General features: G+C 46.8%; 98 protein-coding genes, 1 tRNA gene and 4 pseudogenes (1 of these 103 running past the window's edge). 44 read left to right on the forward strand and 59 right to left on the reverse strand.

The window, feature by feature from the left end; all coding sequences use genetic code 11:
* From KH703_RS01135 to KH703_RS01185, 11 genes and pseudogenes are all read left to right on the forward strand, one after another.
* A pseudogene (locus KH703_RS01135) lies at positions 1–327 on the forward strand (hypothetical protein); the annotation flags it as partial.
* Entirely contained in the window at positions 324–761 is a 438-nt protein-coding gene (locus tag KH703_RS01140; RefSeq protein WP_304293396.1) for a hypothetical protein, read from the forward strand. The pseudogene KH703_RS01135 and the gene KH703_RS01140, both read left to right, overlap by 4 nt.
* On the forward strand, positions 739–2,268 hold the full coding sequence (gene mshL / locus KH703_RS01145) for a pilus (MSHA type) biogenesis protein MshL (RefSeq protein WP_304293399.1): 1,530 nt from the start codon (positions 739–741) through the stop codon (positions 2,266–2,268). The genes KH703_RS01140 and mshL overlap by 23 nt, the downstream gene beginning before the upstream one ends.
* Complete coding sequence (locus KH703_RS01150; RefSeq protein ID WP_005870282.1) at positions 2,261–3,091, forward strand: ATP-binding protein; 831 nt, start codon at positions 2,261–2,263, stop codon at positions 3,089–3,091. Before mshL ends, KH703_RS01150 begins: the two co-directional genes overlap by 8 nt.
* A complete protein-coding gene (locus KH703_RS01155) occupies positions 3,084–4,091 on the forward strand; it encodes a lipopolysaccharide assembly protein LapB (RefSeq protein WP_304293405.1) in 1,008 nt (335 codons plus the stop codon). The genes KH703_RS01150 and KH703_RS01155 overlap by 8 nt, the downstream gene beginning before the upstream one ends.
* On the forward strand, positions 4,088–4,627 hold the full coding sequence (locus tag KH703_RS01160) for a hypothetical protein (protein ID WP_177389145.1): 540 nt from the start codon (positions 4,088–4,090) through the stop codon (positions 4,625–4,627). Before KH703_RS01155 ends, KH703_RS01160 begins: the two co-directional genes overlap by 4 nt.
* 5 nt (positions 4,628–4,632) lie before the next feature.
* Positions 4,633–6,381: a GspE/PulE family protein gene (locus KH703_RS01165; RefSeq protein WP_304293408.1), complete on the forward strand. Its 1,749-nt coding sequence runs from the start codon at positions 4,633–4,635 to the stop codon at positions 6,379–6,381.
* Positions 6,378–7,622 (forward strand): type II secretion system F family protein, encoded by a 1,245-nt coding sequence (locus tag KH703_RS01170; RefSeq protein ID WP_304293410.1) that lies wholly within the window; start codon positions 6,378–6,380, stop codon positions 7,620–7,622. Before KH703_RS01165 ends, KH703_RS01170 begins: the two co-directional genes overlap by 4 nt.
* A 159-nt stretch (positions 7,623–7,781) precedes the next feature.
* Positions 7,782–9,989 (forward strand): DNA translocase FtsK, encoded by a 2,208-nt coding sequence (locus tag KH703_RS01175; protein ID WP_304293636.1) that lies wholly within the window; start codon positions 7,782–7,784, stop codon positions 9,987–9,989.
* A gap of 1,291 nt (positions 9,990–11,280) precedes the next feature.
* Positions 11,281–12,441, forward strand: coding sequence for an FtsW/RodA/SpoVE family cell cycle protein (locus KH703_RS01180; protein WP_177389148.1), 1,161 nt, complete (start codon positions 11,281–11,283; stop codon positions 12,439–12,441).
* Between the two features lie 136 nt (positions 12,442–12,577).
* Positions 12,578–13,591, forward strand: coding sequence for a UDP-N-acetylglucosamine--N-acetylmuramyl-(pentapeptide) pyrophosphoryl-undecaprenol N-acetylglucosamine transferase (locus tag KH703_RS01185; RefSeq protein WP_304293412.1), 1,014 nt, complete (start codon positions 12,578–12,580; stop codon positions 13,589–13,591).
* Between the two features lie 574 nt (positions 13,592–14,165).
* Here KH703_RS01185 and KH703_RS01190 read toward each other — a convergent pair.
* Genes KH703_RS01190 through KH703_RS01200 form a run of 3 tightly spaced genes read right to left on the reverse strand, consistent with a single transcriptional unit; the run spans position 14,166 to position 14,861 of the window.
* Complete coding sequence (locus KH703_RS01190; protein WP_304293414.1) at positions 14,166–14,348, reverse strand: hypothetical protein; 183 nt, start codon at positions 14,346–14,348, stop codon at positions 14,166–14,168.
* A complete protein-coding gene (locus tag KH703_RS01195; protein WP_304293416.1) occupies positions 14,338–14,493 on the reverse strand; it encodes a hypothetical protein in 156 nt (51 codons plus the stop codon). The genes KH703_RS01190 and KH703_RS01195 overlap by 11 nt, the downstream gene beginning before the upstream one ends.
* 17 nt (positions 14,494–14,510) lie before the next feature.
* Positions 14,511–14,861: a hypothetical protein gene (locus KH703_RS01200; protein ID WP_304293418.1), complete on the reverse strand. Its 351-nt coding sequence runs from the start codon at positions 14,859–14,861 to the stop codon at positions 14,511–14,513.
* A 318-nt stretch (positions 14,862–15,179) separates the two neighbouring features.
* Here KH703_RS01200 and htpG point away from each other — a divergent pair, with 318 nt between their 5' ends.
* Positions 15,180–17,021, forward strand: a complete 1,842-nt coding sequence (gene htpG, locus KH703_RS01205; RefSeq protein WP_304293420.1) for a molecular chaperone HtpG — start codon at positions 15,180–15,182, stop codon at positions 17,019–17,021.
* Positions 17,022–17,469: 448 nt separating this feature from the next.
* Complete coding sequence (locus KH703_RS01210; RefSeq protein WP_304293422.1) at positions 17,470–18,861, forward strand: OprD family outer membrane porin; 1,392 nt, start codon at positions 17,470–17,472, stop codon at positions 18,859–18,861.
* A 664-nt stretch (positions 18,862–19,525) separates the two neighbouring features.
* Here KH703_RS01210 and KH703_RS01215 read toward each other — a convergent pair.
* The 3 genes from KH703_RS01215 to KH703_RS01225 form a co-directional block, all read right to left on the reverse strand.
* Positions 19,526–20,197 carry a NapC/NirT family cytochrome c gene (locus KH703_RS01215; protein WP_304293638.1) on the reverse strand — a complete coding sequence of 224 codons (672 nt, stop codon included), beginning with the start codon at positions 20,195–20,197 and terminating at the stop codon, positions 19,526–19,528.
* Positions 20,194–20,625 carry a cytochrome c3 family protein gene (locus KH703_RS01220; protein ID WP_005870314.1) on the reverse strand — a complete coding sequence of 144 codons (432 nt, stop codon included), beginning with the start codon at positions 20,623–20,625 and terminating at the stop codon, positions 20,194–20,196. Before KH703_RS01220 ends, KH703_RS01215 begins: the two co-directional genes overlap by 4 nt.
* 81 nt (positions 20,626–20,706) lie before the next feature.
* Positions 20,707–22,248 carry a flavocytochrome c gene (locus tag KH703_RS01225; RefSeq protein ID WP_304293425.1) on the reverse strand — a complete coding sequence of 514 codons (1,542 nt, stop codon included), beginning with the start codon at positions 22,246–22,248 and terminating at the stop codon, positions 20,707–20,709.
* A 140-nt stretch (positions 22,249–22,388) separates the two neighbouring features.
* Here KH703_RS01225 and KH703_RS01230 point away from each other — a divergent pair, with 140 nt between their 5' ends.
* The gene (locus tag KH703_RS01230) at positions 22,389–23,300 is read left to right on the forward strand and encodes a LysR family transcriptional regulator (protein ID WP_304293427.1); all 912 of its coding nucleotides are present in this window, start codon (positions 22,389–22,391) and stop codon (positions 23,298–23,300) included.
* A gap of 398 nt (positions 23,301–23,698) precedes the next feature.
* Here the strand turns inward: KH703_RS01230 and KH703_RS01235 are convergent, their stop codons facing one another.
* The 14 genes from KH703_RS01235 to murA all read right to left on the reverse strand — a co-directional run bounded on the left by KH703_RS01235 (position 23,699) and on the right by murA (position 37,047).
* Entirely contained in the window at positions 23,699–24,877 is a 1,179-nt protein-coding gene (locus KH703_RS01235) for a pyridoxal phosphate-dependent aminotransferase (protein WP_304293429.1), read from the reverse strand.
* Positions 24,874–25,353 carry a hypothetical protein gene (locus tag KH703_RS01240; RefSeq protein ID WP_304293431.1) on the reverse strand — a complete coding sequence of 160 codons (480 nt, stop codon included), beginning with the start codon at positions 25,351–25,353 and terminating at the stop codon, positions 24,874–24,876. The genes KH703_RS01235 and KH703_RS01240 overlap by 4 nt, the downstream gene beginning before the upstream one ends.
* 10 nt (positions 25,354–25,363) lie before the next feature.
* Positions 25,364–26,059, reverse strand: a complete 696-nt coding sequence (gene cysE / locus KH703_RS01245) for a serine O-acetyltransferase (RefSeq protein ID WP_304293433.1) — start codon at positions 26,057–26,059, stop codon at positions 25,364–25,366.
* Positions 26,056–27,894 (reverse strand): biosynthetic arginine decarboxylase, encoded by a 1,839-nt coding sequence (speA, locus tag KH703_RS01250; protein ID WP_304293434.1) that lies wholly within the window; start codon positions 27,892–27,894, stop codon positions 26,056–26,058. Before speA ends, cysE begins: the two co-directional genes overlap by 4 nt.
* Positions 27,891–29,132, reverse strand: a complete 1,242-nt coding sequence (gene hisS, locus KH703_RS01255) for a histidine--tRNA ligase (protein WP_304293436.1) — start codon at positions 29,130–29,132, stop codon at positions 27,891–27,893. Before hisS ends, speA begins: the two co-directional genes overlap by 4 nt.
* 176 nt (positions 29,133–29,308) lie before the next feature.
* On the reverse strand, positions 29,309–29,791 hold the full coding sequence (locus tag KH703_RS01260; RefSeq protein WP_304293438.1) for a hypothetical protein: 483 nt from the start codon (positions 29,789–29,791) through the stop codon (positions 29,309–29,311).
* 322 nt (positions 29,792–30,113) lie between these two features.
* A complete protein-coding gene (tmk, locus tag KH703_RS01265; protein ID WP_304293440.1) occupies positions 30,114–30,740 on the reverse strand; it encodes a dTMP kinase in 627 nt (208 codons plus the stop codon).
* 41 nt (positions 30,741–30,781) lie between these two features.
* Entirely contained in the window at positions 30,782–30,910 is a 129-nt protein-coding gene (locus KH703_RS01270) for a hypothetical protein (RefSeq protein ID WP_304293441.1), read from the reverse strand.
* Positions 30,911–31,717: 807 nt separating this feature from the next.
* Positions 31,718–32,800 (reverse strand): hypothetical protein, encoded by a 1,083-nt coding sequence (locus KH703_RS01275; RefSeq protein ID WP_304293443.1) that lies wholly within the window; start codon positions 32,798–32,800, stop codon positions 31,718–31,720.
* A gap of 73 nt (positions 32,801–32,873) precedes the next feature.
* Positions 32,874–33,350, reverse strand: a complete 477-nt coding sequence (coaD, locus tag KH703_RS01280) for a pantetheine-phosphate adenylyltransferase (RefSeq protein WP_177387474.1) — start codon at positions 33,348–33,350, stop codon at positions 32,874–32,876.
* On the reverse strand, positions 33,350–33,904 hold the full coding sequence (locus KH703_RS01285) for a UbiX family flavin prenyltransferase (RefSeq protein ID WP_304293446.1): 555 nt from the start codon (positions 33,902–33,904) through the stop codon (positions 33,350–33,352). The genes coaD and KH703_RS01285 overlap by 1 nt, the downstream gene beginning before the upstream one ends.
* A 76-nt stretch (positions 33,905–33,980) precedes the next feature.
* Positions 33,981–34,055: transfer RNA gene (locus KH703_RS01290), tRNA-Gly, on the reverse strand.
* Positions 34,056–34,116: 61 nt separating this feature from the next.
* Entirely contained in the window at positions 34,117–35,298 is a 1,182-nt protein-coding gene (locus KH703_RS01295; protein WP_304293447.1) for a molybdopterin molybdotransferase MoeA, read from the reverse strand.
* Between the two features lie 480 nt (positions 35,299–35,778).
* Complete coding sequence (gene murA, locus KH703_RS01300; RefSeq protein WP_304293449.1) at positions 35,779–37,047, reverse strand: UDP-N-acetylglucosamine 1-carboxyvinyltransferase; 1,269 nt, start codon at positions 37,045–37,047, stop codon at positions 35,779–35,781.
* A gap of 124 nt (positions 37,048–37,171) precedes the next feature.
* Here murA and KH703_RS01305 point away from each other — a divergent pair, with 124 nt between their 5' ends.
* The 4 genes from KH703_RS01305 (at position 37,172) to KH703_RS01320 (ending at position 40,904) form a co-directional block, all read left to right on the forward strand.
* Positions 37,172–37,807, forward strand: a complete 636-nt coding sequence (locus tag KH703_RS01305) for an NlpC/P60 family protein (protein ID WP_298042846.1) — start codon at positions 37,172–37,174, stop codon at positions 37,805–37,807.
* Positions 37,808–38,570: 763 nt separating this feature from the next.
* Complete coding sequence (locus KH703_RS01310; protein WP_304293452.1) at positions 38,571–39,128, forward strand: rhomboid family intramembrane serine protease; 558 nt, start codon at positions 38,571–38,573, stop codon at positions 39,126–39,128.
* Between the two features lie 44 nt (positions 39,129–39,172).
* On the forward strand, positions 39,173–39,847 hold the full coding sequence (locus KH703_RS01315) for a histidine phosphatase family protein (RefSeq protein WP_304293454.1): 675 nt from the start codon (positions 39,173–39,175) through the stop codon (positions 39,845–39,847).
* A gap of 412 nt (positions 39,848–40,259) precedes the next feature.
* A complete protein-coding gene (locus KH703_RS01320) occupies positions 40,260–40,904 on the forward strand; it encodes a ferritin family protein (RefSeq protein WP_304293456.1) in 645 nt (214 codons plus the stop codon).
* A gap of 929 nt (positions 40,905–41,833) precedes the next feature.
* On the opposite strand, the gene KH703_RS01325 is transcribed toward KH703_RS01320, so the two are convergent.
* Complete coding sequence (locus KH703_RS01325; protein ID WP_304293458.1) at positions 41,834–42,895, reverse strand: tyrosine-type recombinase/integrase; 1,062 nt, start codon at positions 42,893–42,895, stop codon at positions 41,834–41,836.
* Positions 42,892–45,480, reverse strand: a complete 2,589-nt coding sequence (locus KH703_RS01330) for an AsmA-like C-terminal domain-containing protein (protein ID WP_304293460.1) — start codon at positions 45,478–45,480, stop codon at positions 42,892–42,894. Before KH703_RS01330 ends, KH703_RS01325 begins: the two co-directional genes overlap by 4 nt.
* Positions 45,481–45,609: 129 nt before the next feature.
* Here KH703_RS01330 and mltG point away from each other — a divergent pair, with 129 nt between their 5' ends.
* The 7 genes from mltG to KH703_RS01365 all read left to right on the forward strand — a co-directional run bounded on the left by mltG (position 45,610) and on the right by KH703_RS01365 (position 50,780).
* A complete protein-coding gene (gene mltG, locus KH703_RS01335) occupies positions 45,610–46,560 on the forward strand; it encodes an endolytic transglycosylase MltG (RefSeq protein WP_304293462.1) in 951 nt (316 codons plus the stop codon).
* A gap of 108 nt (positions 46,561–46,668) precedes the next feature.
* Positions 46,669–47,550, forward strand: a complete 882-nt coding sequence (locus KH703_RS01340; protein WP_304293464.1) for a malate dehydrogenase — start codon at positions 46,669–46,671, stop codon at positions 47,548–47,550.
* Between the two features lie 73 nt (positions 47,551–47,623).
* Positions 47,624–47,794: a hypothetical protein gene (locus KH703_RS01345; RefSeq protein ID WP_304293465.1), complete on the forward strand. Its 171-nt coding sequence runs from the start codon at positions 47,624–47,626 to the stop codon at positions 47,792–47,794.
* Between the two features lie 156 nt (positions 47,795–47,950).
* Positions 47,951–48,262, forward strand: a complete 312-nt coding sequence (locus KH703_RS01350) for a 4Fe-4S binding protein (protein ID WP_177388316.1) — start codon at positions 47,951–47,953, stop codon at positions 48,260–48,262.
* Positions 48,262–49,383 (forward strand): 2-oxoglutarate synthase subunit alpha, encoded by a 1,122-nt coding sequence (locus KH703_RS01355; RefSeq protein ID WP_304293467.1) that lies wholly within the window; start codon positions 48,262–48,264, stop codon positions 49,381–49,383. Before KH703_RS01350 ends, KH703_RS01355 begins: the two co-directional genes overlap by 1 nt.
* A complete protein-coding gene (locus KH703_RS01360; RefSeq protein WP_304293470.1) occupies positions 49,384–50,229 on the forward strand; it encodes a 2-oxoglutarate ferredoxin oxidoreductase subunit beta in 846 nt (281 codons plus the stop codon).
* The gene (locus tag KH703_RS01365) at positions 50,226–50,780 is read left to right on the forward strand and encodes a 2-oxoacid:acceptor oxidoreductase family protein (protein ID WP_304293471.1); all 555 of its coding nucleotides are present in this window, start codon (positions 50,226–50,228) and stop codon (positions 50,778–50,780) included. The genes KH703_RS01360 and KH703_RS01365 overlap by 4 nt, the downstream gene beginning before the upstream one ends.
* Before the next feature lie 115 nt (positions 50,781–50,895).
* On the opposite strand, the gene KH703_RS01370 is transcribed toward KH703_RS01365, so the two are convergent.
* The 3 genes from KH703_RS01370 to KH703_RS01380 form a co-directional block, all read right to left on the reverse strand.
* Positions 50,896–51,345, reverse strand: coding sequence for a hypothetical protein (locus KH703_RS01370; RefSeq protein WP_304293473.1), 450 nt, complete (start codon positions 51,343–51,345; stop codon positions 50,896–50,898).
* Between the two features lie 104 nt (positions 51,346–51,449).
* Positions 51,450–51,965 (reverse strand): hypothetical protein, encoded by a 516-nt coding sequence (locus tag KH703_RS01375; protein ID WP_304293475.1) that lies wholly within the window; start codon positions 51,963–51,965, stop codon positions 51,450–51,452.
* 270 nt (positions 51,966–52,235) lie between these two features.
* The gene (locus KH703_RS01380) at positions 52,236–52,733 is read right to left on the reverse strand and encodes a hypothetical protein (protein ID WP_304293476.1); all 498 of its coding nucleotides are present in this window, start codon (positions 52,731–52,733) and stop codon (positions 52,236–52,238) included.
* 212 nt (positions 52,734–52,945) lie between these two features.
* On the opposite strand from KH703_RS01380, the gene KH703_RS01385 reads away from it, so the two are divergent.
* The 8 genes from KH703_RS01385 (at position 52,946) to KH703_RS01420 (ending at position 62,877) form a co-directional block, all read left to right on the forward strand.
* The gene (locus KH703_RS01385; protein ID WP_304293477.1) at positions 52,946–53,428 is read left to right on the forward strand and encodes a flavodoxin domain-containing protein; all 483 of its coding nucleotides are present in this window, start codon (positions 52,946–52,948) and stop codon (positions 53,426–53,428) included.
* A 680-nt stretch (positions 53,429–54,108) separates the two neighbouring features.
* Complete coding sequence (locus KH703_RS01390; protein WP_304293479.1) at positions 54,109–55,074, forward strand: HlyD family efflux transporter periplasmic adaptor subunit; 966 nt, start codon at positions 54,109–54,111, stop codon at positions 55,072–55,074.
* A 227-nt stretch (positions 55,075–55,301) separates the two neighbouring features.
* Positions 55,302–55,493 carry a hypothetical protein gene (locus KH703_RS01395; RefSeq protein ID WP_304293481.1) on the forward strand — a complete coding sequence of 64 codons (192 nt, stop codon included), beginning with the start codon at positions 55,302–55,304 and terminating at the stop codon, positions 55,491–55,493.
* 777 nt (positions 55,494–56,270) lie between these two features.
* Positions 56,271–58,151 carry an ATP-binding cassette domain-containing protein gene (locus tag KH703_RS01400; RefSeq protein ID WP_304293483.1) on the forward strand — a complete coding sequence of 627 codons (1,881 nt, stop codon included), beginning with the start codon at positions 56,271–56,273 and terminating at the stop codon, positions 58,149–58,151.
* The gene (locus KH703_RS01405; protein ID WP_304293485.1) at positions 58,138–58,860 is read left to right on the forward strand and encodes a hypothetical protein; all 723 of its coding nucleotides are present in this window, start codon (positions 58,138–58,140) and stop codon (positions 58,858–58,860) included. The genes KH703_RS01400 and KH703_RS01405 overlap by 14 nt, the downstream gene beginning before the upstream one ends.
* Positions 58,857–60,467: an ABC transporter permease gene (locus KH703_RS01410; protein ID WP_304293487.1), complete on the forward strand. Its 1,611-nt coding sequence runs from the start codon at positions 58,857–58,859 to the stop codon at positions 60,465–60,467. Before KH703_RS01405 ends, KH703_RS01410 begins: the two co-directional genes overlap by 4 nt.
* Positions 60,464–61,789 carry a hypothetical protein gene (locus KH703_RS01415; RefSeq protein ID WP_304293489.1) on the forward strand — a complete coding sequence of 442 codons (1,326 nt, stop codon included), beginning with the start codon at positions 60,464–60,466 and terminating at the stop codon, positions 61,787–61,789. Before KH703_RS01410 ends, KH703_RS01415 begins: the two co-directional genes overlap by 4 nt.
* Positions 61,786–62,877 carry an ABC transporter permease gene (locus KH703_RS01420; RefSeq protein WP_304293491.1) on the forward strand — a complete coding sequence of 364 codons (1,092 nt, stop codon included), beginning with the start codon at positions 61,786–61,788 and terminating at the stop codon, positions 62,875–62,877. Before KH703_RS01415 ends, KH703_RS01420 begins: the two co-directional genes overlap by 4 nt.
* A 253-nt stretch (positions 62,878–63,130) precedes the next feature.
* On the opposite strand, the gene KH703_RS01425 is transcribed toward KH703_RS01420, so the two are convergent.
* The 9 genes from KH703_RS01425 to KH703_RS01465 all read right to left on the reverse strand — a co-directional run bounded on the left by KH703_RS01425 (position 63,131) and on the right by KH703_RS01465 (position 70,408).
* Positions 63,131–63,949, reverse strand: coding sequence for a hypothetical protein (locus KH703_RS01425; protein ID WP_304293493.1), 819 nt, complete (start codon positions 63,947–63,949; stop codon positions 63,131–63,133).
* A 143-nt stretch (positions 63,950–64,092) separates the two neighbouring features.
* Positions 64,093–64,737, reverse strand: coding sequence for a hypothetical protein (locus KH703_RS01430; RefSeq protein WP_304293495.1), 645 nt, complete (start codon positions 64,735–64,737; stop codon positions 64,093–64,095).
* Positions 64,738–64,851: 114 nt separating this feature from the next.
* The gene (locus KH703_RS01435; RefSeq protein ID WP_304293497.1) at positions 64,852–65,544 is read right to left on the reverse strand and encodes a hypothetical protein; all 693 of its coding nucleotides are present in this window, start codon (positions 65,542–65,544) and stop codon (positions 64,852–64,854) included.
* A gap of 108 nt (positions 65,545–65,652) precedes the next feature.
* Positions 65,653–66,246, reverse strand: a complete 594-nt coding sequence (locus KH703_RS01440; RefSeq protein ID WP_304293499.1) for a hypothetical protein — start codon at positions 66,244–66,246, stop codon at positions 65,653–65,655.
* Between the two features lie 483 nt (positions 66,247–66,729).
* On the reverse strand, positions 66,730–67,068 hold the full coding sequence (locus tag KH703_RS01445) for an ABC transporter ATP-binding protein (RefSeq protein ID WP_304293640.1): 339 nt from the start codon (positions 67,066–67,068) through the stop codon (positions 66,730–66,732).
* 55 nt (positions 67,069–67,123) lie between these two features.
* The gene (locus tag KH703_RS01450; RefSeq protein WP_304293501.1) at positions 67,124–67,504 is read right to left on the reverse strand and encodes an ABC transporter ATP-binding protein; all 381 of its coding nucleotides are present in this window, start codon (positions 67,502–67,504) and stop codon (positions 67,124–67,126) included.
* A complete protein-coding gene (locus tag KH703_RS01455) occupies positions 67,488–68,465 on the reverse strand; it encodes an iron ABC transporter permease (RefSeq protein WP_304293503.1) in 978 nt (325 codons plus the stop codon). Before KH703_RS01455 ends, KH703_RS01450 begins: the two co-directional genes overlap by 17 nt.
* Positions 68,462–69,496 carry an ABC transporter substrate-binding protein gene (locus tag KH703_RS01460; RefSeq protein WP_304293506.1) on the reverse strand — a complete coding sequence of 345 codons (1,035 nt, stop codon included), beginning with the start codon at positions 69,494–69,496 and terminating at the stop codon, positions 68,462–68,464. Before KH703_RS01460 ends, KH703_RS01455 begins: the two co-directional genes overlap by 4 nt.
* A gap of 258 nt (positions 69,497–69,754) precedes the next feature.
* Positions 69,755–70,408: a hypothetical protein gene (locus tag KH703_RS01465; protein ID WP_304293507.1), complete on the reverse strand. Its 654-nt coding sequence runs from the start codon at positions 70,406–70,408 to the stop codon at positions 69,755–69,757.
* Positions 70,409–70,768: 360 nt separating this feature from the next.
* Here KH703_RS01465 and KH703_RS01470 point away from each other — a divergent pair, with 360 nt between their 5' ends.
* From KH703_RS01470 to KH703_RS10005, 5 genes are all read left to right on the forward strand, one after another.
* Positions 70,769–70,894 carry a hypothetical protein gene (locus tag KH703_RS01470; RefSeq protein WP_304293509.1) on the forward strand — a complete coding sequence of 42 codons (126 nt, stop codon included), beginning with the start codon at positions 70,769–70,771 and terminating at the stop codon, positions 70,892–70,894.
* Between the two features lie 140 nt (positions 70,895–71,034).
* Complete coding sequence (locus tag KH703_RS01475; protein WP_304293511.1) at positions 71,035–71,235, forward strand: SulP family inorganic anion transporter; 201 nt, start codon at positions 71,035–71,037, stop codon at positions 71,233–71,235.
* An 88-nt stretch (positions 71,236–71,323) separates the two neighbouring features.
* Positions 71,324–71,587, forward strand: a complete 264-nt coding sequence (locus KH703_RS01480; RefSeq protein ID WP_304293513.1) for a hypothetical protein — start codon at positions 71,324–71,326, stop codon at positions 71,585–71,587.
* Positions 71,587–71,727 carry a hypothetical protein gene (locus KH703_RS10000; RefSeq protein ID WP_369692716.1) on the forward strand — a complete coding sequence of 47 codons (141 nt, stop codon included), beginning with the start codon at positions 71,587–71,589 and terminating at the stop codon, positions 71,725–71,727. Before KH703_RS01480 ends, KH703_RS10000 begins: the two co-directional genes overlap by 1 nt.
* A gap of 229 nt (positions 71,728–71,956) precedes the next feature.
* On the forward strand, positions 71,957–72,301 hold the full coding sequence (locus KH703_RS10005) for an STAS domain-containing protein (RefSeq protein WP_369692717.1): 345 nt from the start codon (positions 71,957–71,959) through the stop codon (positions 72,299–72,301).
* Between the two features lie 1,296 nt (positions 72,302–73,597).
* Here the strand turns inward: KH703_RS10005 and KH703_RS01490 are convergent.
* The 19 genes and pseudogenes from KH703_RS01490 to sdhA all read right to left on the reverse strand — a co-directional run bounded on the left by KH703_RS01490 (position 73,598) and on the right by sdhA (position 98,239).
* Positions 73,598–74,344 carry a DUF4198 domain-containing protein gene (locus KH703_RS01490; protein ID WP_304293516.1) on the reverse strand — a complete coding sequence of 249 codons (747 nt, stop codon included), beginning with the start codon at positions 74,342–74,344 and terminating at the stop codon, positions 73,598–73,600.
* A 34-nt stretch (positions 74,345–74,378) separates the two neighbouring features.
* On the reverse strand, positions 74,379–76,451 hold the full coding sequence (locus tag KH703_RS01495) for a TonB-dependent receptor (protein WP_304293518.1): 2,073 nt from the start codon (positions 76,449–76,451) through the stop codon (positions 74,379–74,381).
* A gap of 711 nt (positions 76,452–77,162) precedes the next feature.
* Entirely contained in the window at positions 77,163–77,723 is a 561-nt protein-coding gene (locus KH703_RS01500) for a hydrogenase maturation nickel metallochaperone HypA (RefSeq protein ID WP_304293520.1), read from the reverse strand.
* Between the two features lie 109 nt (positions 77,724–77,832).
* Positions 77,833–79,017, reverse strand: a complete 1,185-nt coding sequence (gene hypE, locus KH703_RS01505) for a hydrogenase expression/formation protein HypE (RefSeq protein WP_304293521.1) — start codon at positions 79,015–79,017, stop codon at positions 77,833–77,835.
* Positions 79,018–79,100: 83 nt separating this feature from the next.
* Complete coding sequence (gene hypD, locus KH703_RS01510; RefSeq protein WP_304293523.1) at positions 79,101–80,198, reverse strand: hydrogenase formation protein HypD; 1,098 nt, start codon at positions 80,196–80,198, stop codon at positions 79,101–79,103.
* A 35-nt stretch (positions 80,199–80,233) separates the two neighbouring features.
* Positions 80,234–80,515, reverse strand: a complete 282-nt coding sequence (locus tag KH703_RS01515; RefSeq protein WP_304293525.1) for a HypC/HybG/HupF family hydrogenase formation chaperone — start codon at positions 80,513–80,515, stop codon at positions 80,234–80,236.
* Positions 80,515–81,357, reverse strand: a complete 843-nt coding sequence (gene hypB, locus KH703_RS01520; RefSeq protein WP_304293527.1) for a hydrogenase nickel incorporation protein HypB — start codon at positions 81,355–81,357, stop codon at positions 80,515–80,517. The genes KH703_RS01515 and hypB overlap by 1 nt, the downstream gene beginning before the upstream one ends.
* A 744-nt stretch (positions 81,358–82,101) precedes the next feature.
* On the reverse strand, positions 82,102–82,533 hold the full coding sequence (nikR, locus tag KH703_RS01525) for a nickel-responsive transcriptional regulator NikR (RefSeq protein ID WP_005870445.1): 432 nt from the start codon (positions 82,531–82,533) through the stop codon (positions 82,102–82,104).
* A 591-nt stretch (positions 82,534–83,124) separates the two neighbouring features.
* Positions 83,125–87,786, reverse strand: coding sequence for a Sua5/YciO/YrdC/YwlC family protein (locus tag KH703_RS10010; RefSeq protein WP_369692715.1), 4,662 nt, complete (start codon positions 87,784–87,786; stop codon positions 83,125–83,127).
* 10 nt (positions 87,787–87,796) lie between these two features.
* Complete coding sequence (locus tag KH703_RS01545) at positions 87,797–88,060, reverse strand: hypothetical protein (RefSeq protein WP_304293530.1); 264 nt, start codon at positions 88,058–88,060, stop codon at positions 87,797–87,799.
* Between the two features lie 11 nt (positions 88,061–88,071).
* Positions 88,072–89,709: a hypothetical protein gene (locus KH703_RS01550; protein ID WP_304293532.1), complete on the reverse strand. Its 1,638-nt coding sequence runs from the start codon at positions 89,707–89,709 to the stop codon at positions 88,072–88,074.
* Positions 89,693–90,448 carry a hydrogenase maturation protease gene (locus KH703_RS01555; RefSeq protein ID WP_369692718.1) on the reverse strand — a complete coding sequence of 252 codons (756 nt, stop codon included), beginning with the start codon at positions 90,446–90,448 and terminating at the stop codon, positions 89,693–89,695. Before KH703_RS01555 ends, KH703_RS01550 begins: the two co-directional genes overlap by 17 nt.
* Positions 90,449–90,475: 27 nt before the next feature.
* Positions 90,476–90,571 (reverse strand): annotated as a pseudogene (locus KH703_RS01560) (hydrogenase expression/formation protein); the annotation flags it as partial.
* Positions 90,568–91,242: a Ni/Fe-hydrogenase, b-type cytochrome subunit gene (gene cybH / locus KH703_RS01565; RefSeq protein WP_304293534.1), complete on the reverse strand. Its 675-nt coding sequence runs from the start codon at positions 91,240–91,242 to the stop codon at positions 90,568–90,570. The gene cybH and the pseudogene KH703_RS01560, both read right to left, overlap by 4 nt.
* A gap of 3 nt (positions 91,243–91,245) precedes the next feature.
* Positions 91,246–92,967, reverse strand: a complete 1,722-nt coding sequence (locus tag KH703_RS01570; RefSeq protein ID WP_304293536.1) for a nickel-dependent hydrogenase large subunit — start codon at positions 92,965–92,967, stop codon at positions 91,246–91,248.
* Between the two features lie 2 nt (positions 92,968–92,969).
* A complete protein-coding gene (locus KH703_RS01575) occupies positions 92,970–94,115 on the reverse strand; it encodes a hydrogenase small subunit (RefSeq protein WP_304293538.1) in 1,146 nt (381 codons plus the stop codon).
* Positions 94,116–94,502: 387 nt separating this feature from the next.
* A pseudogene (gene sdhE / locus KH703_RS01580) lies at positions 94,503–95,359 on the reverse strand (8-methylmenaquinol:fumarate reductase membrane anchor subunit).
* A gap of 10 nt (positions 95,360–95,369) precedes the next feature.
* Positions 95,370–96,344 carry an 8-methylmenaquinol:fumarate reductase iron-sulfur subunit gene (gene sdhB, locus KH703_RS01585; protein ID WP_304293540.1) on the reverse strand — a complete coding sequence of 325 codons (975 nt, stop codon included), beginning with the start codon at positions 96,342–96,344 and terminating at the stop codon, positions 95,370–95,372.
* A gap of 40 nt (positions 96,345–96,384) precedes the next feature.
* Positions 96,385–98,239: pseudogene (gene sdhA / locus KH703_RS01590) on the reverse strand (8-methylmenaquinol:fumarate reductase flavoprotein subunit).
* 145 nt (positions 98,240–98,384) lie between these two features.
* Here sdhA and KH703_RS01595 point away from each other — a divergent pair.
* Together KH703_RS01595 and KH703_RS01600 are read left to right on the forward strand one after the other, a co-directional pair.
* Positions 98,385–99,134 (forward strand): LysR family transcriptional regulator, encoded by a 750-nt coding sequence (locus KH703_RS01595; RefSeq protein ID WP_304293543.1) that lies wholly within the window; start codon positions 98,385–98,387, stop codon positions 99,132–99,134.
* The gene (locus tag KH703_RS01600; RefSeq protein ID WP_304293545.1) at positions 99,131–99,289 is read left to right on the forward strand and encodes a hypothetical protein; all 159 of its coding nucleotides are present in this window, start codon (positions 99,131–99,133) and stop codon (positions 99,287–99,289) included. The genes KH703_RS01595 and KH703_RS01600 overlap by 4 nt, the downstream gene beginning before the upstream one ends.
* A 195-nt stretch (positions 99,290–99,484) precedes the next feature.
* Here KH703_RS01600 and KH703_RS01605 read toward each other — a convergent pair whose 3' ends face one another.
* Positions 99,485–101,113, reverse strand: a complete 1,629-nt coding sequence (locus tag KH703_RS01605; RefSeq protein WP_304293547.1) for a phosphoethanolamine transferase — start codon at positions 101,111–101,113, stop codon at positions 99,485–99,487.
* Positions 101,114–101,320: 207 nt separating this feature from the next.
* On the opposite strand from KH703_RS01605, the gene KH703_RS01610 reads away from it, so the two are divergent.
* The 4 genes from KH703_RS01610 to KH703_RS01625 all read left to right on the forward strand — a co-directional run bounded on the left by KH703_RS01610 (position 101,321) and on the right by KH703_RS01625 (position 104,965).
* A complete protein-coding gene (locus KH703_RS01610; protein WP_304293549.1) occupies positions 101,321–101,824 on the forward strand; it encodes a PepSY domain-containing protein in 504 nt (167 codons plus the stop codon).
* Between the two features lie 13 nt (positions 101,825–101,837).
* Positions 101,838–102,449, forward strand: a complete 612-nt coding sequence (locus tag KH703_RS01615) for a hypothetical protein (protein WP_304293551.1) — start codon at positions 101,838–101,840, stop codon at positions 102,447–102,449.
* 148 nt (positions 102,450–102,597) lie between these two features.
* Positions 102,598–103,260, forward strand: a complete 663-nt coding sequence (locus KH703_RS01620) for a response regulator transcription factor (protein ID WP_304293553.1) — start codon at positions 102,598–102,600, stop codon at positions 103,258–103,260.
* Entirely contained in the window at positions 103,244–104,965 is a 1,722-nt protein-coding gene (locus KH703_RS01625) for a HAMP domain-containing sensor histidine kinase (protein ID WP_304293555.1), read from the forward strand. Before KH703_RS01620 ends, KH703_RS01625 begins: the two co-directional genes overlap by 17 nt.
* Before the next feature lie 559 nt (positions 104,966–105,524).
* Here the strand turns inward: KH703_RS01625 and KH703_RS01630 are convergent.
* From KH703_RS01630 to KH703_RS01650, 5 genes are all read right to left on the reverse strand, one after another.
* Positions 105,525–105,683, reverse strand: a complete 159-nt coding sequence (locus KH703_RS01630; RefSeq protein WP_304293557.1) for a hypothetical protein — start codon at positions 105,681–105,683, stop codon at positions 105,525–105,527.
* A gap of 142 nt (positions 105,684–105,825) precedes the next feature.
* Positions 105,826–106,587 carry an EFR1 family ferrodoxin gene (locus KH703_RS01635; protein WP_304293559.1) on the reverse strand — a complete coding sequence of 254 codons (762 nt, stop codon included), beginning with the start codon at positions 106,585–106,587 and terminating at the stop codon, positions 105,826–105,828.
* Between the two features lie 148 nt (positions 106,588–106,735).
* Positions 106,736–108,280 carry a flavocytochrome c gene (locus KH703_RS01640; RefSeq protein WP_304293561.1) on the reverse strand — a complete coding sequence of 515 codons (1,545 nt, stop codon included), beginning with the start codon at positions 108,278–108,280 and terminating at the stop codon, positions 106,736–106,738.
* Positions 108,281–108,738: 458 nt separating this feature from the next.
* A complete protein-coding gene (locus tag KH703_RS01645; RefSeq protein ID WP_304293563.1) occupies positions 108,739–110,289 on the reverse strand; it encodes a flavocytochrome c in 1,551 nt (516 codons plus the stop codon).
* A gap of 277 nt (positions 110,290–110,566) precedes the next feature.
* A protein-coding gene (locus KH703_RS01650; protein WP_304293565.1) for an alpha-2-macroglobulin crosses the window boundary here: on the reverse strand, positions 110,567–115,343 show its 3' portion. 395 nt of this gene lie beyond the right edge of the window; the window shows 4,777 of its 5,172 coding nt (coding positions 396–5,172); its start codon lies beyond the right edge, outside the window; it ends in the stop codon at positions 110,567–110,569.

Below are 115,343 nucleotides of genomic sequence, written 5' to 3' on the forward strand. Positions count from 1 at the left end.
GAGATTTCGAAGCTTACCTATAATGAAAAGAATTGGGCTACGTTTATAGATAGTCTATCTACTATCGCAGAGAATAATAATGTAAAAATTTATGCTATTCATAGTGATAAACGGATGCCTAGTGTAGAACAAAAATTCGTTCCCGAAGCCTTATTAGATATAAGCGTCCAGTTTGAGGGAGCATTTGCTAATGTACTTAAATACATAAATTTAATTGAACAATCAGAAATGATTGTAGATGTAAATAAGATGGATATTAATGCTACTAAAAATGGTAAGATAGGTGGCAAAATAGGCATATCTATCTGGGGAGTAAACTACAAATGAAAAAGCTAATTTTATGCTCCATATTAATTATTAACGCATTGATTGCAGACCAAGAAGGGAAAGTCGCATCTGTAGTAGGAGACGCTAGGGGCAATTATGAGGTCGAATACGATAAGATATTCAATGATCTTAGCAAGCCTAGGATAGGTCTTAGCGACGAGCAAATAGCTTCGTTGCAAGATCCATTTTATCAAAAAGAACCTAATGCCCCGAAAGAAGCCAAGCAGCAAGTTGATCTAGGTTATGAACTAGTTGGGATAATGGGCGATAAGGTTAAATTGAATGATAAATGGTATAGCTTGGGCGAGTATGTCGGCTCATATAAAATCACGCAAATTACCAGCAATAGTGTTATGATCGTTAGCGATGATGACACCAAAGTTGAATTAAAACTAAAACAAGGAAGTCAAAATGTCATTATTACATATAAGTAAGAAGTTTAGCATAGCAGCTATGCTTGCTTTGTCCGTTACGGCTACTAGTCTATCTGCTGCTCCTGCTGTAAGCAATTGCGACAGGAAGGCGCTAAACATTAAAATTAACGATACTGTTACGTTAAATGAGATGCTAACTCAGCTATCCGATATGTGCCGTTTTTCAGTGGTAGCGAAGGATGCTATTGCTCAAGAGGAGATGAGTAAACCGCTACAGGGCGTTAGTATCAAAGACCTTTCTTTGCGTGAAGTTTTGGACTTGCTGATTAGAGAAAATAATTTGAGCTATGAGTATTCTAACGGTATAGTTAAAATTTCTGCATTGGAGACTAGAACTTTTAAAGTCGACTATATTACTTCTGTTCGTGAAGGAACTGCAGTTACTAAGTCTTCTGTAGATTCTGCTCCTACAAAAGTCGATGATGATAATGATGACTCTACTAGGACAGATGATAATAAAATTACTGCGAAAGAAAAATTTGATTTTTGGGAGAAAATTAGCGATGAGATTACAGCTATTCTAAATAATGGAACTGAAAAATATGTCGCAGTTGCTCCTATAATAAATCAAAATGCAGGCTTAGTAACCGTTACAGGTATGAAGTCCCAGATTGCTCGTGTGGATAAATATTTAAATGGTATGCAAAAGCGTCTTGGTCGCCAGGTATTATTAGATGTAAATATTATCTCCGTCGAGCTGAATAATGAATATACTACCGGTATTGATTGGAGTAAATTTCAATTGGGATTTAATACCTATGTGGGTGGAAATCCTACTACACCTTCGGGTTATCATATAACAAACGGTAATAGAGGAAAAGCTAGTGATACTCATGGAACTTGGACTATAGGAGCTAATCTGAATTTCAATATTGACGGTTTGATCAATTTTCTAGAGACTAAAGGTAAAACAAAGATTATCTCTAGTCCCAAGGTGACTACAATGAATAATCAGCCTGCTATTATTTCTGTGGGTGATACTATTAACTATGTATTACAATCTACTACTAAGAGTGACACCGGCGTTGCGGATAGCAATACACAATCGGATGATCAATATTCAATATTTGTAGGTATTCTTTTGAATATCTTGCCTGAGATTTCAGATGACAATAGAATTATGTTGCGTATAAATCCATCCCTAAGTGCTCTTAAATATGCAGAAGATAATGTAAGGCAAGTTGATCAGAATGGTAGAACCGGCAGAAGAGATATTGCACCGGATACTTTGCAAAAGAAGCTCTCAAGCGTTGTTTGGGTAGATGATGGTGATACTGTAATTTTAGGCGGCCTAATCGGTGCTACTAAAACAAAGAACAATACTAGGGTGCCTGTGCTAGCCGAAATTCCGCTAATCGGAAACCTTTTCAAAAGCACTGCCGATGTTTTGAGCACGTCGGAGCTAATATTTGTAGTAACTCCACATATCATCGACAATACTGGCGCGCCGCTTGCTACTTCGCTTAAAGAGCTAGGTTACTCAAAATCCATCTACGAAAATGAGTAATAACTATACGGCGATCAAGGAGATATTTATTGAGGATAACGAAGTCTCGGACTTCGTTAATCTCGATAAATCGACCCTTGCTTATCATAAAATTTTAAATGCTTTGCAAAAGCCGTTAAAACTTATACTTTTTTACGGCAAACCGGGCTGTGGCAAGACATTTTTGCTTAATAAGATCAAAGTCGATCTTGAAAAAAAGGTAAGAGTCGTATTTGTGCCGCAGCCGTTTTTTGATGAGAAAGAATTTTTCTTAGAGCTTTATTCGCAGATTTTTCATTCTACTCCTAGCGAGCCGATTGATAATTATGAAAATTTTATGCGGGTTTATAGAGAGAGATTTGGAATTTCTACTAACGTAGGGGCGGTAGAGCAGGTTGTTATTTTGCTTGACGAAGCTCAGCTGTATCCCGGAAATTTGATAGAAAAAATTCGCCTTATGGCAGATACTAGATTATTTAAATTTTTATTTACAGTGCATAAGACGGACGAGGAAGATCGCCTCGCAAAGGATTATTTTAAAACTAGAATTTGGGAGAGTATCGAGCTTCCTAATTCAAATTTAGGCGAAGTCAAGCTGTATATTGAAAAAAAGCTTGTGCTTCATGGCTTTCAACAATACTATTTTATGTTTAGCGACGATAATTTCGATTTGATTTTAAATTTAACGGATGGCAATATGAGGAACATCAACAAGCTTATGTATAAGATGTATGAGCTTTTTGAGTATTACGAAGTAAATAAACCTACGGAAATTAGTTTTTCGCAGATTAATAATAAAATTATAGAGATGGCAGCGATAGGCTCGGGGATAATAAATGCTTGAATTTTACGAAGTAAATGAACTTGAAAAAAAATGGGAAGAGTATAACAAAAACAGAAAGCAGTTTTCTTTCCTGAAATCTAAGCCAAATTTCGTATTGAGATTTGACAAGACGATTTTGGGGCTTTTGATATTGATCTCGGTTGCGATCGGAGCGATATTCTGGCTGCTTAAAGACAGTGATAGCGTCAGTATGGCAAGTATCAATCAAAATATTGAGGATAAGAGTGGAGCTACAAATTCTGCTAATGATGCCGAGCAGCAGGCGGCAGATCTTGCAGTGCAAAATAATATCTCCAAAGAAGATTATAATATCAGTGCTCCTAAAGTTGCTCGTACTTCTAAGCACGAAAAGGAACGTCCAAGCTTAAATTTAAACGACGTAGGTGTGCTATCCAGCGAGGATTCCGGTGGATTTAAGATAACCAATAATTACGAAAATGGCGGAAACTATGGCGGGCAGGCTCAGGCGCAGAATTTCGGCGGTCAAAATTTTGGCGGACAGAATTTTGGCAATCAAAATGCTCCTACGTTTAACGTACCTAATACCAATAACGCAGCTTTTGCAAATCAGCCACCTAAAAACGAGGTTATAGATTTTGGACGCGCTCCATTGCCGCCTAAATCAAATTTCTCTGGAGGTTCTACAAATACCGCAAGTAGCGCTCCACTAAGTTCTAGAATTGAGATAAAAACTTCAAATTTAAGCGAAGATAAGCAGAGCTTGGAGAGCAAATTTTATGCGACGAATAAGATTGAGTATTCGCTATCGCTAGCCGAAGAAGCGTATAATAAGAAAGACTACGACAATGCGATCAAATGGGCTCTTACGTCAAATGAGCTTGATAAGGACAACGTCGCCAGCTGGATAATTTTTGCTAAAGCCAATTATAAAAAGGGTCGTAAGGAAGACGCGCTTTACGCTCTTGAGACCTTTAATGCAAAGGCGAAAAATAGCGAAATTTCTAGCCTGATTTCAAAGATAAGAAGCGATAAACTATGAAAATTTTATATATTTTAGCTTTTGCGATCGCGTCGTTATTTGCAGTTAGTGCCGATGACGTGCGCAACTGGGATCAGATCGGTCAGTATAACCGTATCTGCCAAGAAAGCGTGCGAAATTTATTCATCGAGGAGCAAAGCGAGGCACTTGCAAATATGTATGCCAAGGCGTGCCTGAAGATGGACAAAGTAAACGAACTTGTAGTGCCTACGGTGATGCTTTATAAGACGAAAGAGGCTCGCGAGAATGCTTCTCTTTATTCGACTATAATTTTTCAAAAAAAGATGCTTTATTTAGCGCTTTGCGACGGCGTAGACATAAGCTATATAAGAACGCCTAAGATCAATTATATTTTGTCTGAAATTTTTGATAAATTTACGGAGAGAGCATACGTAAAAAAGAGTGATACGTATGTCTTTACCCTAGAAAACGGCGAGCGCGCCGAGCTTTTTATCAAAGAAGAGGAAGAGGTAAAAAAGATGGTAATTGCAATTTATGCTGGCGATAAGCTCAGCTCGATTAAAATTTATTGGTGATCGCGATGACAAAGATTGAAGAGCAGATTGTTGCGATTTTAATACGAAACAATATCCTTACTAGCACCGTTGTTCCGGAAATTAAAGATAAGATGGATATCGGCTTGACGCTAGGCGAGGTTTTAGTCGGAGATAACTATCTAAGCCAGGATGATTTTTGCTCGATTTTAGTTGAGTTATACAAGCGTCGTCAGATAGCATTTGACGATATAAGCGAAAAATTTTCGATGGATCCGAAGGAATTTTTGCAAATTCTAGCCAAGAAAATGAACCTGTCGTATATGAATTTGGACGATATCGATATAGACTTCAGGCTATCGGAGCGCACTCCTACTGCACAACTTAAAAGATACGGCGTGATACCGGTTAAAGCGGATGATCTGAATATTTACGTTGCTTTTTCTGATCCGTTTAATCTTGAGTCGCAAGATAAAGCGCAGGCTATGTTTAGCAAACAGCTGCTTAAAATCGTAGTAGCCGATCCAAATCAGGTAAATAAATATCTATCTAAGCTTGAGCTTTCAGAGAGCATTAAAGGGCTCGTAGCGGAGATCCGCAAAGAGCTTGCTAACACCGGCGGTAGCGGAAGCAGCGATGATACCTCGGCGATTTTGAAGCTCATTGAGATGATAATTAGCCAGTCTATTAAGATGCGCGGTAGCGATATTCACATCGAGCCTACCGAGAATAACTGCGTCGTGCGCACCAGAATCGACGGAATGCTCGCTGAAATTTTTATCTTTGATAAAGATATCTATCCGCCGCTAGTAAGCCGATTGAAGCTACTTTCGAATATGGATATCGCCGAGCGCCGCAAGCCGCAGGACGGCAGGTTTAGTATGAAAATTTCAGGTCGCGAATATGACTTTCGTATCTCGACGCTGCCTATTATCAATGGCGAATCTACCGTTATGCGTATCCTCGATAAATCCAAGGTTATCATCAGCCTGGAAAAGCTCGGTATGCACCCTGATAGCTTTAAGAAATTTAATAACGCTATGAAAGCTCCATACGGTATTATCTTGGTTACCGGACCTACGGGAAGCGGTAAGTCTACGACGCTATATGCGGCGCTAAACGATATTAAAAATATCGATACTAAGGTTATTACTGTAGAAGATCCGGTCGAGTATCAAGTAAATTTAATCCAACAAGTTCAAGTTAACGAAAAAGCAGGTCTTACATTCGCTTCAGCACTGCGCTCGATCTTAAGACAAGATCCTGACATCATAATGATCGGTGAGATCCGTGATCAAGAGACCCTTAGAATTGCGATCCAAGCCGCTCTTACGGGGCACTTGGTTTTCTCGACCCTACACACCAATGACGCTATTAGCGCGATTCCGCGAATAGTCGATATGGGCATCGAAGCCTATCTTATAAGCGGTTCGCTCATTGCCGTCGAGGCGCAGCGTCTCGTGCGAAAGCTTTGCCCGCACTGTAAGCAGCCTACAAATCTGCCTAAATCGATGCTTGATCAGCTGAAGGAATTCTTGCCTGAAAAATACACATTTTTCAAGGCTGTGGGTTGTGATCAATGCGGTCAGACGGGCTACATGGGGCGTGAAATGATTAGTGAAATTTTGCCTATTACTGATAAAATGCAGAGCCTGATCGCTAACGGTGGCTCAAAGGACGATATGAGAGTCTTAGCGAAGGAGGAGGGTTTTATAGATATGTTTGAAGACGGTGTTATACGTGCTGCGCGCGGAGTAACTAGTATAGAAGAAATTTATAGGGTGGCCAAACAATGAAAAAGCAATTAGAAGTCGAATATCACGCCAAGGGCACAAGAAAAAAGATGTTCTTGCAAGCTAGCGACAAGGTGCAAGCAAGTAATTTAATGAAGCAGCGCGTAGGCGGAACTATCGTTAAAAGAGGCGAAACCCAGGTTCTAGCTAATACGGGCGGTGATTTTAAGGCGCAAGTTTCGCGTATGCTAGGTGGAAGTGGAAGAGTTAGAACGATGCCGTTAGTAGCGTCGATTCGCCAACTTTCGGTTATGACGAATGCAGGAATTTCGATCCACGACTCGATCAAAGAGGTCGCAAGAGCGGCAGAGGATAAGACGCTAAAAGAGATTTTTAGCGCTATGAACGATGATCTTAACGCGGGTCTTAGCTTGACAGAGTCTACGGAGAAATTTAGAGGGCAGCTCGGCGATGTTGTCGTTGCGATGGTAAGTCTGGGCGAAGCTACCGGTAATATGGCAGAATCCCTAGCCAAGCTTGCCGCCATGCTTCAAGAGCTTTGGGAGAACCAGCGTAAATTTAAAAAGGCGATGCGATATCCGATGATACTTATGATCGTTATGGCGATCGCGTTTTCTATTTTAATGATGTATGTCGTGCCGAAATTCCGCGAAATTTTCGAAGAGCTCGGCGCGGATCTGCCGCTGCCTACTAGAATTTTACTCGGTATCGAAAGCACTCTTAATAATTATGGAATTTTCGTTTTAGCGGGTATCATACTTACCATCGTAGGTCTTAGATGGGCGTATAGGAATAATCCTGAATTTAAGAAAGGTTGGGATAAGTGGATTTTGAAGGTTTATCTATTCGGTAAGATCATATTTTTTTCGACAATGTCGCGATTCATGCTGATTTTTACAGAGCTCGTGCGAGCGGGTATTCCTATCGCAGATGCGCTGGATACATCTGTTTTAATGGTGGATAATCATACTTTAAAAGAGAAACTCTCTACCGTTAAAATTGCCGTACAGCAAGGCGTGAGCCTAACAGAGGCGTTTAACAATACAGGGCTTTATGAGAGTATGCTTATTCAGATGATCAGCGCGGGCGAGCAGGCCGGTAACCTCGATAAGATGCTTGGCAACGTCACGGATTATTATAAAGAGAAATTTGACGACATCATCGATAATATCTCAAGTTACGTCGAGCCGATCATGCTATTTTTCATGGCGGGTATGGTTCTTCTTTTGGCTCTAGGTATCTTTATGCCTATGTGGGATCTGGGCAAAGCCGTCAAGAGCTAACCCTTTTAATTCTGCGCCTGCGAGGGCGCGGAATTTTATCAAAGCATTAAAATTTCATCCTTCAAATAAAATTTTAACCTTCGTTTAGCTAAAATACCGCTTTAAATTTAAGGATCAATCATAGTTAAAGAAGTATATTTTATCGTCGTATCGGCTATCATAATATTTTTTGGGCTTGCTACTATTGCGCCCGATTCTGCGCTCGTAGGCAGCGCGGGCAACGCCATCCGCTCGTTCAATACCCAGCTATTCGGCTATTTTGCATACATCTATCCGCTATTTTTGCTCGCCTTGGCATACGTAGCCTATAAGCATTTTCGCGGTTTTGACTTTAGATTTTTTGAGTTTAGTATCGGCGCAATTTTGCTGTTTTTTACCATTTTGATGGTGCAGTCGAGTCTATTCGGTGCTAGCGGCGGAGCAGTTGGCAGTTTCGCGGTGGACGGACTTAGGCGAATGATCGGAAGCGTTGGCGTGTGGATTTTTAATATTACGATTTTTGTGCTTTCGCTAGTGCTGATATTTGAAGATCGCTTTACTGACATCGTCAAAAACTGCTTCGTGGGCTCAAGAGACGAAGGCACGCAGGATGATGAAATTTACGACGATCTCGTAAACGATATAGATCTTGCAACCAAGCGGCAAGAGGGCGATCTTGAAATTTCCGCAAGAAGGGGCGAGGCTGTGAAATATCCCTCCGAGCAGAGTCTTTATAATACAAAAAATTCCGATGCGTCGTACGGGGCTACAGACGAGCTCGCATTGTCCAAGCAGAGCGGCTTTGCGGGGCAGGGCGGATCCGACGAGCGGGGCTTTGGCGGCGAGGATATGAAAGCCGCAGAGCTTAAAATGCCGCAAAAGGGAAAGCCGAGCAGGCTAAAAAGGGTCGAGCGCCTAAGCGAGGTCGCCGAAAACAAAAGGCTTTTGGATCAGCTCGATAAGGGCAGAGTGGCTAAGCCCAAGGATTTTAAGCTGCCGCCTCTTGATTTTTTAAACTTGCCGCCGAAAAAGAAAAGTAGCATCGATGAGAGCGAGATCGATCGTAAAATTTACGACCTGCTCGATAAACTGCGTAAATTTAAGATCGACGGCGACGTGGTGCGGACCTATTCGGGCCCAGTCGTTACGACATTTGAGTTTCGCCCCGCCGCGCATATCAAGGTAAGTAAAATTTTAACGCTGCAAGACGATCTCGCGATGGCGCTTCGGGCACAGACCATCCGCATCCAAGCGCCGGTTCCTGGTAAAGACGTCGTGGGTATCGAGATACCGAATCAAAATATCGATACAATCTATCTTCGCGAAATTTTAGAAAGCGACGTATTTAAAAGCGCCTCGAGCCCGCTTACCATCGTGCTTGGCAAGGACATCGTGGGCCAGCCTTTCGTCACCGATCTTAAGAAGCTGCCGCACCTTCTCATCGCAGGCACCACGGGAAGCGGCAAGAGCGTGGGCATCAACGCCATGCTTTTAAGCCTTTTGTATCGCAACTCGCCCAAAAGCCTGCGCCTTATAATGATCGATCCCAAGATGCTCGAGTTTAGCATCTACAATGACATCCCGCACCTACTGACGCCCGTAATCACGCAGCCTAAGCAGGCGATCATCGCGCTAAGTAACCTTGTCGCCGAGATGGAGCAGCGCTACTCGCTCATGGCGCAAAACAGGACGAAAAATATCGACAACTACAACGAAAAGATGCTGCGCGAGGGAGGTGAAATTTTGCCTTACATTGTCGTTATCATCGACGAGCTCGCGGATCTGATGATGACGAGCGGCAAGGACGTGGAGCACTACATCGCGCGTCTGGCGCAGATGGCGCGCGCCAGCGGCATCCATCTCATCGTAGCGACGCAGCGTCCTAGCGTGGATGTCGTCACGGGGCTGATAAAGGCGAATCTGCCTAGCCGCATCAGCTTCCGAGTGGGCTCGAAGGTCGATAGCAAGGTTATTTTGGATCAGATGGGCGCAGACAGCCTGCTTGGGCGGGGCGATATGCTGTTTACGCCGCCTACCGCGCCGGGGCTCATCCGCCTGCACGCGCCGTTTACGACCGAGAATGAGATCAACAAGATCGCGGAATTTTTAAAAGCGCAAGAAAGCGTCGTTTATGACGAGCGATTTTTGATCGAAAACGAGGGCGCCAAGCAAGAGGGCGGCATAATTAATCCGCAAAATATCGTGCTTGACGAGCTTTATGACGAGGCGAAGGCGATTGTTTTAGAGGAGGAGAAGACCTCGATCAGCTACCTGCAGCGCCGCTTGCGTATCGGATACAACCGCGCCGCGACGATCATCGAGCAGCTCGAACAGATGGGCGTTTTAAGCGAGATCAACGCCAAAGGCCAGCGCGACATAATCAAGTAAGCTTTAAAATTTCGATGAAATTTAAGCGGCGAAATTTTGAAATTTATTGGATTTACGGCGTCGGAATTTTAAAATTTAATCGATCTGCGTCGGTAAAATTTTAAAATTTATCGGATTTGAAGCGGCGAAATTTTGAAATTTTTTGATCTGTATGGCGGATTTTAAATTTTAAAATTTGCGTGTCTTACAGCTCGCACTTGTGCCTCTGTGGCTATGGCAAGGTAGATGGTTTACATGGATGCGAGGATGCGTCAAAGTTCTTTGCGGTGCGGCAGGCGCTTCGAAGTAGAGCTCGGCAGGTACAAACAGCGTGTTTTGCAGCTTGCATTTGCGGCGTGCTCGCTGTCTAAATTTATAATAAATTTATAAGGTGTAGTTTAATTGCGCGCTGTGTTCTTGGCGCCAAATTTTAATCGCGGCGTGAAATTTTAGAGTGCAAGCGGAGCAGAAACAGGGCAGGGTTTTAAAATTGAGCGCTAAAAATTTTGCGATTTTAAATTTTATAAATTTATAGAGCCCCGCAGAATTTAAAATTTTAAAATTTCGCTTCTTTTTGGACTTTTGAATTTTGAAATTTTAAAATTTGCCGCAGCGGACCTGAATTTTAAATCGCGCCGCGCCGATATGAAACATCTTGCGACTGCGCAAGTAGGAGAAATTGCCAGAGGCTAGCTTGTCGCGCGCGAGTACATGAGTGAAAAATTCGTTGTGTGCTGAAGACTAGTATCGAAGTATTGCGGTTGTGCGTGGCGACTGATTTACGACGCGAGTGCTCGCGCCGCACGCCAAAAACCGATGGATCGTGAACGGCGCGACAAAGCTGTTTGGCGCGCGGTGTTTTGTCGGGCGTGTTTCGTAGTGCGGCTGCATATGGCATGTTTTGCGAGCGAGTGCTTACAATAAATGCTCTGCGGCGTAAAATTTTGCAACTACCGTGCACGATTTTGCATGGTCGCGGTTTGCAACCTTGCTATCGTGCGACGAAAGCCGCCTTGTGTAAGAAGAATGCGTACTTGCAAGGCGACGCAGGACGTGCTTTAGGGTGCGCTATCCCGCAGCGTGCGCTGCCAAAGTCGCCTATGTGTGAGGATAAAATTCGCGCCGCGCGTCAAAGATGCACGATCGTGCTGCGCGCCAAAAGACAATATGTGGTCGTGCCGTACGCTTTTTAAAAGGTGGTGCCGCGATCGGCGCCGTGCGGCAGGGGCGCGATGCGAGGTTTGAGCCTCTCGCGGCAGAGAAGCGTGCACGGCGCACGTAAATGCGAATAAATTTTAAAATGGAGAGATGATTGAGAACCGATAAATGGCTATATTACTTCACCTGCGCGCTCATTACGATCGGCATGATATTTTCGCTGTCGCTGAGCTCCTATACGGTGCTTCTGCTGGGCGCTACACCACTGCATTTTTTTTATCGTCAGTGCGCAGTAGGGATCGCCTGCATCGCGGTGATGTGGATCGTCTCGCGCGCCGATCCCGATAAATGCCTAACGCCGGTGTGCATGTCGCTTTTTGCGATAATGGGGATTTTGATGCTCGCGATGGGCTTTTTACCCAAATCCCTGGTCGCCGACGTAAACGGCGCGGCGCGCTGGATCAGACTGCCGTTTTTTAACCTCGCGCCGGTGGAATTTTTCAAGGTGGGTTTCATCTACTTTTTAGCGTGGAGCTTCTCGCGCAAGCTCGATCACTCCAAAAAAAGCATCGGGCGCGAGATCGCGACGCTGCTTCCTTACGTAGCGCTTTTTGGCTTTGTAGTAATCCTAGTCGCCATCGTGCAAAACGATCTGGGACAGGTCGCGGTGCTGGGGCTTACGATGATTTTTATGTCGCTTTTTGCAGGCACTAGCTTCAAGCTCATCGGCTTTAGCTTTATGGGGATTTTGGGGCTTGCTTACGTTTTTATCGTCACGAGCGCGCACAGGGTCGATCGCGTGCGCTCGTGGTGGGGCGGCGTGCAGGATTTCGTACTGTCGTTTATGTCGCCGGAGACCGCTGCCGGGCTGCGCATAGAGGATGCTAGCGCGCCGTATCAGGTCGGACACTCGCTAAATGCGATAAACAACGGCGAGTTTTTCGGACAGGGGCTCGGGCTTGGAAGCTTTAAGCTAGGATATCTAAGCGAGGTGCATACCGACTTCGTGCTCGCAGGTATCGCCGAAGAATGGGGATTTGTCGGGATTTTGCTCATCGTGGCGCTATTTTATGCGATGCTATTTCGCATCTTTCAGACCGCGAGCAAGTCGCCGAGTAACGTAAATTTCCTCTTTTGCCTGGGTATCGGCTTTATGTTTTTCTTTTCGTTCATTATCAATTCCTACGGCATTACGTCGATCTCGCCGGTTAAGGGTATCGCCGTGCCGTTTCTAAGCTACGGCGGCAGCCACCTGCTCGCGGCGTCGTTTGCAGTGGGGCTCGTTTTGATGGCGTCGAAAAGGGCGAAATTTTAAGGCTTTTGCGGGCTTTGGAACGAGTGCGGTTTAAATTTAGACGTAAATTTAGAGCCGAATTGCGCTTAAAATTCTACGCCGAAGCGCGCCTAGGCTCAAATTTAGCGGCGAAATTTTATAAATTTAAAGGAAAAGTATGGTCATAGCAATCAGCGGCGGCGGTACCGGCGGGCATCTGATAATCGCTAAAAATTTAGCCGCCCGCCTTGCGAAGCAGGGCACCAGGACGATCTTCATCGGCTCAAATCGCGGGCAGGATCGCGCGTGGTTTGAGGGTAGCGAGCTTTTTGCGCGCACCTATTTTCTGCAAAGCTCGGGCGTTGTCGATAAAAAGGGCCTTGCCAAGCTAGCCTCGCTGCTAAATATCCTGCGCCTCTCACTTGCGGCGCGTAAAATTTTAAAGCAAAACGGCGTCCGCGCGCTCATCAGCGTGGGCGGATACGGCTCGGCGCCCGCATCCATCGCGGCGATCCTTTCTCGCGTGCCGTTTTTTATCCACGAGCAAAACGCCGTTTGCGGGCGGCTCAATCGCCTATTGAGGCCCTTTGCGCGTGCGTTTTACAGCTCCTATGAAAAGCCCGCGTTTGCTTATCCGATCGCGGATATTTTTTTCGAGACGGCGCGGCCGCGCACGGCGCTTAAGAAGGTCATCTTTTTGGGCGGCTCGCAGGGGGCGAGCTTTATCAACTCACTTGCCGTGGAGCTTGCGCCCAAGCTTTTGGGTCTCGGCTACGGCGTGATCCATCAGTGCGGCGAGCGCGAGTTTGAGCGTATCTCGCAGATCTACGCGCAGCAGGGTCTGGATGTACAGCTAGTGGGCTTTTGCAAAAATATGCACGAGCTTATCGCAAGCGCCGATCTTTGCGTCGGGCGCAGTGGCGCCAGCACGCTGTGGGAGCTTTGCGCAAACGGTCTGCCCGCGATATTTGTGCCGTTTCCGTTCGCGGCGGCGGATCATCAGTTTTATAACGCGAAATTTCTTAAAGAGCGCGGACTTTGCGAAATTTTACGCCAGCAGGATGCGAGCGGCGAGCGGATTTTGGGCTTGATTGAGAGCTTCGACGTGGCACGAGCGAGCAAAGGGCTACTTGAGCTTACTGATCGAAACGGCGCGCAAGCGATAATCGACGACGTAATGAGTAAAATTTAAGGCACTTCTGTTTTTGTGCCTGCGTTTTGCGCGTAAATTTCATCGTAGGGCAGGGCGAATAAATTTCAAAATTTACTTTTTGTGCGCTTTGTTACGCGTAAATATGGCGAAGGAGGGCGAGAAATACAACGCTCTACGAAAGGCGGCGCAAGGATGGCTACACAAGAGCGGCGCAAACGAGAGCGGCGAAAATTTAAATTTGATTTGGGAAAATTTAAGCGGATTTACCCGAGCGCAAATTCGGCTCGGGTAAAATTTGGATTATTTTAGTAATTCATACATATCGCAAGCTTCTTGAAAATATTTTGCTTTGTCAGTATTTTTATAAGCTCACAAGTTTTCTTATAATATTGCGCAGCTTCGTCATTATATTCATACTGATAAATAATTTTAGCTATATCATTGCACGCATACGGATATCCGTCGTTGCAAGACTTTTTATAATACTCGCCACCTTTTTCTTCATCTTTGCGCATTTTTCTATATCTATCGTACCCTATCCCCTTCAAAATACATTTTTCCTAACCTACAATATAACTCATCAAGCTTACCGTCATAAGCTGTGTTGAACAATTCAAAAGCTTTTTTTATCGTCTTTCTCTGCGCCAAGTCCTTCAAGATACATATATCCTAGATAAAAGCAAGCCTCTATAACATCAGATTTATCCTCTTTTTTAACATTGTCTTTTTTACAAGCTTTTTCAAGAAAAAATTTTGCTTTTATATAATCCCTAGGAATATAATCACTAGAGACCATATTTGTACCAAAAAGATATTTTATGCATAACTAAGACAAGTATAGACGCTTCCGCTCTCGCACTCTTTTTTATTCTCTGAAAAATTTTCCATTCTGCAAACGCCAAATTCGCTAGAATCGCTAAAATTAAAATCACTTTTTTCATTCTTTTCTCCTTTGAAATTATTTGTGAATGCAATACGCTAAACACGCAAGTAGAGCCATTATTATGAGCAAAAGAACAATCAGAATAGGAAATCCTATCTTTTTATCTAATTTCTTATCGTGCCAAGTTATTGTTGCATAGACAATAAAGCCCGCTACAGTTATAGTTAATACATTAATCCATAAATCTTTATCTAATATATTAGCCCATGCGCCGCCTACTATACCGCCCAAAATCGATAAAGAAACCTGAACAAAAGCTTCATTTTCTTTATCTCCATTTATATTTTTCGTTTCACTTTCTTTCTTATTGTTGTCCATGCCGTTTTGGGTCAAGGCTTCGTTCCCGTTAATCTTATCCTCAGCCATATTTTTCCTTTCAACCAAAAATTTAGTGCATTCTATCCCCCCCCCTTAAAAATCTATAAAATTTAATTATCAGTTTTTCATTTTCCATTTTTGCAATGAATACTCACTGTAATACGCCCAAATTTTTATTAAAATTTTACGTCGAGCGAGCGGCTATTTCGTAAGTAGCAAATCTAGCAAAATTCCATGCTAAGTTTTAAAATACGTCTCTAAATCTACAAAACTTGATAGGATACATATCAAGTTTATTTATTCTTCTCTTGACAAGATTAGCACTCCATGATATAATCTGCCAAAATTTTTAAAAAGGACCGCATAATGGCAAAGAAAAAATTTAAGACCGAAGTGAATGATCTGCTAAATCTGATGATCCATTCGCTTTATTCAAACAAGGAGATTTTTCTGCGCGAGCTGATTTCAAACGCAAGCGACGCGCTGGATAAATTAAACTATCTAAGCCTTACGAACGACGAATATAAGGCGCTTTCGTATGTGCCGCGCATCGATATAAAGATCGACAAAGAGGCCAAGACGCTAAGCATCGGCGACAACGGCATCGGTATGGACGAGGCCGAGCTCGAGAGCAATCTAGGCACTATCGCGCGCAGTGGCACTAAGGGCTTTATGGCGAGCCTTAGCGGCGATGCGGCGAAGGATAGCAACCTCATCGGACAGTTCGGCGTTGGGTTTTATTCGGCGTTTATGGTTGCAGATCGTATCGAGGTGATCAGCCGCAAGCCGCTCTCGCAGGACGCCTTTAAATGGAGCAGCGACGCGAGCAACTACATGGTCGAAAAGGCGGAGAAAGAGGACTTCGGCACGACGATAATCCTGCATATGAAAGATGAGGAGTTTTTGGACGGCTACAGGCTCGAAGGCATCATCAAAAAATACTCCAACCACATCCCCTATCCGATCTTTATGGATAAGGAAGAATACGTGCCTGCGCAAAAAGAGGGCGAGCAGGGACATAGCGAAATCAAAAACGTCCAGATCAACCGCGCTAGCGCACTTTGGCAGCTGCCGAAAAGCAGCCTAAAGCCGGGCGATTATAATGAATTTTACAAGCAGATCAGCCACGATAGCGGCGATCCGCTGTTTTACATCCACACCAAGGTCGAGGGCACGCACGAATACACGACGCTTTTTTACGTGCCGAGCAGCGAGCCTTTCGATCTATACCGCGTCGATTATCAAAGCGGCGTGAAGCTCTATGTCAAGCGCGTTTTCATCACCGACGACGCCAAAGAGCTGCTGCCTAGCTACCTGCGCTTCGTACGCGGCATAATGGACGTCGAGGATCTGCCGCTAAACGTAAGCCGCGAAATTTTACAAGAAAATCGAATTTTAGCCTATGTCCGCGAACAGAGCGTCAAAAAAATTCTATCCGAGCTAGAAAAGCTTTTGCAAAGCGATCGCGAAAAATACATAAAATTTTACGAATTATTCGGCAAGGTTTTGAAAGAGGGGCTTTACGGCTTCGGCGCCAACAAAGAGGAAATTTTAAAGCTCTGTCTTTTCAAATCAAACATGCGAGACGGACTCATCACGCTTAGCGAGTATAAGGAGAAAATGAAAGAGGGTCAAAAAGAGATCTATTATATCGCGGGAAACAGCGCCGCGATGCTTAAAAGCTCGCCTCTGATCGAGAAATTTAACGCAGAGGGCACGGAGGTGCTGCTCTGCGACGATGAGATCGATACGATCGTGATGCCGGGCGTTTTTGAGTTCGATAAGACGCCGGTTAAAAATGCGACTTCGATCAAGCAGGAGGCTGCGGACGACGATGCAGCGACGCCGCAAGCCAAAGAGATCGCCGCAAAGATCAAAGAAATTTTAGGCGAACGCGTCAAGGACGTTAAAATTTCATCGCGTCTAAGTGGCTCGCTTTCGTGCCTTGTTTTTGACGAGAACGATCCCGATTTTGCGACGCAGCAGCTGCTTAAGCAGATGGGAGGCCGCAATCTGCCGCCTGTAAAGCCGATTTTGGAGATCAACGCGGATCACGAGATCATCAAAAAGCTGCAGGCCGATAAACTGATGCTGCCGCAAGTAGCCGAGATAATCTACGATCTGGCACGCCTTAGCGAGGGGCAGGAGCTGGAAAATCCGAGCGAGTTTATTAAAAACGTAAACGAGCTGATCGCAAAGGCTTTGTAGATTATCTAAATTTAGAGCTTCTATCCGTTATCTAAATTCCGCACGGCTGCATAGGCTGTATAAATCTATGTAGCCTCGCTTTTAAATTTAAAAAGAAATTTCAGCTCGCAAGCTTCACTGCGCTTTCTAAATTTTAAAATTTAAAAGCGGCGAAATTTCACTCTTTGATTTCGGTAAAAATTTTATTCGGCGGCTCGGTTTGACATTTTAGAAATTTTGAGGTTTTGATCGTTTTTATCCGCGAGTCGAGGTCGGGGTGAGAGCTGAAAATATTCGCCAAAGCATGAAATCATAAATCGGGCGATAAATTTCACTATTCATTAATTTAATCTTTACAAAGTTGCGTAATTTTATTTTAAATTTCCCCCTTTTTTATCGCAAACAGCGAGATTGTTTGATATAATTCATTTTATAAATATTTGTAAATCTTTATGAAAGGAGATTTCGAATGAAACTCATCAAACTAAGTTTAGCTGCGGCGGTTTGCGCATGTGCGGTATCCTCGCTAAGCGCGGCGGATAGCGTAGCCGAGGCGATCACTAACGGTAAGTTTGGCGGAACGGTAAAGACCACTTACGCCAATAAAACGGTAGACAATAGAGGCGAAGCCGCTACGGGCGATAACGACTACGAGGCATTCGGCGTGGGTCTTGAACTTGGATATGTCACCGATCCTCTTTACGGCTTTAGAATAGGGCTCACCGGACAGGGCTGGTTGATGCCGTATCACGTAGGCTCAAGCAATAAGACCGCCTACGATAAGGAGTGGTATACCAAGGGTGCGGTATTATCTGAGTTATACCTGGGATACGGCATAGGTAATACCGATATAAAAGCAGGAAGACAATATGTCGTTACTCCGCTGGTAGCAGGCAACTATACGAGGGCGTTTAAAGAAGCTTTCGAGGGCGTGGCGATATCTAATAAAGATATCCCCGATACTACCTTGTGGGGCGGATGGTTTTATAAATTCCAAGGAAGGAGTAAAACCGCTATGGGCGCTCCAGCCGGCGAAGGAAAGGCTCCTTTGTTTAAAGATAGGGTGATTCTGGGTAATATGACCGGTCCTGTCACTGTAAAATTTGAAAATATCTTCTCCGCATACGTTCAAAACAAATCCTTGCCTTATACTACTTTAACCGGCGCTTACGCAGCGGTAACGGACGTAAAACCCGCTAACGCATTAAAAGACGGCGACGTTAGCCTGTATCTTGCCGAGGCAAATGTAAAAGTGCCGGTAGGCGAGGTTTTAAAGCTAGGATTTGATCTTAACTACAAAGGCTCGCGCGTGGACGGAGGGCTGGAGCCAAGAAGGCTTGACGGCGATATGTTCGGCGCAAGAGTCTCGGTTAGTGAGTTTTTCGGATTCGGTCTATCGTATGCCTATACGACCGTTAGCGACGACGATGCTGTTATTTTGGGCGTCGGTAACGGCCCGGGATCATACACCGCTCTGCCTATTAGAGGTCCGTTCGTATTCACGGGATACGCGGGTATGGATATGCATAAGGTCGTGCTTGATTATAACTTCGGCGCTATTGGCCTAGATGGCTTCAAAACCGCACTACACTATGTAAAAGGCGATCAAGACAGAGTAGGCGGCACGAATAATATCAATGCTAGCGGGGCTGCGGGTCAAGCGGTCGGCACCAGCATGGACGTAGAGGGCTGGGCGGTAACGGCAAACTATGCTCCTAAGGCCGTGAAGGGGCTAAGCTTGGGTGTAACTTACACTGCGCTTGAGAGGAGCGACCACTACGCTAGCGGCGTAAATAGAAAGTTTGACGAGAACGAGATATGGTTGCAGGCTGCGTATAAATTTGATCTAAGCGGCAAGTAAAATTTTAAATAGCGGAGAATTTTCCGCTCTTTCTCATCTGCATTATTTTGCATCGTATATGACGCAAAAAAGGGTGTTAAACCCGAAAAATTTACTCTTTACCATCTGCATTATCAAGCGGGCTCGCGCTTGATAAATGTTTCATCCAAACCTCCTAAATTCAAACATGGCTTTTAAAATTTAATGCAGCAAGGGCGAAATTTAGATGATAAATTTACAAGATAGATCGGCGAAATTTCAAATTTATTCAATCCACTCCGCGAAATTTTAAAATTCTAAAACCTGCTATTTCAATTTAACGTAGCTATTTAATCTAGTAAAATTTCATCAGCATTTTACCGCAAGCAGACCATCGGCAAACTGATTTGTCTTTAAGCTCTTACAGGCATTGACTGCGCCCTAGCACGGCGCTGAAATATTAAAAAAAGCGATGATTTTTGCACGGCTTCTTTCGATGAAATTTTGAATTTAGATAAATTTTTAAAGCTCGCCCGTAAAGCGAAAAAGAGATGAGAAAGGATAAAATTTTACTCGTCGGATCAAGCGGGATAAAATTTGACTCCGCTAAATTTAAGTCGCCGCGGGTTAAATCGAAGCCCTAAATTTGAGCTTTAAATTTAACCCGCGGCGGAGCGTGAATCGAAACGCTTACAATCCCAAAGCGTTATTTCTTCGCGCTAGAAGCGTCCATAAAGGCCTGCTCTTCGGGGCTCGGTTTATACTCGTCGCCGAAAAATTCCTTCTTAGCTTTGATCTTTTCCTGCATCATCTTCTTTTCGTAGATTTTATACGTCGGTCGCCAGTACTCTAGGTAGTTGCGAAGTCCGATGCCGTGGCCCGCGCTTACGTGGCAGCTCGCGCATTTGAGTTCTCGCTCGGTGCCTAGGAGCTTTTTGTAGTGCGCATGCATGCGCTGCGCCTGCTCGGAGGTGATCTTGCTGTCGATCACGGTGGCGTGGCAGCTCGTGCAGCCGTTGTCAAACACATAGTGTTCGCGGTTTTTGCGCCTTGCGCTCCAGTCGTATTTTTCGGGCTCGTCAAAGAAGTGCGAGTAGCCCTCCAACACGCCGTTTTTGGCCTTTTGATAGACGTATTTTACGATATTGTCGTGCGGTAGGTGGCAGTCGACGCATTTGGCTTTGATGCCCGTTTTGCCCTTGCCCGAGTGGACGTCGTCTTGATAGGCGATCACCATCGGATCCATCTCGTGGCAGACGTCGCAGAATTTATCGGTGCTCGTTTTCTCAAGCGCGTAGTGCACCGGCACGACGACGAAAAACCCTATAATGCCGCTTATTAAGATGATAAGCGCTAGTAATTTTTTAGAAATTCTCATGGTGTCACCCCCATCCATTGCGGCACTTCGTGCTCGTGGCATTCGGTACACATATTCGTAGATGCCTTGTGCTCGTTGTGGCATTCGTCGCAGTATAGCGTAGGACCGTCGTGGACGGAGTTATGCGGATTAGCCTTAAGAGTATCCATAAATTTAAGCCTCAAAGCGAGCTGCTTTTTGTCGCCGTGGCAGCTGATACAGCCCTTGTCGCCGATACTTTTAAATTTAGACGGATCGCTTCCTTGATTTATGTGGCAATCGACGCAGTCAAACGACAAATGCTCGTGATGAGGTTTGATTTTGTATTTTGCCCGAAGCTCATCTGAAACGACTATGTTCGTGGCGTTGGCGTCATTAGCGCTCGGCGCGCCGAACAAAGTCGCGATGATACAGCACAAAAACAGCGCCGTAAAACTGAAATTTTTCATTTACAACCTTTTAGAAAACTGCCTTGCCGGCCCGCTTTTGCTAACCGGGCAAGGCTTTAAAGAGCTTGCGCTCAGACCTAGCTAAGCGATCTGCTCGCCCGCGATCATTCCGAAAACTATGCAGTCGGTAATCGCGACGGTGCCTAAGCGGCTTGCGCCGTGAGTACCGCCGGTGATCTCGCCTGCAGCCCATAGGCCCGGGATCGGCTTATTCGTCTTAGATGATAAGACCTCGGCTTTGGTATTGATCTTTAGACCGCCCATCGTGTGGTGAGGTTTCGGCGAGAGGCGGATGACGTAGAAAGGTCCCGCTTCGTTGATCTCGCTAAGTGCGCTTTCTTGTTTGCCGAACTCGTCTTTTTTGGCTTTAACGCCTTCGTTGTATTTTTTGACGCTCTGCTTTAGCGCATCCGCAGGCACGCCGTATTTGCTGGCGATCTCATCTAGGCTCGCGCATTCGCCTACTAGCTTGCCGCTTGCCATGCCCTTGGAAATCACCTCTTCGCTTAGGTCTTTAAACGCCATTTTGGTGTCAGCGAATGTTATCGGATAGGCTTTCGGATCCTCGCGTAAAATTTTAAACTCGGCGTCCGCTCTAGTCTTGCGATCTGCAAGCTCGTTCATAAAGCGTTTGCCCGTGCGAACGTCCACGGCGATACCGTATTTAAAGGTGCCTTGCTGAGTTAAGATCGGAGCGGTGCCGAAGCCCTTCTCATCGGGGCTCGCCCACGGACCGAACTGGATCCAATCGACCTGCACCGGATACGCGCCGATCTCAAAGGCTTTTAGCAGCACGCCCGCGGTAGCTCCCGGGTGGTTCGTGCTATCGACGTCATCTGGGATGCGCGGATCTTGAAGCTTGCGGAAAATTTTATCGCGGCAAAATCCGCCCGCTGCAAGCACTACGCCTTTTTTGGCTTTGAGCGTCTTTTTTGTACCGCTCGTGTTTTCAAGATCGTCGCTGTAAAGATTCGGATCAAATTTATACTCCTCGCGGATCACGACGCCCGCTACTCGCTCGCCGTCCATTACGAAATCGTCAAATTTCGCGCGGCGGCGAAGCTCGCAGCCTTTATCTTTTAGCGCTTCAAATTTTTCAAGCATCGGCTGGATGTAGCCAGAGCCGCTATCGTTTGTAGTTAGCATCGAGCGCGCGACGCTATGTCCGCCGAAGTGCGCGCAGTGATCCATCTTAAATTGCACGCCGTTATCTACGAGGAATTTAAACGCGTCCAAGCCGCGATCGGCTAAGGTGCTTAAAAGCTCGGGGTGGTTGATGCCAAGTCCTGCTTTGAGACAGTCGTTCATAAATAGCTCTTTGCTGTCTTTGATGTCCGTTTTTTCCTGCACTGGGTTCATCGGCACGCTCATACCGCCGCCATTGATGACGGAGTTTCCGCCGATACGACCCATCTTTTCGAGGATTAGCACTTTATTGCCTTTTTGCGCCGCTTTTAAGCCCGCTGCAAGCCCCGCAAAACCACTGCCGATGATGATTACATCCCACTCCTCGTCAAATTTAACGTCCTTTGCGTCCACCGCGCTTGCTTGCGCATTTACCGCGCCGAGTGCGAGTGCACCGGCTCCTACCATACCCATTTTCAGTATGTCGCGTCTCTGCATATTTGCCCCTTTACTTTGAAATCCCTTAATCTTAAAGATTAATATTGTAATTTTATATTAAATCTTTATGTAAGTCAAATGTTATTTGGTATATAATTTAATAGCTAAAGGCTATAAAATTTCAACCGAAGGGGCAAAATATGAGCTTACGACATATGGAATTTGCGGTAAAAATTTCAGAGCTAAAAAGCTTTACAAAAGCGGCGAACGAGCTTGGAATAGCGCAGCCGTCGCTTTCAAAGAGCATTATGCTTTTAGAAAAGGAGCTTGGGGTCGAAATTTTTGATAGAAAAAACGGGCTTGAGCTTACCTATGCGGGCGAAATTTACATCGCCAGAGCGAAAAATATGCTTAGGCTCAATAAGGAGCTAAATAACGAAATACGCGGGCTTTCGTCTATCAAGACGGGCAAGCTCATAATCGGCGCGACCTCAATCAGCTTTAAATTTATCGAAAAGATTATCGCGGTTTTTTGCAGTAGGTTTTCGAAGGCTGATATCAGGATCGTGCACGTCCACTCCGAGCCCGCGCTCATCGAGATGCTAAAAAGCGGCGAGCTTGATATCGTCTATGCCGCGCACTTCGGCGAGCTTTCTGCGGAGGGGCTTGAGTGCGAGTTTATAAAAAAGCGTAGGCTACTTCTAAGCGTCTGCTCCTCTCATCCGGCTGTTTCGCGAGCGAGTATAAATTCTACCGAGAAATACCCTAAAATCGCACTTAGCGAGTTTAAATCCGATAAATTTGCAATAAGCAGTAAAATTTTAAAAAGCGAATCGAACTTTAAAAAGATCTTTGAAAACGCCGGCTTTACGCCTCAAATTTTCTGCGACACCTCATATCTGTACGTGGCTAACGCGATGGTCGCGGCGGGGCTTTGCGTGAGCTTCAGCTTCGCGCGGTACATTTTTGAGACGCAAAAGGACTACATCACGCTCTTTGACGTCGCGGATGAGCCGCTTTTGGACGTATCGTTTTCAGTCGTGTATAAAAAGCCATCCAAGCTCGCAAAGGAATTTATAAAGATGATAAAAGCGGGCAAAAGCGGCGAGTAGGCGCGCGGGTTTAAATTTAATAGCGCGCCGCAAAGGTTTAAATTTAATAACGCGCCGCGAGGCGCTGCGGTCAAAATGCTTTTCAAATTTCATCTTGCAATCTTGCTCTTTAAATTTAAGTTCTCAACCTGCTTGGTCGAAATTTTATCTAAAATTTTATTTTGCGCTAATCGGTTAAATTTTATCTTGCGCCACGCCAGGCTAAATTTTATCTTGCGGAGAGTTAGACTAAATTTTCCTCCGCTGCGGCTACGTAAATTTCACGGCGCACTCTTTTGCAAATTTTATCTGCAAGCGGGTAAAGAGCGTCTATTTAGTACTTTCGGCTCTTTGGCTCCCGCTTGATTAGCTTTTCTTGCTCGCCGCCAAAACTTGCGCCATAAAATTCTATGTATGGATTAGTTTTGGCAATTCTTTACGAATTTTTCTATGCGCTCAAAGCCGCGTTTTAGATTTTCCATAGAGCACGCAAAGCTTATGCGGAAGTGCCCATCCATGCCAAATCCGCTTCCTGGCACCGTGGCTACGAGCCCTTTATCTAGCAGCTGCATGCAGAATTTCATACTATCAGGTTCTACCTGGGAGCAATCAATGAAGAAATAAAATGCGCCATCTGGTTTTACGACACTAAGCCCTGGGATCGCACCTATCGCGTCCGTGCCAAAATCGCGCCTGCGCTCGTATTCGCGCCTCATCTCCTCGATATAATCATCCGCCTCGCCGCGCAGCACCGGCATAGCGCCTGCCTGGACGATGCTTGCTACGTTGCTGACGCTTTGGCTTTGTAGGCTGATCATCGCCTTATTTAGCTCATCGATCGCACAGGCGGTGTATCCGAAGCGCCAGCCGGGCATCGCGCCGCATTTGCTTAGCCCGTTGATCGTCACGGTGCGCCCAAACATATCCTCGCTGATGCTTGCTACGGCTATGAAACTCTTACCGAAGACGATTTTTTCGTAAATTTCATCGGCAATTACTAAAATATCCGTACCTTTTAGTACTTCCGCAAGCTCTTGCAGCTCCTGGCGCGAATATACGGCGCCTGCGGGGTTGCTCGGGTTGAAAAGGCACAGCGCCTTCGTGCGCGGCGTGATCGCGGCTTTGAGCTGCGAGGCGGTGATTTTATATCGGTTTTCCGCCTTTGTGTTTACGATGACGGGCTTGCTGCCACAGAATTTTACAATTTCTGGGTAGGTGACCCAATAAGGCGCCGGTATTATGACCTCATCGCCTTCGTTTAAGATGCAGTTAAAGGCGTTAAATAGCGAGTGCTTGGCACCTACGTTGGTGATAATCTGATCGGGTCTGTAATTTAGGCCGTTATCACGCTTTAGCTTCTGCGCGATTAAATTTAAAATTTCAGGCGTGCCGGCAACCGGCGTATATTTTCCGCAGCCCTTAGTCATAGCCTCTATGACAGCCCTTTTGGCGACCTCTGCGGTATCGAAATCAGGCTCGCCTGCGCTTAGGATTACGACGTCTTGCCCCTGAGCTTTCATCTGCTTGGCTTTGGTGCTGATTGCGATCGTTAGGCTTTCGCCGAGCTTGCTTACGCGACTTGAAAGTGTTAATTTCATTGATGCTCCTTGGATTGGTTTAGACAATTTAAAATTTGATTTTTGACGCTAAAAGCCCTGCCGCTACTTGGGTCTTGGTCGTAGATGTCATCGATTTTATAATCGCCTCCGCTATGGACGAGTTTGTAGATTATTGTCTGCGCACCATAGGGGCAGGTCTGCGTCACTACGACGGTATCGCGCTGCCCTAGTTCAAAATCATATTTCGCATCGTCGCAGACATCTTGACCGCCGATTATCGGATCGTAGTCCAAGCAGCCTACCTCACCTTCGCCAGCAGAGGCTTCATCTTGCATAAGCACGGATTTGAAAGAAGCTGATAGGGCATTTTTGTGATCGCCGAAATAGGTATCCTTGATGTATAGACTTTTTACTAGGCTTATTCTGGCGTCGTCCGCGGAATTTTTCGCGCTATTAGCATCGCTGCCGCTTGCTGATAAAATAGCAAAAATTATAAAAAATAGAGCTTTTTTCACTTTAACCCTCTTATTTTAATGATTTTAGATACTCTTCGTAGAATTTATTTAGATCCTCATCCATTGCGGAGATATCTTTTCTGCCGCTGCAGATGCAATCTTCCAAAATTTCGATACGTTTGATGAGATATTTGATAAGCTCCTGGCTGATATCTGGAATTTTATTATGCGCCAAAGGATCGCTCTCGCAGCTTCCTAAAATTCTAGCCGGTACGCCCACGGCGGTGCAGTTTGGTGCGACATCCTTTACGACGACGGAATTTGCGCCGATTTTGGAATTTGCGCCGATGGTGATGTTGCCTAATACTTTGGCTCCCGCGCCCACTACGACGCCGTTTTGCAGCGTCGGATGGCGCTTGCCGTGCTCTAAGCTCACGCCGCCGAGAGTGACGCCCTGATAGATCAGACAGTTATCGCCGATGATCGCCGTTTCTCCGATGACAAGCCCTGTGGCGTGGTCGAAAAACACGCCCGAGCCGATCTGCGCGCCCGGGTTTATATCTACGGCGGTGATTATGCGGCTAAGTCCGCTGATCGCGCGAGCAATGAGCTTAAAACCTCGCTCGTAGAAAAAATGCGCGAAGCGATAATTTATTAGCGCCCAGACGCCGGGATAGCAGAAAAATATCTCAAATACGCTGTTGCATGCGGGGTCTTGGCGCAAGGGCTCGGTGAAGTCCTGTTTTAAAATTTGCCAAAAACTCATTTGATCGTCTTTAAGTAGCTATTGTCGTTTAAAAACAGATATAGTTCGCCGAGGATATGCTTTTTCTCTTTATCTCCGATAAGATTTGATTTTTCGACGCGCTCATTTAGGCTTTCGCGGATATCTACTACGTCGTAGTCCATATCCTCTAAGATGTCGATGACCGATTGAGATTCGATGAAATCCTTGATCTCAAAGCCGCCGTCATCGCGCAAGATCACGGTAGCTTCGCTAGGATGAGCGAAAAGATTGTGATTCATACCTAGCACCTCTTGATAAGCTCCTACAAGGAAAAAGCCTAAAAAATACTCCTCCTCTTCGGGGTCCACGTCGTGCAAAAATAGCGGGTTGATCTCTCTATCGAATCCGATCTCTCCGTCGCTATCGCAGGTGATATCCCAGATCGATGCCGATAGCGTGGCGCGTTCATCCAGCCTCTCTAGCGGCATGATCGGGAAGTGCTGCTTGATGCCCCAAAAATCGGGTAGGCTTTGAAAGATCGAAAAATTTACCAAATAGCGCTCTTGAGCGTTGCCTAGGGAGTTTAAGAAATTGCTGTATTCTTGCTTGTTGCCTAAAATTCCATACGCCTTTCGCATTATTAGATGAACTAAAATTTCGCCGTTTGAGCGGTCGATCAGATCGACGTAGCCCAGATCAAATAGCGTAAGCACGCTCTCCATATGCGACATGGCGTCGTGCAGATACTCTAGCGCGTTGGAGGGTTTTAGAGTTTTATACAGATCGTATAGCTCGGCGACTACCGGCGGATTATCCTTTTTTAGGGCAAGCTTTTCTTCGGCGTATTCTTGGGTAAAAAGCTCCAAAATCGGCGCTACGAGCACCGCGTGGCTGGCGGCTACGTATCTGCCGCTCTCGATAAAGATATCCGGCTCGGCCTCTTTTTTATCCTCTGCGATCGATTTTAGCAAAAAAACCACGTCGTTGGCGTATTCTTTTAGCGTATAGTTGCGGCTGGAGCTTTCTTTGGCTTGGGAGTATTCGATAGCAAGACCTCCGCCTAAATTTATGGATTTTAAATTTTTCGCACCCATTTTGCGAAGCTCGGTGTAGATATTGCCCGCCTCGATGAGGGCTTTTTTGAGCGGGTGGATCTCTGTAATCTGCGAGCCGATATGAAAATGGATCATCGTAAACTGCTCGATGAGGTCGTTTTTCTTGAGTAAGTTTATCGCCTCTATAAGCTCGGTCGAGGTAAGACCGAATTTTGAATTTATCCCGCCGCTTTTCGCCCACAGCCCGCTTCCGGAGTTATGCAGCCTGATGCGAAGCCCGATGAAAGGCTTTGGAGCAAACCGCTCCTTAGCCGTTTCGATGATGGTTTCAAGCTCGTTTAGTCCCTCGATCGTAAGCGTTACGTTATGCCCCATCTCTGCGGCGATGAAGCCGATATTTATAAGCTCCTTATCCTTAAAACCGTTTACGGTAATCGGCGCGCCGTATTTGTTATACGCCATCGCTAGTAGCAGTTCAGGCTTGCTGCCGGCTTCGAGTCCGTATCCGTAAGGCTCGCCGATATCGACTAAATTTCTAACGAAGCCCGGGAATTGATTTACTTTAAGCGGATAGACGGCATGGAATTTCCCCTTGTAGCCGAACTCCTTAATAGCGCGGTTAAAATTTGAGTAAATTTCGACGATCTGCTTTTTGATGAGGTGCGGGAAGCGCAGCAGTATCGGGCCTCGCACGCCGTCTGCGCGGATCTCTTTTATTATATCCACCAAAGGCTGCTTGAAATCGGAGTTTAGGCATAGTTTGCCGCCGTCTATCGTGAAGTTGGAATTTCCCCAAATATTTAGTCCGTAATCGCTCATGCTCTATCCTTAAAAAACGCTTCGACCTCTTTAAATTTAATCGCAAAGGTGCTTTGATCCTCTAAATTTTTACACCACACCTCGGCTCGGTCAAACTCGTCCTGCCCGATGCAAAGGCAAAATTTCGCCTCCGCCCCGTCGGCCGCTTTTAAATGCTTGGCTAGGCTCCTGGACTCGTATGAAATTTTAGTTTTACAAAACTTTCGCAGCTTTAGCGCAAATGAAAATGCCGTGCTAACAAACGCCTCATCCAGCGCGCCGATATAAATCCCCTCGCGCTCTTGAGGGGCTTCGCGCGTTTTTAAAATTTCGGCTATTCGCTCGATGCCGATCGCAAAGCCCACGCCCGCCGTCTTTCTGCCGCCTAAAAACTCCACGAGTCTGTCGTAGCGCCCGCCGCCGCCCACGGCGCTTTGTGCGCCAAGCTCGGATGAGACGAACTCAAAGGCGGTTTTGCAGTAGTAATCAAGCCCGCGCACGAGTTTCGCATCGATCTGAAATTTTTGTCCGTTTTGGGTTAAAATTCTTTGCAGCTGCGCAAATTCCGCGGCGCAAGCGTCGTTTAAATTTTCAGTTATAAGCGGCGCGGCGGCTAAAATTTTCTGGCAGTTTTCGTTTTTACAGTCCAGCACGCGGATCGGATTGGTGTCGATACGCCTTTGGCAGTCCTCGCAGAGTCTGTCTTTACGCTCTTGCAAGAAATTTACGAGCTTGGTTTTATACGCAGGCATACACTCCTCGTCGCCTAAAGAGTTGATTTTAAGCGTTGCAGCGACATTTAGCTCGCGTAAAATTTGAGCTAGCATCAAGATCACGCTCGCATCCTCATAGACGCTACTTTGCCCGAAGCACTCGACGCCGAATTGATGAAACTCGCGCAGACGCCCCTTTTGCGGGCGCTCGTAGCGAAACATCGAGCCTTGATAATAAAATTTATGCACGCCGCCGCTACGGTCTAGCTTTTTTTCGATAAAGGCGCGCACGACGCCCGCGGTGCCCTCGGGGCGCAGGCAGACGCTATCTCCGCTTTTGTCGCTAAACTCATACATCTCTTTGCCGACGATATCGCTGCTCTCGCCGACGCTGCGGCGAAATAGCGCGGTCTGTTCGAGCTTAGGCGTTTCGATGAGACAAAAGCCGTAATTGCGCGCCACGCGCTCGCACACATTTAAAATTTGCGAGTAGATGCGCGCCTGCTCGCCTGAAATATCGTTCATACCGCGAAGTGCCTTGATCATCTATGAAATCCTTTGTGAAATTTTAAAATTTTCAAATTTTTGCGGCGATTATAGTTAAATTTACCTAAATTTTAAGCCCTGCCGCTGCCGCTTCGCATCGGTTCTGCTTATTTGCATCGCGCGCCGTTTCGGCTTAGGCGCCTATTTTAAACCGGCTAAGCTCGGCGGTAAAATTTCTACTTCGCCGCTTTCATAGCCAAGAATTCCTCGTAGCGGCGATCGATGATCTCTTTGATCTCGGCGTAATTTTGCGGCGAGTTTTCTATGTAAAAATAGGCGTTGTCGAAGTTTTTATCGCCGAATTTACGCGCGACGAAATCGTCGTAATCTTGCAAATACCAGCCGTGCGTTTTGGCAAATTTCGTGCGGTCCGTGGTATAGTAGGCATTTGCAAAGGCCTTGCCCGCGGTGTTTAGCTCGTCGCTGCTCAGCACGCCGTCCATGGCGCCAAAGAAATACCCGCGATAATCAAAGCTATCGTCCATCCGCGCTATATCGCCCGCAAAATCCGCCGCAAAGTCCTTGGAATAGAGCTTGCGCTCCATGCACCAGCGGAAGAAAAACGCGATGTGCGTCGCGCCGTTTTCCTGCGGAATGTCAGTCGGCGCATTTTTCGCGCCCCAGTGCCATTTTGCCTTGTCGTAGGTTACGTAAGCCATTTTACTCTTCTTTTCTGATCGGCGATCTGTTAAATTTAGCGCTAGAATTTTGCCTTGCCGTTAAAATTTCTAGCGTTGTAGCTTAAATTTCGCTTCGGCTTCGGCGCAGTTTTGCGGCAAATTTTATTAAATTTTCGCGAGATTTTAGATTAAATACCGAGCGAGCGCTTTTAAAATTCCGCGGGAGCGCCCGTGTAATTCCGCCTGTAAAATTCCATAACGAAATTCGAAGATGAAATTTTATGGGCGGAATTCCATAGTTAAAATTTCACGGCAGGACCCAGAAGTTCTTTCCCACGGCAAAATTTCACGCCTTAAAATTTTAAGAAAGTATGAAATTTTTTATCTGATCGCAGATCGCCTCTTCGGATTGAGCAGCGTCGATTTGCAGGGTCTCAACGCCGCACGCCCTGCATGCCCGCGCCATAAGATCTTGCACGCGCATTAGGTATCTCAGCCCGCGAGCCTCGATTATATCGCTGCTAGCGCGCGTTTTAAGCCGTTTTTTGACGAGCTGTTCGTCCGCCGAAAATAGCACGATTTTATCTGCGAATTTGCCCCCAAGCGCAAATTTATTAAGCGCAATGAGTTCGTTAAGATCCGCGTTTTCGTCGTTTGCCAGCGCATAGGCAAGCCCCGAGATGAAGCCGCGATCGCTTAGTACGAGCCTGCCCGCGCCGCCCTTTATCACGCGCTCGTAGTGCTCGGCGCGGTCTGCGAGGAACAAAAGCAGCTCGGCGCGCTTTGAGATTTCGCCGCAGACCTCGCGCAGATTTACGCTGCCGCGCGGCCACTTAAAATCCTCGCCCAAAACGAGGCTTCGTACCGCCTCGCCGAGCTTCGTGCCGCCCGGCTCCTTAGTCACGATCACTTGCGGAAAAGCCGCCGCCAGCCGCGCTATCTGCGTGCTTTTGCCCACGCCGTCGATACCTTCGAATATTACATACATTTTTCGCCTTTAAATTTGTGCGCTATTTTACAAATTTATAGCTAAATGGCGGCTTTTTTAAACAGCCGGGCGCTAAATTTCGCCTCAAAATCGGGCTTTTGCGCGAGCTTGTGCAAGCCGCTTTTGATCTTTCGGCGTAAAATTTTATCGGGCGCTTTGTTGCTAAGCACTTACTCTTTGCGGCACGGCTCGCGGTTAAATTTAGCGCGCAAACCAGAACCAGATAGAAGCAAACGAGCAAATTTTGCGCTTACGGACATTTACCGAGCAGAGCAGGGCGCCGGTCGATAAAGACAGCGCGCGTGCGGATATGATGGCACGTCTGGCGACGCATAGGGTATGTATCGGACGAAGCGGGACGACATATCGGGCAAATTGAGTCGGTGTATCGAACCGAGCAAAGCAATGCGCCACGCAGTAGGGCGAGAGAGTATATGTCGGCGGAGCGGCGTGCTGCGTAGGTAAAGCGGGATAGGATTGGCGCGGGGGTGTCGGACGGTCGAGCTATTGGAGCTAAATCCTATGCGTTGAGAGGATAGAGCTAGCAGAGTGCGCCAGACGGAGCGAGATGTCTTCGTGCAGAAGAGCAGGCGTGCCGAGCGAAGTAGGGCGTTAGACGGGACATGGCGCGCGTCATGCGAGGTGGAAACGGAGCGGGGTATGCGCCCGGCAGAACAACGGGCGCTAGATAAACGAAAGGCGGCGCGTCGGTGAAGAAGGCGGTGCGAGGTATCGTATGTTTTTTAGTAAAAACAGATAGCGCGTCTGGAAGGCATCGGGCGCCGTATAAAGCATGGCATATTGTCCGATAACGCAATAGATGCGGCGACGGGCGGACGCCGCGTGCGATGACAAAATATAAAATCGTGGCGCCGATAAAATTTTTAGCCGCCGCAGATCATGAAATTTTGCCGCAATGAGCGAAGGCGCAAAGCTCGTCCTGTGCGCCGAAAGATGAAATTTTAAATTTTATCCTTTTACGCTAGCTTGGGATTTATTGCTTTGAAATTTTTCCTCAGATTGCCAAGATCGCAATCGGTAGCCGTGATCGTAAAATCCTCCGTCATATCGAGCGCAAATTCGCTAAGACCTGCTTTGAGCTGCTTCACGCATTCCCAAATGAGCTTTTTAGCCTGCGCATATTTATCGTTTAGCTGCGTTTCTTGATTGAAAAGATCAAAAATTTTCGCCGTTTCGTAGTCTACTTCGACCTCGGCTCGAAACTCGTAATCAGGAACGAGCCAAAGAAGCCAACCGTCCTTTCGTGCAAGCCACTGCGCGCGCTGTTCTTGCGAGCCGAATCCGATGATCGGCGGTAAACTCCTATTGTCGCAAGCTAAATTTATGCAGTAGAGTTTACAGGCGGGCGCGTGCTTTTTGATCGTCTCTTTAATCGCGGGCAGCAGCCTTTGTGCGGCGAGCTCATAGAGCTTTTTGTAGCTCATATCCTTATCGGGCTTTTGATAGCGCACATAACCATTTTCGGTTATTAAGCTCAGCTCGCCCATTGCGTCAAATTCATAGTTTGTTACGCCATTCCTTCTGCCTGCGCGAGGGTGCTCTACATACTCCCGTCTTTGTGCGAGCTTGCCGCCTTCGTAAGTAAAATTTTCTATCCCATAGGCGTTGTTGTCAAAGGCCGAGTAGATGGACTTTAGCTCGCCATTTTCATAGATAAATCTTTTTATATCGAAGCATCCTACGCATCTTTTGTTATAGCAACCAAATTCGTATTTTAAAACTTCGTCCCGCCCCCAAAAATAAAGGTTTTCAAAGAAACTTTTTTTGCCGTCATGTTGTCTTTCAAAAACGACACGATCTTGAGCGTCAAAGCCGTATTCGTAGGCGTTTGCGATGTTTTTCGGTTTAGCTTTTAAAATTTTGCCCTTAAAGAAGCGGTTATATTCGAAATAAAACGGCTCTAAATTGATATAGCTACCCGACGCCCAGCGCCTGCTTACGACCTGCGCTTCGGCTATTTTATTTAAGGCTTTGTATTCATCTCTCACGCTTTTTAAAAACGTTCGCAGTCTTTCTATCTCATCCATTTGCTTATTCATTTTTATCTCCCGTGCGGCTTGTAAATTTTAAATTTAGCTGCGCCTGCGGGCTAAATTTCAGTCGCTTGCAAGCTCATTTTTTTAAAAATTTTAAAATTTCGCTCGGCACTAGGTGCGAAACGTCGCCGCCGTGGCTCAAAACGGAGCGGACGATCGAGCTTGAGATGAAGGCGTTTTTGAGCGTCGGCATCAAATACACGCTCTCAAATTCCTCCCATAGCGAGGCGTTTGCATAGCCGATCTGTAGCTCGTACTCAAAGTCGCTGACCGCGCGAAGCCCGCGGATAACGAAGCGCACGCCGCAAGATTTAGCAAAATCCACGAGTAGATTATCAAAGCTTTGCACGCTCACGCCACGAAGCCCGCGCGTCGCGGCTCGCGCCATCTCTAGTCTGGATTTTAGGCTGAAGTAGGGCTTTTTGCTCTCGTTTAGCGCGACTGCGACGATGACTTCATCAAAAAGTCCTAGCGCACGCTTGATGACGTCCAAATGGCCGTTCGTGATAGGATCGAAAGTGCCCGGATAGATACATTTTCTTGAGTTTTGCATTATTGCCACCTCTTAAACAGCTCGTTTTGCACGCCCAGCGCGTCGCACCACTTGCCGATTATGAAATTTTTTAAATTTTGTACGCCGCAGTAGCCTGCGATCACGGGCGGAGCGATGATGACGCCGAGCGCGGCTAGCTCGCTCATCTGGCGCAGGCTGATCGCAGAAAGCGGCATCTCGCGCACGCCAAGAACCAGCCGCTTGTGCTCTTTTAGCGCGACTGCAGCGGCGCGGGTACTTAGGCTGTCGCAAAGCCCGCCGTAAATTTTAGCCAAAGAGCCGATAGAGCAGGGCGCAAAGATTGTGGCGTCAATGCCGAATGAGCCCGAAGCGGGCGGCGCGCTCAGATTGTCGTCGGGATAAAATTTTACGCTCCTAAATTCCGCAGATTTTAAAGCCTCGTCCGCATCTATGCCGCTTTCAGCGCGCAGGACGCGGCGCGCACCCTGCGTAAACACGGCGTGAATTTCATGCGGTGAGCTGGCAAGAAATTTAAGCAGATCAAGCCCGATCTCGCAAAAACTCGCGCCGCTAACGCAAACTAAAATTTTCATTTCAAGGCTTTCATATCGAAATTTTGCGGTTTAAAAACGAGCGGAATGGAGGGAATTTTAAAATTTGAAGTTAAGATGGAGCGGGAAACGAGAGTCGAACTCGCGACATCAACCATGGCAAGGTTGCGCTCTACCACTGAGCTATTCCCGCATGCAGTAAAAATAAAGCGCGATTGTAGCCTATAAATTTTCATTTGTCAATAATTTCTCGCTTAAATTTCATAAATTTTTACGATTTCTCCAGCGCGAACTTTGTCGCATTCGGGATCAGCCAAGAAAAAATGCGATGCCGCAGCCAGCGGCCTGATGCGTCCTGAAGGCGACGGCATAGGCGTAAAAACTTCGCCTTCATATGCGCCTACGGTTAAATTTACTCTGCCGCTTTTTAGCTTCAGATCGCTTGCGAGCTTGGCATAGATCGCCGCTTCCGCGCTAAAAGCCTCGCTTGCGCCGCTAAGCTTAAATAGGATCGGCAGTATGACTGCGCGCGTAAGCACGAAAGCAGCCATCGGATTGCCTGCCATTGCAAAGACGAATTTGCCCTCTTTTGCGAAGCACTTGCTGGGGCGACCGGGCTTGATATCAATGTGGTCGAAAACCTGCAAAAATCCAAGTTCACTCATAGCGCTTTGCATAAAATCCGCCTCCCCAGCACTTGCTCCGCCACTGGTAATTAGTACGTCAAATTTACGCGTAGCAGCGTCTAGCGCCTCGCACACCTCGCTAAAATCATCCTTTAAAATCCCTAAATACTCATTTTGCAAGCCGTATTTTTGCAGCAATGCAGCAATACCGCTAGAGTTGGCATTATAAATTTCGCGCTCGCTTGCGCTCTGCCACGGCTCTTTTAGCTCGTTTCCACTGGAAAATAAGGCGATTTTAGGACGCGCGTAAACATCCACTTCGTAAATTCCTTGCGCGGCAAGAAGCATGATTTTAGCAGGGTTTAAAATTTCGCCACGGCGTAATAAAAGCTCGCCCGCGCACACCTCCTCGCCTTTTTTACGAAAGCCGTCGTGGGCATGAACGGAAGCAGGGATTTTTAGAGTTCCGCCTTGCGCGTCTACATCCTCTAGCCTCGCGACGGAGTCCGCGCCTGCAGGCATTGGCGCGCCGGTCATTATCTTTTGCGCTTGCGCAGCCTTGATTTCGTAGAATTTTTCGTCTCCTGCAAAAATCGTAGGCTCTACGATCTTTAGCTTTTCGTCTTTGAATTCCGCCGCGTAGGCATAGCCGTCAAGCGCCGAATTATCGAAGCAGGGTAGGTTTTTAAGCGCTGAAATATCGCTAGAAAGAATGCGACCTAGGGCGCTGGGAAGAGGCACCTTTTCGCTTTGCTTGCTTGATGTGGTTCTAGCCGTAGCCAAATCTATAGCCTCATTTATTCCTATCATTTTAAGTCCTTTTTATCATTTTTTACATTTAAAATTCGTATAGTTAAGACCTTGCGTAGCCTTGAATTCTGTATTGCACCGGAACTTGCAAGGCTAAATTTTGCCCAAGTAAATGCGCGAAATTTCACGGGCTCAAACTTGCCTTATTTTAATGCGAGCGTTACTTAAAATTTCAAAACGTATCGCTCCGTATAATTCCGCGAGCTTGCTGTAGAAATTTCGCCCGTATTTGCTTAAAGAATTCCACTACGGCTCGTTCATTAAATTTTACCAAAGCTTGCTATTTAAATTTAAAGAGACTCATCCTTGAAATTCTACCAAGATTTGCCTTTAAAATTTCGCCACACTTAGCTTTAGCGATTTAAATGCATTGCTACTGATAGAATTTACGTGACTCTTGCGCAGTGCGTTATTTCAAAACGCGTTTTGCGTAAAATTCCGCTTTGCTTGCTAGCACAAAATTCTTTATTTCAGAATTTGTCATTCCTCCAACCTATGTATGTCTGCGCCGAGCGCGCTAAGCTTAGCTTCCAGCCTCTCATATCCGCGATCTAAGTGGTAAATTCTATGTATTTTGCTCTCGCCGCGCGCCGCAAGGGCGGCTAAAACGAGTGCCGAACTAGCTCGCAGATCGGTCGCCATCACGTCCGCGCCGTTTAGCTTGCCGCCGCTGATAGTCGCTATGTGTCCGTTTAGGCGGATATCTGCGCCCATTCTCGAAAGTTCGCTAACGTGCATGAAGCGGTTTTCAAAAAGCCTCTCGTCGATGGTGCTGACGCCCGAAGAGATGCACGCCAGCGCCATAAACTGCGCCTGCATATCGGTAGGAAAGCCCGGATATTCGCTCGTGATGATCTCTACGGGTTTGATCTTTGAAGCGGGTAGGATCGTGATCTCGTCGCCGCCGTTTGAAATTTCAAATTTAAAACCCATATCTTCAAATTTTGCAAGCACTGCGCCAAGATGAGCCGCGCAAGCGTGCGTGATCGTGATATGAGAGCCGGTGATCGCGCCTGCACACAGATAGGTGCCTGCTTCGATGCGATCGGGAATAATCGAAATTTCATCCAAGCTTAAAAGCTCGCCGCCACTTCCTTTAATGAGGATCTCGTTCGTGCCGATGCCCTCTATGTCGATACCTGCGTTTTTTAATGCGTTGCAAACGGCGATCACTTCGGGCTCTTTTGCCGCGTTTATGATATGGGTGGTGCCGCTTGCTAAGGCTGCCGCCATTATGATGTTTTCGGTACCGGTGACGGTAATTTTGTCAAAATTTATAGTCGCGCCCTTAAGCCCCTTTTTTGCGGTGCAAACGACGTAACCTTGCTCGATCTTAACCTCTGCGCCCATCTTTTCAAGCGCGCTAAGGTGCAGATCGATCGGTCTTGCGCCGATCGCGCAGCCTCCGGGAAGGCTTACCTCGCAGTGTCTAAACCGCGCTAAAAGCGGCCCCAGCACCAAGATCGAAGCGCGCATTTTACGCACTATGTCGTAGATTGCCTTGGTCGAGTTTACCTCGCGCGGATCGATTTTGGCGGTATTGGCGTCAAGAAACTCGCACTTTGCGCCTAAATTTGAAAGCAGCTGAATTAGCGTGTGGATATCGGAAACTGCGGGTAAATTTTTAATTACGACTTCGTTTTTTGAAAGGATAGATAGAGCTATGAGCGGCAGTGCGGCGTTTTTTGCGCCGCTTATTTTGACACTACCGTTTAGTTTTTTGCCCCCGTTAATTCGTAGATAATGCATGATTTCTCCGTGTAAAATTTCGGCGATTATACAGAATTTAGCTTTAAAGTTACCATTTTGTTACCACTGAGCGCTAAAATTACGCTCAAATTTAATCGTTACATAATTTTATAAGGATCTTTATATGAAACAACTAATTATTTGCGCTTTGGGTGCGTTTTTGCTGGTCGGTTGCTCCTCAAAAGCCCCGTCTACCGGCAGCCAGCAAGCGTATGTCTTAAACGATCATGAAGAAGGAATAACTTCGGTGCCGGGAAGCGAGTTTAACCGCCCGCTAATCGCATCTGTGGACGATTACACTGGCACTCGTGCTGGAGGGGACTGTAGCGGATTTATCACCGTGCTAAATGATAAATACGATGATTTATTTTTCAATTCAAAAGATCTGCCGAAGTACTTCACCAACGGACGCAAATCCCAAGCAATATATAATTATTACAGCCGTAAAAATTTACTCAGCAATACGCCGCGAGTGGGGGATTTGGTGTTTTTTCAAAACACTTTGCGTTCTAACAAAGGCAAGGTCAATAACGAAATCAGTCATATTGGTATCGTGCGCGAGATCTATGCTGATGGTCGCGTGAAATTCGTCCACAATACTCGTGGTAGAAATCAAGCGGACTTCGTAAATTTAAATAAGAAAAACGTCCATGTAGCAGGGCAAAAGATGGAAAATAGCTATATCGTGCGCTGCGGCAAAGATCGCATAAGCTGCCTAGCATCGAACCGCTTCGCAGGGTATGGACGGGTGAATAACTAGAATTTTGAAAATTCTTTCGCCGTATTTTTTGAAAAATTTCTTATAACTTTTGGAATTTATTAGATTTTATGAAATTTCGTTAGACCTTTTAAAAATTCGCGGCGGTTTGATTTATGCTCTAGAATTTCAAGTAAAATTTTGCAGATAAATCGCTTGGAATTGTGGCTGTAACCTAGCTTTGCAGAATTTATTAAATTCCTAAAATTCTAATCAAATTTTAGAATTTTATGGTTTTTAAACTCTTGCAGCAAAAACTTATGAATAAAAACTCATTTTGATGCTGTTATGGCAAGTCAAATTAGCATTTTTAACGCGTAATTATATATAACAAGCATTTAAAATATTTACTCTAAAATTTATTTTGAAATTAATTTGAACTCAAATTTTGTTATTCTTAGTAAAATTATACTTATAATTTTATATAAAATTATACAGAATAGCTTCATATAGCTGAAATTTTATCGTTATTAATTTTAAAGTGTGCTTGTTTTTTAATTGATATCAGATAAACTTTATAAATTACGTAAAACTTTCAAAAAAGATTTACGGTCTAAATTTTGTTACGAAAATTTTAGTTTAAAGCTTTATATCTAAATTTTAAATTTTAGCGCAGCTATTTGATAAGGCGCTTGCAATTAAAACTATTCGCCGAAATTTTGATACCAACACTTATCTATGAAATTTATCTCGAGCCTATAAATCACACGACGCCTTTAATTTAATCAAAATTTCGCTACTATGCGTGAAAAATTTAAGGAGTTTCATGCAATCAGGCAAATTTACTCTCGCGATCATCGCCGTGAATGTCCTATTTTTCGTGATTTCATTCGTATTAGAATATTTTTTCGGCTTTAAGTCCTACCTGTTTTTCGGGCTCAATCCATATTTTTTCGAGGGGATGCCGTGGCAGCTACTAAGTTCATTTTTTATGCACGGCGGAGTGATGCATCTAGCGATGAATATGGCGGTTTTGTATCAATTCGGCGGAATTTTAGAGCGAGCGTTCGGTGGGATAAAATTTACGCTACTTTACATCGCAGGTGGGCTGCTGAGCGGCGCTTTATGTCTGATTTATATCCGGTATGCCATGAGCATGGGAGAAATCGTCAATATCGTAGGCGCTAGCGGCGCTATCTGTGTGCTTTTAGGCGTGATTGCTTATTTTGATGAACGCAATGCGGGCGGGATTTTTGTCGCGATTTTGATAATGAGCTTTGCGCCGATGTTAATGGGCGTAAATGTGGCATGGTATGCGCACATAGCGGGATTTGTGGTCGGTTATGGTTTTGGAATGATCCAGAAAAAATTTAGAATTTTGTAGAATTTAACGCTAAATTATACATAAAATTTTATGAAAGGATGCAGATGAAGCGGATATATTTTATAAGACATGCTGAGGCGCAAAGAGATAACGGAAGCGATTTTGAGCGGGCATTAAGCCATGCGGGCGAACTTTGCGCAATTAAACTCGGAGAAAAGCTGCGTAGCTTGGGACTTATGCCTGATTTGATGATTACAAGTTCGGCTATACGCGCACTCCATACGGCGCAACTTATCGCTAATGCGCTGGGCGCGACAAAAAGGATAGCGTCATTGCGAGAGTTATATGATGCAAGCTTATGGGATTTGGCAAAGTTTGTTCGCAGCTTGGATGAGAAACGATTTTTTGGGTGCGGTGTGAATGTGGAAAAATACAATGCAGTTGGTCTGAGTAGCGAAAAACCTCGCGACGCAAATGCTGAAAATTCTGCTTTTAAGAGCGCTAAAATTCCCGCTAGCATTGGCGAAAATAATGCGTTATCTTGCAATGATGTGAAAATTTCTAGCACAGATGTTATGCGAAATTTTAATGCAGCTAGCGCAGAATGCGTATTTATCGTTGGACATAATCCGGCAATAGGCGGAATTTGCTCGCTTTTAGGCGAGAAGGAATTAGATAAATTTCCTCCTTGTTCGATTTGTGGATTAGAATTTGACGTTCATAAATTCTCAGATATTACCGATCATAGCGGCAAAATGGTAATCCTACAGTGCCCTTAATTACGCTTTTAACGCTTCATAATTACAATCGGGCGGCTCGTTGGTGCATTTAAGGCTACTTTTTGCCGAGCATTGTTATATACTCGTAAACAAGACTGCGCGGCAAAATTAGCAAGTTATTTTTGAGATAACTTTAAATTCTAAAAAATTTCCAATGATGTGGCTCGCCTTGAAAATTGTAGATTAAATAAGTCAGAAAAGTAAATTCCATATTTTTAGATAATCGAGCGTTAGCGCTTTTGCTTCAAATTTCATTTGCTTTGTAAAAAGCTTGAGCTTAAATTTTTCGGACGAAAATTTCGTGCCAAAATTTTCTCAAAAACATAAATTTATTGAGAAGAATAAAATTTATTAAGTAAAATTTAATAGTAGCCGTGGTATCATTCCCTAAAAATTTTGATAGGGAATTAAAATGAGACAGTACGAAACTTACAGATGCGACAAATGCGGCGCGGAGGTCGAGGTGCAAAAAGTAGGCGGCGGCATGCTTAGCTGCTGCGGCGAGCCGATGAAATGTATCACCGAGGATCTGACGCAGGTAAATTTGATGAAGGCATTCGCAGGCGAGTCTCAAGCACGCAATAAATACGATCTTTACGGCGATTTGGCCAAAGAGGCGGGCTTTCACGCTATTGCGCGACATTTTTACGAGGCTGCCGAAAATGAAAAATGGCACGCCAGAGCCGAGCTAAAGGCGCATCACGCGGCCGCAGGCATTCCGCTTGATAAAATGGATAAAAATCTGCTCGACGCTGCCGCCGGCGAGCGCTACGAGCACGAGAGCATGTATCCGAGCTTCGCTAAAATCGCGACCGAAGAGGGCAAAAAAGAAGTTGCACGCCTTTTTAACGCCATCGGTAAGGTCGAGCAGGAGCACGAGCGCGAATACAACGAGCTTCAAAAGATCCTGCTAGAGGAGGGCTTTTTCGAGAGTTTCGACGAAGAAGTTTGGGTGTGCGAGGTCTGCGGTCACGTTCATCGCGGAAAGAAAGCTCCTGGCGCCTGTCCGCTCTGCAAAGCTCCACGTGAGTATTTTAAAAAACAAAGGCTTGTTTAATTTTGATGCTTGCGGCACGGCGTTTTGTGCGATAGTTTTTGAAGCCGTCGCAAATCTCGTTTATTGTCGCGAGCCGATCGCTTAAATCTTGGCTTAAAATTTTGCGCGAGATTTCGTCTTTTTGCTCCTTTTTGCTGCGGACTCCGTGGCTAGACGAAATCTCGGGCTAAATTTATTTAGCCTAAACTCCTTTTCTTATCCCCCTAAGAAATGAAATCCTGCTCGCAAGAGCGGGATTTCTGTCGTAAAATAAATCTAAAAGTAGGTATGCCGATGATTTTATCTCTTTAAATTTTTAGTATAAATTACTATATGATTCCTGTGCTGTTTACGAAGCAAACTTCGCGTCGGTAAATTTTGCAGCAAACTTTGGTGGCAAATATTTCGCATCTTTAAATTTTAAGGCGCATTCGGTGCGATGAGAACTCGAAAGCAAATCAAACTATAAAATTTCGATGGTTGAAATTTTAAATCAGAAATTCCATCCTTGCGGAATTTGCTGATAAATTTTATATCCGCTACACCATTACCTTTTGCTTATAAAATCCTCGGATGAAATTCCGTATCGTAAAAATTTAAATGAAATTTTGCACTAAATTTATCTGGAATTTTAGGCAAAATTACATGAGAAAACCTAAAAAGTAAATTATTCTATACTCCAAAAGAGTAAAATTTTAGATTCTTTTGCGATCAAGCTCTAAGGCTCACGCGTTAATTTAAAATTTTGCCAAGTTAAATTCTAAAGCTCGCAAGGTAAAATTTTAGGTTTTGTTATGCGAGTATGAAAAACAAATTTTAAGATTTTTCAAAATAAAATTCTAAACCTCTTGTAAAATAAATTCCATAAAAAACGATTTTAAAGCCGCCTCAAAACTAAATTCAAAAAATCTCGCTCAAGCAAGCCTCGCACCGCTGCAAATTTTAAAATTTCACTCCTCGAATTCCTCCGCGACCTTCGCCGCAAGGCGCAGTTTGTCGCTGTCAAAGTGGGTATAGATGCGCGAAGTATTTAGGCTCGCGTGGCCGAGGGCTTCCTGTACGAGCACGAGGTCCTTTTGCTTTTTGTAAAGCATCGTCGCGAAGGTGTGGCGCAGCATGTGGGCGCCGTTTTTTTCCTTGCGTATGCCCGCGCTCATTAAAATTTTCTCCACGATGCCGCTGACGTATGCCTGAGTAAGCGGAGCGCCGTTTTTAGTGACGAAAAGATAGCCCTCTTTGTTTGCAAGATTCGTCTCCAGCGCGTTTAGATGCTCCTCGATCAGGTGGCGTTTGATCATTACGATGCGGTATTTATTGCCCTTGCCGCGGATTCGGACGATGAAAAGATCCCCCTCTGGCGCGATATCTTTACGCTTTAAATTTATCGCTTCGCCCACGCGGATGCCCGTGTAGACGATGATTTTTACGATCAGGCGGTTGCGATGCGCAAAGGAGCGAAACTCGCTTAGATTTATCGCGTCCAAAAACCGCTTCAGCTCCTCCTCGCTCATAAACTCAGGAAGCTTCGTGCCGCGGCTGCCGCTAATGCCGCCCCAGTGCTTAAGCTCGATGCCGAAGTTATGCGAGGTGCCGTCCTGCTCGTTTTGGCGGTCGATGAAGCCGAAAAAATTTATCAGCGCGATGCGGTAGTTTTTTTTGCTCGCATCGCTCAGCCCGCCCGTAATGGAGGCTAAAATTTCGCTCAAAAGCTCCTCGTCGATATTTCTCATGCTTTCAAGGTTATATTCTACGATCGCTTCGTAAAATTTTTTAAGCGGATTAAAATAGGTGTTGATGCCGGTAAGGCCCGCGTTTCGAGCATCTTTTGCGAGCCGCTCGAGTTCATTTATATTCGCTACCTCATGATTTAGCGCCAGGCTTGCGCGGCGAAACAGCGCGTCGTTTTTCAGCTCCTTATTTGATAGCGTGCTTAGCTTGTAGCGCACGAATTTTACGAGCCAAAACAGCAGCGATTTTTCAAAGCTATCCTTATAATCGAGCGGGAATTTCATTTGCTCTCCTCGCTGTCGCCGAAGATCACAAAAGGCAGCATCAGTGTGTTTTTGATGAGATTATACGGCGTTTTTAGCACGTCGGTCGCAACGCCGGTCGAATAGGTGGGCTTTTTCGTCGTGCCGCGAATCTCGATGATCGTGGAGATCGTGTTGTTTTCGCCCAAGATGATATGATTTAACAGCGGAATTTTTGAGATTATCGAGCTTGCGTCTTTGAGGTATTTAAGCTCCAGATCGATATTCAGCGCGCCGCTTTTCATATCCACTTCGCCGTTGCCGGCAATGTCTGCGCTACTGCCGGTAAAGCTCATCGCGTTTATGTAAATTTTATCGCCGCTGCGGCGAAAGTAAATTTTGCCCTTCTGCACGCTAAAGCCGCGATCGTTGAAATCGGGCGTCTTAAACGTAAGCAGCGACGGCACGGAGTTTATAAAGCTAAGCAGCCTTTGATAGATGATGTAGTCCTTCAGATAGGTGTTTTGCACGTTGATCTCGCCCCGGTAGTTGCGCGGATCGATGCCGCTTGCTTTTAGCGTAAAGACCCCTCCGTCGAAGCTCTGCGAGCCTAGGAACTGATTAAGCGCCTCGCCGCTGATGTTTTGCGCAAAAATTTGAAGCAAGCTCTTTTTAAAGATCAACTTCACGTCGCCGCGCTTAAAATTTGCGTTCAGGTTCATATTTTTGCCGTCCAGCACGCCGTTAAAGTGCGTAAATTTCAGCGTCTTATTAAGATCTGATAGCACGATCGCAGAATTTTGCCCGCTGAAATTTATCGGCGAGCGCTCCTTTGTGCCGCTATTAAACTCGCTGGTTTGCACGCTCGTATTGATCGCGACGTCCACGTCTTTTAGCGAGACGAAGTTGCCGCCTTTGTTGATTTTGAGAGAAATTTTACCGCTTCCGCTAGAGCCGTCCAGATCACCTCCGCGCACCCGAAGCGTGAAAGAGTCGTTTTTATAATGGCTTCCGTCTTTGTTTAGCAGACCGAAATCAAAGATAAGATTGTTGCTGCTGATATCCAAATTTGTAAAATCGCTGGTTAAAATTTTAAGATCTCCGCCGCTAATGCCCGCGCTTTTAAGCGTCTTAGAAAAGGGCAAAATTCCGCTAATATCGGGCGAGCTAATCTCGATCCGCTCGCCGAAACTCATCTTTGCGCCCAAAAATTGCGAGCTTAGCACTGGTGCCTTGCCGCTAAAATCAAGGCTCATATTATCTCGCGCGTCACCAAATTTTAAAATTTCTTTGCCGTTCGGGGAGAGATTAAAGCTATGGATTATGCCGTTAAATTTGGCCTTGCGCGTGGCGATGTCGATGTTGCCGCTTGCCGTGGCGTTAAAAATTTCATTTTGTAGATTCGCGTCTTTGATGTCGATCTTTTTTTCTGTGATATGCACCCGCGCGGCTTTGGAGTGAAATTTCGCTTTAGAGATCATCAGATCGGCGTCTTTTAGCGTTACGTTCGCATCCACCTTGGCGCTTTCCTTTTCGACGTCCACGTCTATCAGCACGCGCGCATCGATCCCGCCGCTTAGCGGATATACGGGCTCGTTTATGCCGTAGCTTTGCAAAATATCCACAAGGTCCTTGCCTAAGCTCTCTTTAGTCCGCAGATCCAGATATACGATCGGTCTTTCTTCAAAAAGCCCGCCGATACGCACGCCGCTTCCCTCCAGGCTTTTACCTTTAAATTTAGGCTCGTTCAGCGTAAAGATTAGATAATCGTTTTTGAGCGTGATGTTTGCGTCTTTTACCGTTACGGCTTCGATTTGCGGCTGAAATTTTATCGTAAGATCCTGCGCGTAGGCCGTGGCGCTAACGTTTTCGGCGATCGGGCGCGGATCTTTTAGATCGACTTTGGCATGCAGATTTTCGATGTAGTAGTTTTGCGCGACCGCCTTGCCGTAGATCCACTCATTCGCAAGAGGATTTAGCCCCGTAAGCGCACCCAGCTCATTCATAAAATTTTTCAGGCTAGATGCCGAAGCGCGGTTTATCTCGATATTTAGCTCCGAGCCGATATTGTGCACGTCAAGCTCGCCCGCGATCTCGTGCGAAGCGAAGGTGCCGTTAAAATCATACGTATCGGCTTTGAAATTTGCCCGTGCCGCGCCGTGTAGAGTGAGATTAAAATCATTTAGCTTAAGCTCGATCGGATAGAAGCTCAATCCGTTTGCGCCAGGCGTGATCTTTGAGCTTAGCCTAAAAAACCGCGTATCTGCGTAAAAAACGTCGCTTTTGTATTTTAGTTTCAGGCTTTCACCTTTTATTTTCATATTGTCTACGTCGATCTCTTCAAAAAAGGAGTTGATGAGCGAGATTTTTTTGCTAAATTCTAAAATTTTCTCGCTTTGCGTGCGCAGATCGGTGGAATTTTGCTCTAAATTTTGTGTATTATTTTGCGTAATTTCAAGATTTTTGATGCGCAGCACGAGACTTTTATTTAGCTTGAGATAAAACCCCTCAAGCTTTGCAAAGCCCACGTCCAGCTGTGAAATCGCAATACCGTGCTTTAGGACTACCGCGCAGATTATAAAAAGTATAGTAAGAGTAAGAAAAAATCTAGCTAAAAATTTATACATCATCGTCCCATTAAAAAGCTACACTCAAAACCAAATCGGGCGTGCCGAAAAACTGCGCTTATAATATGAAATTTATTCAAAATTTTGGCTTATTTGCCTATAATTTCAGCTAAATTTTGAAAGGAATGCATGAAATTCTTTATAAAGCTCATCAAAGCGGCGTGCATTTGTATCGAGCTTGCGGCTATCTTTCTTTTGGCCGTGGGCTTTGATCTACACGAGCGCGTCGGCAACGCGAAAACCGTGCAGATAGGCCAGGGCAGCTCAACGAAGATTTTATCGCAACTCTCAAAGAGCTATCCTAAATTTACGAAATTTGACGCGAGACTGCTTTCTTTTTACGGCGGCGCAAAAACCGGCGAGCTGGAGCTTGGCGGCGAAAATTTGCCCAAATATCAATTTTTGTATGAGCTAAGCGTTGCAAAGCCCGTGATGAACGAGATCAAGCTGATCCCGGGAGAAACTACGATCGTGTTTTTAAAACAGCTTGCGAAAGATCGCGGGCTAAGCTTTAGCGAGCTTGAGCGTGAATATAACGCTACGGCGCCGTTTTACGAGGGCTTTCTGGTGCCTGAAACCTATAAAATAGGCAAAAACGAAAGCGAAAAAAATATCATCGACCACCTCGTTTCAACTGCGCAAAAATTCCACGAAGGATTATCGCGCGAGCTTAGCGGCGACTATAACGCCACGGCGTGGAAGCAGGTGCTGATCAAGGCCTCCGTAATTCAAAAAGAGGCCGCAAACGCAGATGAGATGCCCCTTGTAGCCTCCGTCATCGACAACCGCTTAGCCAAAAATATGCGCCTTCAGATGGACGGCACGCTAAATTACGGCGAGTTTTCGCACGTCAAGATCACTCCGCAGCGCATCCGCACCGACACCAGCCACTACAACACCTACCTAAACGACGGACTTCCCAAAGAGCCCGTGTGCGTGGTCTCTCGCGATGCGATACGCGCCGTTTTCGCGCCCGCAAAGAGCGAATACCTCTATTTTATGCGAAATAAAAAAACGGGGCTTCACGATTTTGCGCGCACGCAGGCAGAGCACGAGCGTAACGTAAAGGCGCAAAGGTAAAATTTAAGGTCGCTTCGGCATTAAATTTTAAATGAGGTTTCGTCTTTAAATTTTAAAATTTAAACTCCCGCAGTTATAAAAATGCGGGCTGATATTTAGGAGATAACAATGAAAATAGCGATATTTGGCGCGGGAAACATCGGCGCAGCGGTAGCAAACGATCTTATCGTAAGCGATTCTTTAAGCCAAAAGTTAGATAACATCGCGCTTGTGGATGCGGTAGAGAGGATCGCGAGCGGCAAGGCACTCGATCTTGCCCATACAGCGGCGGTTTACGAGCGAGACCTGCGCATAAGCGGCAGCACGGAGCCCGGCGACATAGCGGACGCAGGCATCGTCGTGATCACGGCGGGGCGCGCAAGAAAGGCGGGGCAGAGCAGGGAGGAGCTGTTTGGCAACAACGCCGCCATCATCGCGCAATGCGCGCGAGATGCCGCGAAATACGCGCCTAACTCTATCATCGTCGTCGTTACCAATCCGCTTGATATGATGGTTTATGCGGCGCTGCAGGCTAGCGGGTTTGCAAAAGAGCGCGTCATCGGCATGGCGGGTGAGCTAGACGGCGCGCGGCTTAAATTTGAACTCGCGCGAGCGAGCGGCAAGGAAATTTCATCGATGAGAAGCGCCATCGTGGGTCCGCATAGCGAAGAGATGATCGCGCTTAAAAACGAGCTGGGATTTGAAATTTCGGATGAAATTTTTGATCGTGCGGTACAAAATACCAAATGCGCTGGCGCGCAGATCGGCGAGCTGCTGGGCACGTCGGCGTATTTGGCGCCCGCTGCTGGGATCGTAAAGATCATAAAATACATTCTTCTTGACACCTGCGGCACGCTCGCCTGCTGCGTCGCGGATAGATCGGGAGTGCCTTTGGGACGCTTCGCAAGCGTCGGCAAAATGGGCGCGATAGAGAGAAATTTTGCCTACTCGGGCGAGTTTTATGAGCAGCTTGAGCGGATGCGTGAGCGGATAGCGGAGCTGAAGTTTTAGTGGATATAGAGCGAATTGGGCGCGACGCGGAAGCGGGATTCGTAGATTTAAAATTTCAAAGCGCAGGATTCTTGTGATAGAATTTTCTGGCGTGAAATTTCACTTTGGCAAGAAATTTAAGCTCGTGGAATTTTGCAGCGTAAAATTTCATTCACCGTGGAATTTTAAAATTTGCGCAATTTTGCCCGTCGTAAAATTTCATAGATTAAAATTTTACTTTGGCGCAGAATTTTGCGTGACGTAAAATTTTTAAACGCCACAAAATTTTAAAATTTAAACTCTGTAAAATTTAAAAACGAGAGGACTTTAATGCGATCAAAGCAGGCTTGCGCCGCAAAATTTCAAATTTTAAATCGCGAGGCGAGATTTAGTGCGGATTTTGATAAATTAAGGAGAAAATATGAGCGAAAATGAGAGCCAGCGCGCCGTCTGGACGGATGAGAGCCGTTGTAAGGCGTGCAACATCTGCGTAAGCGTCTGTCCTAGCGGCGCGATCGCGATGAGACAGGACGAGGGCGCCGTGCAAGGCATGATGATCGACGTGGTGGATGAGGGCGCCTGTATCGGCTGTAGGGAGTGCGAGTTGCACTGCCCTGATTTTGCGATTTTCGTTGCGCCCAAAGGCTTTAAATTCGCTCGTCTAAGCTCGCAGGCTAGAGAGATGGCTGAAAAAATCAAAAACAATAATTTTATGAAACCCAAGGACGCATAATGAGAGAGGTAATTTCCACAGGCAACGCCTTAATTGCGCGTGCGGCGATTGATTGCGGCTGTAATTTTTTCGGCGGCTATCCGATCACGCCGAGCAGCGAGATCGCGCACGAGATGAGTCGCTTGCTACCTAAGGTCGGAGGCAAATTTATCCAGATGGAGGATGAAATTTCGGGCATTTCTGTAGCTTTAGGCGCGTCGATGAGCGGTGCAAAGGCGATGACGGCAAGCTCCGGTCCTGGAATTTCGCTAAAATCAGAGCAGATTGGACTTGGCTTCATCGCTGAAATTCCGCTTTTAATCGTAAATGTTATGCGCGGAGGTCCTAGCACCGGGCTTCCTACGCGAGTGGCGCAGGGTGATATTTTGCAAGCTCACAACCCCACTCACGGCGATTTTCAAAGCATCGCGCTGTGTCCGGGCTCGCTAAAGGAGGCTTACACGCAGACTGTGCGCGCCTTCAATCTAGCCGAGCGGTTCATGACGCCGGTATTTTTGCTGCTTGATGAGACGCTTGGGCATATGCAGGCTAAGGCAGTGCTGCCTGAAATTTCGGATCTAAAAATCGAGCGCAGGGCGGAATTTAAAGGTAGTCCGAAAGATTATGAGCCCTACGATACTGCGCCCGATAAGCCTGCGGTGCTAAATCCTTTTTTTAGGGGATACCACTATCACATAACGGGGCTTCATCACGGCGCGAAGGGCTTTCCGACCGAAAATGAGCAGATCGTAGATCGCTCTATAAAAAGGCTTTTTAATAAAATTTCGGCACATGAAGATGAGATCGTGCAATATGAGGAATTTATGCTAGATGACGCCAAAATCTGCATCATCGCCTACGGCAGCGTTAGCTTAGCAGCAAAAGACGCGATTTTAAAGCTACGGGGGCAAGGCGTGCGTGTGGGACTTTTTCGCCCGATTACGCTATGGCCAAGCCCAGCGCGCAAGCTAAGGGAGCTAGGGGAGAGATTTAATAAAATTTTGATCGCCGAGCTAAATTTAGGGCAGTATCTGCTAGAGGTGCAGCGCGCTTGTTTGAGGGATGATTTTAAGACGCTTCTTAAGGCAAACGGCAGACCGATCAGCCCTAGCGAGATTATCGAGAAAGTAAAGGAGCTTTAAATGGCGTTTGATTACGATAAATATCTAAGGACGGACAAGATGCCTACACTTTGGTGCTGGGGCTGCGGCGACGGAGTGATCTTAAAAGCGATTATCCGCGCAATTGACCGCGTAGGCTGGAGTATGGACGATGTATGCGTGGTAAGCGGTATCGGCTGTAGCGGCAGGATGTCGAGTTACATAGACTGCAATACCGTCCATACGACGCACGGGCGTGCGATAGCTTATGCTACGGGTATCAAGCTCGCAAATCCGGGTAAGCACGTCATAGTAGTCACTGGCGATGGCGATGGGCTTGCGATAGGGGGCAATCACACGATCCATGGATGCCGCCGCAATATCGATCTAAATCATATCTTAGTAAATAATTTCATCTACGGGCTTACAAACTCGCAGACGAGTCCTACGACGCCGCGTGGGTTTTGGACGGTTACGGCGCAATACGGCAATGTCGATCCCGGCTTTGATGCGGCGAAACTTGCAATCGCTGCCGGAGCAACTTTTGTCGGACGCGAAAGCGTGACAAATCCTGAAAAAATCGAGCGACTTTTGGCTAAGGGCTTTGAGCACGATGGTTATAGTTTTTTTGATATTTTTAGCAACTGCCACGTAAATTTGGGTCGTAAAAATAAAATGAGCGAGGCAGTGCAAATGCTAAAGTGGCTTGATTCGCGCACGATTTCCAAGGCTAAATTTGACGCTCTTAGCAAGGATGAGCGAGCGGGGCTATTTCCGATTGGAGTTTTACATGAAGATAATGAGCACACCGAATACACAAAGGCGTATCAAAAGGTGATAGACGCGGCACAAAGCGGCGAAGCAATAAATTTTGAAGGACTAAGATGAATCAATTAAGATTTGTGGGAGTGGGCGGTCAAGGCGTAATCTTGGCAGGTGAAATTCTAGCTGCGGCAAAGATCGCGCACGGCGGCTATGGAATCAAGGCATCTACGTATACCTCTCAGGTACGTGGCGGACCTACAAAAGTGGATATTATCTTAAGCGATGAAGAAATTCTATATCCTTACGCAAGTGATGGCGAGATCGATTTCATGCTTGCAACAGCGCAGAGTAGCTATGATGCTTTCAAAAACGGCGTGAAAAAAGGCGGCGTGATCGTAATCGAGCCGAATTTAGTAGCGCCGAGCGATGAGGATAGGGCAAGCTTTAAAATTTATGAAATTCCAATCATCACCATCGCAAAATACGAAGTCGGAAATGTCATCACTCAAAGTGTCGTGGCTCTAGCGATCGCAGTAGAGCTTAGCCGCTGCATGGACGCAGGGCTCGTAAAAGAGCAAATGCTCCGCTCTGTGCCCGAAAAGACCCGCACGCTAAATGAAAAGGCGTATGATTTGGGGATGAAATACGCAAGAGAGGTTTTTGAGACGGAGTAAAATTTTATGGTGGCGAAACGATAGAAGTGGGCGGTACATTCTTAGCGGCTTTATTCTTGCTTTTTTGCGAAGTGCATCGGCCATAGGATGAAATTTTATCGCGTTGTTAAAATTTTTATTTTGGTACAAGTATACTTGCCGCTTTTCTTAAAGGATTGCACTCGCTATCGCTTAAGCAAATTTCTAATTGTTCCTTTATCTTGCAAGAAAAATCCTTCTTGCCGCTGTTTTTTCCATAACAGACCTTATCAAAGTATCCGATAGCTCTATGTATATTTCCGCCGTAAAATATTTCATTCCCTGCTAGCAAAAAGCAATAATACATCATATCCGCCTCGCAAGCTTTCTTTAATGCTGAAACGGAATCTTTATATCTACCCATTGTAACCAAAAGCACCGCGCCGAGCGATCCGCAGCTTTCGTAATCTCCGCTATCGCACTTCTTGGATAAAATTTCGACTAGCTTTGTGCATGCGCTATATTTTCCATCGCCGTTATCGCACTCTAAATTTAGCTCTTTTTCCTCCCAAGTTTTGAAAAGGCTCGAATCCATGGGTCTTGCCATACTAGAGCATATTGAAAATATTAAAGCTAGAATTATAAATTTAATTTTCTGCATTTTCTCTCCTATTTAAAATTTTGATATATAAAGCGGCTTTTTAAACAACATCATCTTACGCTTTTTAACAAAATTCTTGCTTTTTTTATAGGATTGCACTCGCTGTCATTTAGGCACTTTTCCAATTCCTCTTTTATCTTGCACGCTTCGTTTTTAAACAGGCTATTTGCTGCTTCACATGTCTTACCAAGATATTTAATTACCAAATTTACATCTCCGCCATAGTGTATTTCGGTCGCACTTAGCATATAGCAGTAGGTTACTACGCCGGCCTCACAAGCTTTTTTATAAGCGGAGGCGGAGTCTTCATATCTATTGGAGTCGAAAAGCGCTATGCCGAGCGATCCACAGCTTTCATAATCTCCGCTATCGCACTTATTAGATAAAATTTCGACGAGTTTCGTGCATGCGCTGTATTTTCCATTGCCGCTATCGCAAGAGATCGCTAAATCTTTTTCCTCTTTGGTTTTTAATAAATAATCCAAGCCTTCCGCTGCCGCAGCAGGGATCGCTGCAAATGCCGCTATAAACGCGAGTAGCCAAATTTTAAGATAGAATTTTTTCATCGCCGCCTTCTATTTTTAAGCGGCGATTATATATTAAAATATTTTAGCGGGCTCTTAAAATTTTGTAGAGTTAAAATTTCGATCGCTCGCTAAATTTAGCGGTGCTATTTTTGTAAGCCGCGCTGCTTCGGGATTTAAAACACCGCTTTTAAAATTTTAAACGTCGCGATGAAATTCAAAGCGTCGCTTTAAAATTTAAAACATCGCTCTTAAATTTTAAAATTTCACCGCAAGCTTTGGGCGGCTTTAAATTTAATATACCGAGTTCTGTTAGCATCCCGAGTTCGGCTGCACCCGCGTTTCGCTGCCCGTGTGGATCAGCAGAGCCTTGCCGCGTCTAAATCTGCATGGCGGATCGGCTTGCACGGATGAGTATTCCTTGCCGTTTAGCTTATAGATGATATTTGAGCCTTGCACCGTCTTTTGGGAGTTTTGGATCGCATCTCCGGCGACTGCGCCCACTACCGCGCCGCCCACGAGCCCCACCGTCTCAGCTAAGCGCCTGCCGCTGCTATGTTTGCCGAGCTTATGCCCGATGACCGCACCCGTAGTTCCACCCGCGACGCCACCTAAAATTTTACCCGTATTGCCCTCGGAGCGCTCTACGTTGATTTTGGCGGGCAGGACATCGACGATCTCGATCCGATCGCTTTGCCTCATGTGGTTCGTCTCGCTCGCGTCATAAACATCTCCGCCGTATCGATCCTGCGGGGTCGCGCAGCCACAAAGTGCGATAGCTGCGATCAAACATAATGTAAAATTCTTCATGTTTTCTCCTTTGTAATGAGCTACGGGCGGCATTATACTATGGATTTTTATACGAGCGGTTAAGCGGCGGCGTTAAAATTTACCGGCTCGCTGCCGCTTAAAATTAGCTGGATACAAGGCATTGTGCCGTATCTGGGCGCCTTATAAAATTTTTATTTCACTCAAAATTTATCTTATTTTGTTAGAATCATTCTTATTTTAAAGGAGAGAAGATGAAAAAACTATTAGTTTACGCCACCAAAGGCGGCGATACGAAGGTCGTGAGCGAATACATCGCTTCAAAGCTCGGCTTTGAGATAAAGGAGGCCAAAGAGCTAAATGAGGGGGATTTGGCGGGAGCCGGCGCGTTTATTTTTGCGGCTTCGACGCACGGCGACGGACAGATCCAGGCCAAATTTGACGACAAATTGGAGCTTTTAAACAAAACTGATTTTGACGGACGCAAGGTCGCGCTCATAGGCGTTGGCAACGTCGAGCGCCACGGCAGCGATTTTTGCAGCGGCATGAGCGCGTTTTTACCGGTGCTTAAAAAAGCTGATATCATCGGCGCTTGGGGTGCAGAGGGCTATAAATTTAAACATTCGCGCGCCTTTATAAACGGCAAATTCGTGGGTCTTACGATCGATTTTAAGGGTGACGAGCACTGGCAGGCAAGGGCCGATAAGTGGATCGCCGCGGTTAAAGGCGAGTTTTAAATATTTCAGCTTTTGCGTGACCGACCGAGCTTTGGGCTCATCGAGCCTAAAGCTCGCTAAATTTCCCCATTAAATTTCACGCTCCGCTTGAAAGCGGAGCCCTCTTAAATTTTACTCGCCACGCCGTTAGAATTTTCGTCGCATCCAAGCGTCGCCAGCTAATGCTGCGTAAAATTTTATCGCTAGCGGAGGCTGTAAATTCCAACTCGTCGCGCCGCAGGTAGCTATAGGTGTCGCGATAAAATTTAGTTCGCGGCAACTTGCGTACTATTCGTGCAATAAACGATGAATTCCGCCCGCAGTGCTAGTGCGGTGCCCGCGCATTAAAATTCCAATCTCATATTAAAATCTTGCTTTCGCGACAAAATTCCGCCCGCAGTACTAGCGCGGCACCCGCACGTTAAAATTCCACGCTCCGCTTCCGAGCGGAGCCTCCTTGTTAAAATTTTAAAATTTTAGCTCAGAAAGTCGCTGTGTTTTACAAGCCGTGCCGCTTAAAATCGCGCGGATAGGCTAAATTTTATCCTCCCAAGCTCAAAATCTAGCCCGCTCGTGACGGTCAATTCATGCGGCAAATTTAATGCGATCGATTTATAAAATCACCGCCCGAGCCTCAAATATCAGCGCCGCATTAGAAAAGTTATTTTATAATAACCGCATATCAAAATTTAAGGCGATCTATGAAAAGGCTTCTATTTTTCGTCGTTTTTGCGCTGGCCGCTCTCGCCGCGGCGATCTACTTCAATCTCGATAGGCGCGAAGAAGTCGCGCACAAGGCCTACGGCATCATCGACATCAGGCAGAGCTCGCTTAGCTTCGAGCGCAGCGGCCGCATAAGCGCGCTTTACCGCGACGAGGGCGATTTCGTGCAGGCTGGCGACGTCTTGGCGACTCTGGATACGGCGGATCTGAGCTATCAAAGGCGTATTCAGATCGCGAGGTGCGAAGGGCTTAAATTTAACTTGCAAAAGCTGCAAAGCGGCTTTCGTAGCGAGGAGATCGAGATGGCAGCGGCGAACGTAAGCGCGCTACAAAACGCCCTACAGCTCGCTACTTTGACGAACGAGCGCCTCAAGAGCCTAGGCAAAAGCAACTCCGCGTCCAAACAGCAGATCGACGAGGCGTTTTACTCGATGAAGCGCACGCAAGCCCAGCTGCAAAGCGCCCAGGCCAATCTACGCCAGCTTCAAAGCGGCTACCGCGGTGAGGATGTCGGCGCCGCCCGCGCAAATTTGGCAAGCTGCGAGGAAAATCTGAAATATCTGAATTACCAAATCGAGACGCAAAGCGTGCTAAAAGCGCCCTTTAGCGGGCAGATTAGAGCGCGCCTTAAGGAGCTTGGCGACATCAGCATACCCAGCGTGGGCGTTTTTGAGCTCAGCGAAGTAAAAAACAAGCGCGCGAAATTTTATCTAAGCGAAAATCAGCTCCGCTTCCTGCGCGCCGGACAGAGCGTACGGATCATCGCCGCGGACGGCTCTAGCTCGAGCGCAAAGATCGCCTACGTGAGCCAAACCGCGATGTACACGCCCCGCACGGTACAGACCGAGGAGCTGCGCGCCGATCTCGTGTGGGAGGCGCGCGCCGATTTCAGCGACGAGGACGGCAGCTTTCGCCTAGGACAGCCGATCAGCGTGGAATTTTAACGGGCGAGCAGCGCACGCGAAATTTTAATGCACGAGTGTAATTTTAGTGCGCGGGCGGAACTTCGGATACTGCGGGCGAAATTTGGATAGCCAAGCTCGCTGCCCGGCAAAATTTTACGCAATGTCGCGCGAATCGTGCATAAGGCGTGAGTTTGATGAAATTTTAAAAGCGCACTTCGAGGTAGAATTTAAACGGCGCCTGTTCGGCAGGGCAGGGCGATAAATTTTTGCTGCGCCTAAAATACATCGTCTCGGCGGCGATAAAATGCTGCGCGCTTATAACGAAGCCGTACAAAGGCGGCGTAAAATTTATCGCGCAGGTTTTGCGCGAGCCGGCGGGGCTTTGGATAAAAGATCGGAATTTTGCAGCGCGGCGAGTAAAATTTTGGCGAAATTTTGGCGCAAAGCAGCGCGGGTAAAATTTTAAAATTTGCAGCTCGGCGGAGAATAGGTAAAAGCCGGGCGGTATAACGGCAGCGGGCTTTTTTCCAGCGGGCGTTTTGCGATAAACGAGCGACGATTGAACCGAGCGTGGACGGCAGTAAAATTCATCACGAAACAAACGGCACGATAAAATACCGATTGCGGACGGAAGTGAAATTTTACCCCAAAGGACGCGGTAGCTGAAGTCGGTACCATGCTAAGGAAAACCGAGATTAGGTAAAATTTCGCCAAAGGGCATGGTGGCGGTAAAATTTCACGCTAAAAGGCGCGGCTGCGATAAAATGTCATCATAAGAGGCACGGTGCAGGTAGAGAGCTCGGCGATCATAGGTCGCCAGGTGTCAAAACTTGCTTTCGTTTGCGTTTTGAAGCAAATTTATCACGGGGTGCTCGCGGACCGCGTCATGTAAAAATCGCGCCGTTCGTGCGGGCACGCAAAATTCGAGCGGCGACTTGCAGGGCACCCCGGCGTGATAGGGCTTGGTTTCGCGCGCTTGCGGTAAGTTGCGTCGAATTTATGCGAGGTTTGGGCGAAATTGTTCGATGCGCGTTGCTAAATTTAAAGCGCGCGGCGGTTGTAAAACCGAGATGCCGCGGCGGTCACAAAACTAAGACGCCGTAGCAGCCGCAAAACCACGATGTCTCGGCGGCTACAGAAGCAAGGCGTCGCGACAAAGCGCCGCGTTTAGGCATGTGTAGGTCTCGTTCGTCGCGCCAAGCGACGGGGCGAGTAAATAAAATTTGGAGCTAAGCTTGGATCTACTAAATATCGTAAATTTAAAGAAATTTTACCTGCGAGAGGATCGCAGCAAAAACGTCGTTTTTGAAAATTTTGATCTGCGAATTGGCGATGCACCGCGGCTCATCAGCCTCACGGGCCCCGACGGCGCGGGCAAATCCACGCTTTTAAAGCTCATCTGTGGCATCATCGCGCCCGATTGCGGCGAGATAAAATTCGCAGGTTTCACCCCTAGCGGCGAAAATAAAGAATTCGTCCGCGCAAACGGCTATATGTCGCAGAGCTTGGGGCTTTACGAGGAGCTTAGCGTCTGGCAAAATTTAAACATCTTCGCAGGCCTAAAAGGGCTAGATCTAAAAGACGGCGAGGAGTATCTGCGCGGGCTTTTGCGCCGCGTGGGGCTTTTAAAATTTAAAGATTACGCCGTGGATTCGCTCTCCGGCGGGATGAAACAAAAGCTAGGCGTCGCCTGCGCTATTGCGGCTCGTCCGCGGCTTTTGGTGCTAGATGAGCCCACCGTCGGCGTCGATCCGCTCTCGCGCAGCGAGCTGTGGGCGATCGTGCGCGAGTATCTGGATCAAAGCGGCGCGAAATGCATATTTTCGACGGCGTATTTCGACGAGGCGGCGGATGCCGATCTGACGCTGATTTTGCTCGGCGGCAAGATCATAGCGCAGGAGCGCGCCGCAAAGATCACCGCGGCGCTGCGGGACCGCACCTTTCGCATATGCAGCGAGGATTATCAGAGCCTGGCGCGCCGCTTGATGTTTAAGACGCAAAGATTTTTAAAAAACTCCCCGCTCATCGACATTTGCCCCAGAGACGGCAGCGTCGATCTGCTAAGTGAGGAGCCGATAAGCCTGCGCGATCTGCAGGAGTTTTTAAACGCAAGCCTAGAGGGTGATGGCGAAAATACAGAGCGCGAAAACGGGTGCGACAAAGACATGGATCCCGAAAACGGGCGCGGCGAAAATTTTAAAATTTCAAACGAAAACGAGGGCGTTAAATTTAGCGAAAACGAAAGCGCGAAATTTAAACTCAGTCCGCGCGAGGCGAGCCTAGAGGATGCGTATATTTTTCTAAACAAAGCGGAGATCGGCGCGGCGAACTTCGGCTGCGAAAAAAGGAGCTTCGATGCGGCTCAAACCGTCATCAAAGTGCGCGACGTGAGTAAAAAATTCGGCTCATTCACCGCCGTGGAAAATACGAGTTTCGAGGTCAAAAAGGGCGAGATTTTCGGCCTTCTGGGCCCAAACGGCGCGGGTAAGACGACGACCTTTCGTATGATCTGCGCGCTTTTGGGGATGAGCGGGGGCGAGATCTCGGTCATGGGCGAGGATCTGCGCTACGCCAAATCATCGATCAGATCGCGCATCGGCTATGTCTCGCAGAAATTTTCGCTTTACAAAAAGCTAAGCTGCTATCAAAATTTAGAGTATTTCGGCCGCAGCTACGGCATCGGCGGCATGGCGCTGAAACGGCGCATAGAAGAGCTTTTGAGCGAGTTTGGCTTGCAGCGGCTGCGAAACGAGACGTGGCAAAACCTGCCGTTCGGCGCGGGGCGCAACCTCAGCATGGCGTGCGCGCTCATCCACCGCCCCGAGATTTTATTTCTCGACGAGGCCACCAGCGGCGCCGATCCGCTCTCGCGCAGGCTCTTTTGGAACCGCATAAACGCGCTGGCGCGCACCGGCGTGAGCGTGGTCGTGACGACGCATTTTATGGAGGAGGCGGAGTATTGCGATCGGTTTTTGATCCAAGATCGCGGCAAAATCCTGGCGCTAGGTAGCCCCGACGAGGTCTGTGTGCAGCGCGGGCGGCGGCTTAGCGTGCAGCAGGCCTTCATAAACGAGGTGCAAAAATTTAGAAGCGAGGCGGGCGATGAAGGCTTTTGATCTGAATTTTGCGCGAGCTGCGAGGATTTTTGATCTGAATTTTATTCGGACTTGGCGAAAACCAGCGCGCCCGCGCGATAAAATTTTAAGCGGCGAAAAGCTCTTGCGGGGCGATGAAATTTTAAACGGCGGCGAAATTTGGAGCGATAGTAAAATTTTAAATGGCAGTGAAATTTTAAGAGATTGCGAAATTTCAAGCGGCAGCGGAATTTTAAATGAAATATCGCGCGGCGGGATACGGCGCGGATTTTGTAGATGGATATTGCGCGAGCTCCGCGGTGAAGCGAGCTCGCCTCGTCTGCGCCGTAAATTTCAAAGTGCGAGCGGCTCGCAAACGGATTATAAATTTAAAAATGCTACCACTCTGCAAACAGATCGCAAATTTAAAATGGCGGTCAGTCTGCGAGTAGCTTGTAAATTTAAAACCACGATGCAAGAATTTCATCGCGGATCTTCCGCCGTCGCGGGGCTTTTGCGCCAAAAATCTAGCAGCGAGGCCGTGCTGCGCAACTGTTTAAAATTTCAAAGTTCGCCGTATGTGCTCGCGCGTTTAAAATTTCAGAGCGCGATGAGCAAAATGGGCGCGGGCAGTCCGTCTGTGCCGTTAAAATTTCAAATCTCGGTTGCCGCACTTGCGCGATTGAAATTCGGGGGCTCGCCGCGAGCGGCGGAGCACTGCAAAATCCGAGCACGGGGGCAGGGCGGATGAATTTTACCTTTTTAAAAATCCTCATAAAAAAGGAGTTTGCGCAGATCGCAAAGGACCGATCGGCGCTCGTGATCGCGTTTTTGATGCCGCTAATTTTGGTCGTGATCTACGGATACGCGATGCGAATGGATATAAAGCCCGTCAAGGTGGGCTTCGTAAGCGATCTGGGCTCCAAAATTGAGCGTGATCTGCTCGGCGGATTTTTGGGCTCAAAATACCTGCAAACCCGCGTTTACACGGACTTAGAGAGCGCGAGGAGGGATTTTAGGGCGCACGAGATCGAGAGCATTTTATATTTTGATCCGCGCTTTGCGGCTAAATTTCAAAACACCTTGAGTGGGCTCGGCGGCACGGGCGGCGGCATAAATTTAAACCTATCTATCGACGAAAGCTCCTTCGCGGGCGGCGCAAGCGATATTCAAAGTACGGGCGGCGGCGAAAATGTCCGTCCGCTTGAGGACAGAGGCGCAGACGCCGGCACGGAAAGCGGCATAAACGCCTCCGTGGGCGGCGCAAGCGGCGATAGTTCGTACGGCAACGGCGCGAAAACGGGTGGCAGTGCAAATTCTTTTGGCGGCGGCAGTGGAGTAGATTCCGGCGGTAGCGCAGGCAACGTGAGCGCAAATCAAGACAGCGTAAATTTAATCGGCGGCGTGGGCGATACGAATGCTGGTTTTATCGGCGAAGCGGACTATCTTCAAAATACGAGCGGCGGCGTCAATGCGAGCCCCTCCGCTAACGGCGCGGGTGGTGTAAGCAGCGCTGCAAATAACGGCGGCGGCTCAAGTAGTGCAGGCGGTGCGAGCAACTCAGATAAAGACGGCGCCGAAATTTTTCTTATTCAAAACGCCACGCAGTCGCAGCTCGCGCTTCTTAGCTACGTTTACGTTGCAGGCGTAATCGAGCAGGTTTTGGCGCAAGATTACGGCTTTTTAAACGCAAATTTAAACACCGCGGCAAGGCCCGTCAGCGTGAATTATCGCAGCTGGTTCAACGAAGCCAACGAATCGACGTGGTATCTCGTATCCGCCGAGTACGTGGGGATTTTGGGGCTCATTTGCCTATTTATGGTCGCGGTCGTGATCTCGCGCGAATGGGACCGCGGCACGATCGCCTCGCTTTACAACTCCAACGCAAGCGCGCTTGAGATCGTCACTGCCAAGGTCGGCGCGTATTATTTCCTAGCGCTTTTGGGCAGCGCGATGACGCTCGTTTACGGGCAGGCGCTTTTGGGCATCCCGATCCGCGGCAGCGTAGCGATGCTACTGGCGACGCTTTGCGTCTTCGTGCTGGAAATGACCTGCCTAGGCATGCTGATCTCGGCGATCTGCAAAAATCAATTCCTAGCGCAGGAATACGCCATCGTCATCGGCTACCTGCCCGTGACGCTGCTTAGCGGCATGATATTTGATCTACGCGGACTGCCCGCGGCAATCAATTTCATCGGGCACCTACTGCCGCCCACATACGCGGTCGAATCCTTTCGCATCTGCTTTCTATCGGGCGGACAGAGCGCGACGCTGTGGGCGAACCTCGCCATTCAGGCGCTCGGAGCGGTTTTATTTTTCGGCTTGTGCGTGCTTAGCGTAAAAAGGGGCGCACGATGAAAATTTTATTTTTGCTCTGCGCTTGCGCGGAGAAATTTCGCGCCGCAAAAATCGGCGCAATTAATGTTCCGCTTTCGCCCGAGGCATCGATGGCGGAATTTCACGCCGCCAAAAGAGAGGACGCGATGAAAATTTTAGAATTTTTTTGCAAGCGAGCGGAGCGCGGGCTTGAAATTTTAAAATTTATCGGCGCTAGGCGCTTCGGTTTGCAAGCGGCGTCGGAGCGTGAATCTGAAATTTTAAAATTTAACGCCGCAGAGCACTTAAAAAGCCGCTTCGAACCGCAAAAGCAAGCGGCGGAATTTTTAAAATTTGCGCCTATGCCGTGCAATCGGTTTGGAATTTTAATGAAACAAGCTTCGGCGGCGCGATCTTACGACGTAGCCACGAGAGGGGGCACACGGATGGGATTTTTAAAGTTCATGCGTGCTATAACACGCCCCGCGAACGCCGTGCAAAATTTCATATCGCAGCACAGATTTGGAATTTTAAAATTTACGCGCACTTCAGCGCGTCTTGCGGACACAGCGCAAAATTTTATATCGCAGCGTGGATTTAAAATTTTAAAGCTTATTTGCGAGCCGCCGCGCACTCCGAGTCGTGTTTTGCCGAGCGCAGATAAAGCCGAAGTAGGGCGCGCGGAAAATTTTAGCAAATTTGACCTCACGGGCGCGCTTTTAAATTTTAAATCGTGTTTTGTGATGCAGCTTTGCAGCGCGGTTACACGGCGTAACTACGAAGCGTGGCGTAGCGAAATTTACGCCGTTTGCTTGCATAAGTACCCCGCTTTGATTCGAGCCGCAAGCGGTAAAATTTCGCGCTGTGAAGTAGAGCGAGCGACGAATGCTTTGCTTTCACAGGGAGTGAAAAAAATGAAATTTTGCGCCCCAAAGAGGCATACGATGAAATTTTTAAAATTTCTAGGCGCGAGACGCTTGGGCTTGCAAGCGGCGGTTGGGCGCGGGTTTAAAATTTTAAAATTTAGCGCCGCAGAGCGCTTAAAACGCCGCTTCGAGCCGCAAAAGCAAGCGGCAAAGCCTTTAAATTCTAGCTCCTTGTCGCCGTGCAGGTTTAAACTTGCGCTTTTAAAATTTACGCCTGAGGTGCCGCGCAATAGATCTGAAATTTTAAAATTTACGCTCGCACGGCGCAAATTCAAACTCGTGCCGTGCAAATCTAAATCCGAGCCGCGCAAATTTAAACCTATGCCTGCGATACGTTTAAATTTCACTTTAAATTCTGCGCCGCAAGCTCGCGCAGCTAAATTTGAAAATGGCGTTAAATTTAAAGATGCCGCTAAATTTAAAAGGGGCGTGCGATGAACGCTCTGCGAAAATCCCTGCTTCGAATTCGCGCGCTTATTAAGAAGGAATTTTTGGCGATGTTTCGCGACAAGGGCACGCGCATGGTGCTGATCGTGCCGGTGTTGGTGCAGGCGATCTTATTCGGCTACGGCGCGAATTTCACGCCCAAGCAGGTGCACTACGCGATTTTGGATGACGCACGCGATGCGACATCCACCGCGCTGGTGCAGCAAATCGCCGCTACGCCAATGTTTAAAACAGGTCTTGGCTGCAAAGACCTAGAGTGCCTGCGCCGCGCGGTGGGCGAGGGCGAGGCGCTGATCGGGATCTATTTCGGTAGCGATTTTAAGGACACGCACGAGATTTTAATCATCGCCGATTCGCGCAATACGACCTTGGCAAACACCGTCATCGGCTTCGTGCAAGCCATAGCTGGGGAATACAACGCACAGCATTTCGTCAATTTAATCAGCATAAATCCGCGCTATGTTTTTAACGAAAACACGATCACGCGCTACACGATCATGACGGGGATGATTTTGGGGCTTTCGATGATTCAGGTGCTGATGCTATCGGCGTTTAGCGTCTCTCGCGAGCGCGAGGAGGGCAGCTTTGATATGATGCTGATGACGCCTGCAAACCCGCTTGAGATGCTAATCGGCAAAGCAGTGCCGCCCGTGCTGATCGCGATCGCGCAGGGGCTTGCGCTGTTTTTGATCTGCGTATTTTACTTCGAAATTCCGTTTCGAGGGCGCTTTGCGGATCTTTTTGCGATCATCGCGATCTTTAGCGCCTGCAACGTAGGCATCGGTCTCGTGATCTCGACCGTTTGCAAAACCTCGCTACAATCGGTCGTGAGCTCATTTTTGTTCCTGCTGCCGTGCATTATGATAAGCGGGCTGATAACACCTGCGGACGCGATGCCGCGGTGGTTTTACTACATCGCGCACCTCGATCCGATGTATTATGCCAACAACTGCATGTGGCGGATCTATCTGGAGGGCGCGGGCCTAGGCGAGCTGTGGCATCTCATCGTGCCGCTGCTGCTGATCGGCGTAGGCACGTTGAGCTTTGCGGCGTCGCTTTTTAGAAATAAGCTGGATTAGGGATCTAGATCGGAATTTTAGTTAGAATTTCAGCTGGAATTTTGGCTTGGATTTTGCTTCGTCGTGAACTTCTGCTCAAAATTTTAAATTGATCGCGGAATTTCGGCTTGGAATTTTGCCCTAAATTTTGCGCGTTCGTAGCGGATAAAATTAAATCAAAATCCCGTGTTTTCGCCAGATACGCCGCTCGTCGCGATAAAATTTCGCGCCTTAAATTTTAAAAATTTTGCGAAATTCCGTTTTGCGAGTAGAGTTAGAATTTAAATCCGGGGTTGCCCGGGCGTCTTGCGGCGGTCGTATCATCTGTGCTCACTGCTGAAGCAGGCATATTTGCGGTATCTGCGCTCGCCTTGGAAGCGGGCTTTTTCGCATCGTCCGCATCCGATTTCTTAAAAGCAGCGAGTTTGCTGTAAATGCTCAGTTTTTCGCCGTCCGCACCTAGCTTGGCGCCGTCAAGCTCGCTAGAATTTTCCGCGCCGCATAACCTTGTGGGGTTGAATTTTATCCATGCTATGATTAGAAAAATCCCCGAAAACGCCGTTACTAGCGACGCTGCGATTAGATACGGCAGCGCGAGGATTACGCCTATTTTAGCTAGCGCGCCCAATACCGCTTCGCAGAGCCACGCCATGGACACTGCTATGCCGTAGATTTTAAATAAATCTACGCCGCTAAGTGTGGCTAGGCGGCAGTTTAATACGCCCCAGATTATCACCGCCGCGCACGTCGAAAGGACGTAGAGCAGGGTGTAGAGCAGATCGAGCATCGCGCCCTCTTTTAGCGCTACTATCATGGCGCAGTAGCACAAAATCGCGACGATCGGGATACTTTCTATCAGCCTATAGGTATTAACGAAGCGCACGCCTAGCGCCTTTTCTAGGCAAACGAAGCAGTCGTAAAATATCGCTAGCGTTGCTAGTAGCGCTAAAACTCTAAAAATCGCGACCCCGTCCTCGTCTATGCTGTTTACGCCCACCGTGCCGCTTACGCCGATGCCTAGCAGAATCACGGCGCCTAAAACTCCGCGGAATTTCGCCTTGCGAAGCAGATCTTGCTTTGAAATTTCTTTCATTTTTATCCTTTGAATTTTCTAAATTTACGCGCTATCTTGTGGCTTTGCTGCGTGCGGCGACGCTGTGCCGGATGGCGCGGCTTGGATGTTGCGGTTTAGACTTGCAAAAGCGGGCGGTCGCTGCAAAACGAAAGCGCTTCGGCTTAGGCGAGCTTTTCTATCTTGCTCCAGGCTAGTAGATGCACGATGCTAGTTATTATCAAGGCAGCAAACGGCAGAAATTCCTTAAATGATGTGGCGACTAAAACCGCAACAGAATCGTCAATTTGCGGCTTGGAGGTAGCCAAACCGAATGGTCCTGCGCCACATAGCCAATTTAGCGCAAAAAAGAAGGCGCAGAGCCACACATAAGCCCGAAAGATGTTCACGCCGCTTACGCGCGCAAGCGAAAAATTTATGCGAAGCCATGCGACGACCACGTAGATTGCGGCTGCGGGCACCGCTAAATTCGATATCGTCTCTCCTATTGTCTCTCTAATCATCTCTTCTCTACAAGAACTTATCGGATGAAATAATGAAAACACCGCGAGGCAGATGAAAACAATTACGCAGTTGCGGTAAAGTGCCGCCGCTTTTATGCCGCTAAGCGCAGAGATTTTACAGAGCGCTCTTAGCCTATAAATCACCGAGAAACAGATAAGAGCGATAAAAATTCCGCTTACGATCACAAACATTCCGCCGGAAGCAAGACCTATAGCCTTAAAAACCGCGAGCACCGCCGCTAAAAATAGATCGATGCCAGTGCTGATTATCCCCTCTTTTCTTGCCTGAGATACGAGATCTTGCACGTCGTATAACTCCTTTTAAAATTTATTTCAATATGCAAAAAGCAGATGTAAAACGCTAATCAAACCGAAAAGAGCGAAATTTTATCGTGACAAGAGGTTTATAAAATTTAAAATTTAAACCCCCGCGCTTATCCTTTCCATCTTGCTCCAGGCTAGTAGGTGCACGATGCCGGTTATTATGAGAGCGGCAAACGGCAGGAGCAGTTTAAGCATTACGACAGCAATAGCTAAAGCCGAGACCTGCTCGGTCCGCGGCTCAGAAATAGCTATAGCAATAATCGCTGCGTTGCATAGTATATTTAGCACAAAAAGTCCCACGCAGAGCCACACATAAGTCCGAAAGGTACTCACGCCGCTTACGCGCGCCAAAGAGAAATTTATGCGAAACCATGCGACGATTATGTAAATAACGCCTACGAAAAGTGCTAGTCCAAATATCGCCGCAAATGGATTATCGCTCTGCCCGCCGTCTGCGTCAGGCTCTCTCGGATAAAGGTAATTGAGCACAAGTGCTAGCGCAAAAAAGCAGACGCAGATTATTATGCAGTTGCGATAAAGCGTCGCCGCTTTTATGCCGCTAAGCGCTGAAATTTTTCGGAGTGCCTGCAATCTTAAAAATGCCGAAACACAAATAAAAGCGATCAAAATTCCGCTAGCGATATAATTTATTTCGTCACCCACAAACTTGGGCTCATTGTAAGAGATATATCCTACCACGATAAAAACCGCGGGTAACGCCGCCAAAAATAGATCAATGCCGGTGCTGATCATCCCCTCTTTTCTTGCCTGAGATACAATGAATTGCATATATAAACCCTTTTTAAAAATTTGACCCGAAGTATATATAAACAAACATAAAACACGGATTAAATCGCAAAAATCGGAATTCTATCGCGACAAGATATTTGCGAAATTTTAAACTTTTACGCTTATCTTTTCTATCTTGCTCCAGGCTAGCAGATGTACGATGCTAGTTATTGTGAGGGTTATGGGGAATATCAAATGGTATAGTGCATTTAACGGAAAAAGGATGACGCAGAGCCACACATACGTCTCAAAGATCCCCACGCCGCTTACGCGCGCTAGAGCAAAATTTATGCAAAACCACGCTACGATCATGTAGATTGCGCCTGCAAACGCTATCAAAATGCACAATATCATTGCTAAATGCTTGTGTGAGATCGATAAAGGAATCGATAAAAAGATGCTTGTTATGGCAATGACACAGATGCAGACAATTACGCAGTTGCGGTAAAGCGCCGCCGCTTTTATGCCACTAAGCTTTGAAATTTTGCGGAGCGCTCTTAATCTAAAAAATACCGAAATACACAAAAGAGCAAAAATAATTCCGCCAGTGATACATGTAGCCGCCTTGTTGCCGCTAAGCCCTAGCATATCGCCCGTAGCAATATCTAGCGCAACTAAAGTCGCAGGCACCGCCGCTAAAAGTAGATCAATGCCGGTGCTGATCATTCCTTCTTTTCTTGCCTGAGATACGAGATCTTGCATAATAAGCCTTTTTGAAATTTATCTCGAAGTATACATAAATCGATGTAAAGCAGGAATTAAATAGCTAAATTTAAAATTTCAAAATTTTGTCGCGGCAAGTTTGCAGACTGCGGAATTCCAGGAATCCTACCAGAGCGAGAATAAAATTCCGCCGCGGGATTTTAAAATGGAATTCCATCTATGGATTTACGAGGTAGAATTTCGCGGTGGAATTTCAGATCTCAAGCGAAACATACTTTCATCGTACGCTTTGAAAGTCAGCAAGCTGCAGAAAATTCTGCTATGAGATTTCTGATCGGAATCCCCCGTGGTAAAAATTTTGCTATGGAATTTAGGCTGGAATTCTAAGGCAAAACCTCGATATAAAATTTTAATCAGAATTTCAAGACGGCATTTCAAGACAAAATTCTGCGATTTAAATTTCGCCCAAGATAAAATCCCACGATTTAAAATTTCGCGCCGATTGATACCGCCGCTCTGGCGCTACCTTACCTGCGCGCTGAAAATTTGCGTGATGCTGGGGATTTGCTCGCCCTCTACGTCAAATTCCGCCGTTTTCATCCGCACGCGGTAGAGCGCGTTTAAATTTTCCTCGTTTAAAACCTCGGCGCTGCTCCCGTAAACGTAGCTAAGATCGTCTTTTAAGATGAGCGTGCGGTCCGCCACCGCAAGGGCGTGGTTTGGCTGATGCGTGGTAAAAACGATGCCGGCACTACTTTTTTGCTTCAAATTTACGATTAGGCTTAGCACGCGGTCTTGGTTTTTAATATCAAGCGCGCTGGCGGGCTCATCTAAAAACAGAATTTCACTCTTGCTCGCGATCGCTCTGGCAAAGAGTACGAGCTGCTTTTGACCGCCTGAAAGCGAGTTGAAGCGCTTATTTTTTCAGGTGCGAAATTTCAAGGCTCTCAAGCGCGTCCAGGCAGATCTGCACGTCGCGTTTGCTAGGTTTTGAAAATAGCGAAATATCGCGCACGCGCCCCATCGCCACGATGTCTTGCACGCTGTAATCAAACGCCACGCTGAAGCTTTGCGGCAGGAAGCCAAATTTCGCCTGCGTAAAAAGCCGCCCCTCTTTGAGGCTCAAAATTCCCATCATGCACGACATCAGCGTGCTTTTGCCCTGACCGTTTAGCCCCAGGATCGCTAAAATTTGACCGCGCTCAATCTCAAAACTTAAATTTCTAAAAAGAAATTTTCCCTCTTCGTAGAAAAATCCCGCGTCCTTGATGGAGAGCAAACTACCTTCTGTTTGCATCGGCGCTCCTTTTTAAGAGGATGGCGAATATCGGGCTGCCGATGAGCGCGGAGATAATGCTAAGCGGCACTTCGCTAGAGCTGATCGAGCGCGATACGTCGTCGATAGCGAGCATAAAAACGGCTCCAGCTACGAAGCAAGCGGGCATCGATCGCAAGTGGTCGCTGCCAAATATCATCCTAGCGACGTGCGGCACTACAAGTCCGATCCAGCCGATGTTTCCGCTGACGCTGACCTGCGCGGCGACTAGCAGGGTGCAGACGACGAGGATGACCGAGCGCAGCCGCACGATGTTTACGCCGAGCACCTTTAGATCGCCGTCTTCGAGGCTGAGTAGGTTAAATCGCCATCGCATCGCGATGAGCGCCGCGACGCAGGGCGCCGAAACGGCGGCAAGCATGATGAGCTTGTCGTAGTCTGCACGCACGAAGCTGCCAAGCAGCCAGTAGATGATGTTTGGCAGCACGTCTTCGTTGTCGGCTAGATACTGCACGAGGCTCGTTAGCGCGGCAAATACGCCGTTTATGACGATGCCGGCTAGGATGAGCGAAAAGACGTCGCTGCGAGAAACGAATTTGGCGATAAAATAGAGCATAAAAAGCGCGGCGAGTCCGAAAAAGAAGGCAAAGCCCACGATAAAGTAGGAGCCAAAGCCGAGCATGATGCAAAGCGCGCCGCCGAATGCCGCTGCGGTGCTCACGCCCACGATGTGCGGGCCTACGAGCGGGTTTTTAAAAACCGCCTGAAGCGCAAGGCCGCTAAGCGCCAAGATCCCGCCGCAAAGGCTCGAAAGTAGGGCGCGCGGGATGCGGATATCAAGCACCACGCTCTTTGCCGTCTCGTCGTCGGCGGAGCCGAGTAAAATTTTACCCGTCTCCTCTAGGCTAACCGGATACTGCCCGATGCCCAGCGATACCGCAAATAGTAGGACCCAGAGCAGCAGCAGGGCGGAAAATTTCATTTATAGCTCGTGCGGTAGAATTTTTGATAAAATTCCTCCACTTTTTTGTCAAACTCCGCCTCGTCAAAGTGCTTCGGATAGAGCTTCATCGCTAGCCACCACTCGCCAAGCGCCATGGCTTCGGCCGTCGGATAGCCCCACGCTTTGGCGTATTCGGGCATCATGTAAATTTTATCCTCTTTAACCGCGCTTAAATTTGCAAGCTGCGGGTTGGATTTAAGCTCGGCGGGTACCTGCGGGTAGCGGTCTTGCACGAAGATCATCTGCGGCGCCCACGCTAAAATTTGCTCGGCAGAGACCTGCTTGTAGCCCTTGATACTATCCGCCGCGACGTTTTGCGCGCCTGCACGCATAAACATTATGCCCGTGTATTTGCCGCTGCCGTAGGTCGCAAGATCGGGATTTGCCATGTAAATTTTAGGTCTTTTATCTACGATGAAGTCGCTAAATTTAGCCTTTAGCTGTTCTTGCGAGGTTTTGACGAAGCTTATGAGCTCGGCGGCCTCTTTCTTGCGGTTTGCAACCTTGCCAAGAAGCTCGATCCCGTCGTAAAAGCCCTCGGTGTAGGCTGCCTCGTCGTCTTTGAAGGTCGGATTTAGCTTGCCTTTATCGGCGGCGTCGCTGCGCTGAAAGCTAACGGCGATCACGGGGATTTTGAGCTCGCTCATCTTGTCGATGTATTCTTTCGGGATGTAGTTCGTGACGATCACGACGTCGGGCTTTAGCTTGAGCACCGCTTCATAGTTGATGACCTTTAGATCGCCAGGTGTGGGCATGTCTTTTAGGCTCGGGGCTAGGCGGATATAGTTTTTGCCGAGCGACTTTTCCCACGACTCCTGCACGCCGACGACCTTATCCAGCGCGTTTAGCTCATTTAGCGCGTTTAGGCTTTGGTGCTGAAGCACGACTATGCGTTTAACCTCGTCAGGCAGCGTGACGTCGCGGCCTAGCTGATCGGTTACGATCCGATCGGCAAAAAGCGAACTAGCGCACAGCGCAAGGGCTAGCGCGAAAGAGTGAAATTTACTCATATTTTTTCCTTTAATTTAGATTATATACTTTTTAATACGCCCGATTGTGCGTGCTTCTTAGGCGGCTGCGTTTAGAAAATATACTTTGAAATATTATAGATTTTTAATGATAAATTTTAGGTAAAAGATGAAATTTTAAAGTAGGGCGAATTTGAAAATTTACATCGGCATATGAATTTTGCGATACGATATGGAATACGTAAGTAAATTTATGAAATTTTAAATGGTTTGCGCGCAATTATAGATTGGTTTTTTGATTTATTTTGTAGGCGTCGCCCATAAGTTTTTATTCCAAAGCTCTGCGCCCGAAATTCCTTTAATCCTAATCCAGGCGATAAGTTCTAAAATTTCAGATAAAAGGATTATTGCGAGTACAATGTGCGCTGCCGTTGCACTACTCATTTCCGGCAATTTAATAAACGAGTTGATGATTTCTACAAGCACTAAATATATAAAATATAACCACGCGTAAGCATAAAAAATTTTACTCTTAGCGGCTTCTCCTAAGTAGTAATATACTATTGCCGGTGCTATGGTGCCGATAATCTTAAACGCTGTAATCGTTACATACCAAATGGTAACAAATTGCGTCTCTTTAATCTCCATAGAGTGATTAAGTCCTATGGCCATAGCCGCTAAAATGCAATAGAGTGCCTCCACGAAAGAACCGCCTCGCTCGTGTAAGGTATAATCTAGAGTCTCCAAGCTCACAATATTATTATTCATAGAATGTGGTAAAAGCGAAATAAATACGATAGCCCAAAGCACTCGGGCGATAAAGTTAATCAAATATGCCCTAAAGACCTTGCTAGCGGAGATATCCGAGATCATTTTGGTTGCCGAAAGCTTAAAGCTCATCGAAGTAAAAATCACGGCGACGATTATGGTCGCAGCGGCGAAAAAACCGCTCATCGTAATGCCATGCAAAAGCTCACAACAAGCCCAAATGATCAGATAAGTGCAGATTGCCAAAACGCTAGAGGTTATACCGCGAAATTTTATGGCGCTTAAAGTATCACGCTTCATTTTTTGCCTTTAGATTTTTAAAATTTTATGGCGGATTATACTTGCGGGATTTGAAATTTGGATAAATTTAGAAACTCCGCGTTACTGAATTTTAAAATTTAACGTCGTGAGATCGCAAAATTCTACCCACAAAAGCCCCGTGATAAAAAATTCGGCAAATTTTACCTCTAAAGGCGTGAGATCCACAAAGCCGAAATTTAGGTAAATTACTCTATAATTGTATTTTGTTTAATTATGGAGAGCGTTTTGAATATAAAAGGCGACATCGCAGATGGACTGACCGCAGGCATTATCACGCTGGCGCTGGCGATAGCAAACTCTATCCCCAGCGAGCTGGGAGCTAAAGCTGGTATCTCGGATATCTGGAAGTGATCGTGCTAGGGTTTTTACGGCAGCTTTCGGTGGTACAAAAATGTAAATCTGGAGACCTACTAGACCTATGACGGTCGGTAAGTGCCGCCGCGGTTGTGAGATTTGCGAGTGATGCTGGGGAGTGGGGATCGGCTTTGTGATTGTGGTATTTGCCATTTTGGAATTTGCGCTTAGGTAAATTTATCAAATATATCCCGTACTTTATCATTTCGGGCTTTATGAATGGCGTGGATGTCATAATAATTTTGCTTCATATAAATCCGGTGTTATGGCAAAAGGGCTTGGGCAAAATCACGGATGCGATCGTCGCTATTCCTAAGAGCGTCGCATCTAAAATCTAGCTACGCTTATACTCTTAGCGCAGCAACGCTAGTGATCTTATATATTATTTCCTAAAAAGCTCTCAAGACTTGTGTTTACGCTACTTTTGTGCTAGTAGTTTTAATCCCAATCTGCTACGCAATGAGCCTTGACGTACCTATGATAGGCGCGATCCCTATGGACTTTGCTAGCTTTACGATCCCTACGCTGAAAATTTTGTTACATAAGCTCTATCATAGGATATGGGTTAATTTTAGCGATTTTAGGTATGATATATTCGCTGCTGACTTCGCTTGTGGCAGATTCGATCACCAGAACCAAGCACTCCTCAAATCAAGAGGCTCATCGGTCAAGGTATCGGCAATGTGCTAGTGGGCTTTATAGGTGGTATCCCGAGAGCTAGCGCTACGATGCGAACGGTTGCAAATATTAAAGCGGGTGGGCTTGATAGATTATTTGATATAATGCAACTCAGTACTTTTTGTTACTGGCGGCATTGGTGTTTGCATTAGTAGCCGCATACGTGCCACTAGTGATGCTTGCCGGGATTTTATAAAAAGATAGGTGTCGATATCCTAGATTACCGCGTACTACGCGGTTTAACACATGTGCCGAAAAAACGTGTTAGTAATGATGCCGTATTTTTCTAACTGTGTTTGTGGAGCTTATCTTTGCCGTAGCAGTAGGCGTGGTGCTTGCGCATATAATTTATTACGCCAATTCATGCAAGGGTAAAAAGAAATTTGCTATCAAACCCTATATCTCGACGATGCGAAATTTGTCGAGATTATCGGACCGATATTTTTTACTGATAGCGCGCGTATTGTAGATGATCTACGTCTCCGGGTATGCCGGAAAAAGCTCACAATCGATTTCGGTCAGGCGACTTTTATAGACATTTCATTCGCTTACGCGCTCGAGGATTTTTTTGCAATGTGTTTAAAAAAATGCTACAAATGTGGATATAATCATCGACGAACGGCTATTTTTGGGTACGCTATTTTCGCTAATAAATTCCGATCTATTGGAAAAATTGAAGCCAAAATACATTATATTGGAATCTATCGAAAGACGAGCAGTGGATAGATTTGCATTTGATTTGGATAAATTTAAAAATGAAAGATCAAATTTAATAGCTCAAAAACGTGCTCCATCGTATCTTCAAACCCCAAAGCCATTTTTTATAAACACATTAAACTACAATAGCGTTTTATATCGCATAGCTTACAGGTTCAACGATCATGCCTTTTTATCAAAAGTGTATTATCTTAAGCTGGATGGAGATTTTTTTACCTCCAAAGATCAAAGCGGACTATTATTTTATTACGAAGATCTATATGGATTAGATAAATCAAATGCCGAAAATATTGCAGCGCTAAATAAAAATTTAAATGAAGTCCAGGAGCTTTTAGACAGATCCGGCATAAAACTATATTTTATGCCGATGGTGGATAAATACGATCTGTATTACGACCATATTTTGGATAAGAAATATGGAAAGAGCCGCTTTTTTGAACTGCTTCGCGGAGAGAACAAGCGATATGTATTTATAGACACGAAAAAAATTTTAAGCAAGCTGATAAAAAATGGAGTAAAGGACGTATATTTTTCCGATGATACACATATGAGCACCATGGCACTGAAAGAGATCATAGACAATATGGAATTTTAATTTAATTAATACCTATTTAAATTTCGCGGTATCCAGTAGGGTGAAAGCAGTTGTAAAAAATAAATTGCTGCATACCAAACATTAGAGGCTATACTGCAAATTTGAAATTTAGACAAATTAGAAACGAGCAGCCTTGTTAAATTCAAAAATCGGTGCTAGTTCCAAATTTTTTAGCAACTTTCGAACGAAACGGCCTCTAGGAGTTTTAAATTCGCGAGCAAATGATCTAAAATCGCTTTTACATTTTAAACGTTAAACGCGCAACTAAAATTCCAGATGGATATACACAAATACGATCGTGGCGAGATTGTAAAGGGTACGAAAATCATCTATAAAGCGGCCATCTATAAAAACTTGCGAGTAACGTCAAAGGGAATTTATCGGCGGCGCAAAAAGAGTAGTGCGCGAGTGGAATTTAAATAGAGCAAAATTTGAATTAAATTTAATCTTTTGGTTTTAAACGAGGATTGCTTCAGGCAAATAGGCACTAGAAGCTGAATTTTAAAAATATGCGAGCATTTATGAAAAAGCGAGTATTCAAGCTAAAATTGAAATTTTGCCAGGAAGGCTTGTCCGTAGCACGATACGCAAATCGCGACGAGTTAAAAGCGCAGCCTACGCGCGGCAACTACAAAGTTCGCGAAAGTCCTCACATAGCGTAATCCGGCTTTTAAATTTAAAAGCCGGAGTAAAATTTAGAGCAAATTAAACTATTTTACCTCAAAAGCAAAGGACGCGATGATCGTCTCTTCGTCGCATTTCTTTGGATCCGAAAATGCGAGCTTATTTCTTGCTTTTAGTATCCAAGGACCTGGCTTTAGCGCCATTACCTCGATTTCGCCCTTATCATCGGTCATACCATAAAATGCACTCATATCTTCCAGAAATCCATCCGGCGCACCTTCAACCGCGGCATTTGCAAGCGGCTTGCCTTCAAATAGCACTTTAATTTTAAACGGCTTATTGGCTTTGAAATTTACCGGATTTTCTAAAGGTACGAGCTCGAGTCGCTCGCCCACGGGCTTAGTTATGAGATCGCCTGCTTGTGTGTTGATTACGCCCTTTGCGAGCATAGTGGCGCGACGGCAAAATTTAGCGTCTTTGATCGTATCTTTCGTGCCGCCCATATGCCATTTGCCGCTTTTATCCTCGGTCCAAAAGGTCGGTTTATATTGCCCGGTAATGATATAGACGCCTTCCGGCTGCTTTTCGCCCTCAAATTTATAGTTTTCGCTCGTGCGCTTTAGCTCGATTTTTTTGCCGTTTTTATCTATGACTACGGGGATTTCAAAATTATTCTCCCTCTGCTTATCGATCGGCTCGCACGTGGCAAATCCATCTCCAAATCCGATCTGAACCCTCAGTTTGTCGTCATTTTGGCCCGCAAGCCAAAAATCATGCGCGCCTGCTACGCTAAATGCACCTAAAACTACCAATGCAGCTAAACTTTTCCTCATTTTTCATCCTTTCTTTTAATAAAATTTACTAAATTTAAAAACTATATCTTACGCCGACGCCGAGCGTTCTGCCTTTGCCATAGGTGATCAAGACATTACTCGCTCTGTCGCGTATGTGCGAGAAATACTCTTTGTCGGTCAAATTTTTGACATAAAAATACACGTCAAAGCCATCTTTTAGGTAGCCTACTTTTGCATCCGCCGTAAAATAGCTCTTTTGGGCTAGCTTATTTTGAGCATCGAAGTAGGTCTTGCCTATCATATTTCCGTCCAGTCTCGTATAAATTCCCATCGGAGCGTAGTATGACGCGCCCAAAGAGAGCTTATACTCGGGGTTTTTCTCGATTTTATTACCTTTATTATTCGTGCCGTCTTTGTTGATGTAATCTCCGTATTTGGTCTTTAGCAGGCTCGCGGCTAAATTTATATCAAGCTCCTTGCTCGCTTTTGCGACACCTTCAAATTCCACGCCCATAGATTTTGATTTATCGGCGTTTGCGGTCGAGTAGATGTTGGGGTTATTGGGGTCGGTGTAAAATATATGCGTGCCCTTGATGTCCATATAAAATAGCGCGGTAGAAAATCTAAAGCTCTCATACGAACCCTTTACGCCGATCTCGTAGTCATCGCTCGTCTGTGCGTCAAATTTATTATCCTCTCTGCTGCCGCCGGTGGTATAGAAATTAAAGCCACCGGCTAGATAGCCCTTCGAATACATCGCGTAAATATTTAGCTCGTCGGTGATATCGTATCCAAGTGCGATTTTTGGCAAAAACGTCCTAAATGTCGCTTTCTCATCCATCGAAAACGCGGGCGCACCGGGATTGTGTCCCAGCTCGTATGAAAAGTAATCGACCTTTGTGTGTTTTCTGATCTGCTGATACCTGCCGCCAAGCGTAGCGTCAAATTTACTCGTGATCGGATAGATGATCTGACCGAATACCGATGCCGTCTGCGCGCGATTGACCGAAGGCCAATCCTCGACTATCGTCCTACCGCCGCCGTCGCCGTATTGATCGCCGATCGGGCCGAAGACTTGCTTTTCGTTTTCGTAATAAAGTCCACCGACCCATTTGAAGCTTTGCTCGTCATTGCTACTAAATCTAAGTTCCTCGGAGAAGGTATCATTTTTAGAATTTAAAAATGTAACTAGCCCGTAGTGATCGGGGTCGAGATAGGTTATTTTACTACCAAAATCCTCGTCGTAAAGCCCGTCTTTTTTGGCTCTACGAAAGGTCGTAGCCGAAGTCGCGTCAAATTTGTCAAATTCATATTTTAGATCTAACGCTCCCGAGCTAGAGGTTTGCTTTACGCGGGCGGGAGTTTCTAAGTTTATATGCTTGGCTTCGCTTTTTGAGATATTGCCAAATCTCGATTTTGGGATAAAAAGCTCGTCGAGCGAGTTGTCCTGGCGGTGAAAAAGATCGCCGTAAATTTTAATCGTAAAACGATCGGTCGGCACTATCTTTAAATTTAGTCCGAAATTGTAATTTTTCTTGTCGTTGGCTTTATCGCCGTTTAGATCGTTGATGATCCAGCCGTCCTCTTTGGACGCCGAGCCGTTTAATCCTAAAAATAGTTTATCATCAATCAGTGCGCCGCTGGTTTCAAAAAGACCTAGCATGTATTTGTGCGAGCCGTATTCGGCGCCGACGCTGCCGCTCCACTCGTTAGTCGGTTCTTTTAAAACGATATTGATGATGCCGCCGATTGAGTCTTTGCCGTAGATCGCACTGCTAGGACCTCGCAAAACCTCGACGTGATCGATATTTGTAACGGGGATATAGGCTGCGTCTTTGTTGCTTTGTGCTACGCCGCCGACATAGACCGTGACGGGGTTGGAACTCGTATATATCGAAGGATTGAGTCCTCTAGTGCTGATGCCCTCGTACATTCCGCCTACACCGGTAATGTTTGGCATAGTTTTGACCAGCTCCTCGACGTTTTTGACATCGCGCTCTTGTAGCTCAGTATCGCTTACGACGCTGATACTTTGTGGTACATCCTTTAAATTTTCACTTATTTTGTTTGCGGTAACTTCTACTTCGCCGAGATTTACGCTTTGCTTAGTTTGCTCGTCGGCTATGGCTGGATTTGCGGCACTCAATAAAAGTAGGGTAGCTGCAGCTTCAGAGAGAGAGAGAGAGAGAGAGAGAGAGAGAGAGAGTAAAAACTTTCAAAATTTAACTCCTAAAATCTGATAAAATTTTCGCGTTATTATATCAGATGAGATAATCATTGTCAATACTATTACAATATTAAATTAATGCAAAATATAAGTATGATTTGTATTAATTTAATATTGTAAATATTAGATACGAAATAGGGTGATGCAATAAGCTTATTAGAATTTAAATAAATACGTTCATAAAATTTATGTAAATGATGCAAAATTAATAAAATCAAAAAATTCATTTTTATAAATCGTTTATTGCATAAAAATCATTAATATGAAAATATATATCAGTAGTTTATCGTTTTTCAATTTTTTGGAGCAAAAGCACTATAATTCTAGGTATTTCATATTGAAAACTATAATTTTCAAGTAAAAAATCAATACGAAATTAACGTATAATTATGTGAATAATTTTATGTATTTTTAACGCATTTGTTGTTTTTATTAATGGTTTTTATTAGAAGAATTTTTACATAAATACATTTGATAATTTATGTGACTTAAAATGAAATTAGCAGGACGATGTGTTTTCCGCAAGAATTAAAATAGATAATATCTGAATTTGGCGGAAATGAAGTTTTGCTTATGGCGGGGATTTAAATTTAAAATATGGGCAGTTATGCCCCTAGAAAACGCCCTCTTTTATTCAATAACCAGGCGCATTAGATACATATCCTCGCCATCGATTACGCTGATTTCGGAGCTTTTGCAACGCGGGCAAGAAAAGTCGTTTTGCGTCAAATCTCCGCTAAAACCGCAGTTTTTGCATTTTACGACGATTTCTTGGGTATGGATAATGAGATCCGCATTTTCGCAGACGGTGCCTGCGCGAAAGACTTCATAGCAGTTTTGCAGATAATGCGCTTCCACGCCGCTTAGCCGCCCTATTTTTACGTGCAGTTTCCTTATCTGCGGACTTTTCGAACCAAATGCATCGTAAGACGCCTGCGGATTTGCATCTAAATTTTTATAAAAATCGCCGTTTTTGCCATTTGAGTTCGTATTCGTAGCACCCGTATTTTCGGTATACTCGGTGCCTATGTCGGTATTCGCGGAATCCGTATTTTCATTGGCGGTATCGTCGGCGATGTCGCAGCGATTTTTATCGCCCTGCTCGGCTGCGCCTTTTTTCTTTGCTTTTTCGGCGTTTAGCGCCTTTTCACATAGCGCCACAAGATCCGCTACGATCGATAGTTCATGCATTTTTTCCTCTAAATTTTACGGCCACGCCGTATTTTATACGAAATTTTATTGTAAATTTAAAAACGTGCTCTGAAATTTAGGCTTAAATTTGCCAAATTTGCACGCAAATTTAACAAATCCTCGGCAGTAGTTCGCCTTTCGGGAGCTCCAAAAATCGCTGCGAACCGTAGGCATTTTGCAAAATCACTCGCCCTTTTGCCGCATGCGAAGTTTGAAATTGTCCCGCCCTATTTTCTGATAACGTGCCCGCGTCGCTCACATCCACAGATCCATCATGTGCACTAGGTCTAGGCGTCAAAGCGCCCTTAAATTCGCCTTTGTCGTGCCCTGCTTCGCGTACTTCGCCGATGATTGCGGCATTTGCGTCAAATTCGCGCAGTATTTCAAGCGCCCTATCTGCCTCGGCGCCATCTTCTACGATCGCTACGAAAGTGCCTTCGTTTGCAAGCTCGTACGGCTCGAAGCCTAGCAGCTCGCACACGCCCACTACTTCGTCGCTGATTTTGATATCCTCTTCACGCACCAAAAATTCAAGCCCGCTAGAGCTTGCAAATTCATTCAAAACCGCGCTGAGCCCGCCGCGCGTCGCATCTCGCATCGCCTGGATCTTCACGCCTTGCGAGATCAGCTTTTCTACCGCAGCGCAAAGCGGTTTGCAGTCGCTTTGCAGCTCGCTGCTTAGCGCGATCTCGTCGCGTGCCGCGAGTATCACCGCCCCGTGCCGCCCGATGTCGCCGCTAAGCAGGATTTTTGCGCCCGCTTTGATATTTTGTACGCGCGCAGGTCGCAAAATACGGCCGATGCCGCTAGTGTTGATGAAAATTTTATCGCATTTGTCGCGCGGCACGACCTTTGTGTCGCCGCAAACGATACGAACGCCGCAGCTTCGTGCAGTGCTCGCCATCGAGTCCAGGATGCGTCGCAGCTCGCTTAGGCTAAGCCCCTCCTCGATGATGAGCGCGCAGCTTAAAAACAGCGGCTTCGCGCCCACCATCGCAAGGTCGTTGACGGTGCCGCAAACGGCGATCTTGCCGATGTCTCCGCCGTTAAAAAACAGAGGCGTGACGACGAAACTATCGGTGCTGAAAGCTATCTCTCTGCCGAAACTAGCCGCCAAATTCAAAGCAGAACTCGCCGCGCGGTCAAAACCAGCTCCGGCGTCTAAATTTAGTATCGCGCTGTCGTTGTTGGCGCGCAAAATTTCATTATCAAACGCCGCAAAGATCGTCTCGTTGATGAGCCTATTCATCTCCTCGCCGCCGCCGCCGTGGCTTAAAAGTATAGTTTCATTCAAATTTTTCCTTTTCACTCGGTTTTAAATTTAAAGCCCGTATTCCGCAGTCGAACGAGCCGTGCTACTGCGGCGCCGCGCAAAATTTAGCCCGCGTTTTTGACGTCGCCGTATTTATAGTACGCCGCGCATGCCCCTTCGCTTGAGACCATGCACGATCCTATCGGGTTTTGCGGCGTGCAGTGCTTGCCGAAAACCTTGCAATCATACGGGCTTTTTTTGCCGCGCAAAATTTCGCCGCAGATACAGACCTTGCTCTCGGGAGCGCTCTGTATGCTGCAATCAAACTGCACCCTGGCATCCAGCGCCGCGTACTGCGGGCGCAACTTCATGCCGCTTTTTGGAATTTCGCCGAGCCCTCGCCACGGAAAATCGCAAATTTCAAAATATTTATCTATCAAATTTTGCGCTTTTTGGTTGCCGCTATCTTTTACGACGCGCTCGTATTCGTTGAAAACCTCGTAGGTGCCGGCGTTTTGCTGCTCCACCAAATTTAACACGCCCGCCATTATATCAAGCGGCTCAAACCCGCTTACGGCGATCGGTTTTTTGTAATCCCGCGCAATGCTCTCGTAGACCTTCGCGCCGGTGATCACGCTTACATGGCTAGGTCCTAAAAACGCGCCTATTTGCACATCCGCGCCGTCTAAGATCGCTCGCACGGGCGCGGGCACCGTGACGTGGTTGATGTGAAAAAAGAGATTTTTTAGCCCCAAGCTTAGCGCTTTATCGATCAGTACGGCGCTCATCGGCGTCGTAGTCTCAAAGCCGATCGCAAAAAATATCACCGTTTTTTGCGGATTTTCCTGCGCGATCTTTATGCAATCAAGCGGGCTATAAAGCGCTCTGATGTCGTGCCCCTCGCCGCGCAGCTTCTGCAAGCTGGTGCGAGAGCCGGGTACGCGCAGCATGTCTGCTAGAGTGCAAAAAATACTCTGCGGCATTGCGGCGAGCTTGATCGCCTCGTCGATACGACTGCGCGGCATCACGCACACCGGACAGCCGGGGCCGTGGATAAATTTGATATTTTCGCCGACCAGGCTCGGAAGGCCGAATTTCATGATCGAGTGCGTGTGTCCGCCGCAAATCTCCATAATGTTTAGCGGCTTTTTGCTTTTAGAAATTATCAGCTTACTAAGCGCTAAAATCAGCTCTTTGTTTCTAAAATCCTTGATTAGATCCATTATTTACCTTAAATTTTACGGGTTTGCAAGCCGTTTTAATTCTCTGCGCCGGCTCTCGGCTCTATGCTTTCATATACGGAGCTCTCTTCCACCCTCATCTGCTTTGCGATCTGCTCGTAAATTTCGATACTCTCCTTCGCTCGCTGCGTATCGATCTTCTCCATTGCAAAGCCAACGTGGATCAGCACGTACTCCCCGACCGCCGCAGGCTCGGGGAGTAGATCCAAGCTCACGCCGCGGCGCACGCCCAGAGTCTCCACGGTGGCGAAATTATTTTCGTCGATCGAGATGATTTTTGAAGGGATTGAAAGGCACATTAACGAAATTCCTTCTTGTATTGTAGGAATTTCAGCCATTTTTCCACGCCCTCGCCGCTTTTACTATCAAGAGCGATGACGTCGGCTTTCGGATTGAGTTTGTGTACCTCACGCACCACTTCATCCATATCGAAGTCAAAATACGGTAGTAGCGCGGTTTTAGTGATTACGACGCAGTCTGCGCGGCGAAATATGACAGGATATTTTGCGATTTTATCGCTGCCCTCTGGCACGCTTAGAAGCACTACGTTTAGGTGCGCACCCACGTCGAATGCCGCAGGGCAGACGAGGTTTCCGACGTTTTCTATGAAAACCAGATCCAAGCCTTTCGTATCGATATGATGAAGCCCCTCGTGAACCATAAAGGCATCCAGATGGCATGTTTCGCCGGTGCTGATCTGATGGGCCTGCGCGCCCGCTTTTATGATGCGATCGGCGTCGCGGTTAGTCTCTAGATCGCCCTCGATGACGCCGATTTTAAATTTACCGCTTTTGATAGTGGCCTCAAGTAGCGTCGTCTTGCCGCTGCCGGGGCTGCTCATCAAATTTAGGCATAAAATTTTATCCTCATCCAGATGGGCTCTGTTGTGAGCGGCCTCCTCGTCGTTGGCACTTAAAATTTTACTCATCACTTCGATCGTCTTGGCATCGCTGATAGCGACATTTGCGTGGATGTGATCGTGCGCGTCGTGCTCGTGATCGACCCCCGCCTCATGCATATGGGCGTGGGAGTGGACGGTGCCGTCCGCGTGGGTGTGGACATGCTCGTGTGTCATATCTGCGTGCGAATGGGTGCCCGCTTCGTGAGTGTGGCCGATGGAACAGCCGCAATCTTTACACATTTTTTCTCCTTGGATAATAAATTTTGCGCGTAAAATACCACGTTTTTGCTTTAAATGGCGTAAATTTGATAAATTTTATATCAAGACGCGAAATTTTATGAAATTTAACGGGCTTGGAAATTTATGCGCTTCGGTTTTATCTAAATTTCATGCGTTATTTGCAAAGGCTCGACGTAAAATTTTTAAAGCTCGCGAGTATAAAGCACTGCTTTAAATTTAATCGCTTGCTCACAGATTGCAGAGCCCACGCTGCAAATTTGGACCTCGCAGCTCGCAACGGCTCAAAATAAACTAAAGATTGCCGTAGATAGAAGCACGAAATTTAGGGCTTGCGAGCGGATTTTACCGGCGCTCTACAATCTCGCGCGTGCTCTCCGGCGTGCCGAACACCAATGCGGCGGTCGTTTTCATATCGATTTTGCGCTAGCTCGGCTTTACAACAAATACGGCATGAAGGCGTCGCTCCTTATAGATCGAGCTGCTGCGCCGGTTTTGTGCCTGTGCGGTAAAATTTAGACCCGCGGCAAGAATGCTTTTTGATTAAAATTTAAAAATTTTGCGCTTTCGTTTGCCGCGTAAATTTAAACAAATTTTATTTGCACGCCTTGCGCAGCCGCGTCGCCCGAATCCTCCACTCGATCAAGAATCGCGCTGCACAACTCGCAAAAGTCGCGCAGCCGCTGCGTTTGAATTTACGAGCGCGTAAATTTAGCGTAACGCGCTGTTTTTAAATGCGCAAAAGCCCTACGCTTCGGTAATGACCGCCTTTACGAGCTTGGAAAATTTCACCCCTTTTAGCGCGCCGATTTTGGCGCTGAGCCGCTCAATCTTTGAAATTTTATCCCGCATCGTGATCTCCTCGAAGCAGTGGCGCTCGTCGATGTGGAAGTGGCTGGTGCTGACGATGGTGACGTTTGCGTGGTGCTCGATCTCTACGAGCTGCTCAATCAGATCGCTTTGGTGATGATCGTAAGCGATGCAAAGCACGCCCACGCAGTCATCCTCGCCATCTCCGTGAAGTACGCCCTCGACCATCTTTTCGCGTATGAGATCGCGGATAAACTCGCTGCGGCTTAGGTATTGCTTGGCGCGCACCATCTCATCGAGATCCTCAAAAAGCTTCGTCGGCAGCGAAATGCTAAATCTTACGGCGCTCTCTTTTTCCTCTTTTTTCATAGCTTCCCTTATTTCGCGTATTTTGAACGTAATTTTACCGAAATTCCGCTCAAATAGTAAGAATTTCGCGCTAATTTGGCTTATTCTTTAAAATTTAAAGCTCCGAGGCATCGTGCGTATTTTGAAATTTTGCTCGCGATTTCGCGTTGTATTTTAGTGCTAGCGCGATGAAATTTACCGGTGCTACGTTATTTTAAATTCTACCGCGAGCTTGCGTCCAAATTTTAAGGATCAGGCGCTAAATAGCGTCTTAGTTTGGGATTTGCGCAGTATCTAGCCACGCGCCGCGGTAGAATTTTGTATCGATCGCCGTAATAGCACGTGTGACGCTATGGCAGGCAACGGCGCGCCGTTAAATTTTAAAATTTTAACGTTTCGGTTGCGACATATAGAGACGGAGGGACGCAAATTTGTTCGTTACTTTTGCGATTTTAGAAAGCTAGCCGCGGTGGATTTTACCACCCGTAGCGTTAGAAATTTACGCAAAGAGCAGGCATGGCGCAGAGCCATCAAATTTAGCGGCGAGATGAGACTAATAAATTTTAAAAAGAGCGAGCTTAGCGGCTATAATTGCGTTTTTTGTGGATGAGCTTAGCGCGAAATTTCGCTTAGATACGCCGCGAGCTGCCCGTATGCGATGCCGCTGTCGTTGCACGGGATCTCGCGGTTTAGATAAAATTTGATGCCCCGCTCGCGCATCTTTGCGCACGTAAGATTTAGAAGCGTCGCGTTTTGGAAGACCCCGCCGCTTAGCGCGACCTCGAGCCCGAAGCCCTCCGCAAACTCCGCGATGAAATTTACGATGGCGTTTATAAATTTCGTCGCGGCCAAGCGCGGCTCATCGCGCAAAGCCTGCAAAAACGCCTCTTCGTAATCGATCACATAGCATTCGCCCTCAAGGCTCGGCGCGCAAGCTCCATTTTGCGGGGCTTGATCGGCGCTAGAAGCGTCTTTGCTTTCCAAATTTATTAAATTTAGGGCGGATGCTTGGTTTATAGAATTTGCAGCGGAGCTTTCATTCTTTTCACCGCCGCCTGCGATGTTTTCAGCCACCCGCTCAAGCTCATTTTTACTCGCCGCATCATCCGCAAGCTCTTTAAAATCGCCTTGCAACGCGCAGCTATCTTTCATACCGCTACGATCTTGCGCATTTAAACCACTCTGCCCCGCTTCGCGCGCCAAATCATCGGCGCTTTGCTGCTGTGAAGCGGATTGCGGTGCGTTTTGGATAAAATTTTCGCCCGCTTTTTTTAATCTAAATTTATAGCTCTGCTTGCAGCCGTCGATATATAGGTTCTCAAGTCGCATGCCCGCCTCGCCGTCGAAGCTTACGGTTCGCAGGTCGCAAATGACCGCAGCAAACGCGTCGAATAGCCGCCCGAGCGAGCTTGAGCGGACGGCACGCGGTGCGATTTTTTCTAAATTTGTGACTTCGCTCGCGTTAAATTTTGCCAAAAACTCGCGCGCAGCGTCCTTTGCATTGAATTTAAATATGAGCGCGAGCGCGAGCTTGTAGATGTTTTTTATCGCATTCTCGCCGCCGATAAGCGCGATCTCGTCAAATTTTGCGACGCGACGGTAGCCGTGCGGATCAAAGATCATCACTTCTCCGCCCCAGATTGTGCCGTCCGTGCCGTAGCCGGTGCCATCGAAGCAGAAGCCGAGGTATTTTTTGCCACTAAAAAGCAGCTCATTTTGCGCCAGATTCGACACGAGATGCGCGAAATGGTGCTGGTAGCGAACTACGGGGTATCCGCGCTGCTCGAAAAATCGCGTGTGCGAAAACTGCGGATGCAGATCCGCGATGACGGCGTCGAACTTCAGCTCGTAGGCGCGCACAAACATATCCAAAAGCGCGAAAAATCGCTCATTCGTGGCGACGTTTTTAAGATCGCCGATGTAGGGCGAGATGAAAATTTGCCCGTCTTTGTAGATCGCAAACTGATTTTTAAGCTCCGCTCCGAGCGCCAGAAAAGTGCCTTTGGCACGGAATTTGCTAGGGAAAATTTTTGGGTTCATTCCGCGAGAGGTTCGCAAAAACAGAGCGCGATCTAAAATTCCGCTCGCTTGATCGTTCGCGCTTTTGAAATTTAACGCTGCGACGCCGTTTTTAAAATTTAATGTTGTGTCCTGGCTGCCTGGGGTCGCGTCTCGCTTGCTATTTGAGGTCACAAAGCGCTCGCTATCCAGGGCTGCGATATTATGCTTGACTTCGCTTGACGCCGCTACGTCGCTTTTTAAATTTGAAGGTGCGGCGCCAAATTTATCGCTCAATGTTGCCGCGCCCTGCTCGCCTTTTGCTTTTTTGAAATTTTTCGCGTTCTCGGGGCTGCGGCGCTTCATATCAATCAATGCCGCGCCGTTTTTAAAATTTAAAGATGCACCGTCGCGTTCATCGTTTGATGTCACGACGTTGTGCCCGTCATCCGAGAGCGCGTCACAACGATCTATCGCCGCATCGGCGCTTTCATCGGCTGCCGCCGCATCGCAGATGCTACCTAGCCCGGCGCTTTCTTGCTCGTTTTTTGCTTTTTTGGATAAATTCTGCGAATTTTTTAGCTCACAAACGGCTACTTGCGAGCTTTGCAGACCTTCACTCGGATCACGCTTCGAGCCTTGCTTGGAATTTGCCCGTTTCAGATCATCGCTTTTCGAGTTTGACGTATTTTCATTCGGTTGCCGCTTTATAATCACGTTCAAATCGGATTTCGTATCGATTGAGGGAAGCGACATAGCATGCGGTGCTTCAAAATTTTGCGCTATATTCTCGCTGCGAACCTGGGTCTCAAGCGTGTATATATCGTGCGTGCGATCGTTTGCATTCGCGCTTGCAGCTTCTTTTTTAATTTCCTGCAAAAACGCTATACTATCGTCGCTCGGCGTTAAAATTTCGCGGTCGTTATCCAAGTAAAACGAGATAACTCCGCCCAGCTTTGCGCGCAGCTCCTCGGCGTTAAAAATAATGGGCTCGCCGCTAATGTTGGCGCTTGTGGCGACGATCGGGCGATCAAAGTATTCAAAAAGCAGCAGATGCACGCCGGTGTTGGCTAGGAAAATGCCGATTTTATTAAGGTTCGGCGCCACGCTCGGAGCGATAAAAATCGCGCCCGCCTTAAAAATCGCCGAAAAACTCGCGGGCAAACGCACGAAATCACCCTCGTTATCGGAATATGCGCCACGCACGTCCGTCACACACGCCTGCGCGGAGCATGAGTCTTGCGAATCTATTTTCTGTCGCAAACCAGACTCGCACGCCGAGCGCTGTAAGTCTACTCCATCCTCGGCATGTCGCAAGTCCTGAATATTCGCCGAATTTTGCGAAATAGACTTGTCTGTCGCAAGCCGAGAATTAGGCCCATTCGCTACGCATTGCGGGTCTCTGCCATCAACTGCGGACTGTAAATTTAATTTGTTAATTGCTTGCTGCAGCTCTAGCCCGCCTTCTGCTTGCGGCGAGCTCAAATTTTTAGCCGCGCGCTGCAAATCAGACCCATCGTATGCGCGCTCTAGCTCGTTTGCCGCACACTGCGAGTCGTCTGCCGCTAGCGTATCGTAGGCGAAATTACGGTGCGCCGTTTTACTGAAAATTTGCGCACTCTGTAATCTCCCCTGCTTTGCGCAATTTTCAGCGCCTTGCGTGCTAAATTTTTGCGCTGCGAAATTGCGTAAATTTTGTAGTGCAGAGCCCTGCTTTTGCGCTGATTCTTCTTGCTCGCCCGCAAATCTCGGCGATATAGGATTTTTGCCTTGCGCCTTTAAATTTTGCGTGCCGAAATCTGCCGCGAAGCCCGCCTCTGTGCGCCAAACAAACTCGCGCTTTTTTAAAATCACGATCGGCTTGACATTGCAATCTATCAGCGCCTCTTCCTCTGCGCTTAGGCTCGCTGCGCGCCATACCTGCGCTGCGTCGCGACACATGATCGCAAAGGGCTTGCCCGGGCGCTTTTTGAGCGTTCGCAGCATGCGTACCGCGCGCTCGTTCGTCGCATCGCAAACGATATGAAAGCCGCCCATCCCCTTGATCGCGCCGATCTGTCCACGCCGCAAAAGCTCCGCCGTGCGCGCTATCGCCTCTTCGCCGCTTGATAAAATTTCGCCGCCCGCGCCGCATAAAAACAGCTGCGGACCGCAGTGTGGGCAGGAGATCGGCTCGGCGTGATAGCGGCGCGTGAGCGGGTCCGTGTATTCGCCGCGGCAGAACTCGCACATCTCAAACGCCCTCATCGTGGTGTTTGCGCGGTCGTACGGCAGCGCTGCGATGATGCTAAGGCGCGGGCCGCAATCCGTGCAGTTGATAAATGGGTAGTGAAAGCGCGGATTTTGGGGGTCGTAAAACTCTTTTTTGCACTGATCGCAGATCGCAAAATCGGGCAAAATCGGATTAAATTTACGCCCCTCCTTGGATTGCGTGATCTTAAAATCAGTAAAATTCTGCGTAAAATATTGCGTATTTAGATCGGTGCGGATAATTTTATCGATACGACAAAGCGGCGGCGCTTCACTGCGAAGTCGCTGTTCGAAAATTTTTAAAATTTCTTCTTCGCGCAGATCTTGCTCGGCACTTTGCGAATCGTGTTTAAAGCCCTGTAAATTCCCCTTCGCGCCTTGCAAATTGTACTTAATATTTTGCAAGTCTTGCAGCGATTCATTCTGCGACATACCGCGCTGCTGCGACGAATTTTGCACGACGAAATTTTGATCCGACGAAGCGGGCAAAATGGAGCTCTGCTCGTTTAGATCGGTCTCGAATAAGTTCGGTAAAAATTTCTCGCTCGCTGCGGCTTGCGAATCGCTCGTCAAATCATGCGGCAAGCTCATCAAATCTAAATCAGGCGGATTTGCTAAATCATTCGCCAAATCGCGCGACGAGCCGGTCAAATCATTTGGCGAGTTCGGTGCGCTCTGCGGCGAAAAGGAGCTCTCGTTTAAATTTGAACTTGCAAAATTTAGTGATGAGTTCGCGGCCTTGTTAGAATCCGACTCGGCAGAATTTAAAGACCGAGCAGCTGATGACAATACTTTCTGCGCTTGAATTTCGTTAGAATTTGGCTCATCTAAATTTAAAAGGGCGGAATTTTTATCCATCGAGCCTTTTTGCGGCTCGGAAAGGTCTGTGCAAACGATGATTTTAACGCCCTCGCCGTCGTTATAAACCTCGCCTTTTAGCCCCAAATCCACGGCGAGCTTGTAGACGAACGGGCGAAACCCGACCCCCTGCACTGCTCCGAAAACCTTAAATTTAGCCGCTTTCATGCACGTGCTTTCATAAATTGTGCGCCGTAGTAGCTGTTTTGCGAGCAAGTTGCGCTCGCAGCAGGTGGACAAAACGTACCGAGCGCCTCGAAATATGTTCTAAATTTAATAAAATTTGATCCTTCACGCCCGCGCCCTTTGCCGCTTTTTTGAAATTTCGCGAGGTCTCGTTTGCTCCAAGCTTAGCCCGCATGACGCGACTATCGGCACCGCAATGCCAGCGCAACTCGCTGTTTTGCAGACAAGGTTTTAAAACCTTGCCGAAAATTAGCATATACACCCGATCTAGCGAGCTTGAAGCGCAAAGCTGTCGCTAAAGCTCGCGTCAAAATTTTTGCAAAGCCTAAGCATCAAATCCGCAAATTTGCGCCCGCTAAACATCGCTCCGCCGAAGATCAAAACGTCAAAGTCCTCTTTGCGCTCATCCGCCAGATCGCTTAAAAAATAGCCCAAACTATCGAAAAATCCGAACGCAAATAGCTTTTCATTGGCGCCTGCGAGCGCATAGCTCATCGCCGAGCGCAAAATTTTATCCGCTTGCACGCAGCCACGCTCATCGGTGCAAAAATCGAGTCGCACCCCTTTGCCGCCCGCAAAATCCTCCGCAGCCGCCATCAAAAACGCCGCATCGCGCCCCCAGATAAGCTGCGCGGCGACGCTAAAAATACCGTGAAATCCCGCGTTTGCGCTTTTTAAAATTTCATCGATTTTTGCGGCGTTTACGTTAAATTTGGCGCTGAAATTTTCAAACAGCTTCGCGCCCGTCTCATCCGCGCAAATTTGAGCCTTAAGCTCGTCAAAACTGCGCGGCAGATTAAATTTAAGCAGAATTTTTTTAGAGCTTTCGCCATAAACTGCAATCTCGTCGTCCACGCCCGCGCCCAAAAAGCAGCGCAAAACGCGTTTTTTGGAGTCGTTCAAAACCCCCTTCTCGCGGCACATAAGCGCAAAAAGAGCGGAGTTTTTGTCGTTTGAGTTTTTCAGATAAGAGCTTGCGCTGCCACTTAAAAAATCCTCGTTTTGCACGATCAAAAAGCCGTTTTGTAGCGGCGCGACTTTAAAAATTTTATCTTTTTGCGCCGTGTTTTCGCATTTTGCGCTTAAAAAATAGATCCCGTCGCTTGCCAAAGCGCGCACCAGCGCAAACACGAATATGTCACCCGCAAGCTTTACGTCAAAAAATCTAGGCGCGTCCTCGTGATTTTTTCTAAAGATCGCATTGGTTTTTAGGCTTATGAGCGGCTTTTCGAAGGCTGCGAGCGCAATTTTGCTCTTTTCGTCGCTCACAAAAATCCCATCCAGCGCGCCCACTCCCGCGGCTATCAAAAAATCGGCGCTAAAATCCACGTCCGCCTTGAGCGTGAAAGTTGCGCCGCCGCGCTCGATCTGCACCTGCTGAGCATGAAATAAGTTTATGCGGCAAAACTCCAGTAAGCAAGCAAAATTCTCCCTACTTACCGCTTCAAATTTTCCCTCATGAAGCACGCTAGCGCCGCTTATTATTCCGAATTCGTTTTGAGACGGCTCGGCGCGAGCAAGGTATTCCTTCATCACTCGCGGAGTAAAGTTATTAAATTTAGCCGCGTTATGGGCGTTTGAAATTTCATCCTCTAAGAATTTGCTTAAATCGCCCGAGGAGGCATCTTCAAACATGCCGTTAAATTTCAGCGCTTTCGCTTCGGCGCCGCCCTCGTCCACCACGCGCACGGAGGATTTTGCCAAAAATATGGAGTTTGGAATCAGCGGCATCGCCTCGTCGCTAAATTTTAAAATTTCATCCTCACCGCCGCGCACGAAAAGGCTTATTAAACTCGCCTCTTTTTTTAGGCAAAACTCAAGTGCGCTTTTGCGAGCATAAAACAGTAAGAAGTGCGCTATCAGCGCGTTTTCATTAAGGTAGTTAAACTCATATGCTACTATCATCTCGCCCCTTTTTTGCAAATCGATCCGCTATATCTTGGGCGCTGAGATCAGCGATTTTTTCATGCGCGAAGCCAAGATCCGATAGGTACTTAAGCGCCGTTTTTTCCATGGTTTTTGAGGACTCTAATATCACGGAGCTTAGCTTAAAGCTCGCCTCCTCGATGCGCCGCGGCACGACAGCTAGAATTTTAACGTGAGGCAGATCGCCGCAAAGATCCATCATCTGCAGGGTTTGAAGCATTTCGACCTCGTGCGCCGAGCCGCTCCAGCTGATCTGCTTAGGCATCGCGTCGTAGTCGAAAAAATACACCTCGCCGCCCTTTGCACCCTCCGCGTCTATGCAATCTACGAGCAAAATTTCATCAAATTCCGCCATCGTAGGCATCAAAAAGCTAGCCAGCGTCCCGCCGTCGATAAAGCAGATCTGATCAGCGCTCTGGCGCGGCGCGGCGGGATTTTCGGCAATAAGATCCGCATTAATAGAGCTTTGCGCTGCGGAATTTATTACGGAATTTTGCGAAGTAGAATTTGAAGCGGAATTCTGCTCGGCGGAATTTTCTGAAGTAGAATTTCGGTTTAAATTTACTGCTGCGAAATTTTGCTTAAAGATAAAATTCTCATCCGCAAAATTTTGCAAGGAGTTGCGCTCTATGGAATTTTGCGAGGTAGAATTTTGTATCGCAGAGACTTGGGCGGAATTTTGCATGAAATTCTGCGCCGCGAAATCCTCGCCCGCCATAGAATTTCGTGCGGCGGCTTTAGGATAAAATTTATAGTTCTGCGCGAGCGCGCGGACGAAGTGTACGCCTATGCCCTCGTCCGCATAGATGACGTTGCCGATACCCAGTACCAGCACCCTCAAGCGTGCTCTTCCTTTTTAAATTTATAGCCGCTTACGATCGCATCCATCGCGCCGTCCCTGCCCTTGACGGCGTTAAAGACCGCCATATAGACGTGGATCGGCACGAAGATTATGATGATATTCATGCAAAGATGATGTATCATTCGCACTTCGCTTAGACCGCCCATCGCCGCTTCCAGCGGGCGCAAGAGACCGTATAGCGCGCCGCCGAGCCCTTCGTGATAGACGTGCACGTATAATATCATACCTGTTAGGCAAATTACGAACAATACTAGATAAAAGCCCAGATAGGAGATGAACTGTAGCGGGTTATAAACGCCGCGAAGATGCGGGTGCTCGCCCAAAAAGATATAGTATTTGATCTGAGCTATCCAGACGCGCGGGCTAAAAAAATCCTTGATGCTTAAAAGCTCTTTTCTGCTCTTTTTATCGAAGAAGAAAAGATAGGTCTTAAAAATAGCCGCGCCGATCATCGCAAAGCCGAAGATCAGATGCACGAATCTATATTTAGCCTGCATAAAAAGCACCGGCTCGGGACTCACCTCGGGCGCGGTGAAAACAAAGGCGATATAATATCCGGTGATCACCAAAATCGTAATGCAAAGCGCACGCAGCCAGTGCGTGAGCCTAAGACCGATTGAGAACTCGTATTCCGCAAATCTTTTTTTCATCGTTTATCCTTTGCTGGGATCTACCCTATAGCAGCCAAGCTCCGCCCCTTTAGCGTCCATCACGTGCACGGCGCAGGCTATGCAAGGATCGAATGAATGGATGCGGCGGATGATCTCTAGCGGTTTAGAAAGATCGGCAAGCTTAAGTCCGATCAAGCAGGATTCATAAGCGCCCATAGCGCCGTCTTTGTCCTTTGGCGTGGCGTTCCAAGTAGACGGCACGACCGCCTGCCAGTTTTTGATGACACCCTTTTCGATCCTGCACCAGTGGCTAAGTGCGCCGCGTGGCACGTGACCGATATAGCGACCTTTGTACTCTTTGGAGTTATCGATTACGTATTTTGCGCATGTCTCGGTATCGCCGCTTTTGATGTTTGCGATCAAATTTTCTAGCGCAATCAGTCCGTTGTCGGCTACGACTTTAGCCTCGATCATACGACACGCCGTTCGTCCAAGCGTCGAAAATACCGCCTCAAGCGGCAAGCCGGCGTCTTTTAGGAATTGATCCACGACCTTTACTACGCGCTCATTTTTCTTAGCGTAATTTACTATGATATTTGCAAGAGGTCCTACTTGAAGCGGTTTGCCGTCGTAGCGCGGAGCCTTGATCCAGGTGTATTTGCCCTGGGTATCGAGCACCCTCGTATGCGCTTCTTTGCCGTGCGCGTCGATGCTCTGTCCGTCCTGAAGACCCGTATAATTCGGCTCCTGTTCGCCGTCGTAAGGATGAAGCGGCGCATCGTTTTTATACCACGCATGCGTTGCCTCCTCAGTAATCTTGTTCTCATCGAGCTCTAAAACCTTACTAATATCGCCGTCAAGGATCATGCCGCTTTGAAATAGCCATTCGTTCTTTGAAAGCTGAAATTCTTGATGAGTCCATAAATTTGCCACGCCGATATCGTTTAGCACGCTAGGCTCGTTGCCGTAAGCCTTCGCAGCCATTACGAGATCAGGATAGTAGGCGCGATTTACAAAGTCTGCGACCTCTTTAAATTTAGACATATATTCGCCCAGTCTCGCAGGACTTAGGATATCCATTACGCAGGTGACGCCGCCTACGGTAAGGCTTTGCGGATGAGGCTGCTTCGCACCGAATATCGCCATCATCTGAGCCGCCGTGCGCTGAATGCGCAAACACTCAAGATAGTGCGAAAGAGCGATTAAATTTTGCTCCGGGCTAAGCTTATATGTAGGATGACCAAAGTAGGCATTGGCAAAAGGCCCCAAGGCGCCCTTTTTAACGAAAGCGCCTACGCGATCTTGTACCTCTTTTAGTTTATCCGCGCCGCACGCATAAGGGGTGTCGCAGTATTTAAACGCCTCCTCGCTTGCTTTTTTAGGATCGGCGCTAAGTGCGCTTACTACATCTACGAAATCAAGTCCGTGGAGTTGATAAAAATGTACCGGATGATCGTGCAAAAACAGCGCGTTAGCCATCAGCGTGCGCGTTAGCAAGGCATTTAGCGGCGGAGTGATACCGAGGGCGTTTTCTACCGCGACGATGCCCGCTTTGTAGTGCGAGAAGGTGCAGACGCCGCAAATTCTTTGCATAAAAAATCCCGCGTCGCGCGGATCTCTATTTTTTACTATGGTCTCAAGCCCGCGCCATAAAGTGGAGCTACTATAGGCTTCACGTACGACGTTTTCGTCGTCTACTACGACCTCTATTCTTAAATGTCCCTCTATTCTGGTTATCGGATCTATTACGATTCTTTGCGACATGATTATTCCCCTTTATCTTTCTTAAATGACGCAATCGCGGCGTGTGCCGCTACCGCGACACCCGTGATCGCTAAAATTCCGACACCTATCTTATCTGCGGTAGCATCAGCGCCGAGCCCGCCAAAAACGCTTTCGTAAAGGCGATCCGCCAAAGGCTCCTCAAAAGGTCCCATATGATCCCAAAAATCAGGCTCCGAGCAGCCTATGCAGCCGTGACCCGCTTGTACCGGCCAGCTAGTATGGGAGTTGAAACGCTCGCGCGAGCAGTTATTGAATGTATAAGGACCCTTGCAGCCTACTTTATAAAGGCAGTATCCGTCCTTCGCGCCCGCATCGCCGAAGCTTTCTACAAACTCGCCCGCATCAAAATGTCCGCGGCGCTCGCATAGATCATGTATTCGCAGCCCGTAAGCCCATTTCGGTCGGTTATAAACATCTAGGCTCGGAAGCGTGCCGAAAAGGATAAAATTTAGCACGTTGCCGACGATGTTTTTTTCGCTAGGCGGGCAGCCCGGGACGTTAATAACGGGTTTGTTTATGATTTTGTCCAAACCTACGGAGCCGGTCGGATTCGGAGCTGCGGCTTGGATACCGCCGAAGCTCGAACAGGTGCCGATCGCAAATATTGCCGCAGCGCCTTCGGCCGCGTGCTTGCAGTGCTGAGCTCCGCTTTTGCCCTCAGGACCCACGGTTAGGAAAAATTCATTCTCGCCGCTTGGAATTCCGCCTTCGACCATTAAGATATAGCGCCCCTTGTATTTTTCGATCGCGCTCTCTAAATTTTCCTCGGCTTGCCAGCCTGCGGCAGCCATTATCGTCTCGTGGTATTCGAGGCTGATGTAGTCGAATATTAGGCTGTCGATGCTAGGCGTCTCGGTGCGCAGCAAGCTCTCGCTACAGCCCGTGCACTCCGCCATATGAAGCCAGATCACCGGCAGGCGATCCGCAAGTTCCGCAGCTCGCGCCACGCTCGGTGCAAATGCGGCCGGAAGCCCAAGCATTGCAGTCATCGCTCCACTCCATTTCATAAAATCGCGACGCGAAAAACCTTTGTTCTTAAGCCTTTCTTGTATGCTTTCATCCGCTTTTATTCGCGGCAAACGCTCAACGGCATCAAGTCTAGCCGAAATTTGAGCCAAATCAACCATAATGTCCTCCTGAAATTTAGGATATTTTTAAATGACATTCTATCAAAATTTAGAATTCATGCACCTTAAATTTCGTTAGATTTAATTAAAATTTTATATTTATTCATCGTCTAGCAGGTTTTAAATTTAAAAATAAAAGGCGGATTAAAATTTAGCGCGGCGGGCGAAACTTTAAATTACGACGGAGAAAGCATTAAATTTTATGAAGCGTTAAAATTTACGAAGCAGTGAAATTTTATCAAGAATTTTATAGCGGCTAAAAGTATTTTAGGATAAAGCAGGTGTAGGTTGGATGATTTTGTGTGATACTAGCAGGCGCACTGTTTGTGCGCCGCAGCGAAATATTTTTGCAAAATCATCCGTTAAATTTTAGAAAATTTCCAAAGATCAGCTTACCAATCTCGTTGCATCTTGGATATTGATGTTTACCCGAGCTGCTCGTTACTTAGCCCAAGTGCAAGGCCTACCAGCTGAGATAGGTGGATGATCGGCTTTCTTGCCTTGGAGTTCATCGCTTCTTGGTATCGCTCCTGATAGATATCTAGCTGCATCTGACATAGCGGACAAGGAGTAACTACGACGTCCGCTCCATGCTCGGTAGCGTCATTTACGATCTCGCTTGACATTTTAGATACCGATTTTACCGCTGGATAGCTAGCGTGAAAGCCGCAGCAATCAAGGCGTTTTTCAAAAGGCACTATCTGAGCACCAAGTGCGCTAACTACCGCTTCAAAGCTTTTCGGATTGGTCGAGCTTTCTTTCTTAAGCTCGCGCTCCGGTCTTAATGAGTGACAGCCGTAAAATAGCGCTACTTTTAAATTTGTTAGCGGTCTTATGACTTTAGCTTTTAATGTATCTAAGCTTTGATATAGCACCCAAAGCAGACTCGTTATCTCGGTGCTTCCCTGATACTGCATACCGCCCTCTTTTAAAAAGGTATTGATATAGCTTTTAGCACCCTTATCTAAAGTAAGTTTAGCCTTGGTTAGAGTTAGCATACAGGTGGAGCAGGTAGTTAGCAGAGGCATATTCATACCCTCGGCTAGCGCGATGTTTCTGGCATTGGCTACCAAGCTTGCCATAGGATCGACGCATTGAGCTTGGCTAGCCCCGCAACAGCTCCAGCCTTTTATCTCGTGAAGTTTAATACCCAGCACCAGAGCGATCGCTTCAAGTGAAATTTTAGATTCCTTTGCGGCTTGACTTAAAACGCAACCCGGGAAAAATGCAAATTCGTTATTCATCCTCTCCTCCTTATTCTATCTCGCCGCTAGCTTGAGCCTTGCGTGCGGCCTCTATCATCTTAACGAGCTGCGCATGTCCCTCGATCTCCTCGCCTCCGAATACGTGCAAAGGATTCATCTTGCCCGCAGCCATTAAATTTGCCGCTACGTTCATCTTGCCCATATTTGCAAATACGCCTTCGCTTCTTAAAGCAAGCTTGATCTCGTTTAGCCTTCCGCTTCCCTCTACGATATCTAGTAGGAACGCCTCGGCATGTCCCGGACCGCTTCCTGCGGTTAAGCCCTTTTTCATCGCTAGGGCGCGAAGTGCGGTGATATCGCTTTGAGCGCTTATATCTTTAGGGCAGCGATCGGCGCACTCTTGGCAGTGCACGCATAGCCATAATCCGTTTAGCACCGCAGGCTTTAGATGAGGCATAGCGTCCCTGCTTCTTGAATCAAACGCAGCGCGGTTAGCATGCGTAAAAACAAAAGGCTGCATATAATCGCTCGCATCGGCTCCAAGCTTATTGCATTCGCTAGCGCAGCAGCCGCAAAGTATGCAATCCCACTGCTTTTTGACGCGCTCCATCTGCTCCGGACTTTGCTTACAGCCCTTATCGGCGCTAAATTCTTTCTTAGGCGTAATGGTCGGTTTGATCTTTCTTAAATTCTCGATACTAGGCTCCCAGTCCACCACTAGATCCGAAATCACTCGGAAATTATTTAGCGGAGAGATCGTAAAGCTATCCGGGTTTTCATACTCCGCAAGCAAAGCCTCCATCTTGGTATCGCAGGCAAGATATGAGTGCCCGTTTACCCTCACGGCACAGGCTCTGCATATCGCCATACGGCACGCTGCGGTAAAATTTAAAGTGATGTCTAAATTTTGCTTAATAAATTGCAAAACTCCAAGCAGGGTCTTTCCTTTGATCTGCTCCAAACTTAACTCGTAGGCTTGCTTATAATTTTTGCTTCCGTCGAAGCGGTCTATGATAAATTTCATTGAGGTTTCCTTCCGTCAAAATTTTTAACTGCACTTTGCATTAGTATTTCCTCTCCTCTACTGGAAATTCCGTAATAACGACATCCTTATAGTGATAGTAGGCTCATCGCCATTTAGTCTTACTAGCGTATGCTTTAAGAAATTTACGTCATCTCGTTTCGGATAGTCTTCGCGAGTGTGAGCGCCGCGGCTCTCTTTGCGATTTAGGGCGCCGGCGCAAGCGTAACGAGCCAAAAGGATTAAATTTCCAAGCTCCAAATAATCGATCAAAGCCGTATTGAAGGCTAAATTTGGATTTGCTATTTTCATCTCGGCGTGACGAGCTTGGATCTGCTTTAGCGTCTCGTTTAGTGCTTCCAATTTTTTGCCGGTTCTAAGATGCCCATATTGTCCCAGTTTTGTCTACCGAACTCCTCTCTTAAAGAGTAGAGCTTGTTCGGTTCGCCGCTACCGCTAACGATCTCCTTTATCATGACCTGCCATTTTTGCGCGAGCTCGCTCGCTCTTTTGCCTGAGCCGAAAGCTGCGCGAGAAGCCGCGTAATCTCCCGCCCCCTCGCCTGCCAGCTTACCGGTAACGGCGGCGTCGGTCAAAGAATTCCCGCCCAAGCGATTCGCACCGTGGATCGATGCGCATGAAGTTTCACCTGCGGCGTAAAGCCCCGGCATCTCAGTGCTCATATCGTCAAATTTAACCACATCTATGCCGCCCATCGAATAATGCGCAGTCGGACGAATTTTAACAGGCTCTTTTACCAAATCCATATTTTCAAAAAGCATAGCCACGTGGCGGATCTGCGGTAGTCCGCTCATAATCTTCTCCTCGCCTAAGTGAGTTACGTCTAAAAGTACGTATGATCCCATACCCTCACCAAAACCGCGTCCTTCGCGAATTTCTGTCTCTATCGAGCGCGAAACTATATCGCGCGGCGCAAGCTCCATCTTTTTGGAGTATCTACTCATAAAGCGCTCGCCTTTGTTGTTGATAAGCTTGCCGCCAAGACCGCGTGCAGCCTCTGTAATGAGCGCGCCGCCGTTGCGAACTCCCGTAGGATGGAATTGAAGCATTTCAGGATCTTTAAATGCAAGCCCGGCGCGAAGTGCTGCCGCGATACCGTCGCCGGTAGCATTAAATGGCGTGGAGGTGCGGTTAAAAAATAGTCTCGTATATCCGCCGCTAGCAAGCACGACCGCCTTAGCTAAAATCGGCACTACATCGCCCGTGCGGATATTTAAAAGCACGACGCCCTAGCAAGTATCGCCGTCGGTGCTAAGATCTAGCAGATAGTGATCTAAAAGAAATTTTACTCCGCCGCTGATCGCTTCATCTAAACAAGCATGCATCATCGCATGCCCCGTCTTATCCGCGGCGTAATTACAGCGTTCAAATTTCGCTCCGCCCGCAAATCTTGCCGCTACATCGCCGCCGTCTTTTCTCGAAAACGGCATGCCGGCGTAATCCAACTCATGGATCGCCTCGGTAGCTTTTTCGACAAATTTAGCAATGACATCTTGATCGCCCAAAAAGTCGCTTCCCTTTACGGTATCGTAAGCGTGAAGCTTGTGGCTATCGCCATGCTCGAAATCTATAACGCCGTTGATACCGCCTTCTGCCATACAGGTGGCGTTGCGCGAAGGCATGCCTTTGTTTACGACCACGACGCCCAAGTTCGGATGTTTCTTGCGCACCGCCACGGCTGCACGCAAACCCGCGCCTCCCGAGCCGATGATAAGTACATCGATGCTAGGAAGCCCGTTTTCGTTGCCGAAATTTTTAATAGGCTCGCCGCCTGCATCGCGTCTTATCTCATCGCCGCAGCCGCTAAGACTAAGCGCGCCGACGCCGATACAGGCGGATTTTAAGAAATCGCGTCTGTTGAAATTTGATTCACTCATTTTCCTCTCCATTTGAGAAATTCTTAGCTTAAGTTTAAGGTTCTAAACTAAAAGCGTAGTTTTATTTAGTTTCATTTTTAACATAAGTCAAATATTATTTAGTGTATCATTTCATAAGAATTAAATTATCAATTGGAGGGGCTAAATGAATTTGCATCGCATGGAGCTAGTATTAAAAGTAGCAGAATTCTGCAGCTTTACTAAAGCTGCTGAAGCACTTAAAATCCCGCAACCGTCGCTATCGCAGAGCATTTTATCGCTGGAGCGCGAGCTTGGAACGCAGCTTTTTAACCGCACGAGTAATCCCATTTCGCTTACGCGCGCAGGAAAAATTTACGCTAGTAAAGCCAAAGTCATTTTTGACGCCATAAACGACCTAAAAAGCGATATTTCTGAAATAAGCGGTATAAAAAACAATAAAATTCGCATCGGCTTTTCGCAAAACGGCTATAATCTACTGCCGTCGCTACTGCCGATGTTTTGCAAGAAATTTAAGGATTCTGATTTGCAAATTACACAATTTTCTTCTGCGCTTAGCATTCGTGAAATGCTACTTCAGGGTGATCTTGATGTCGGTATGCTGATACTGCCCATCGATATGAGAGGGCTTGATGGGGTCAAAATTCTAACACAAAAAACCTATGTCGCTCTAAGTTCCACCCATCCGCTCTCGCTTGAGTTTAAAAACGAATCTGTTCCCAAAATTGACATTTCGCGCTTAAAAGAGGAAAGATTCATCCTGCCTAATCAAAGCCTAAGGAGCGCCGAGCAGATAGATGCATTTTTGCCGCCGCAGGCCTTGCGCCGAAAGTGCTATGCCGCACAGAGACCTTTGATATCGCCAATGCTATCGTCGCAAGCGGCGCAGGAGCCTGCTTTAGCATACCGCAGATGATAAAAGAAGATAAGGCAAGCAGGATAAAGCTCTTTGATGTAGGCGCGCTTGAGCTCGATAAAACGCTGATAATCACCTACAAAAAAGGCAAACGGCTAAACCATCTAGCGCAGGCATTTATCAAAACTGCACGTAAAATTTCTAATGAAATTTAAAATTCATATCATAGCTCGCAACGATAAATGAGAGATTGAGATTTTGTAGCACTTTGCCTCTGCATTAGCTTTTGCATAAAAAATTTTAGAGCAGATTTTGCTCAAGTTTAAATAAAATTTCAAACTAAGCTTAAATTAGAATTTTGCCAATAGAATTTTTGCTGCTAAAATTTCACTCACAATTTATGACGAAATTTAGTGCGAAATTCTATTTTTCACTCCATTTAAAATATCCAAATCCTTGTTATACACCTTAGTATCTACTTCAAAAATTCCAAGCAGCGTGTGGAAAAGATTATCGTGCGAAAAAGCGTCGTCCTTATGCGATTTAAGCGCGCCTAGATCGTATCTTTCGCGCATTTTTCCCTCACCTAGCCAAACAATAGCGCCGATATGTTTTTGCGCCTCTGGAGCGAAAAGATAGGGCATGCCGTGCAGATAAACGCCGCCCTCGCCGAGACTCTCGCCGTGATCGCTCATATAGATCATCGCCGTTTCGTGCGTCTTAGAATACGGCTTTAAAAATTCTATAACCTTGCTTAAAAAATGATCCGTGTATAAAATCGCGTTATCGTAGGCATTTGAAATTTCTTGCTGCGAGCAGTTTTCAAGCTCGTTATCGCGGCAAACGGGGCTAAATTTTTCAAATTCTTTCTTATAGCGTTTGAAATACGCAGGCCCGTGATTGCCCATCTGATGTAGCACGATTAATACGTCTTTGCCCGCGTTTTCGGCGACAAATTTATCAAGCCCTGCAAGCATCCCCTCATCCCTGCACTCCACATCGCAGATCGGATTATTTTGCGGAATTTTAAAATCCTGATATTTCACGCGCAGCGCCACACCTTTGGAATCGGAATTGTTATCGCGCCATAAAATCGCCATGTCATCAGCGCGGCTTAGTATGTCCAATACGTTTTGCTCCTCTGCGGCCTTTTCGACGCTAAATTCATCGCGATTTAGCAGCGAAAACATGCACGGCACGCTTTGCGCCGTCGAAGTGCCGCAAGAATGGGTATTGCTTAGGCTTACGACACCCTGCTCTTTGGCTAGTAGCGGATTAGTATCCCGCTCGTAGCCGTTTAGCGAAAACCTATCCGCTCTCGCCGCTTCGCCCACGACTACGACGACGAGCTTTTTTGGGCTTGTAGAATTGCAATCGATATGCGCGTCCGTAGCGATTTGCATCAGAGGCTGCGAGCCCTGCTTTTTAGATTTTGCGGCAAATTTAACGCCGCTGTAGATCCAATATCCGGGATTTGCGTAGCTGCGTAAAATTTTATGCTCTCTGAAAAACGACGCGTAGTATTTGCTAAATCCAAAAAGCAGCGCCGCAATGATTATTATGCAAATGCCCGCTGTTTTGAGCTTAGCTAAAATTTCAAATTTAAGCGGGCGGTAGCTAACGCGTGCGCGAGCAATCAGCACGCAGGGTAAGACGCCCAGCACCAGCACGTAAATCACCAGTCGCAGACTGAAAAGATCCGCGGACTCGGCAAAATTCGTCTGGGCTGCGTTACGGATCATCTCCGAATCGATTACGACGTTATAGCTATCCATGAAATACGCCGTAAACGACGAAATAAAAAAGCAGATCATCAAAATCGGCTTGGTCGTATAACGCGAGCTAAAAATCGTAAAAAATAGCGTCAAAAAAGCGATCAAAGCCGCCACGTCGCAGACAAAATAGATAAAATTTAGCCCCGAGATTCCGTAGGCATTTATGATATTTTTGAAAAACGAGAAGTTAAAAAACACCACAAAAGCAAGCGAGCTTAGAAAAATAAGCTTCTGCTGCGACGGATTTTTAAAAAAGCTAGGCACAAAGCGTTCCTTGAGATAAAATTTCAAGTTGAAATTTTACGGCGTTTTGGTAAATGCTCGGAAATTCCGCACTTCGTATCTCGCAAATCGCAGCAAAATTTTTGTGAAATTTTAAAATTCCGCGCGTATTCATCTTAGCTTCATCTTGGAATTTTAAAATTGCGCCATCCAAAATAAAATTTGGAAATAAAATTAAAAGGATTAAAGATGAAAAATCTTAAAGTTTTAGGCGCGCTCGCCGCTACATTCGCCCTTGCGGGGGCATTAAACGCAGGAAGTTTTAGCGAAAAGGATGCTAAAGTTTCATTCGATCAAGCGATAGGGATCGCGCAACAAAACTTTGGTGACGCGACTATAAAAAGCGTAGAAATCGACGATGAGCACGGAAGGCTCGTCTATGAGATCGAGTCGTATAAAGAAAGTAGCGAAAGCGAGATCAAAATCGACGCTCAAAGCGGCGAAATTTTAAAGACTCAAACGCAAAAGAAGCTAAAGCCTAGTAAAATTGATTATTCGCAGGTCAAAATCAGTGCCGCAGACGCTCGCGCCAAAGCACTTAGCGCAAATGCCGGCTGGGATTTTCGCGAGGTTGATTTAGAAAGTAACGGCGGTAGGCCTGCATACGAAGTCAAACTACGCCAAGACATGAGCAAAAAAGAGGTACTAATCGACGCTGCTACGGGCGAACAGATCTCGCAGCGTCAAAAATAAGCGAAGGTGCGAGATGAAAAATCAAAGCTTAAAGGGTGGAGCAGATAACTCCACCCAAACTAGTGAGGCTTTGGACACTAGAGATTTCAGCTTAAACGAAAACGCTGACTATGGTACCCAAAATGTAGGCGCGGCTAAAAATTTAGATGAAAATACGCAAGATTTTTCGGCAAATTTAGCGAGCGAAACAAGTGGGCAGAATCTTGCGTCCTGCGAGCAAAATTATAAAGATTTTTCCAGCATGGAATGTTGCGAAAATCAAAAGAATTTTGCGGAAGCGAAAGATTATAAGGACGAGCGGAATTCTTCGCATACGCAAGGCTTATCGAGTTCGCAAAATTCCGCTAGCGAGCAAAATTTCGCCGATATGCAAAATTTTTCAGATACAAGCAATTTAGCAAGCGCGCGAGATTCTGCCAGCGCAGCAAGCTGCGCGGAGGTTTGTAATTCTTGCAAGCCAGTGCTTTGCAGCCGCTGCAAACGCGAAATCGCTAAGCAAAATTTTAAGCTTGGCTGCGTAGGATTTGGGCTTTTTGCGCTAAATATCACAGCAGGCGCGCTAAATTTTTTAGGGCGGTTAGGAAGCGTAGCGGATAAAAAGGCAAGCGAGATTAGAGCTAGGTAAAAGGCGTCTGCGAATTAGCGCGGCTCCAATGCTACTGAAATTTATCGGTGCATAAAGCGAGCGGGTTTACACATCCAAAGCACCGCGAAATTTATGCGTTTTTGGCTAAAATGGCGGATTAGAATTAGCAAAATTTTAAAGGAACGCTTTGAAAATTTTACTTGTCGAGGATGAAAAAGATCTAAATCAAATCATCGCAAAATGTCTGAAAAAGGACGGCTACAGCGTAGATTGCGCCTTTTGCGGCAAGGAAGCACTAGAGTTTTTGGATGTCGCGAAATATGACGCTATCGTGCTTGATGCGATGATGCCCGTGATGGACGGCTTTGAGTTTTTAAAGGCGACGCGGGCGCTCGGACTGGGCACGCCGGTTTTATTTTTAACTGCGCGGGACGCCAAAGAAGATATCGTCGCAGGACTTGATCTGGGCGCAGACGATTATATGGTTAAGCCCTTTGATTTTCGTGAGCTTTTGGCGCGGCTTCGCGCAATTATCAGGCGTAAAAACGCTACTGCGGATAACGAAATTATCATAGGGCAAGTGCGCCTAAATCTAAGTAAAAAATCGGTCGTATGCGCGGGTGAGGTAGTGGAGCTAACGGGTAAGGAATATAGAATTTTAGAGCTTTTGATGCTAAATCGCGGTGCGATTTTAAGCCGCGAACAAATCGGCGAGAGCATTTGGGATTTTAGCGACGAAGCAAGCTCAAATGTTATCGATGTTTTAATCAAAAATATCCGCAAAAAGCTAGGCGAGCACGGCGATATAATAGAAACGAAGCGAGGGCTTGGCTATGTCGTGGCAAGATAGCAAGATTTGGATTAAAATTTCGGCGATTGCGAAGCAGGTTTTTGCCGCTACGGCGCTTTTCATATTAAAATTCGTGCGAAATTTTAAACAGAATTTTGCGCATAATTTTGCGTGTTTAAAGAAAAGCCGCAAGAAAAATCCCACGCAAAATATCGAGTTAAACCAGACGCTAAATTCTACTCAAAGCCAGGCGTCAAATTTTAAACGGAATTCCACGCAAAATCTGGCATCAAATTCTGCGCCAAATTTTTCTGCTACAAGCGCAACGCCTGATCTAGCGCAAAATTCTAATAGCGTCCTCGCGCAAAGTCAAGGACAAAATTTCGCGTCTAAAATCGCGATAAGAAATTTAACTCAAGCCTTAGTCCTTGCATTCTCAACTGCTAAAGAAAATTTTAGCTCACGCGCGCTACCTATCAGCCTGCGCGTGACGCTTTATTACAGCGTATTTATTTTGGTGCTTGCAGGCGCTATTATCGGCATTTGCGGCTATATTTTAGACGAAGTATCAGGAAACTCCGTCAGCCAAAAAAAGCTTGCCCGTCTAGTGCAAAAAGCCGCGCGCGAGGGAAAATTTAAAAGCTTTGATGACGGTGTATTTTTCTACGAACATGACGGACAAGGCGGCGTAATCGCAGGATTTGTGCCTAAAGGCTTCGAGCCTGCGATGCCGCTCTCTCCTCAAGGCGCGCGCGAGGTGGAGCTTGACGACGATGAGTTTTTCTATTACGACGCGCAGATCAAAGGGCGCAGTGCATGGATACGCGGCGTCATCGCTGTTAGCGAGTTTGAGCTTGCGATGAAGCGCGTGATGCTGATCGCTCTTATCCTATCGCCGCTATTTGTGGCGCTCATCATCTACGGCGGCTACGCAATCATAAAAAGAGCGTTTAAGCCCGTGCGCACTATGTCGCGTACAGCTAGCGAGATCGGAGCTAGCGGCGATTTTACGCGACGAATAGAACTACCGCGAGGTAAGGATGAGCTAAGCGCGCTCGCGGCTACGTTTAATGAAATGCTAGCATCGCTGCAAAGCGCGTTTGAGCGCGAGCGGCAGCTAAGCGCCGACCTTTCGCATGAGCTGCGTACGCCCACTGCCGTCATACTGGCTCAAAGCGACTACGCCCTAGCCTACGAACAAGACGCGAGCGAGGCGAGGGAGAGTTTCGCCGTCATAAACAATCAAGCGCGTAAAATTTCGGCGCTAATAGAGCAAATTTTAGAGCTTGCTCGCTTGCAGCGCGGCGTGTGTTTGGCGCCCGTAAGCTTAAGTAAAATCGCAAGCGAGTGCGCGCAAGACTTTCAACTTTTGTGCGCACAAAAAGGGCTAAGTTTTAGCTCGCAGATAGCCGAGGAAGTGCGCGTAAACGGCGATGAGCTGCTTTTGACCAGGCTGATTAACAATCTTTTAAGCAATGCTTTAAAATTTACGCGCAGTAGCGTCGCTTTAGAGCTTTGCGTCAGTGCAGACGCGTGCGAACTTAGCATAAGCGACGACGGAGAGGGCATCGAGCCCGCTTTGCAAAATAAAATTTGGGACAAGCTCTATCAAATCGAGCGCTCCAGAAATCGCGAGCAAAATAGTGGCGCGGGACTCGGACTAGCCATCGCCTCACAAATCGCAAAGATCCATGGCGCGCAAATTTCACTACGTAGTGAAGTAGGACGCGGAAGCAAATTTAGCGTGGAGTTTAAGAAGGTTTAGGCAGTTTTGTGGGCTTGGCGGCGTAAAGAAATGCTGGGCGGCGAAATTCTTAAAATTTTATCGCCTATCGTTGCTTAAAATTTAACGGCTATAGCACAGTATATAGGGGCGATGGTGTAATTTTAAAATTAGGCCGGCGTCACCAATAATATCGGATGATTTTTGTGATAGTCGTGCGCTTTTAAATTTAAATGGGCCAAATTTTAAAATTTAGTTTTACCGCGAAATTCCGTGGCGAATTAATAAGGCAAGGCGCGGCATTTTGCCCTTGGGCGAAGTGATAAGGCAAGCGCTTTAGAGCTTAAGTGGGCCGGCGCGGGTAATTTAAGAATTTTGAGGTATACGGCAAAATAAGCCTTCGCTGAAATTTCACGGCGCAGTATTACAGAATAAACCTTTGCTAAAATTCTAAGACGCCACATTCGGCTCTAGAGAATTTAAATTTAGGAGTATCTAGCGACCAAGTAAAATTTAAATACGGAGCAAAAAAGACGGACTGAGATTTAAGACCGCCTACATAAGCGAAATTTTGTCTTTTTGCCCACCTCTCTCTTGTAGCTTACGGCGATATAATCAAAGCCGTTTGCCTTACCTCGCCCCATGAGGCAGTCCAGTCGTTTATCAGTATGACTCTACCACGCTCGTCTGTCTCGTATCCGTAGCGGGTGCTGTAGCCAAATTTTACGCGGGTCTTGCGCGGCGGTAGATTAAATTTCACTATATAGCGACGGGCTACTTTTTCTGCATCGAGCTTGTCGCGAAACGTCGCGCTTTAGCCGTGCGCAGTGCTGTCAAAAAGTAAAATTTCCTCGCCCGTTTTTACGCATTTGATTGCGAACTTGCGAGGTATGAGCTCGTCCTCATAAGTCCGCAGGGATGGACTTTTCTAAATTTTTAGCCCTGCCTAGGATCGTAATCGCTTTGCGCTTACATATATTTACGCACCTGTAGCAAAGCGTGCAATCATCGCCGAATTGCGCCTTTTTGCAAGCGAGCTTTATGTTTTGCATCGGGCAGGGTTTGACGCAGGCCCCGCAGCCGCTGCATCGCGATGGATCAAGGCTCGGTTTGCGCTTGGCAAAGGGGCCTTTATCCCAAATTTTCATCCAAAGTCGCTGTCCTAAAAACCCTGCGATACGACAAAGCGCGCTCAGCCCCTCTTGCGGCGGACGATTTGCACTAAGCGCCTCCGCAACGCGTCTGACTTTAGCGTCCGCCTCTTTGATTATGCGCTCGTTTTTCGCTTGCGAGTAGCCAAAAATCGCCACGTCGAGGATGAACGCGGGCATTTTGATATGAGCGCCGCCCGTTATGTTTGCGCCGAATTGTTTTAAAATTCTAGCCGCGCACCCTGCCCCGTCGCCGCTGAAAATCTCCATCGTAGCGAGGATGAATACATTTTTACCGCTAAAGCTCGCGCCGTTTCGGTAGAGGAAGTCGCGCACGATACGCGGCAGGTCGCTAAAATAGATAGGATATGCCAAAATGACGTCGTTGTGGTGCTTTAAAAGCTCGCCGCAGGCCTCGCTCTCGATCGAGACGCAGACGCCGCCAAGATGAGCGATGAGCTTATCTGCGCAATGCTTCGTGTTGCCCGTAGCGCTAAAATAGATCGCTATCATGCCCGTCTCCCAAACTATGCAAATTTCGGTGAAATTTAACCCTTACCGAACGAATAGAATTTTACGCTTTTTTTGCATAAAATTTTAAAATTTAGACGTGACGGCGAAATTTAAATATGCCGTCGCGCCCTAAAAAAGCAAAATCAATTCAGATATTTTCTGCCGCCACCATGCCAAAAACCATACAATCAGCCATGCTCATAGTACCGAGCCTACTTGCGCCGTGAACGCCACCGGTGATTTCGCCCGCCGCGTATAGCCCTGCAATCGGCTCACCGCTAGCTGCGTCGATAACCTGGGCTTTGGTATTGATCTGCACGCCACCCATACAGTAAAGAATTTTCGGGCTTGTTTGGCACGCATAAAATGGAGCTTTTGATACGTCGATACCGCCTACGTCGGCTTTTGTCAAAGGCTTGCCAAACTCCGGGTCACTTCCTGCTTTGACATAGCCGTTAAAATCCGCGATGGTTTTTAAAAACGGCTCCAGCGGAATTTTATAAAATTTCGCAAGCTCTTCCAAAGTATTAAATTTTTTGATTGAGCCTGCTTCTACGCCTTTTGACGTATAGACCGGATTATTTGCATCAACTGCGGCTTGATCGCAGATATTTACGGGGTAGTTGTCGTTATTTTCGCTCTCCGCCATGCATTTAAAGATCGCTTCGGTTTTGATCTTGCGCCCAGCGTGCTCGTTCATAAAGCGTTTGCCCGTCTTTGGATCGACGGTTAGACCATAGTCGTTAGCACAGTGATTTGAAAATAGCGCAGAAGTACCAAATCCCTTCTCGCTAGGATTGGTATAAGGATTTAGTTGAATCCAGCTGAGTTGCAAAGGATTCGCACCTAGCTTCATCGCCGCAATAAGCGCACCTGCGGTAGCGCCTGGTTGGCTTACGGTTTCGATATTGTCTTTTAGATACGGCACCTGCTGCGCGCGAAACCACTTATCCGAGCTGTATCCACCCGCAGCCAGAACGACGCCATCTTTGGCTTTAAAAAATTTTACTTCGCCACTTTTGTTTTCCCTATCGTCGCTAGCAAGCTGCGGATCGAACTTATATTCTTCGCGACACTTTACGCCTACGACGCGACCGCTGTCGTCCACGACAAAATCATCAAATTTAGTACGCTTCTTAATTACAGCATTTGCATTTTCCTCGATTGCCTTATGCATCGGCTGGATGTAGCCCGAGCCGCTAGCATTTTTGGCCTGTACGGCGCGCTTTAGCGAGTGTCCACTGGCAGATATCACCTTGCCCGAAAACTCCACTCCGATGCTTTTTAGGTATTCAAAAGCATCGCCTGCGCGGTCGTAGATGACGCCTAGCAAATCTACGTGATTTAAATTTAGCCCGTCTTTTAGGCAATCTGCGATGAAAGCCTCCTTACTATCCGTGATACCCGCGGCTTTTTGGAATTCGTTATTAGGCACCGCCATATTGCCGGCGTTAATGACGGAATTGCCGCCCGCACGGCCCATCTTTTCGATCATAAGCACTTTTTTGCCGCGCTTAAGAGCCTGAAGTGTCGCCATCGAGCCTGCAAAACCGCTACCGATAACAACAACGTCATATTCTTCGTCAAATTTTACGTCCTTAGCGTTTTGCGTTGCACTAGCACTGCTTGCAGCCAAAGCCAGAGCTCCCGCCGCGCCGATTTTCATAAAATTTCGTCTTGAAATTTCTTGCATTTTTTGCTCCTTGCGTTGAAATTTTATAGATTATACACCCACGTAGCGAAATTTAAAATTTAACGTAAAGACTTAGTGATAGAATTTTAAAAATTTAGAAAAGAAAATTTTAAAAGCGCAAATTTAAAGCGAATAAATTCCGCTCCGCTAGCCGAAGGCTAGGCGTAAATTTTAAAATTTACGGCACACGGATTTGCTCGCCGCCTGTGCGAAATTTTGCCGCCGCTATAAAATTTTAAAGTGCGCGGTATTCAAATTTAAAACTTGCGCCGTAGAATTTTAAGTGCTTTAAATTTTAAAACGCTTTGAAATGCTACGGCACGCTTTGCGGCTCTATCTTGAAATTTTAAAAACTCGCACAGTATTTCGGCGCAAAGCACGTATGGCTACTTTGCGCCGAAATTTAGTAAAGCGCGCGTTGGCAACCGCTTCGCGCCGAAATTTCGCGGGCGCTAAATTTAAGCCCCGATTGTTTCGCCCGCGATCATTCCAAAAACCATACAATCAAGGATCGCGTAGGTTCCGAGCCTGCTTGCGCCGTGTACGCCGCCGGTTACCTCGCCCGCAGCCCAAAGCCCTGGGATCGGCTCATGAGTAAGGCTAGAGATGACTTGAGCTTTGGTGTTGATCTCAAGTCCGCCCATCGTGTGGTGCACCTTCGGCATCGTGCGGCTTGCGTAAAACGGCGGCTTAGAAACGTCGATGCCGTCCAGTTTATCGACAACCTTGCCAAATTCCGGATCTTTGCCGGCTTTGACGTAAGAGTTATAATCCGCGACGGTCTTTAAAAATGGCTCCAGCGGCAGATTGTAAGCCTTCGCAAGCTCCTCTAGCGTGTCAAATTTCTTCACGACGCCCGCTTCCAAAGGACGTGAAGTATAGACCGGGTTACGCGCGGCGACAGCTTGAGAGTCGCAGACGTTTACCGGATAGTTGTCGTTTTTCTCGCTCTCGGCGATGACCTTAAAGCAAGCGTCTGCCTTAATCTTGCGCCCCGCGTGCTCGTCCATAAAGCGCTTGCCCGTCTTTGGATCAACGGTAAGGCCGTAGGTGTTGCAGCAGTGGTTGGTAAAATTTACCGCAGCGCCGAAGCCCTTCTCATCTGGCGAGCAATATGGAAGGAACTGAATCCACGACGTAAGAAGCGTAAAAGCGCCGATTCTATTTGCCGCTAGCATCGCTCCCGCCGAGCTTCCCGGATGGTTGGTGCTGTCTATACTAGGCACTACGCGCGGATCTTGGATCTGGCGGTACCATAGATCGCGTCCGTATCCGCCCGAAGCCAGCAAAACGCCGTCTTTAGCTTTGTAGCTCTTTTTCTCGCCGCCTTTGTTTTCCAGATCGTCGCTAAAGAGTTTCGGATCAAATTTATACTCCTCGCGAGCTTCTACACCCACGACACGACCGCTGTCGTCCACGATAAAATCATCAAATTTCGTGCGGGTTTTGATCGTGACGTTAGGATCGTTTTGAAGTTTACCCATCATCGGCTGGATGTAGCCCGAACCCGAGCCGTTGGTCGATTGCAAGCTTCTTGCGACGCTATGGCCGCTCTCAAAGATCAGCTTATCGCTAAACTCCGCTCCGCAGCCCACCAGAAGATCTACCGCATCGTTGCTGCGATCAAACATCACGCCCAAAAGATCGGTATGATTGAGCCCGAGCCCGTCTTTTACGGCATCAGCGATAAAAAGCTCCTTGCTATCTTTGATGCCCTGCGCTACTTGAAATTTATTCATAGGAGCCGCCATATTTCCGCCGTTGATGACGGAATTTCCGCCCGCGCGACCCATCTTTTCTAAGATAAGCACCTTTTTACCGCGCCCGCTAGCTTTAATCGCCGCAGCAAGTCCCGCAAAACCGGTGCCGATGATGACGATGTCGTATTCCTCGTCAAATTTTACGTCCTTAGCGTTTTGCGCCGCACTTGCGCTACTAGCTCCCAGCGCAAGTGCCCCCGCACCCACCGCGCTGATTTTTAAAAAACTACGTCTTGATACGTCTTGCATTTGCAACTCCTTTAATTGAAAGTGTATATTTAAAAGAAATGATAACTCGAATTTAAAGGTAAGTCAAATAGAATAACGTTATAAATAGATAGTAAAAAGCTATGAAATATGGGCGTTGATATAAAATTTTGAAATTCGGCTGACGGGCGGACGGAATTGAAATTTTAAAATTTTATCAGGCGCTCGTTTGCAAAATGCTTGTAAACGCAAAAGCGCAACTCGGCGCGAAAATCGCAATAAATGCAAAATCCGCGCCGAGCTTTAAAATTGCTACGCCTTAGCGAGCGACTTTAAATTTAAGCGTTTGCAGATCGTAATTATTTACCTGCTCGTATTGCATATCCTCGATAGAGATCGCAGGAAGCGCGCACGAGCCCGCCATGATCACGTTTATCGGAGTATAGATAACGCCGCTGCTATTCTCTCCATCTCGCGGATCATAATAGAAATAGCCGCTTTTTGGGAAGCGAAGCACTCGGTCATACAGATACTCCGTGTGCTCTAGTGCCACGCTATCTTGCATGCCCTCGACTCTAGTCTTTGCAGCCGAGCCTAGGCGCTCATTGACCGCCTCAAAGCAGCTAGGCATAGCCTCGTCGATTACGAAATTATAAAGATAATAATTCGCTCGCCAGCTGATCTTAGAGTAAATTTTCTGCCCTACTTTAAGCTTGTTTAGATCGACTATGTTGCCGCGAGCATCTATGAATTCGCGGTAAATTTCAATCCTCTTGCTATCCATAGAATGAGCGTTTAGGCTCTGTATGCTCAAAACCTCATGCTTTAAAGGCGCGCTTTCATATCCAAAGCCAAGAGCGGTAAAAAATAGCTCGCCATTGCCGCTCATCGGCGTAAATTCTATCGCGCCGTCTTTGACCGCTAGTTTGGTATCCAGCGGTGAATTGAAATTTTTCGTCTCGCCGTCGTATTTTAATGCAAAATGGGCTTCTTTTTTCACGTCCTTAAAATACGCATCAAATCCGCGTATGACGCTCGCTCGCTCCTGCGTGTTGTTTATATTTTTTAGATCGCGAATGATCGCATCGACCGTGCGAGCCGTGCTATCATCTTTGATGCCAGCCTTGCCGAATGCATAGAGCTTAAAGGCAGCGTCTCTTATGTCGCTAGCAAATGTCAAACCCGCTCCGTTATCAGCGTAATCGTAATTCGCCTCATCTATTTTTTCGAGCATAAATTCAAACTCAGTCGTCATATTGTGCTTTTTAAGTATCGCAGCCAAGGCAATGCTAGCCATAGGCGAGTCTTTATAAAGATCGTTGTCGTAAACGAAATTTATCTCATCATCATCGAGTTTGCCATATTGATCCAGCACGAAATCCGCGTATATGCGGAGCGTATCCTGATCTTTGTAGCTTGATTTTAGCGCGCTAAAAATTAGCGATCTTTGCTTATTGCTAAGGAATTTATAGCGCGTATCAAGCTCTAGTAAAACGTCGCTTGCGTAAATCGAAGCGTAGTAATTAGTAACGCCGTGAGCGCTCCAGTATCCAAAATCGCCGTTAGGTTTGAGGCGAGATAAAATTCTACTTGCATACTCATTTACGCGGTTGGTTAAGGTTTTATTGGAGTCTTTGCGTGCGACATAATCAACCGCTATCATTCTTGAAGCGAGCTGTTCGGTGCAGCCGTAAGGATAGAGATATAGCTCGTCCGCTAGGCTAAAAGCGTTAGGCGTAGCGCTGATGTGAGTATAAATTTCTTTATAACTCGGATCGATTTTGAGCGTTACCGGCTTATCGCCGTAGCTTGCGTGAAATAGCTTCGAGCGCGGGAACTGGCTGATTATGTCAAATTCCACATCGTTACTAAATTTTTGCCCGTTTGCGTCAAGATCAAATTTAATATTTGCATCCGCAATATCAAGCGCGCTCGCGGTGAAGTTCGTATGCTTGACCTCAAGCGGTTTAAGCGTGAAATTTGCCTCGCCGCCGCTTATAGCAACCGAAGGAGATGAGCTGATTTTCAAGACCGCCTTTTGCTCCTTATCGGTGGTGTTGATGAGCGTTAGCGGCACGGAAATTTCATCGCCGCGCACCATATAGGTTAGATCGGCGGGCTTTATAACGACGTCGTCTCGGACCTTGGCTTCGACGTTTGCAGAGCCGATCGTAGCCGTCTCCCCGATAGCCATGGCACTTAGTCGGATCGTGGAGTTGAAATTTTTCGGCATCGTAAGCTCAAATTTCGCCTCGCCGTTTGCGTCTGCTTTTGCGATCAGCATTTTGATAAATTTTTTCTGCTTTTTGTTTTCGACCGGGCTTAAATTTCGTTTAGCTTTCGCCATCACGCCGTCTCCGCCGAAGCTTAGCTCTTTAGCAGTAGTTTGATACACGCTAAGATCGTCGTAAATGTCGAAGTATCGCAGCGCAAAATACGCGCTAACGTCAAACGCCTTAAATGCATCGAGCTCCTCTTGTGAGACGATATCTAAAATTCCAAGATCGACCGCGTATAGTATGACTTTGGAATTTGGCTCGCTTTTTACGCTGATCTGCGCGTTTTGCCCGTTTTTGTAGCTTTTCTCGGCTAAAATTTGCACGTTAGCCTTGTGCGAGCTCGCATCTAGCGCCACCGGCACATTTGCATAGGCTCTAAGCGGCATCGCAGCGGGTGTCGCAGCGCGCGCTATTACAGCGTTGATGTGTCCTCCGACGAAATTATCCGGTACGCTAAGCTCAAATTCCGCGCTACCGCCTTTGATGGATAGAATTTTATAGTCGTAAACCTGCTCTCCTACGAGCGAGATATTTAGCACGCCGCTTTCTACCGGAGAATTGATGACGCCTTTAATTTTATCTCCGGCTTTAACCTTGTCGCTTGCGAGCTTGATTTTAGCGCTTTGAACGTCTTTAGCATTTACCCGTCCATAATATCCCCAGCCGCTTACATCCACGCGCACGCCAGCACTTGCGCCGCTTGAGTAATCGTTTGCGACGATTAGATAATTGCCGCCGTTTTGGAATTTATACTCAAACTCGCGCGCATCGGTGCTAACGGCGCTTACGAGATTAAAGCTTTCTTGCTCGACGTATCTGTTGCCGTCATAAACGTAAGTAAAATCGTCGCGGTAAATTTCAACGTCGATCTTGCCTTTGACGTCGGTTTTGGTTTTGGAATCTAGTAGCGCAAAGCCGAATTTTACGCTATCGCCGCTTGATATGAAATCTTTGTTCGCGCGAATTCCTACGATACGATCATAAGGCAGATAGCTTAGGCTGCGATATGCGTTTACGTTTTTGCCCTCCTCGGTTACGCTGAAATTTAGTAGAATATTTATGGCGTTAGAGGCATTTAGATCAGCTGCTGCCGGAGAGAGTGCAAGCTCTTTTTTGCCGGCGGAGCTTAGCGTAAATTCTGCTCTGCGAAGCTGCGTAGCGCCCTTTTTCTTTAAGCGATCGTTTAGAAACGAAAAACCCTCGTAACCTTTAATTTTTAGCTCTTTTTCATAGGCGTTTGCTTCCAGCGAGCCTTTCAAATCTCCAGCCGGCGCGCCTGCAAGATAGTTTGAGCTTAGCTTTAAAGTGATGATCTCATCTGCGCCATATTCGTCTTTGGCAGTGAGAATTTCATTTTTGATGCGGTTTGGGACGAAATTTTCTACGCTGAAGCTTTTAGAAGCGATGATTTTATCCTCATAGATGAGATCCAGGCGGTAAGTGCCGCTTTTCTCACCCATCAGCTCATCGATTTTAACACTGCCGAACTCATCGGTGTTTTGCGCGCGCGTGATGACCACAGTGCCGCTAGGATCGTAAATTTTAAATTTAATCGGCGTATTCTTTAAAGAGCTAAAATCGCGATTTTTCATCACGATCGTGCCTAAAAGCCGCTCGTTCGGGCTTATCAGCTCACTTGCAAGATAAACAAACGGACGCTTTGCAGTAATCGTTTTCTCGACGCTTGCTACGGCGTTATTAAACAGCACGAACGCATGCTCATCGCCTTTGCTAATCTCGATAGAGCGCGGATTTTTGGCTAGAATTTCCATATTTTCTAATCGTAAAATTCCATCTCCATCCGTTTTATCCTCCGCGATTAGCTCGTTTTTATCGCTGTAAATTTTAACCTTCGCCCTGCCTAGCTCCTCGCCATTACTAAGCCTAGAAGTATAAATTAGCGCGCCACGCTCAAGCAGCACCACTTGAGCCGTAATGTCGCTAAGATAGGCTACGCGCGAAACCTCTTGCATCTTTTCGCCCACTTTGTAAAACGCCGTGATTTTATAAATTCCATCCTCGTAGCCTTTAAAATCCATCGCGATTTTATGCTCCGCAACGGCGTTTTTAGCGCCTCCTATATCAAAGCTCTTAACCGCGATCTCGCTAGCTAGCCCACCTACACTATCTTCGTTGCTTTCAAAGTTTAAAAAATACCTAAAATTTTGCTCAGGGACTTTAGCAATCGAAATTTTAACCTCATTTATGTTTGAGCTTTTAAATGCCAACGAAGCGGATTTTGGGATAAAATTTTTCTCGTCGCTAAAGGCTACGAAAGGCAGCCTATCGCCCATTTTTACGCTTTGTTTTATCTCGTCACGCAAAATATATGAGCTATCTCCGAAGCCCTTTAGCAGCCTGATCTCGTAGCTTTTATTCGGCATAAACTCGTCGCTAACTATATCTGCATAGTAGTAGCATGAAGGATCGTCGCTTTCGCCGCCCTCTTCATCTTCGTCGTAATAATAATAATATCGCGGCTGAGTGAGGCTAAATTTACTCACACCTGCGATTCTTACGTATTTGGCGGACAGCTCGTCCATATAGTTAGGAAAACACACTCTAGCTGCGAGCGAGCCGTCTTTTAGAGCCGCGGGGCGGATCTGCACGCCACTTAAATTTGAAGCGTTAATGCTGTCATTAAAAGGCTCCTCGTCCGTGCGCAGCTCCACCGGATTTTGCAGCTTTGCGCCCGCTTTTGAGGTGAGGGATTCTATTTGCAATACGACGTTTTGCGCCTTAGGATCGAAGCTGAATAAAAAATTCCGATCATCGTGCGAGCTAAGCTCATAGGATATGTCGTTTTGGGCTAAATTC

The sequence above is a fragment of the Campylobacter gracilis genome, from assembly GCF_018374135.1.
GTDB lineage: Bacteria > Campylobacterota > Campylobacteria > Campylobacterales > Campylobacteraceae > Campylobacter_B > Campylobacter_B gracilis_A.

Bases quoted from the DNA above. Each gene is read 5' to 3' on its own strand.
- KH703_RS01160 (WP_177389145.1), top strand. From the start codon at position 4,088: ATGAAAATTTTATATATTTTAGCTTTTGCGATCGCGTCGTTATTTGCA.
- KH703_RS01360 (WP_304293470.1), top strand. From the start codon at position 49,384: ATGGCGTTTGATTACGATAAATATCTAAGGACGGACAAGATGCCTACA.
- KH703_RS01555 (WP_369692718.1), bottom strand. From the start codon at position 90,448: ATGGCGGGCGAGGATTTCGCGGCGCAGAATTTCATGCAAAATTCCGCC.
- KH703_RS01375 (WP_304293475.1), bottom strand. From the start codon at position 51,965: ATGAAAAAATTCTATCTTAAAATTTGGCTACTCGCGTTTATAGCGGCA.
- KH703_RS01285 (WP_304293446.1), bottom strand. From the start codon at position 33,904: ATGAAAATTTTAGTTTGCGTTAGCGGCGCGAGTTTTTGCGAGATCGGG.
- KH703_RS01365 (WP_304293471.1), top strand. From the start codon at position 50,226: ATGAATCAATTAAGATTTGTGGGAGTGGGCGGTCAAGGCGTAATCTTG.
- KH703_RS01185 (WP_304293412.1), top strand. From the start codon at position 12,578: ATGGTCATAGCAATCAGCGGCGGCGGTACCGGCGGGCATCTGATAATC.
- KH703_RS01355 (WP_304293467.1), top strand. From the start codon at position 48,262: ATGAGAGAGGTAATTTCCACAGGCAACGCCTTAATTGCGCGTGCGGCG.
- KH703_RS01625 (WP_304293555.1), top strand. From the start codon at position 103,244: ATGTCGTGGCAAGATAGCAAGATTTGGATTAAAATTTCGGCGATTGCG.
- KH703_RS01190 (WP_304293414.1), bottom strand. From the start codon at position 14,348: ATGGTCTCTAGTGATTATATTCCTAGGGATTATATAAAAGCAAAATTT.
- mshL (WP_304293399.1), top strand. From the start codon at position 739: ATGTCATTATTACATATAAGTAAGAAGTTTAGCATAGCAGCTATGCTT.
- KH703_RS01275 (WP_304293443.1), bottom strand. From the start codon at position 32,800: ATGAATAAGCAAATGGATGAGATAGAAAGACTGCGAACGTTTTTAAAA.
- KH703_RS01515 (WP_304293525.1), bottom strand. From the start codon at position 80,515: ATGTGCCTTTCAATCCCTTCAAAAATCATCTCGATCGACGAAAATAAT.
- KH703_RS01450 (WP_304293501.1), bottom strand. From the start codon at position 67,504: ATGCAAACAGAAGGTAGTTTGCTCTCCATCAAGGACGCGGGATTTTTC.
- KH703_RS01440 (WP_304293499.1), bottom strand. From the start codon at position 66,246: ATGCAAGATCTCGTATCTCAGGCAAGAAAAGAAGGAATGATCAGCACC.
- KH703_RS01220 (WP_005870314.1), bottom strand. From the start codon at position 20,625: ATGAAAAATTTCAGTTTTACGGCGCTGTTTTTGTGCTGTATCATCGCG.
- KH703_RS01385 (WP_304293477.1), top strand. From the start codon at position 52,946: ATGAAAAAACTATTAGTTTACGCCACCAAAGGCGGCGATACGAAGGTC.
- KH703_RS01310 (WP_304293452.1), top strand. From the start codon at position 38,571: ATGCAATCAGGCAAATTTACTCTCGCGATCATCGCCGTGAATGTCCTA.
- KH703_RS01210 (WP_304293422.1), top strand. From the start codon at position 17,470: ATGAAACTCATCAAACTAAGTTTAGCTGCGGCGGTTTGCGCATGTGCG.
- KH703_RS01500 (WP_304293520.1), bottom strand. From the start codon at position 77,723: ATGCATGAACTATCGATCGTAGCGGATCTTGTGGCGCTATGTGAAAAG.
- KH703_RS01200 (WP_304293418.1), bottom strand. From the start codon at position 14,861: ATGGCTGAGGATAAGATTAACGGGAACGAAGCCTTGACCCAAAACGGC.
- cysE (WP_304293433.1), bottom strand. From the start codon at position 26,059: ATGAGTTTTTGGCAAATTTTAAAACAGGACTTCACCGAGCCCTTGCGC.
- KH703_RS01425 (WP_304293493.1), bottom strand. From the start codon at position 63,949: ATGAAAGAAATTTCAAAGCAAGATCTGCTTCGCAAGGCGAAATTCCGC.
- KH703_RS01325 (WP_304293458.1), bottom strand. From the start codon at position 42,895: ATGAAATTCCCGCTCGATTATAAGGATAGCTTTGAAAAATCGCTGCTG.
- KH703_RS01170 (WP_304293410.1), top strand. From the start codon at position 6,378: ATGAAAAAGCAATTAGAAGTCGAATATCACGCCAAGGGCACAAGAAAA.
- cybH (WP_304293534.1), bottom strand. From the start codon at position 91,242: ATGAAAAAAAGATTTGCGGAATACGAGTTCTCAATCGGTCTTAGGCTC.
- KH703_RS01330 (WP_304293460.1), bottom strand. From the start codon at position 45,480: ATGTATAAATTTTTAGCTAGATTTTTTCTTACTCTTACTATACTTTTT.
- KH703_RS10010 (WP_369692715.1), bottom strand. From the start codon at position 87,786: ATGAAAGCGGCTAAATTTAAGGTTTTCGGAGCAGTGCAGGGGGTCGGG.
- KH703_RS01305 (WP_298042846.1), top strand. From the start codon at position 37,172: ATGAAACAACTAATTATTTGCGCTTTGGGTGCGTTTTTGCTGGTCGGT.
- KH703_RS01380 (WP_304293476.1), bottom strand. From the start codon at position 52,733: ATGAAGAATTTTACATTATGTTTGATCGCAGCTATCGCACTTTGTGGC.
- KH703_RS01610 (WP_304293549.1), top strand. From the start codon at position 101,321: ATGAAAAATCTTAAAGTTTTAGGCGCGCTCGCCGCTACATTCGCCCTT.
- sdhB (WP_304293540.1), bottom strand. From the start codon at position 96,344: ATGAAATTTATCATAGACCGCTTCGACGGAAGCAAAAATTATAAGCAA.
- KH703_RS01320 (WP_304293456.1), top strand. From the start codon at position 40,260: ATGAGACAGTACGAAACTTACAGATGCGACAAATGCGGCGCGGAGGTC.
- KH703_RS01350 (WP_177388316.1), top strand. From the start codon at position 47,951: ATGAGCGAAAATGAGAGCCAGCGCGCCGTCTGGACGGATGAGAGCCGT.
- hypD (WP_304293523.1), bottom strand. From the start codon at position 80,198: ATGGATCTAATCAAGGATTTTAGAAACAAAGAGCTGATTTTAGCGCTT.
- KH703_RS01140 (WP_304293396.1), top strand. From the start codon at position 324: ATGAAAAAGCTAATTTTATGCTCCATATTAATTATTAACGCATTGATT.
- KH703_RS01315 (WP_304293454.1), top strand. From the start codon at position 39,173: ATGAAGCGGATATATTTTATAAGACATGCTGAGGCGCAAAGAGATAAC.
- KH703_RS01370 (WP_304293473.1), bottom strand. From the start codon at position 51,345: ATGGCAAGACCCATGGATTCGAGCCTTTTCAAAACTTGGGAGGAAAAA.
- KH703_RS01595 (WP_304293543.1), top strand. From the start codon at position 98,385: ATGAATTTGCATCGCATGGAGCTAGTATTAAAAGTAGCAGAATTCTGC.
- KH703_RS01230 (WP_304293427.1), top strand. From the start codon at position 22,389: ATGAGCTTACGACATATGGAATTTGCGGTAAAAATTTCAGAGCTAAAA.
- KH703_RS01165 (WP_304293408.1), top strand. From the start codon at position 4,633: ATGACAAAGATTGAAGAGCAGATTGTTGCGATTTTAATACGAAACAAT.
- murA (WP_304293449.1), bottom strand. From the start codon at position 37,047: ATGCATTATCTACGAATTAACGGGGGCAAAAAACTAAACGGTAGTGTC.
- KH703_RS01640 (WP_304293561.1), bottom strand. From the start codon at position 108,280: ATGCAAGAAATTTCAAGACGAAATTTTATGAAAATCGGCGCGGCGGGA.
- KH703_RS01215 (WP_304293638.1), bottom strand. From the start codon at position 20,197: ATGAGAATTTCTAAAAAATTACTAGCGCTTATCATCTTAATAAGCGGC.
- coaD (WP_177387474.1), bottom strand. From the start codon at position 33,350: ATGCAAAACTCAAGAAAATGTATCTATCCGGGCACTTTCGATCCTATC.
- KH703_RS01225 (WP_304293425.1), bottom strand. From the start codon at position 22,248: ATGCAGAGACGCGACATACTGAAAATGGGTATGGTAGGAGCCGGTGCA.
- hisS (WP_304293436.1), bottom strand. From the start codon at position 29,132: ATGATCAAGGCACTTCGCGGTATGAACGATATTTCAGGCGAGCAGGCG.
- KH703_RS01155 (WP_304293405.1), top strand. From the start codon at position 3,084: ATGCTTGAATTTTACGAAGTAAATGAACTTGAAAAAAAATGGGAAGAG.
- KH703_RS01615 (WP_304293551.1), top strand. From the start codon at position 101,838: ATGAAAAATCAAAGCTTAAAGGGTGGAGCAGATAACTCCACCCAAACT.
- KH703_RS01390 (WP_304293479.1), top strand. From the start codon at position 54,109: ATGAAAAGGCTTCTATTTTTCGTCGTTTTTGCGCTGGCCGCTCTCGCC.
- KH703_RS01490 (WP_304293516.1), bottom strand. From the start codon at position 74,344: ATGAGGAAAAGTTTAGCTGCATTGGTAGTTTTAGGTGCATTTAGCGTA.
- KH703_RS01410 (WP_304293487.1), top strand. From the start codon at position 58,857: ATGAATTTTACCTTTTTAAAAATCCTCATAAAAAAGGAGTTTGCGCAG.
- KH703_RS01465 (WP_304293507.1), bottom strand. From the start codon at position 70,408: ATGAGCGGTTTTTTCGCCGCTGCGACCATAATCGTCGCCGTGATTTTT.
- KH703_RS01455 (WP_304293503.1), bottom strand. From the start codon at position 68,465: ATGAAATTTTCCGCCCTGCTGCTGCTCTGGGTCCTACTATTTGCGGTA.
- KH703_RS01260 (WP_304293438.1), bottom strand. From the start codon at position 29,791: ATGGCTTACGTAACCTACGACAAGGCAAAATGGCACTGGGGCGCGAAA.
- KH703_RS01295 (WP_304293447.1), bottom strand. From the start codon at position 35,298: ATGATAGGAATAAATGAGGCTATAGATTTGGCTACGGCTAGAACCACA.
- KH703_RS01435 (WP_304293497.1), bottom strand. From the start codon at position 65,544: ATGCAATTCATTGTATCTCAGGCAAGAAAAGAGGGGATGATCAGCACC.
- KH703_RS01570 (WP_304293536.1), bottom strand. From the start codon at position 92,967: ATGTCGCAAAGAATCGTAATAGATCCGATAACCAGAATAGAGGGACAT.
- htpG (WP_304293420.1), top strand. From the start codon at position 15,180: ATGGCAAAGAAAAAATTTAAGACCGAAGTGAATGATCTGCTAAATCTG.
- KH703_RS01460 (WP_304293506.1), bottom strand. From the start codon at position 69,496: ATGAGTAAATTTCACTCTTTCGCGCTAGCCCTTGCGCTGTGCGCTAGT.
- KH703_RS01405 (WP_304293485.1), top strand. From the start codon at position 58,138: ATGAAGGCTTTTGATCTGAATTTTGCGCGAGCTGCGAGGATTTTTGAT.
- mltG (WP_304293462.1), top strand. From the start codon at position 45,610: ATGAAATTCTTTATAAAGCTCATCAAAGCGGCGTGCATTTGTATCGAG.
- KH703_RS01575 (WP_304293538.1), bottom strand. From the start codon at position 94,115: ATGGTTGATTTGGCTCAAATTTCGGCTAGACTTGATGCCGTTGAGCGT.
- KH703_RS01645 (WP_304293563.1), bottom strand. From the start codon at position 110,289: ATGCAAGACGTATCAAGACGTAGTTTTTTAAAAATCAGCGCGGTGGGT.
- speA (WP_304293434.1), bottom strand. From the start codon at position 27,894: ATGAGCGATTACGGACTAAATATTTGGGGAAATTCCAACTTCACGATA.
- KH703_RS01550 (WP_304293532.1), bottom strand. From the start codon at position 89,709: ATGATAGTAGCATATGAGTTTAACTACCTTAATGAAAACGCGCTGATA.
- nikR (WP_005870445.1), bottom strand. From the start codon at position 82,533: ATGAAAAAAGAGGAAAAAGAGAGCGCCGTAAGATTTAGCATTTCGCTG.
- KH703_RS01195 (WP_304293416.1), bottom strand. From the start codon at position 14,493: ATGAAAAAAGTGATTTTAATTTTAGCGATTCTAGCGAATTTGGCGTTT.
- hypB (WP_304293527.1), bottom strand. From the start codon at position 81,357: ATGTGTAAAGATTGCGGCTGTTCCATCGGCCACACTCACGAAGCGGGC.
- KH703_RS01340 (WP_304293464.1), top strand. From the start codon at position 46,669: ATGAAAATAGCGATATTTGGCGCGGGAAACATCGGCGCAGCGGTAGCA.
- KH703_RS01635 (WP_304293559.1), bottom strand. From the start codon at position 106,587: ATGATAGCGATCTATTTTAGCGCTACGGGCAACACGAAGCATTGCGCA.
- KH703_RS01545 (WP_304293530.1), bottom strand. From the start codon at position 88,060: ATGCTAATTTTCGGCAAGGTTTTAAAACCTTGTCTGCAAAACAGCGAG.
- KH703_RS01235 (WP_304293429.1), bottom strand. From the start codon at position 24,877: ATGAAATTAACACTTTCAAGTCGCGTAAGCAAGCTCGGCGAAAGCCTA.
- KH703_RS01415 (WP_304293489.1), top strand. From the start codon at position 60,464: ATGAAAATTTTATTTTTGCTCTGCGCTTGCGCGGAGAAATTTCGCGCC.
- KH703_RS01150 (WP_005870282.1), top strand. From the start codon at position 2,261: ATGAGTAATAACTATACGGCGATCAAGGAGATATTTATTGAGGATAAC.
- tmk (WP_304293440.1), bottom strand. From the start codon at position 30,740: ATGTATGTAATATTCGAAGGTATCGACGGCGTGGGCAAAAGCACGCAG.
- KH703_RS01600 (WP_304293545.1), top strand. From the start codon at position 99,131: ATGATAAAAGAAGATAAGGCAAGCAGGATAAAGCTCTTTGATGTAGGC.
- KH703_RS01420 (WP_304293491.1), top strand. From the start codon at position 61,786: ATGAACGCTCTGCGAAAATCCCTGCTTCGAATTCGCGCGCTTATTAAG.